A 112,901-nucleotide genomic window follows, 5' to 3' on the forward strand; every position below is an offset into this window, starting at 1 on the left:
CAGTGGCCGAGCAGCGGGGCGAGATCGAGGGCGCGCAGGCGGTCGACCACCTTGCGCTGGACGAAGGCCCGCACCCGCTCGTCGCGCAGCGCGTCGACGCCGAAGCGCGCCATGCCGAGCAGTTGCCGGCCGACCGCATCGGCGTTGGCCGGGTGGCGCAACCAGTCGGCCAGGCGCCGGCCGAGGTCGAGCTGCCCCAGCTTGGCCAGCACCAGCGGCGTGGAGAGGAAGTGAGTGGTGATGAAGTCCGACAGGGTGCGGCCGATCCGCGCCTTGCTGCGCGGGATGATCGCGGTGTGCGGGATCGGCAGGCCGAGCGGGCGGCGGAACAGCGCGGTGACGGCGAACCAGTCGGCGATGGCGCCGACCATGGCCGCCTCGGCGAACGCGGCCAGGTAACCCCAGGCCGGGCCGCCCCCGGCGGCAGGTCGCTGCATCGCTGTCGCCAGCCCGTACAGCAGGGCCGCCGCCAGCAGCAGTAGACCGGCGACGGCCTTCATGCGCGAGACCGGCGAGCGCCAGGGGTGAAGCGAAGGTTTCATGGTTGTTCTCTGCGTCGGGGATGAGGGCCGCAGCGCAGGCCGCGGGATCAGTACAACAGAGTCGCCCGGCCGCCGCCGGGTTCGCCCGATGGCATGGCGCGCCCGGGCGCCGGCGATGCTGCAGCGGAAACATCCGGCGGTCCAGCTGCGCGGCTGGGTAATTTTCTTCAATACCCGCGCCCGCCCGATCCTTAGCCTGACTCGCATCCCACCACCGCGGAGAATGCGATGACCCCCTACCTGTCCATGGCCGCTTTTGCCCTGGCGTCCTCCATCACCCCAGGGCCGGTGAACCTGGTGGCGCTCAACACCGGCGCGCGCTTCGGTTTTCTTGCCAGCCTGCGTCACGTCAGCGGCGCCACCCTGGGCTTCACCCTGTTGTTGCTGTTGATCGGCCTGGGGCTCTACGAGCTGCTGGCCCGGGCGCCGGCGCTGATGTGGGCGATCCAGTGGGGCGGCGTGGCCTTCCTGTTGTACATGGCTTACCGACTGGCGCGGGACGACGGCCGCCTGGGCGCCGACCGGGCGATCGCCCGGCCCTCGTTCTGGACCGGCGCGCTGATGCAATGGCTCAACCCCAAGGCCTGGCTGGCCTCGGTCGCGGGCATGGGCTTGTACGCCGCGGACGGCGAGGTGACGCGGGTCTGGACCTTCGCCGCGCTGTACTTCGTGATCTGCTACCTGTCCCTGGCCTGCTGGGGCTGGACCGGCAGCGCGCTGCGCCGGCACATGGGCAACGCCGGGCGGGTGCGCCTGCTGAACCGTCTGATGGCGGCGTTGCTGGTGGCCAGCGCAGTCTACCTGCTGGAGAGCTGACGCCTCAGTCGCGGTATTGGCCGGGGGTTGCGGCCAGATGGCGCTTGAACGCGCGCTGGAAATGCGCCTGGTCGGCGAAACCCGCCGCCAGGGCCACCTCGGACAACGGCTGGCCCTGCCTGAGCCAGTGCTGGCTGCGCTGGATGCGACGATTGACCAGGTAGGCATGGGGCGTCATGCCGTAGCCCTGCTTGAAGGCGCGGATCAGGTAGGACGGCGAGAGCCCGGCCGCCGCGCCGATGTCCTCCAGGGTCAGCGCCTGGGTGCAATGCGCGTCGATGAAGGCGGCGGCGCGTTGCAACCGACGCAAGGGCCCGGCGAGAGACGCGCCGGGCGAGGGGGCGACGCTGTGTTGCAGGCGGGTGAAGAACGCCACCGCCGTGCTGGCCTTGTGCGCAGTGTCCGCCAGGGGGTCGATCAGGGTGTCGTAGAGTTCGGTCAGCCCGGCGAACAGCGCCGGGTCGCGGCTGAGGATGGTCGCGAACGGCTGGAAGCGGCCGTCCTCGCTGAAGCCCAGGTCCCGTTGCAGGGCGCCGAGCCAGGCGCTGTCGACGTAGAGCATCAGGTACGACCAGGATTGCCCGTCGATGGGGTTGCAGGCGTGCACCGCCTGGGGGTTCATCATCACCACGCAACCGGCCTCGATGCGCTCGCGGGCCTCGCCGTTGAAATAGGTGCTGCGCCCGGCGGTGACCGCGCCGACCGAGAAGGCCTCGTGGGAATGGGCGGCGTAGCAGACCTTGCGGCCGTCCTCGACGGCGCGCGCCTCGATGAAGGGCAGTGCGGCGTCGCGCCAGAAGCGGGGCAGGGCGCGGTCGTCCGGGGCGAGGGGCATGGGGTCACTTGTGGCTGGGCGGGGTCGGCTACTGTAGCAAGTGCGCGGGGGCGGGGCACCCACATCGGCCCGCCGGGGACCTGGAAAACCGGAGAGTTCGTCGGTAGGCAGGACGGCCGGCGAGTCCCGAATGCGTATTCAGCGCCCGTCGAAGCGAACGGGCGCCGGGTCCGGCGAGGCTTGCGAGCGGCGGCCATGCGCTGCACCGGATATCGAGGCGGGTTGAGACATCGCGCACGTTCCGCGGGATTGGCCGGGCTCAATCGTCCTTATTGGGAAACCTTCCCGCCCCGGATGGTCACACCCACCAGCCGGCGCGGTTCGCCGGTGCGACAATACGGAGTCAACCCGATGACCAAACCGCTGCTTCACGCCCTGCTGATCCTGCCCCTCGCCGGGGCGGTTCTGGCGGACGAACCCGCCGCGCTGGGCACCGTGCAATGCCACGCGCTCACCCGAATCCAGCAACCCGACAGCTCCGAGGCCCGCGAAGTCGGCCTCTGGGTCGAAGGCTTTCTCTACGGGGTCGACGAGGAGCTGATGAGCGCGGATAACCTGATCGAGAACTTCGACGCCGGCCAGCGGCGCGCCTGGATCGGCGCCTACTGCGCCCGCCATCCGAATGCCAGCGTGCTGGAACTGGCGCGGGAAATGGCCCGTTTCATCGATTCCGGGCGGGTGAGGCGGATCGAGAGCATCAGCGGTTGACGGCCGCGGCGGGCGGCCCCGTATCGCGTCTTGCCCTCGATGGTAATGGCGCGTCGAATAAAGGCTGGGCCGGCACGCGGTGACTGCGCCCGAACCCTCGGTCGCGGGGACGCGCCGACGCCCGGGATGCCGGAAAAGCCACGCCCCGGGGCAATCCCAGGGGCTGTAGAACATCACCGCGCGCAGGCCCTTTTCGTACAGAGCCCAAGCGCCTAGGTCGAGGCTCCCGCCCTGAATGACCCGGCGCGCTTTGCTGCGCTTGTCCGGCTTCTCCGTCGTACGCCAACCCAGCGCCCGGCCCTCGCGAGGGCTCTATCACGCGGGCCAGGGTGTCTTTTCCGGCGCAAATGAACACGAGCCACTACCGTCCGGCGTAAATTCGCCCCGCCTCGAAACCGATTGCATATCGGTCTTTTGCCACGCGGGAAAAACCGAGCATCGGGTTCGGGTATCGCGGCCGCCGCCTAGTGACACGCTCGCTGGAAGCGTTCGGTGGGACGTTGCGGAACTTGTTTCGCTATTGCGCCATAACCGTTAACTGTCCGGATTCGAACCGTTCGCTTACTTCGCGGGGCACTCTTTCGGGTAATTGGCTTATTGTCCGACAATAACGCGGCTATTTATTTTTTTCGGCGAACGAACTAACGTCATAATCTGTCTTCAGATGCATGTGGATGTTTAACGAGTGGGCAGGGAAGAACGAGGCTAGTCTTAAACTCCGATCAGCCTGATATTGATCGCCCCATCAGCGTTGGATAATCAAACCAGCGTCCTTGTATTTCCAATTTCATTGGAAAGGTAATCGCTCGGATTTCATAATAATAACAATCCGATTGTTCAGACCTCTTGTTTGCAGGCGCGGGCCTTGCCTCGGCGCTTGCGGATGCCTGCCGTTTCCGAAATGGAAGTTTCGTGTGACTACGTGGAATCGCGCCAAGGGCGCATGGAGGGCAGTGAAATGTCGAGTAGCGGAGTGAGTGCCAGGGAAGTTTCGCAGGCGGATGGATCTATATATCCGGGGCATTGGAATGCGCGCGGAAATATATATACGCGTGCACTCGAAGTCGACGAGACCAGTCGGTTCTTCTTCGACCATCCGGTCGATCATGTGCCGGGCATGTTATTGCTCGATGGGGTGTTGGGCGTGGCCGAAGAGGCACTTTCCCATACCCTCGGCACGCAGGCGGGCGAAGAAACTTACTATATAGCGGCGCTGGAATTGTCGTTCGAACGCTTCTGCGAGAAAGACGGGGCGATCGATATGCAAGCCAGGTTCGAGCGCGCGGGCGAAGCGCGTCATGCCTGTTACTTGCAGATCACGCAATACGACGCGCCGGTCTGTCGAGGGACGATCGAGTTCAGGCCCAATCTCTCCGTCGATGGCCGCGTGCGGTCGGGACCGGACGAGCCTATCCAGCCGGCACCGGCCGAGCACGTGCACAAATTGCACCGGGAAAACATCTTCATTTCCGACCTGCGTCGCGCGCCGGGCGGCACCTACCGGTCGCGTCTGTTGCCGTTGCCCGCCGACCATGGCCTGCAAGCGCGTCGCCGCCCGTGGCGGACGCCGCTGGAGATCGTAGAGGCGTGCCGGCAGTTTTCCCTGCTGTTGCAGCACGCGGTGCAGAACACCCCCACCGACAAGCCGTTCATCCTCGCCTCCGTCGCCGCGCGTTTTCATGAGCCGCTGTCCCGCGGCGCGCGCCTGGACGTCGCCTCGGTGGCGGGCCAGGGGGTGATACCGCAAGGCAACGGTACCCAGGTGCTCGAGGTGCTCGAGGGCGAACGGAGAGTCGCCGAGATCGCCGTGGGCGGCCGTGCCGTCAGCCCCAGACTCTACGCGCGGATCCGTCAGGCGCGCCCTCAACCGACTTCGGAGAAACGCCCATGAATACCCTGTTGCGTCGCTTTCCCGCTCTGCTCCTGCCCATCGCCCTGGTTGCTCTGGCTTGGGCGTTGTGGCGCGAATGGTCGCTGCGCGTGGAATCGCCCCACGCGTTCGCCGCGCTGCTGATCGCGCTGCACCTGGTGTGGATCTTCTTCGAGCTGAAGATCACCCTGCGCACCTCCCGCGAGGAGTCCGGCAGCGCCGACCGGGGCACCCTGCAGTTCTACGGGCTGGCCCGCTTCGCGACCATCGTCGCGGCGTTGTATGGCGCGCCGTTGCACTGGCAGCAGTGGCACGCCTGGCTGCTGGCGCCCGCCGTGCTGTTCGTCCTGGGGATCGCCATCCGCCTGACGGCGATCAAGACCCTGGGCGACTTCTATTCCCACCAGGTGCGGGTGATCGAAGGCCATCAGGTGGTGCAGAGCGGGCCCTATCGCTGGGTGCGCCACCCGGCCTACAGCGGCATGCTGTTGGCGGAGTTCGGCTTCGTCCTGTATTTCGCCAACCTGCCGGGCCTGCTGGGATTCTTCTGCCTGCTGCTGCCTTCCATCGTGGTGCGCATCCGCGTCGAGGAGCGGGCGCTGAACGCCACCGTCTCGGGCTATGGGCACTACGCGCAGCGGCACAAGCGCATCATCCCGGGGGTGTGGTGAAACCATGAGCCTGCTCATCGAACCCCGCGACCTGCTGGACCCCGGCCAGGTCGGCTTCAAGTTCTCCCGGCAGGCGCAGATGCGTGAGGCCGGTTTCCCGGTCCCGCCGTTCTGTTGCGTGCCGGCCAGTGCCTTCGACCGTGCCCTGGCGCCGTTACGGGCGGACTCGCCCGAGCCGGGCAGCCCGCACTGCGCCGATCGACGCGCGCTCCGTGCCTGGGCGGCGGGCATCCGCCAGCGCCTCAGCGCCGCCCCGCTGGACCAGGCGCTGGCCGCCGCCTTGCATCAGGCGTTCGATCGCCTGGCGGGGCCGGATGGCTTCGTCGCGGTCCGCGCCTGCGTGGTCACCGGGGCGGACGGCGTCGGCGAGGACTCCGCCCAGGACCCCTTCGCCGGTCTATCCGACAGCTTCCTCTACGTGCGCCGCGCCGCCCTGCTCAAGCGGGTCGCCCAGTGCTGGGCCTCGGCCTTCAACGAGGAGGCGGTGCTCTATCGCCTGGAGCAGGGGCTGGCGCCCTTTGCCGCGCGGGTCGCGGTGGGCATCCAGACCATGGTCTGCGGCACGCGCTCCTTCGTTGCCTTCTCGGTGGACCCGCGTGACGCCGCCAATCGCTGCGTGATCGCCGCCGCCCACGGCATCGGCGAGGGGGTGGTGCAGGACAAGGCCGACGTCGACCATTTCTTCTACGCCCGGGGCAGCGGGGCGGTCACCTCGACCCTGATCGCCAAGCACCGCCAGGCGGTGCGGGACCCCGCCCTCGACGACGACAGTGCGGAGGGGTTCGCCAGCGACGGCGTGGTGGTCCGCGAGGTGCCCGCCGAGCGGGTGGCGGCCGCGGTGCTGGATGACGGCGAAGTGCGCGCCATCGCCCACCTGGCGTTGCGCGTGGAAGCCTATTTCGGCATGCCCCAGGACATCGAGGGCACCCTCACCGAGGATGGCGTCATCCACCTGGTGCAGGCCCGGCCCATCGCGGTCGATCCGCGCCTGCGCCACCTGTGGAGCAACAGCAACATCACCGAGAGCTTTCCCGGGGTCACCACGGCCCTGACCTACTCCTTCGCCCAGGCGTTCTACTACAGCATCTTCCGCGACCTCTATCGCCGGCTGGGGGTGAGCGAAGGCCTGTTGCGGCGCAACGCCACTCACTTGCAGCAGATGATCGGTTTCCTCCATGGGCGCATTTATTACCGCCTGGACGACTGGTACATCCTCCACAGCCAACTGCCGGTGTTCCCGCTGTTCCGGCCCGGCTGGGAACGCATGATGGGCATCGAGCCCGGCGCCATGGACGGGCGCAGCGCGCTGCCGCCCCTGGGCCGCTGGCGTGCCGCCCTGCGCCTGGGGGCGTCGGCGGCGCGGGTGATCGTCGCGCTGGTGCGCAACGAGCGTCGCATGGGCGATTTCGAGGCCTGGTGGGAGCGGCTGTTCGCGGCGCGCCGCGGCCAGGACCTCGGGCGCACCACGCCGCTGGCGCGGATCGAGGATTTCCACGGGCTGTGGCGCGAGGTGAGCGAGTGGTGGGGCCTGACCCTGATCAACGACACCCTGCTGAGCAACGCTTCCGGCCTGGTGGGCAAGCTGCTGGCCCGCTACCTGCCCGACGCCGACCCCGCGCTGTTCAACGACTTGCTGTGCGGTGACGAGGAGAACCGGAGCAGCGCGATCCTGATGTCCCTGGTGGCGCTGGGCGAGCAGGTGCGCGCGCACCCGACGCTGTCGCGGCGGCAGGAGGACGAGCAGGACCTGTGGCCGGCGCTGGAGCGCGGCGAGTTCGGCGAGCCCTTGCTGCAGGCGTTCCGCCGCCACCTGCACCACTACGGCGACCGGGGCTTGCAGGAGTTGAAGATGGAGCAGCCGAGCCTGCGCGACACCCCGGCGACGCTGCTGCGCCTGGCCCGGCATTATGCCGACGCGGGCCTCAGCGTCGACGGCCTGCGTCGCCAGGAGCAGGGCATCCGCCAGGCCGCCGAACGGGTACTGGAGCAAGGCCTCGGGCAAGCCAGCTGGCGCTTCAAACTGCTGGCCTGGCTGGTGGGCAAGGTGCGCCTGTACGCGCGCTACCGGGAGAATTCCCGCTATTGCCGCAGCGAGCTGTTCGGCTACGCGCGGGCGCTGTTCCAGTCCCTGGGCAAGGACCTGGCGCGGCAAGGCGTGCTGCGCAGCGCCGACGACGTGTTCCACCTGACCCGCGAAGAGTTGTTCGGCTATTTCGAGGGCACCGGCAGCACCCCGGCGCTGCAAGGGCTCGCCGACACCCGGCGGGCCGCCTTCGAGCGTCCGGGCGAGGAATTGCCCATGGCGTTCAGCACCTACGAGGCGGTGCCCGCCGGGTTGCAGGTGGCCCGCGAGGAGACCGCCGCGGTCGCCTCGGAAGACGGCGCCATGCGCGGGCTCGGCTCCAGCAGCGGCGTGGTGCGGGGCATCGCCCGGGTGGTGCTGGACCCGCAGCAGGCCATCGCTTCCACCGAGGACATGATCCTGGTGGCGCGCGAGACCGATCCCGGCTGGCTGTTTCTGATGCTCACCGCCAAGGGCATCGTCGTCGAGCGCGGCACCATGCTCTCCCACACGGCGATCACCAGCCGCAAGTTCGGGATTCCCTCGGTGGTATCCCTGGCCAACGCCACGCGCCTGATCCCCGACGGCGCGCTGATCGAAATCAATGGCACCAGCGGGGCGGTGACCCTGCTGGAACAGGAGGAAGTCGCCTGATGAAACCCACGTCCGGAATATCCGCTCCACTGGCCTCGCCGCTCGGCTGGGCGGGGCGGCTCGCGCGCTTCATGGGCGCGGTGTTCTCGCCACGACTTTACGGCAGCTACGCGCTGCTCTGGGTCCTCGCCCTGGAGGGCTCGCTGGCGGTGCTGGCGCCTTCGGCCACCTGGTCCCCCGACGTGCAGACCGGCATCCGCGTGCTGTCGGTGTGGCTGACCCTGTTCTACCTGCGCATGGCCGACGAACAGAAGGACCTGGACTACGACCGCGTGCACAACCCGGATCGGCCCCTGGTGCGCGGCGAGATCAGCCACGCCGAGCTGCGCGTCGGCATGGCGCTGATCGCCGTGCTGCTGCTGGTGCTGAACCTGGGCGGGGCGCCGCTGACCCCGGCGATCCTGCTGTTCGACCTGGGTTATGCGCTGCTGCTGATGTTCGTCGAAGGGCGCAGCGCCTGGTTCCGCGATTCGCTGCTGGTGAACCTGTTCGCCACCTACCCGGTGCAGTTGTTGCTGAGCCTGTACGTGGCGCTCTCCCTGGCGCTCGGTCGCGGCGAGTCGGCGTCGCTTGCCGACACCCTGTTGCTGATACTGGCCTTCGCCTGCGCCTTCCTGCACCTGGAGTTCGCCCGCAAGACCCGCTGGCAGGTGGAACCGGGCACCCGGGTCTATTCGGACCTGTTCGGGCCGCGGGGCAGCGCCGCGGTCGCTTTCGGCCTGGCCCTGGCCGCCGAGTTGCTGGCGCTGGCGGCTTTCCGGCCCTGGACGACCGGCTTCGTCTGGGCCAGCCTGGTGCCTTGGTTGGCCCTGGGGTTCGCCGCCTTCGGCGCATTCGCTTTCCTGGGCCGCCGCGCGGCGGTCTGGCCCAAACCCTTGGCTTTCGGCTTCCTGCTGGTGTTCTACGCCGGCTTGATCCTGCAGGCCGTGGCCCGCGGTATCGGACATTGAGGAGAATGCCCATGCACACCCCCGACGGCAGCGACACCCGGATACTCCTGGCCGGCTCCAGCGGCTTCATCGGCGGCGCGATCCGCCGCGCCTTGCAACGACGGGGCGCCGAGCCCCGCCTGCTGCTGCGACGGCCCTCGGCCGACGCGGCGCCGCAGGCGAGCGGCGACCTCACCGACGCCGGTTCGCTGCGCGGTTGTTGCGAAGGCATCGAGACCTTGATCCACGCCGCCTCGGCGGTGGACGCCGACGAGGCGCGATGCCAGGCGGTCAACGTCGAAGGCACGCGCAACCTGTTGCAGGAAGCGCGGCGCGCCGGCGTGTCGCGGGTGATCTACCTGAGCACCGCGGCGGTCTATGGCGAAGGCGCACACCGCGACCTGCGCGAGGATGAGCTGCAACCGGCGCCGGTATCCGCCACCAGCCGCACCCGGTTGCAGGCCGAGCAGTTGGTGCTGCAGGCCGGCGGCGTGGTATTGCGGCCGTTCCTGGTCTATGGCGACGGCGATCGCTGGTTCATCCCGGCCCTCGTAGGCTTGTTGCGGCGCTATCCGGTGACCCTGGAGGGCGGGGCGGCGCAGCTCTCCCTGGTGGCGGTGGACGACCTGGCCGAGAGCGTGGCCGCCCTGGCCCTGGAAGCCCGCGACGAAGACCGCGGGCGGGTCTACCACGTCGGCCCGGAGCGGCCGGTCGCGCTGCGCGAGCTCCTGGCGGTGTTGCACCGCCAGGGGTTGGCGCCGGCGACCCAGGCCGACCTGCCCTACGCCCAGGCCGTCGAGGCGACCCGCACCCTGGGCTCCGCGGTCGCCCGCCAGTTGTCGCTGATCGCCTTCGACCACGTCTACGACAGCCAGGCGCTGCGCAGCCGCACCGGAGTGCGGCCGGCGGCGTTCGCCGAAGGGTTCGCGCGGTATGCCGAAGCCTATGCACGGGCGCTGGCGAGCGGCTAGGGCGAGGGTCAGGATGCGCGACTCCCGGGCTCTACGAAAATGCCTGCGCACGGTGATGCTGCGTTGGAAACCGGTTCAGGCTGCTCACACAGCACGTAAAACGGTGCGTCTTCGCCTGTTTCTGTCTTGCCTGAGCTTCGTCCCGACCCCTGGGACCTCTCCACGGCGTGTGCGGAGGTGCAGGCCCGACTCGGCCGCCGTAATGAAGCCCGCCTTCTATCGTGCCGGCGTGGCGCCCCCGGGCCTGCCAGCGAAGGCGCGCTCGAATCCTCGACCCTTGCCAAAGGGCTCCAGCGCCCATTTTCTACTCGGAAAATGACCGGGCGCGTGCACCGCCTCACCGGTGGCCTGAGGGCGGCCATTCGTTCAGGAAGCGGGCGGGCTCACACCCGCACCGAGGCGGTCAGTTCCTCGAACAGGGTCTGCACCGAACGCAGCGCGCGACAGTCGGGGCGGGTCAGCAGCCACAGCTCGCTGTCGCAGCCGGGCAGGGCGTCGCTCAGGCGCTCCAGCCCGTCCAGGTCGCGGGCGACGAAGTCGGCCAGGGCGGCCACGCCGAGCCCGGCCTGGACCAGGCGGGCGACGGAGAACATGCCGCTGCAGCGGTAGGCCGGGGTGACCCGCGGATGCTGCTGGCGGCGCCAGACCACGGTGGTGTGGTCGGGCATGGCATCGTCCACCACGATCCACGGCAGGCGGGTGGCGTCCTCGGCCACCGCCTGGCGGTAGTCGGCGCGCCCGTAGACGGCATAAGACACGACGCCCAGGCGGCGGCCGACCAAGTGTTCCGGCGGCGCGTTGGTCAGGCGCAGGGCGATGTCGGCGTCGCGCCGGCTGAGGTTGGCGAATTCGTTCGAGGTGGCCAGTTCCAGGGACAGTGCCGGGTAGTGGGGCATGAAGCGTGCCAGCGCCGGCAGCAGCAGGGCGTGCAGCACGGCGTCGGTACAGGTCAGGCGCACCGTGCCGCTGACCACTTGGTCGCCCTGTTCGAGGGCGACCCGCGCGGCGTCCAGGGCCTGTTCGGCGCGCTCCGCCTGTTCCGCCAGGGCCTGGGCGGTGCCGGTGGGCAGGTAGCCGCGGCGGCTCTTCTCGAACAACGCCTTGCCCAGCGCGGCTTCCAGCCGACGCACCGAACGGAACACCGTGGACACGTCCACCTGGAGCATCTCCGCGGCGCGGGCGAGGGAACGGCCGCGCACCAGGGCGAGCACCAGGGCGAGGTCGGCGTGGTCGATTCGATATTGCATCGCTGCATACTTCGCTTGTTTGAATGCCAATATTTGTTGCGTGGACGCCAGCTTATAGTGGCGCCACCGGGCCGGCCAGCCCCCCAACACGAGCGGAGGATCAGCGTATGTTCAGCGTGAATCGGGTGAAGATCGCCTTGGTGGGCGAGCGTGATCGCGGCATCAAGGCCCACGAGGCGATACCGTTGGCGCTGGAGATGGCGGCCGAGGCCCTGCGCGTGAAGGTCGACTTCGACTGGCTGGCCACCGACCGTATCGGCGACGGCGCCTGCCTGGACGCCTACGACGGCATCTGGTGCGTGCCGGGCAGCCCCTACCGCGATACCCAGGGCGCCCTGACCGCGATCCGCCATGCCCGCGAGGGCGGCATTCCCTTCCTCGGCACCTGCGGCGGTTTCCAGCACGCCCTGCTGGAGTTCGCGCGCAACAGCCTCGGCTGGCAGGACGCCCAGCACGCCGAACTGGACCCGCACGCGCCGAATCCGCTGATCGGGCCGCTCAGCTGTGCCCTGGTGGACGTGGGCGGACGCGTGCGCCTGGTGTCCGGCACGCAGATCGCCGAGCTCTACGGCGTGCTGGAAATCACCGAGGAATACCTGTGCCGCTATGGCCTGGACGCCGCCTTCCGCGAACCGCTGATGGCCCACAGCCTGCGGGCTTCCGGGCACGACGAGGCGGGCGAGGTGCGCGCCATCGAGCTGCAGGACCATCCGTTCTTCCTCGCCACCTTGTTCCAGCCGGAACGTGCGGCCCTGGCCGGTCGCCTGCCGCCGGTGGTCGCCGGTTTGGTCGGCGCCTGCGCGGTGCAGGCGGCCCATGAACGGAAGCGCGCCAGTTGATCGCCGCCACGCCGGAGCCTCCCTATTACGCGGTGATCTTCAGCTCGCGACGTACCCCCGGCGATCGGGGCTACGCCGAGGCGGCCGGGCGCATGCTGGAGCTGGCACGCCGGCAGCCGGGATTCCTCGGCGTGGAGTCCGCCCGCGAGGACGGCCTGGGGCTGACCGTCTCCTACTGGGAAAGCGAGGCCGCGATCCTGGCCTGGCGCCAGCAGGCGGAGCACGCGGCGGTACGCGAGCAAGGCCGGGCGCAGTGGTATGAGGCCTTCGCCACTCGCGTGGCGCGAGTGGAGCGGGCCTACGGCTTCGAACGCTAGGCCCGCCGCCCTTCGTGGTGCCGGCCAGGGAGGCCAGAATCGCGGGAATGCCGCTCAGGCATGGTGAGCGGGCAAACCGAAGCGGTTTTTGGCGAGGCCGCTTCGAGCGCAGCGGATCGCTACGGATCCGGGCAGCGGACAGAGGGCGCTCCTCGTAGTGGAGGTAGATGGCGGAGTCCGGGCGGGCGCGATTCCTCGACGAATCCCCATGGCGACGTGCCTGGCGGACGAGCCTTAGCCGTCCGCCGCGGAACAGGGTATGTTTCCGCTGCCGACAACCTGTATGGAGACAGCCATGAGCCTTCACGGCGACTACGATTCGCAGAACATCTTCGCCCAGATCATTCGCGGCGAGGCGCCCAGCTACACGATTTACGAGGACGAGGACGTGCTGGCGTTCCTCGACCTGTTTCCCCAGTCCTACGGCCACACCCTGATCATCCCCAAGCGGGCCGCGGCCCGGAACATCCTCGACATCGACCCGGAAAGCCTCTGCAAGCTGGCCCTGGCGGCGCAGAAACTGACCCGCGTGCTGGTGGACGAGTTGCAGCCCGACGGGGTGCAGCTCTGCCAGTTCAACGGCGCGCCGAGCGGGCAGACGGTCTTCCATATCCACGTGCACCTGATCCCCCGCTACACGGGGCAGGCGCCCGGTCCGCACGGTCAGGGCAAGGCCGATCCGGCGGTGCTGGAGGCACTGGCCGCGCGCCTGGCGTCACGCATCCGCACGGCGCAGTGAAGGCGTCCCCCGGTCGATAAAAAAGGCGCGCCCGTTACCGGGCGCGCCTTTTTCATTGCGAGTGGCTCAGTTCAACTGCAAGGCGTTGCGGATGGTGAAGAACAGGTCAGTCTGGTCGGTCAGGCCGGTCACGTTGGCAGACCTCGGTCCGAACGCGCCTACGCGCAGTTGGGTACCGGTATGCTCCTGGGAGCTGCCCTCGGAGGTGCCGTAGCTCACCGCCATCACCGAACCGTCCTTGGTCAGCAGGGCCTGGGACAGGCCCGGCGCCGAGGTTTCCGGCGGAATGATCTGGCTGGAGTGGGCATGGTCGGCGGTGACGATGACCAGCGTGTTGCCGTCGGCCTTGGCGAAGGCGAGGGCGATCTGCACGGCTTCGTCCAGATCGACGGTTTCGCCGATCTGTCCGCAGGGGTTGGCGGCATGATCCTGCTTGTCGATGGACGCGCCTTCGACTTGCAGGAAGAAACCCTTGTCGTTGGTCTTCAGCAGGTCGATGGCTTTCTGGGTCATCGCGGCCAGGGTCGGAATGTCCTCGGTGCGCTCGGGGTTGGGTTGGCAGGTCACCGGCTCCAGGTCGAGGCTACCGTGGTAGCTGGCCTTGGGGCCGGTCCAGCGTACCGGCATGTTGCCTGGCGCGAACAGGCCGAGCAGCGGCTGATCCTGGTTGGCGACTTTCACCTGGTCCAACCCGGCCATGTTCTCCACGACTTTGAAACCGCGCGCATTGGCCTGCTCGCGCAGGGTACGACCCTGCCAATTGCCGGCCTTGGCGGCTTCGGCGAAGGTGCTGGCCCCGCCGCCGAGCACCACGTCCGGACGGGCATTGAGCAGTTGTTCGGCGATAGAGCCGCGACCGCCGTTTTCCAGGGCATTCGACGGGCATTCTTTGCTGGTTGCCACGGGGCCGTAGCACTTGCGCGAGGTGACGTGGGAGACCTGCGCGGCCGGCGTGGCGTCTTCCAGTTCAGCGGTGGAAACGTCGCCGGTGGCCAGGCCCTTGGCTTTCGCCAGTTCCAGCAGGGTGGCGTGATCCCGCTCGTCGATGTCCACGCCGAGGGCGCCGTTGTAGCTCTTGGTGCCGGTGGACCAGGCCGTGGCGGAAGCGGCGGAATCGGTGACGTAGTCCGGCAGACCGGTGTCCTTATGCAGCGAGTAGTGGGTGTACTGGCCGGTCATCGGCAAGGCGTCGATACCCTTGAAATAGCCGCCCGCGCCCATGGCGTAGTTGCGCGCCAGGGTGATTTCCGAATCGCCCATGCCGTCGCCGATCAGCAGAATCACGTTTTTCGCGGGCGCATCCGACAGGGCGTTCTTCAACTCGACGCTGATGTTCCGGTCCAGACGCCGCGCACCGCCGAACTGGGTGATATCGCCGCGTGCTTCCCGGTCCGTCAAGTGTCGCATCAATTTGGTGGAGTGGGTGCCCTCCTGAGCGAACGTGGCGTTGGCCGTCGCGAGGAAAGCGATGGAAGCCGCGATCGAAATAGCCAGCGATTGGCGCGTCATCATGTCTCTGATCCTTGGATATGAAAAATTCTGGTTCCGCGTCGATCCGCCAGGGGCCGACCCGGACACCGCCAGAAATGGAGCAGGCTGGACGTTAAGGCAGGCTAATGACGTTAACGTGACAGCGCCGCACATTCGCGCCCATGGGTTCGCTCGCGGCGCTCGGAGAACGCCCGAACCGCCCGGGCCGCTGGCCGTCGAATCGGGAAAGGGCCGCCGTCGCTCGCCGGAGCATCCATGAAAGACATCACCGCGAAGGACCTGGGCATCGATCTGCAGGAAGACAGCGAGGACGCGTTGTTCAAGTGGTTCCTCGCCAGCTTCCTGTTCGGCAAGCGCATCCAGCGGGATATCGCCGCCGAGGCGTACCGGGTCATCGCCGACAAGTACCGCTGCGCGACGCCCGCCGCCTTGGCCCACTGCGGCCGCCGACGGCTGGTCGGCATGCTCGGCGAGGCCCGCTACGTGCGCTACGACGAGTCCACCGCCGCGCGCCTGCTCAAGCTGTGCGCCAGGCTCGAAGCCGAATACGGCGGCCGTTTCGCCGGCATCCTCGCGGCCAGCGCGGACCGGCGGGATTTCGAGCGGCACCTGCAAACCTTCGAGGGAGTCGGCCCGAAGACCGTGGAAATCTTCATGCGCGAGGCGGGGCGCGTCTGCTACCCGGACGTCTGACGGGCCGGGCGGCTGGTGGGCGCGCCAGCCCGCAGGGGCGCGGGGCGATGGCCGCCCCCTCGACGCGCCCATCGGAGCCCTGTGCCTGGCCTCGATCCCCCGTCGATAGCGTCGCTCGGCCTCGCCTACCGGTGACGCCGGTGGAACCGCGGCCAAGGGCGCAGTGCCTATAGCGGAACGCCTCAGCGCAGTGGGAGCCGATCATGGCCGATGAGCAGAAGAAAACCCCGGAGGCGCATCGGGCGTCGTCCCGCGCAGGTCCGGACGAGCCGCAGGGGGCCCGCGAGGACGCCCGCAACACCCAGGAAGAGGTCGACCCGGCGCTTTCCCAGGACGAAAAGGAAAGCGTGCAGGACAGGCAGCCGCCGCGCGCCCAGGTGCTGCACGAGGTGATCCGCGTGCAGGGCGAGTACGAACTGGAGCGCAGCGTGCAGGCGCTCTGGTGGTCGGCGCTGGCAGCGGGGTTGACCCTGGGGCTGTCGTTGATGGTGATGGGGCTGTTCCGGGCGCACTTGGGCGAGCATCCGTTGAGTGCGGTGATCGCCAGCCTCGGCTACCCGGTGGGGTTTCTCGCGGTGATTCTCGCCCGCCAGCAGCTATTCACCGAAAACACCCTCACCGCGGTGCTGCCGCTGATGAACGAGCCGAGCCTGGGCAAGGCCCTGCAACTGCTGCGGCTGTGGGCAGTGGTCCTGCTCGGCAACCTGGCCGGTACCCTGACCTTCGCCTACGCCACCTTGCACCTGCCGATCTTCGATGAGGCGACCGACCAGGCCTTCCTGGAAATCGGGCGCGAGGTCATGGAGAACGGCGCCTACCCGATGTTCGCCAAGGCGATTGTTTCCGGCTGGATGATCGCCACCATGGTCTGGCTGATCCCGGCGGCGGAAAACGCCAAGGTCTGGATCATCATCATCGTCACCTACTGCATGGCGCTGGGCAGCTTCACCCACATCGTCGTCGGCTCGGCCGAGGTGGGTTACCTGGTGTTCGCCGGGGAGATCGGCTGGCGTGCGTTCTGGCTGCAATTCGCCTTGCCGACCCTGGGCGGCAATATCGTCGGCGGCAGCCTGATCTTCGCCCTGATCAGCCACGCGCAGATCCGCAGCGAATGACGTCCCGTGCGGCCTTCGGCCTCCAGGCTTGAGGGTACGCCGTTCGCCGCTATCATCCTCGGCTCCCCGGACGCGCAGGCGATGGCCGAACGATGAAATCGCTGACTTCCAGGCCCCGGGGCCTTTCCGTCCTGCTCGCCCTGTGGGTGGCGCTGGTGATCGTCACCCAGCGGAGCGGCAACACCGAAAGCGACCCTCTGGGCACTCTGCTGGTCAGCGAGTCGTTGCTGGAGCACGGCACCCTGAAACTGGATGCCTATGGGGCGGAATACCTGAAGGGTTTCGGCTTTCGCGTGCATGAGAAGAACGGCCATTTCTACAATTACTTCCCACTCGGGACGGCCTTGCTCAGCACGCCTTTGGTCGCCCTGGCGCACGCCGCCGGCTGGCGCATGAGCGCGGACGAGGCGCCGCTGCAAGTGATCCTCACGATCCTGGCGGCCTGGCTGGTCGTCTACATCCTGTACAAGACCGCGCGCCTCTATTTGCAACCCCTGCCCAGCCTGGCCCTGGTGGGGATCTGCTGGTTCGGCAGTTCACTGGCGAGCACTCTGGGCACCGCGTTGTGGTTCCATGACTTCGCCTTTGTGTTTTCCAGCGCGGCGCTCTACTGGGCGGTGCGCAATCCGCCCAGGGGCTGGGCCGGCGCGCCCTGGCGATCCGCAGCGCACTGTTCATGGTCTACCTCTGCCGGCCGACCCTGGCCCTGCTGGACCCTGCCTGTTGCTCTATTGCTTTTGCCTCGGAGAGCGCCGGCTGGACCTGCTGGCGGCGGCCACTCTGCTGGTCTGGCCGTCGCTGCACCTGATCTCGATCAGTCACTTCCCGCATGGGTGGGCCGGTTGGTCCTTGATGACGGATGCACTGCCCGGTCTGTTCCTCGGTTTGTTCAGCCTGCTCGGCGGGTTGCGACATGGTCGGCGTGGCGTGCTGGCGATGCTGCTGGCGGGCGGCCTGGCGGGAATCGTCTGCAACGCAAGGCCTCTACAACCCTTACAGCAAGCGCTGGAACGCGTAGCCGGACATCGATCGCTACCCGGAGTACCTCTTCGACTGGGGCCACCCGCCGTTCCCGCATTCATACCGCCACAGGCCCATCGCCTGGAAGCGTTCCGGGCGAAGTACCTGCCACCCTTCCAGGCGGCGGTGGACATCCCCTACGACACGCCGGCGGCGGCGTTCGATCGCTTCCATGGCCTGGAGGACGGCTTCCGCTGGAGCGATGGCCACGAATCGAGCCCGAGCTTCAACGTCGGCGAGCAGGCCTTCCTGGGCGAGGCGCGTTTGCAGGCGATGATCCTCGACCGGCAGCGCCTGACGCTTCTGCTCAACGGTCACACCCTGTACAACGGTGTGCTGGCCGGCGGCGAACAGGACATCGCCTTCGAGGTCCCGCCCGGGGTGATTCGCCCGGGGCTCAACAGCTTGGTGTTCCGCCTGCCCGACGCCCACGCGCCGAACGCCGCCGACCCGCGCATGCTGGCCCTGGCGTTGCGCCGCTTCTCGTTGCGCTGAGGGCGCGCCTTAATCCGGGCTGCGGCCCGCCGACAGCCGAACGACGCGTGAGGCCCGCGGAAGCGCCGGGGAATCCGCGAAGGTCGCGGCCGGCTCGCATCGCGGCGAGCCATTCAAGGACGGGCTGCTACTCTCAGGGATGCATTGCTAGGACTCACTTCCAGTCGGAAACCCAGGAGTACTGATGTCTATGCTGCCAGAACGCATTTCCACCCGCCTCACGCTGGGCGCCGTCTTCCTGCTGGTGCTGACCGCCCTGGCCGTGTTCGCGGTGATGGTATTCCGCGGCCAGCCCCGGGTGATGGCCGAAAGCAACGCGCTGATCGAGCAGACCGGCACCTCCATCGTCCGCCAGCTCGGCCTCAAGCTCACCGGTATCGAGGGGCTCGCGGTGAGCATGGCCCACCTGGCCGAGGTACTGGACCGGGACGAAACCCTCTACCGCAACAATTTTCCCAACCTGATCGACAACGGCGGCGACGTCGCCATCGCCGGTGGCGGTATCTGGCCCGAGCCTGGCGCCTTCGCCAGCGGTACCGAGCGCCGCAGCTTCTTCTGGGCTCGGGGGGGCAACGGCCACTTGGAGTATTCCGAGGACTACAACAAGCCCGATGGGCCCGGTTACCACCAGGAAGCCTGGTACACCGGCGCCCGGAACGCGCCCGGCAATGCCTGCGTCTGGTCGGAGGCCTATCAGGACCCGGTGAGCAAGGTGCCGATGGTGACGTGCAGCGTGCCCTACAAGGTGCAGGGACGCTTCGCCGGGGTCAGTACCATCGACCTGGTTCTCGACGATCTGGCGCGTTTCCTCCAGGAGCAGGGCAAGGTCACCGGTGGCTACGCGTTCGCCCTGGACCAGGCGGGCAACGTGCTGTTCTTCCCCTTGGGCGAGGGCGGGAAAGACGCCACCATGCAGAAGTTCGACGACCTGGCCGGCCGTCAGGCCTGGCTGGCGCCGCTGCTGGAGGCCCGTCGCAAGGCGGAGTCCACCGGTAGCGCCAGCGCCATCCTGCAGGACGACGCGCTGCTCGGCGAGCCGGGTCAGGCCAATCTGTTCCGCATGCCGCAGACCGGCTGGATAGTGGGTCTGGTGACGCCCCAGGCCAACGCCACGGGATTGGCGCGAGCGCTGACCTATGAGTTGCTGGCGTTTCTCCTGCCGCTGCTGGGGCTGCTGCTGTTCTTCGTCTGGCTGGCGGGGCGCAAGCTGTTGCGACAGCTCGAGGAAACCCGGGCGCAGATCGATGCCTTGGGCACCGGCCAGGGGCAGGGAGAGGCCCTGCCGGTGCTGCGCGACGACGAGATCGGCGGCCTGCGGCGCGCCGTCAACCAGTATGCCGGGCGCCTGCACAGCATGCTCCAGGTGATCGCCGACGAATCCCGGCGCCTGCAAGAGGAGGCCGGCCGTCTGGGCCGTCTGAGCAGCGCCTTGCTGGAGCGCGCCGAGCAGCAGCGCCAGGAAAACACCCAGCTCGCGACCGCCATCACCGAGATGTCCTCCAGCGCCCAGGAAGTGGCGCAGAACACCAACGACTGCGCCACCACCGCGCAGCGTTCGCAGACGGTAGTCCGCGAGGGCCAGGACAAGGTGGCGGCCAACAGCCGCGCCATACAGACCCTGGCGGGCGAGATGGCCTCCGCCGCGTCGGTGATCGCCCGCCTGGAGCAGGACAGCCAGCAGGTGGGCGCCGTCCTGGATGTGATCAAGGCGATTTCCGAGCAGACCAACCTGCTGGCGCTCAACGCCGCCATCGAGGCCGCCCGGGCGGGCGAACAAGGGCGGGGGTTCGCGGTGGTGGCCGACGAGGTCCGTTCCCTCGCCGGCAAGACCCAGAGCTCCGCCAACGAAATCAGCGGCATGATCGCCAACCTGCAACAGGCCTCGCGGCAAGCGGTGCAGGCCATGCAGGGCGGCGAAACGCGCACCCGCCAGGCGGTGGAGGAGGCCGAGGGCGCGGCCAGCACCTTGTCCAGCACGGTGGACAGCTTCGAGGACATTTCCCAGCGGGCCCAGCAGATAGCCGTGGCGGCCCAGGAGCAGAGCCACGTGACACAGGAAATCAACGAGCTGGCGGTGCGCATCCATTCGGTCAGCGAGGAAAACGCCCGCGACGCGCTGAACCTGGACGCGCTCGGCCGCGCCATTCAGCAATCCGCCGCCCGCCTGGAGGCGCTCAGCCGAGGAAAAGCCTGATCCCGGGGGCCGCTCCCGAGCCGGGGCCCCGGCGACGCGGTGTGACCCGCGCCGCGCCGGGGCTGTCTCCGAGTGAACGGGAGCCCGACGTACTGTCCGACGACAGGTGAGAATTATCGCGGGGCGCGGCACAATAGCCGTTCAGCCCGAAGCCCAGAATCGACAAGAGGATCACGCGTGCACCAGGCCGTCATCAGTGGCACAGGTCTTTACACACCTGCCTATAGCATCTCCAACGAAGAACTGGTTGAGTCCTTCAACACCTACGTCCGGGCCTTCAACGCCGACCACGCCGAGGCCATCGCCCGCGGCGAGACGGACGCGCTCAGCGAGTCCAGCGTCGCCTTCATCGAAAAAGCCTCCGGCATCAAGAGCCGTTTCGTCGTCGACAAGGCCGGCATCCTCGATCCCCGGCGGATGATGCCGCGCATCCCCGAGCGCTCCAACGACGAGTGGGGCATTCTCTGCGAGATGGCGGTGGCCGCCGCCAAGGACGCGCTCCAGCGTGCCGGGCGCAGCGCCGCCGACATCGACGGGGTGATCGTCGCCTGCTCCAACCTGCAACGCGCCTACCCGGCGGTGGCCATCGAGGTCCAGGCCGCCCTGGGCATCCACGGGTTCGGCTTCGACATGAACGTCGCCTGTTCCTCCGCGACCTTCGGCCTGCAAGTCGCCGCCAACGCGGTACAACTCGGCCAGGCTCGCGCCGTGCTGGTGGTCGATCCGGAAATCTGCACCGCCCACCTGAACTTCCGCGACCGCGACAGCCACTTCATCTTCGGCGACGCCGCGACCGCGCTGATCGTCGAGCGCGCCGACCTGGCCACGTCGTCGCGCCAGTTCGAGATCCTCGGGACCAAGCTGCTCACCCAGTTCTCCAACAACATCCGCAACAACTTCGGCTTCCTCAATCGCGCCGCGGACGCGGACGGCCTCGCCGCCGACAAGCTGTTCGTCCAGGAAGGCCGCAAGGTGTTCAAGGACGTCTGCCCGATGGTCGCCGAGCTGATCGCCGCCCACCTCCACGAGACCGGGCTGGCGGTAAGCGACGTACAGCGCTACTGGCTGCATCAGGCCAACCTCAACATGAATCTGTTGATCGTCCGCAAGCTGCTCGGCCGCGACGCCGAGCCCCACGAGGCGCCGGTGATCCTGGATACCTACGCCAACACCAGCTCCGCCGGTTCGGTGATCGCCCTGCACAAGTACCAGGACGACCTGCCGTCCGGCGCGGTGGGCGTGCTCAGTTCGTTCGGCGCGGGCTACTCCATCGGCAGCGTGATCCTGCGCAAGCGTTGAACCTCCTCGGCCGGCCAGCCCTTGGCCGGCCCTTCGGGCGGAAGCCCCGACGGTTTCCCCTGCCTCGCCCGAGCCACCCGGTCCTGACACTCCGGCATTTCCATTCCGGCAGCATCCATTCACCTTGTGGTATTCCGGTTCGACGGCCGCGCGCGCCAGCGCCGCATTTCGCGCAGGCGCAAGCCTCCACGCGGGCCGTGGCCGCTGCGGAACCTGGAAGGAGGCGGGGAGCGGGGGACTCGCGCGGCCGGGACCGGCCGCGCGAGCTGAGGCTTAGAAGCGGTAGGTCAGCTGGGTGCCGATGCCGTGGGCACTGTTGCGGTATTTCGCGCTATAGGACGGCTGCAGCGTGGAGTCCGGCTGATTGATCGGCGCTTCGTTCTCGCGCAGGTAGGAGTAGGCCACGTCGATGGTGATTTCATCGTTCGGCGACCAGCCCGCGCCCAGCGAGAAGATCTTGCGATTGCCTACCGGAATGCGCACGTTGCGGTGCTCGTTGGTGGTCGGCGCGGCGTCGAGGGCCAGGCCGGTGCGCAGGACCCATTGCGGGTTGAGCTGGTAGGCCGCGCCGATCGCGTAGGACCAGGTGTCCTTCCATTGCAACTGCTCGGTCAGGGTGCCGAAGCCGAGGGCCTGGCCCAGGGCCGGAACGCCCTGGTTTTCCACGGCGATCTTCTCCAGACGGCTCCAGCGGGTCCAGGTGGCGCCGCCGTAGAGGGTCCACTGGTCGTCGAGCTTGTGGGTGATGGAGGTGTCCACCGACTCCGGCATGGTGATGTCGAGCTTGGCGTCGTACTTGCCGTTCAGGCCCAGGGCGCTGGGAGCGTTGGTGACCCCGGTATGGCCTTCGAGGGTGTAGTCGACCTTGGAGTGATAGGTCAGGCCCCAAGTGGTGGCGTCGGTGACGTCCACCAGCACGCCGACGTTGTAGCCGACCGCGGTGTCGTCGCCCTTGATGTTCAGCTTGGTGTCGCCTTCGGTGCCCAGCAGGCCGTTGGTCGCCAGCTTGTTGGTCAGCTTGCCGTCGATCTTGTTGATGGTCGGGCCGATGCCGACGGACAGGCGGTCGTTGATCTTGTAGCTCAGGGTCGGCTGGATGGTGACGACCTGGACTTTGCTGTAGAGGCCCTTGTAGCGGCCCTGGAAGCTCTTCTCGTAATCGCTGATCACGCCGAACGGCACGTAGACGCCGAGCCCGAAGTGCAGGTCGTCGGTGATGGGCGTGGACATATAGCCGAAGGGCACGGAGGCCAGGGGAACCATGTCGCCTTTGTTGGTGCCCTGGGCCGAGCTGCTGTTGGCATCGTGGATGTCCACGTCGGCATTCACTACTGCGAAACCGCCGCTGATCTCGGTGCGGTCGAGTTTGGACAAGCCGGCCGGGTTACCGAATACCGTGCTGGCATCCTGGGCGGAGGAGGAACGACCGGCGAACGCAGTACCCATGCCGCTGGCGCTTTGTTCGTTGATGGCGAGACCGTTGGCGAGCACCTGTCCGGAAACGGTTGCGATGGCCAGGGCCAGACCGGTCTTGGCGACTCTTGTCATTGTTATCACGGTAAAACTCCTAGTCGGCGTTGCGAGGGGCGGAAAACTATCAAGAAAACGCCGCCTTTGCCACAGGGCAAAGTCCTCTAAAACAGCTGTTGTAGCCCGTAATGAGCGAAAAAATGAGGCGATTTCCAAGGAACCCCGGGCTGACCCATCAGTCAGTTCCGCTCACGCCACTTCGCCCAGACCGATTACATGGCGTTGCCAGGCCAGCATGAAATCCAGCGGCCGCCCCTGGGGGTCGAATACCGCGCACCAGAGCCTGGCCATCCCGTCCAGGTCGCCGGCCTCCGGGAGCACGCTATCGCTGGCTTCGAACAGCAACCAAGCGATCGCCGTGGCATAGCGCAGGTTGACCGTGAGTTCCAGGTGGGGCGCGGCGAGGAAGGCATGTTGGCTGGCCAGGCCGCGCACGCGGCTGGCGAGGTCGGGATCCCGTGCCAGGTGGTCGTCCCACAATCGCAGGTGGCATTGATCGCCGATCCGGTAGAGGCCATGGCCGTTCTGGGTATCCAGCGCGGTGCCGAGGGCGGACTGGCAGGCGGCGGTGCCGAGCAGCAGGGCTTCGGCGGCCAGGCTATGGCGCTGCAGATAAAACAGCGTCGGGCGGATCACGTGTTGGCAGAGGTCGCTGGCGGCAATTCCCATAAAGCCCTCGCGAAGAAAGAATCGAGGGGCGGAGCCTTCTTGTCCGCTTCTCATCCCGTGGGCAAGGGCGCGATGTCCGAATCCGTCGGACATCGCATCATTCGGCCGACGCGAGACCCCATCGAAAGCGGCGCTTAGCCGCTTAAGTTGAAGCATAGTGAGAACGCTGCGAGGTAAAGGCCTGTTTTTAAATCGATTCAGGCCTGGCCGATAAGGGCTTATGTCGCTTGGCGATTAACCGGCCGCGTTCAACCGCGAAAGACGCTGTCGGCGCTCATCGGTCGCCCTTGGCCACCGGGCGCCTCGGGTCGGTGATCCACTCGCTCCAGGAGCCGGCATACAGCGGCGCCAGGGGATAACCGGCGAGGCCGAGCGCGAACAGGTTATGGCAGGCCGTGACGCCCGAACCGCAATAGGCCACCAGTTCCTCGACGGGCCGATCCTCCAGCAGGGCCTCGAAGCGTTCGCGCAGCGCCTCGGTGGGGAGGAAGCGCCCGTCGGCTCCCAGGTTGTCGGTGAAGGCGGCACAGCGCGCGCCGGGGATATGCCCGGCGACCGGATCGATGGGCTCTACCTCGCCACGGAAGCGCGGTAGTGCTCTGGCATCGAGCAGGGTCAGCTCGGGGTTTTCCAGGCGCCGTCCCAGGTCGGCGGCCTCGATCACCAGGCGGGCGTCCGCCTGGCCCTGGAAAGTCCCCATCGCCGGGGGAGGACACGCCGTTTCCAGGGGCAGGCCGGCGTCGCGCCAGGCTTTCAGGCCCCCGTCGAGCAGGTACACCCCATCGCGTTTGCCCAGCCAGGCCAGCAACCACCAGGCGCGGGCGGCGAAGGCGCCGGGACCGTCGTCATAGAGCACCACCTCGCTGTCGGGGTCGATCCCCCAGTCCCGCAGGCGTTGCGACAGGACGTCCGGGTCCGGCAGCGGATGGCGCCCGCTGACGCCGGGGCGAACCGGGCCGGACAGGTCCCGTTCCAGGTCGGCGAACCGCGCGCCGGGGATGTGCCCTTCGGCGTAGACGCGCGCGCCGTAGGCCGGATCGTCCAGGGCGAAACGGCAATCGAGGACGATCCATCCCGGCCGTTGAAGGCGGGTCTGCAGGGCAGCGGGGTCGAGCAAGCGGGCGAGCGACATGGAGACTCCTGGGGCTGGGGATACGGGCGTATGCGGGTACGGCGCCATGGCCCATGGTGCCGGATGGACGATGGTCGTGACCAGATGCCGCCAGGGCAGGGGGACGAAGCTGCGCAGGAGCGCAAGTCGACACGCGCAGCGGCAGGTGCGAGGACGGTAGAAAAAAGGGGGCGTGTGGCGGGGAATGGCGCGGCGAACCGCGCCATGGGGGATCAGACGCGCAGAGCCTGTTCCCTTTCGAGGAATTCGTCTTGCAGCATCGCGTCCTGGCTTTCGCCTTCTTCCTGGGGTTCGGCGGAGACCTCTTCGAGGTGGCCGGTCAGGCGCTTGGCCTGCAGCTTGCCGAACAGGTGCTCGAGGGCATGGGAAAGTTTTTCCGCCGCGCCTTCCACCGCGAGGTCGATCGATTCCGCCTTATGGGTCACGGAAACCGGCTGGTGCCCCTTGGGCCGTGCTTCCAGCTGGCAGCGTTTATCCTGCGGGCCGGACTTCTGCCCGTTTTCGTCGTTGAGATGGACCTCGATGCGGGTCAGTTGATCGTCGAAACGCTCCAGGCGTTCTTCCAGGGTGGCGCGCACCCAAGCTTCCAGGCGGATGCCGCCTTCGATGTGTTTGTCGCTGTTGACCTGAATTTGCATGGTCTTTCCTCGTGTGACATGCCTATGCATACGACGGGGATCCCTCCAGGCAGTTCAGGCGAAACGCGTCGCGCTGATTTCCGCTTGTTTCAGCCAGGCTTCGAACACCGCCGCGAGCCTGGGGAGGGCGGTGAGCGGCGAGGGCGATATATACTGCCGGGCATTATTCGAGGAGCCGCCCGTGACTATCGACATCCACTGGATTCGTGACGATGAAAGCCTGGCACGCCAGTGCGACGAATGGAAAAGGCTGCCCTACGTGGCGCTGGACACCGAGTTCATGCGCGTCGACACCTTCTATCCCATCGCCGCGTTGCTGCAGGTCTGCGATGGCCAGCGCGTCTACCTGATCGATCCCCTCGCCATCCAGGTGTGGACTCCCCTCGCCGAGGTGCTGGAAAACCCGGCGGTGGTCAAGGTGCTGCACGCGTGCAGCGAAGACCTCGAAGTCTTCCAGCGCCTGCTGGGCAGCCTGCCGACGCCATTGTTCGACACCCAGCTGGCGGCCGCCTATCTCAACATCGGTTTCTCCATGGGGTACTCGCGTCTGGTGCAGGAGGTGCTCGGCATCGAGCTGCCCAAGGGCGAGACGCGCTCGGACTGGTTGCAGCGGCCGCTCAGCGACATGCAGGTCCGCTATGCCGCCGAGGACGCCCAGCACCTGGCCGAGGTGTACCGGGAACTGGATGCCCGCCTCAGCGCGGAGAAACGCGCCTGGTTGCTGGAGGACGGCGCCGAACTGGTGGCCAACCTGCGTCGCGAGGTCGATCCGCAGACTCTGTACCGCGACGCCAAGCTGGGCTGGAAGCTCACCCCCCAGCAGCTCGCCGTGCTGCGCGCGCTGTACGCCTGGCGCGAACGCGAGGCGCGCGTGCGCGATCAACCGCGCAACCGTATCCTGCGCGAGCATTCGCTGTGGCCGCTGGCGCGTTTCCAGCCGGATAACCCGGTGAGCCTGGCGCGCATCGAGGACATGCACCCGAAGACCGTGCGCCAGGATGGCGAGACCATCATTCGGTTGATCCGCGAGGCTGCGGCGAGCGAGGCGCAGACCTGGCCGGCGCCCCTGCCCGAGCCGTTGCCGGTGGAGGCGGCGACCCTGCTCAAGGCGCTGCGGGCCATCGGCCAGGCCGAGGCGGAGCGCTTGCAGATCGCCCCGGAACTCATGCTGCGCAAGAAAACCCTCGAGGCCTTGCTGCGTACCGGTTACCCCGACGGCCCCTACAGCCTGCCGGACTCGCTGCGCGGCTGGCGGCGCGAACGCATGGGCCAGGCGCTGCTCGACGCTTTGCTCAAGGAAACCCCATGAAACGTATCTGCTCCATCTATCGCAGTCCGCTCAAGCGCGAGATGTACCTCTACGTGTTGAAGGCCGATGCCCTGCGCCGCGTGCCCGAGGGCCTGTTGGCCGCCTTCGGCGCGCCGCAGCACGCCTTCGATCTGGTGCTCAGCGAAGAACGCGCCCTGGCCCGCGAAGATATCCACAAGGTGCTGGAGAACCTCGACCGGCAAGGCTTCCATCTGCAGATGCCGCCCGCCGAGGAGGAGTACATCCAGCACCTTCCCGAAGAACTGCTGCGCATGAACGACCCGCTCTGATGAACGTACTGATCGCCGAACGCTACCACGCCGACTACAGCCGCCTGCTGCGCGACGCCCTCCCCGGGCTGCGGCTGTGCAGCGGCGAGGATCCCGAGGAACTGAGCGCCATGGCGCCGGACTTTCCCATCTGGTTCGGCCAGCCCGACCTGCTCGCCAGCCTGTTGCGCAGCGGCGCGCGGCCGCGCTGGGCGCAGTCCACCTGGGCCGGGATCGCGCCCTTGCTGGCGGCGGACTTGCCGCGGGACTACCGGGTCAGTCGCTCGGTCGGGGTGTTCGGCCAGGTGATGGCGGAATACGCCCTGACCTACGTCCTGGCCCACGAGCGCCAACTGCTGTCACGCTTGGCCAGCCAGGTGGAACGGCGCTGGGACAACCGCCAGCCGCCGTCCCTGGGCGGACGCCGGATGCTGATCGTCGGCGTCGGCGAGATCGGCCAGAGCGTCGCCACCTACCTGGCGCCCTTCGGTATCCACCTCACCGGCATCGCCCGGCGACCGCGGCCGTTGCCGGGGTTCGCCGAGGTCGGCGGAATCGCCGACCTGCCACGCCTGGCGGTGGAGGCGGACTACCTGCTCAACCTGTTGCCGGACACCCCCCAGACCCGCGACCTCTACGACGCCGCGCTGTTCGCCCGGATGTGCCCGACCGCGCTGTTCATCAACGCCGGACGCGGCACCTCGGTGGTGGACGCCGACCTGATCGCGGCCCTGGAAGCGGGGCAGCTTGCCGGGGCGGTGCTGGATGTCTGCCGGGTCGAGCCGCTGCCTGCCGGCGATCCGCTGTGGACCGCGCCGCGCCTGCTGCTCACCGGGCACAGCGCGGCACCGACCCTGCGCGAGCCGGTGGCGCAGCTGTTCCTGGAGAACCTCGCGCGCTTCCAGGGCGGCGAGCCCCTGCGCGGCGAACTGGACTTCCAGCGCGGTTATTGAGCACGCCTCGTCCGCCCAGGCTTGGCCCACCGCTGCGGCGCGACTAGACTGTCGCGCCCATCGCCTGCCGACACCCCCATGGCCGCCAAAGTCGAACCCTTCTGGAAGCGCAAGACCCTCGCCCAACTCGATCTGGAAGAGTGGGAGTCGCTGTGCGACGGCTGTGGTCTGTGCTGCCTGCAAAAGCTCGAGGACGAGGAAGACGGCGCCGTGTACTACACCCGGGTGGCGTGCAAGCTGCTGGACCTGAACACCTGCCGCTGCAGCGACTATCCGAATCGCCAGCGCTCGGTGCCCGACTGCATCCAGCTGACGCCGGCCCAGGCTGACGAATTCCAGTGGCTGCCGCCCACCTGCGGCTATCGCCTGGTCAGCGAGCAGAAGGACCTACCGCCCTGGCATCCGCTGGTCTGCGGCGATTCACAGGGCGTGCACAAGGCGGGCATTTCCCAGGCCGGCCGCATGCTCAGCGAAAACGCCGTGGCCGAGGACGACTGGGAGGATTACATGATCTTCCGCGCCGGCTGAGGCGCCGTCCCTCCGGTCGCGCGGTTTTTCGGTCATCGCGTGGATCGCCCGCCGGCCCTTCGGGTCATATCCACACCGCGCCATCCCCGTACAAAAGGAACCGTCCGTGATTTCGATCCGTCCGCGCCTGCTCTTGTCCGCCACCGCCCTGCTGCTCAGCCTGCCCGCCTGGGCCAAGCGGATCGATGTGGATTACCACGTGCGCTTCCTGCCGCAGAGCGACCAGGCCGAGGTGAGCGTGACCCTCGAGGAGGGTAAGGCGATCGAGGATTTCCAGCTGGACCTGGGCGAGGAGGGTGCCTACAGCGACTTCAAGGGCGACGGTACCTGGACCCAGGACGCGCCGGCCCACGGCAGTTGGCGCCCGCCGGCGGGCAAGGCGCGGCTCAGCTACCGGGTGAAGGTCAGCCATCCGCGTGGCGACGGGCGTTTCGACGCCCGCATGACCCCGGACTGGGCCCTGCTGCGTGGCGACGATCTGGTGCCCAGCGCACGGGTCCAGGTCGGCGAGCGGGTCGAACTGGTCTCGCGCCTGGAATTCGAATTGCCCGACGGCTGGAAAGCGGTGGAAACCGGCTGGCCGCGCATCGGCAAGCATCGCTTCCGCATCGACAATCCCGAGCGGGTCTTCGACCGCCCGACCGGCTGGATCCTCGCCGGCAAGCTCGGCAGTCGGCGCACCCAGCTGGGCAATACCGAGGTCACCGTCAGCGCGCCGGTCGGCGAGGGCCTGCGGCGCATGGACATCCTCACCCTGCTGACCTTCGTCTGGCCCCATATACAGGCGGTGTTTCCCCGCGATCCGGCGAAACTGCTGGTGGTCGGCGCGGGCGATCCCATGTGGCGAGGCGGGCTTTCCGCGCCGAATTCCCTGTTCATCCACGCGGAACGGCCGTTGGTGAGCGAGAACGGCACCAGTTCCCTGGTGCATGAACTGGTCCACGTGTTCAGCCGCATCCGCGACACCGACGGCAGCGACTGGATCAGCGAGGGCGTCGCCGAGTACTACGCCATCGAACTGATGCGCCGCGCCGGCGGCCTCAGCGAGGACCGCTACCACAAGATCCGCAGCGACTTGAAGCGCTGGAGCAAGGACGTGAAGAGCCTGCGCGGCGAACGCAGCAGCGGCCCGACCACCGCCCGCGCGGTGCTGCTGTTGCAGGATCTGGACAAGGAAATCCGCAAGCGCAGCAACAAGCGCTACTCCCTGGACGACCTGGTGCGCGGCTTGATGCGCCTGGACAAGGTCAGCACCCAGGACCTGGTGCAAATCAGCGAGGACCTGATGGGCGGTACGTCCGACGTACTGGCCAGCAGCCTGCTGAAAGCCGGCTGAACCGGCGGCGTCCGCCGGGCGCCGCGCAACGCGAAGCGGCTGGCGCTTATCCGCGCTATCGCGGACAATCCCGAAACTGTACCGTAGGCCGGACGAACCGTCCCGCCGCTGTTTCGGTCCAGTTCGCCCGGGAGCCGTCCTCATGACTAATCTGTTGCTTTACCAACGCATTGCCTCGCAACTCGCCGACGATATCCGGCGCGGCGTCTACCAGCCGGGCGAGCGCGTGCCGTCGGTACGCAAGATGAGCGCGCAGCTCAACGTCAGTCATGCGACGGTGCTCCAGGCCTATGCGAACCTGGAGGACCAGGGCCTGATCCGCGCGCGCCCGCAATCCGGCTTCTACGTGCACCAGACCCCGGCGCTCACCGCCTCCACCCCGGATATCGCCCGGGTCGAGCGCCCCGGCATGGTCACCCGCGGCAGCATCATCCAGCAGATTCTCACCGCCACCCGTCGCGAAGGGGTGTTCGCCCTCGGCGCCGCGTCGCCCCACGTCGATTACCTGCCGGTGCGCGCGCTGCACCAGCAACTGGCCAAGGTCACCCGCTTCCACAGCCCGCGGGCGTTCAGCTACATGTTCAGCCCGGGCTTCGAGCCGTTGCGTCGCCAGGTGGCGATCCGCATGCGCGACGCCGGCGTGGTGGTAGACCCCTCGGAAGTGGTGGTCACCCACGGCTGCGTCGATGCGATCAACATGATCCTGCGGGTGGTGACGCGTCCCGGCGACCTGATCGCCACCGAGTCGCCGGCCTATTACGGGCTGCTGCAACTGGCGGACCTGCTGGGCCTGAAGGTCATCGAGATTCCCAGCGACCCCACCACCGGGATGAGCCTGGAAGCCCTGCAACTGGCGGCCCACCAGTGGCCGATCAAGGCGCTGGTGCTGACCGCGCGGTTGAGCAACCCGCTGGGCGGCAGCATTCCCGACGAGCGGCAGAAGCAGTTGTTGAAGCTCACCGCCGAACACAACATCCAGGTGGTCGAGGACGATATCTATGGCGAATTGATGTTCGACCAGGGCCCGGTGAAGGCGCTGAAGTCCAACGATCGCCACGGGCGGGTGGTGTATTGCTCGAGCTTCTCCAAGACCCTCTCGCCGGGCGTGCGCATCGGCTGGATCATCGCCGGCAAGTATCAGGAGGAGGTCCAGCGCCTGCAGACCTTCAGCACCCACTCCGCGTGCAGCGTCACCCAGATGGGGGTGGCCGCCTACCTGGAAAACGGCGGCTACGACCGTCACCTGCGTTACATCCGCCACGAGTATCGTAAGAACGTCACCGCCTACCAGTTGGCGGTGCAGCAGCATTTCCCCGAAGGCACCCAGATGACCCGGCCCAACGGCGGCTTCATCCTCTGGGTCAGCCTGCCGGCCAAGGTCAACACCAAGGACCTGCACCTGCGTGCCTTGCAGCAGGGTATCAGCGTGGCGCCGGGGCTCATCTTCAGCAACACCGAGCAGTTCAACCACTGCCTGCGACTGACCTGCGGCATTCCGTGGAACCGCGAGGCGGAGCGCGCCATCATGACCTTGGGCCTGCTCGCCAAGCAGCTCTGCCAGGACGTCGAACCCATCGGGCTCTGATCGAGCCGCCCCGGCGGATCTCCCAGGGCGGCACGCCGCCGGCTGCCTCGGTTCGCTTCGCCGGACCGCCCAAGCCTTGCCGCTGGCGTTGCCTCCAGGCGGAAAAGCCTTGCCGCCCGGCCTCGCTTTTCCCCGTCCTATTGGCTCAAGTGGTTGATTTTAAAGGCTTGTTTTAAATGGCATGAGCTTTGCTTTGGGTCTGGTACGCAACCAGGCAAGCCCTACGGCAAAGGTTCCTGACCATGAGCATCAGTTTCGCAAACGCCCTCGGCATCCACGAAAAAGCCCTCAGCTACCGCTCCCAGCGCGCCGAGGTCCTGTCGAACAACATCGCCAACGCCGATACGCCGAACTACAAGGCGCGCGACCTGGATTTCTCCGCCGTGATGCAGGCGCAGAACGAGAAGGCCGAGCAGGGGACCTTCAACCTGGCCGTGACCAATACCAAGCACATCGCCGCCGAAGGCCTGGGCTCGGAGGAGGGCGATCTGCTCTACCGCGTCCCCTTCCAGCCGTCGATCGACCAGAACACCGTCGATCCGCAGATCGAGCAGGCGCGCTATGCCGAGAACACCATCCAGTTCCAGGCCACCTTCACCCTTCTCGACGGCAAATTCAAAGGGCTGGTCAACGCCCTTCGCGGCGAATAACCCAGGAGCCCCGCCATGTCACTGTCCAGCGTATTCAACATTGCCGGTACCGGCATGAGTGCCCAGACCACCCGTCTGAACACCATCTCCAGCAACATCGCCAACGCCGAGACGGTTTCGTCCAGCGTCGACAAGACCTACCGCGCGCGTCACCCGGTGTTCGCCACCGTCTACCAGGGCGCGAACGCCAACGACAGCGGCTCGCTGTTCGCCGAGCAGGACCAGTCGGGCGCCGGGGTGCAGGTGCTGGGCATCGTCGAGGACCAGAGCTCGCTGATGCCGCGCTACGAGCCGAACCACCCGGCCGCGGATGCCAACGGTTACGTGTACTACCCGAACGTCAACGTGGTCGAGGAGATGGCCGACATGATCTCCGCGAGCCGGGCGTTCCAGACCAACACGGAACTGATGAACACCGCCAAACAAATGATGCAGAAAGTCCTGACCCTGGGTCAGTAAGGCCGGAGAACGACAATGGCAGACTCAACCGTAGGCGGCGTTTCCTCCGTCCTCGACCAGTACCAGCTCAAGGACAACAGCTCGAGCAAGGCCGGCACCGGCACCAGCGCGCTGGGCAAGGATCAGTTCCTGCAACTGCTGGTGACCCAGATGAACAACCAGAACCCGCTCGATCCCCAGGACAACAGTGAATTCGTCGCCCAGCTGGCGCAATTCAGCACCGTCGAGGGCATCGGCAACCTGAACACCAGCATGACCACGCTGCTCGCCAACACCCAGTCGTCCCAGGCCCTGCAGGCCTCGTCGCTGGTGGGGCGCAAGGTCATCGTCACCACCAACAAGGCGGTGCTCGACACTGGCGAGTCCCTGAAAGGCGCCATCAACCTGACCGGTGCCAGCAACAACGTCTACGTGAACGTCTACGACAGCACCGGCGCCCAGGTGAATCGGATCAACCTGGGCACGCAGCCCGCCGGTACCGTGAGCTTCACCTGGGACGGCAAGGATTCCAACGGCACGCAGACGCCGACGGGCACCTACACCTTCGAGGCACAAGCCACCATCGAGGGCCAGAACGTCGCGATGAGCACCAACCTGCCGGCCAACGTGGACAGCGTCACGCTCGGGCAGAACGGTGGGGAAATGACGCTCAATCTCGCCGGCCTCGGCAGCATCGCGCTGTCCAAGGTCCAGGTCATCGGTCAGTAACAGCCGCCCTCCGGCGCGCAGGAGTCATCTCATGTCGTTCAATATCGGGCTCAGCGGCATCAAGGCCGCTTCCAGCGACCTCAACATCACCGGCAACAACATCGCCAACGTCGGCACCGTCGGCTTCAAGCAGTCGCGCGGCGAGTTCCAGGACGTCTATTCCGCCTCGGTGCTCGGCACCGGCAAGAACCAGCAGGGCAGCGGCGTGCTGCTGGCCAACGTGGCGCAGTTGTTCAACCAGGGTTCGGTGAACGCCACCGACAACGCCCTGGACATGGCCATCAACGGCAACGGTTTCTTCGTCACCAGCAACAACGGTGCGATCTCCTATACCCGCGCCGGGTACTTCGGCACCGACAAGACCGGCTACGTGGTCGACAACAACGGCTATCGCCTGCAGGGTTACGCGGTCGACGCCAACGGCCAGTTGCAGAACGGCATCGTCACCGACCTGCGGGTGGAAAGCTCCAACCAGGCCCCGCGTGCCACCAGCACCGTGCAGGAAAAGGTCAACCTGAACTCCTCGATGGAGGTGCCGACCACCACGCCGTTCGACCCCACCGACCCGGCCACCTACAACAACTCCACCTCGGTGAAGCTGTACGACACCCAGGGCAACGAACACGCGATGACCCAGTACTTCGTCAAGACCGGGGCCAACACCTGGACGATGAACGTCCTGATCGATGGGCGCAATCCGTCCGACCCGACCACCACCACGCCGTATTCGGTGGGCATGAGCTTCACCTCCGCGGGCCTGTTGAACGTGCCGCTGACCTCCACCGATTTCACCGCCAACGCCGATGGCACGCTGAGCCTGACCAACTGGGTGCCGGCCATGTCGAACGGCGCCACGCCGCCGGTCTGGTCGGCCAACGGCGCGGCGGCGAACCCGGCCGGCATTTCCTTCGATCTGCGCGGCACCACGCAGTTTTCCAGCACTTTCGCGGTCAACAGCCAGTATCAGGACGGCTACACCACCGGCCAGCTGTCGAGCCTGGAAGTGGACGACGCCGGCAACGTCTTCGCCCGCTACACCAACGGCCAGTCGAAGATCCAGGGGCAAGTGGTGCTGGCCAGCTTCGCCAACACCCAGGGCCTCACACCCATCGGCAAGACCGCCTGGGTGCAGTCGTCCGAGTCCGGCGAGGCGGTCCTCGGCACGCCGCGTTCCGGCACCCTGGGCGCGTTGCAGGCGGGTTCCCTGGAAGGCTCGAACGTCGACCTGTCCAACGAACTGGTCAACCTGATCGTCGCCCAGCGCAACTACCAGGCCAACGCCAAGACCATCGAGACCGAGAACGCGGTCACCCAGACCATCATCAACCTGCGTTGATGGCCGCCATGCTGCCGTCCCGGCCGGGACGGCAAGCCGCTTGCCGGTGCCGGCAAACCTTCGCCGCCCGATCCTTCGAAAAGCCCCTTCCGGGCTTTTAGATTTTATAAAAGCCTTATTGAACAATGGGTTGCTTTCTGTTCAGGTAATTGGCACATCGCTTGCTTTATCCCTCTGTAGCGAGTGGCGGACGACAGAGATCCGTCTCGGAGGGACCATGGACAAGATGCTTTATGTGGCGATGACCGGCGCCAGCCAGAACACCCTGGCGCAGCGGGCGCATGCCAACAACCTGGCGAACATTTCCACCAGCGGTTTCCGGCGCGACTACGAACAGGCGCGCTCGATGCAGGTGTTCGGCGAGACCTTCCCCTCCCGCGTGTATGCCATGAGCGAGCGGCCGGCCACCGATTTCACCCCGGGTGCCTTGCAGGAAACCGGGCGCGACCTGGACGTCGCCGTCGAGGGCGCCGGCTGGATCGCCGTGCAGGCGCCGGATGGCAGCGAGGCCTACGTGCGCACCGGTAGCCTGCAGATCGATGCCCTCGGCATGCTGCGCACCGGCGACGGCTTGCCGGTCCTCGGCAATGCCGGGCCCATCGCGATTCCGCCGGACGAGAAGATCGACATCGGCCAGGACGGCACCATCAGCATCCGCGCCCTGGGCGAGGCGCCCAACGTGGTCGCCGAGGTGGATCGGCTCAAGCTGGTCAACCCCGACCCCAAGCAGATGGAAAAGCGCACCGACGGCTTGATCCACAAGAAGGGCGACGCGGCCGAGGTGGATGCCAACGTCCGGGTCACCTCGGGCTTCCTCGAGGCGAGTAACGTCAACGCGGTGGCGGAGATGACCTCCATCCTTTCGCTGTCCCGCCAGTTCGAGTTGCAAGTGAAGATGATGCGTACCGCGGAAGACGATGCCGCCGCCGTGGCGCGGGTCTTGCAGATCAGCTAATCAACAGTCGGGCGGCGCCATAAAGCCGGCGCCCCAGGAGAACCACCATGCTTCCTGCACTCTGGGTGAGTAAAACCGGTCTGTCCGCCCAGGACATGAACCTGACCACCATTTCCAACAACCTGGCCAACGTCTCGACCACCGGTTTCAAGCGCGACCGTGCCGAGTTCGAGGACCTGCTGTACCAGATCCACCGCCAGCCCGGCGCGCAGTCCACCCAGGACAGCCAGCTCCCCTCCGGCCTGCAACTGGGTACCGGTGTGCGCATCGTCGGCACCCAGAAGAACTTCAGCGAAGGCAGCCTGCAGACCACCGACCAGCCGCTGGACATGGCGGTCAACGGACGCGGCTTCTTCCAGGTCCTGCAACCGGACGGCACCGTCGCCTATACCCGCGACGGCAGCTTCCACCTGAATTCCGACGGCCAGATCGTCACGGCCAACGGCATGGCCCTGGAACCGGCCATCGTGGTGCCCGCGGATACCCTGACCTTCACCGTGGGCGAAGACGGCACCGTGTCCATCACCACCCAGGGCAACGTGCAGCCGCAGATCATCGGCAACCTGCAGACGGCCGACTTCATCAACCCCGCCGGTTTGCAGGCGATGGGCAAGAACCTGTTCCTCGAAACCGGCGCCAGCGGTGCGCCGCAGGTCGGCACCCCCGGCCTCAACGGCCTCGGCACCGTGGAACAGCGCACCCTGGAGAACTCCAACGTCAGCGTGGTCGAGGAGTTGGTGAACATGATCACCACCCAGCGCGCCTACGAGATGAACTCCAAGGTCATCTCCACCGCCGACCAGATGCTGTCTTTCGTTACCCAGAACCTCTGATCCGGCGCCCCTGAGGGCCCGGCTCGTGGACGCTGGTCTTTACGCTGTGAGGTACCTTGCGATGAATCGGCTGCTCGTTCTCTATCCCTTGCTCGCCGTGACCGTTCTGGCCGGGTGCGTCAGCCCTCCGCCGAAACCCAACGACCCCTACTATGCGCCGGTCCTGCCGCGTACGCCGGTACCCGCCGCCGCGAGCAACGGTTCCATCTACCAGGCCGGCTTCGAGCGCAACCTCTACGACGACCGCAAGGCCTATCGCGTGGGCGACATCATCACCATCACCCTCAACGAGAAGACCCAGGCCAGCAAGAACGCCAACTCGAACATCGGCAAGACCAGCAAGACCAGCATGGGCCTGACCTCGCTGTTCGGCGGCGGCGTGTCGACCAACAACCCGCTGGGCAGCGGCGACCTGACCCTCGAGGCCGGCTACGGCGGCACCCGCGATTCGGTGGGCAAGAGCCAGGCCGCCCAGGGCAACAGCCTGTCGGGCTCGGTGACCGTCACGGTGGCCGAGGTCCTGCCCAATGGCGTGCTCTCGGTGCGCGGCGAGAAATGGATGACCCTGAACACCGGCGATGAGCTGGTGCGCATCGCCGGGCTGGTGCGGGCGGACGACATCGGCACCGACAACACCGTGTCCTCGACGCGGATCGCCGATGCGCGTATCACTTACTCGGGTACCGGCTCGTTCGCCGATGCCAATCAGCCGGGCTGGTTCGATCGCTTCTTCCTCAGTCCCCTTTTCCCGTTCTAAGGCAGGAGCCCGATCCATGAAGCGTCTGAGTATCCTGCTGTCGCTGCTGCTGTTTGCCGGCGTGGTCCAGGCCGAGCGGCTCAAGGACCTCGCCAGCATCCAGGGCGTGCGGAGCAACCAGCTGATCGGCTACGGCCTGGTGGTGGGGCTCAACGGCACCGGCGACCAGACCACCCAGACGCCCTTCACCCTGCAGACCTTCAACAACATGCTCGCCCAGTTCGGCATCAAGGTGCCGGCGGGCAGCGGCAACGTGCAACTGAAGAACGTCGCGGCGGTATCCGTGCATGCCGAGCTGCCGCCGTTCGCCAAGCCCGGGCAAACCATCGACATCACCATCTCCTCCATCGGCAACTCCAAGAGTCTGCGCGGCGGCAGCCTGCTGATGACCCCGTTGAAGGGCATCGACGGCAACGTCTACGCCATCGCCCAGGGCAACCTGGTGGTGGGCGGCTTCGACGCCTCCGGCGCGGATGGCTCGAAGATCACCGTCAACGTGCCCTCGGCCGGGCGGATTCCCGCGGGCGCCACCGTCGAGCGGCCGGTGCCGAGCGGCTTCGACCAGGGCAACACCCTGACCCTCAACCTCAACCGCCCGGACTTCACCACGGCGAAGAACATCGTCGACAAGCTCAACGAACTGCTCGGCCCCGGCGTCGCGCATGCTCTGGACGGCGGGTCCATCCAGGTCAGCGCGCCGCTCGACCCGAGCCAGCGGGTGGACTACATGTCGGTGCTGGAAAACCTCGAAGTGGAAGCCGGCCAGGCCGTGGCCAAGGTCATCATCAACTCGCGCACCGGGACCATCGTCATCGGCCAGAACGTCAGGGTGCAGCCGGCCGCGGTGACCCACGGCAGCCTCACCGTGACCATCACCGAGGACCCGGTGGTGAGTCAGCCGGATGCCCTGTCCGGCGGCCAGACCGCGGTGGTGCCGCGTTCGCGGGTGAAAGCCGACCAGGAAGCCAAGCCGATGTTCAAGTTCGGTCCGGGCACCACCCTCGACGAGATCGTCCGGGCGGTCAACCAGGTGGGCGCCGCGCCCTCCGACCTCATGGCCATCCTGGAAGCGCTCAAGCAGGCCGGCGCCCTCCAGGCCGACCTGATCGTGATTTGAGGACAGTGCCATGAATCGACTCAGCGCAGGTCTTGCCAGCGGTTCGCCGCTGGACAGCGGAGCCTACACCGACCTCAACCGCCTCAATCAGTTGAAGGTGGGCAAGGAGCGCGACAGCGAAGGCAACATTCGCAAGGTCGCCCAGGAATTCGAATCGTTGTTCCTCAACGAAATGCTCAAGTCGATGCGCTCGGCCAACGAGGCGCTCGGCGACGGCAATTTCATGAACAGCCAGACCACCAAGCAATACCAGGACATGTACGACCAGCAACTGTCCGTCAGCCTGTCCAAGCAGGGCGGCGGCGTCGGCCTGGCGGACGTCCTGGTGCGGCAGTTGGCGCCGCACAAGGGCGCCAGCGCGAAGAGCAGCCCCTTTGCCCAGGTGGCGGCCACCCAGGGCGCCAAGTGGCCCTCGGCGAGCGCCAAGAGCCTGCCGGTCCCGGAGCAGGGCAGGGACGACTCGGCCCAGCTCAACAAGCGTCGGCTGGCCCTGCCAGGCCGGCTGACCGATCGCCTGCTCGCCGGGATCGTGCCCAGCGCCTCCGCCGAAGACGGGCAGAGCCTGGCGAAAGCCGACTGGGCGCCGGCGCAGAGCTATGCCGCCCCCGCCCGCAAGGGCCTGGCGATCGACGAGGCCGGCGCCATCAGCGGCCGGCGCATCGCCCAGCCGCCGCTGGCGCCGGCCAAGTCGGCCTTCGCCTCGGCCGACGAGTTCGTCTCCACCATGCTGCCGCTGGCCGAGTCCGCGGCCAAGCGCATCGGTGTCGACGCGCGCTACCTGGTGGCCCAGGCGGCCCTGGAAACCGGCTGGGGCAAATCGATCATCCGCCAGCAGGACGGCAGCAGCAGCCACAACCTGTTCGGCATCAAGGCCCACGGCGGCTGGACCGGCGAGTCGGCGCGGGTGCTGACCACCGAGTACAAGGGCGACAAGGCGGTGAAGGAAGCGGCGGAATTCCGCAGCTACGGTTCCTACGAACAAAGCTTCCAAGACTATGTCAGTTTTCTACAGGGCAACTCGCGCTATCAAGATGCGTTGAACGTGGCCGATAAACCAGAACGCTTCGTACGTGAGTTGCAAAGCGCAGGCTACGCGACAGACCCGCAATACGCGCGCAAGATCGGGCAGATCGCGAAGCAAATGCAAACCTACCAGACCGTCGCCGCCGCCGGTTCGGTAACGCGCTCGTGAGGCTGAATCATGGCTGACCTACTTTCCATCGGACTTTCCGGCCTGAAATCGACTCAGGTGGCGTTGGCGACGACCGGTCACAACATTTCCAACGTCAACACGCCGGGCTATTCCCGCCAGCAGTCGGTGCAGCAGAGCAACCTGCCGCAATTCACCGGCGCGGGTTACGTCGGCACCGGCAGCCATGTGGTCGACGTGCGGCGCCTGGCCAGCGAGTTCCTTTCCGGGCAGTTGCGTGGCGCCACCAGCCAGAACAGCGAGCTGCAAGCCTTCCAGGGGCAGATCGAGCAGCTCGACTCGTTGCTTTCCAGCGGTACCACCGGGATCAGCCCCGCCTTGCAGAGCTTCTTCACCTCGTTGCAGACCGCGTCCCAGGACCCGTCCTCCATCGCTGCCCGCGAAGCGGTGTTGACCCAGTCCCAGAGCCTGGCGTCGTCGTTCAACACGGTCTACGACCAGCTCGACAAACAGAACACCATGATCAATCAGCAGTTGGGCGCGCTGACCACTCAGATCAATTCCATGGCCAACAGCGTGGCGAATTACAACCAGGCCATCGTCAGTGCCCGCGCCACCGGTTCCGAACCCAACGACCTGCTCGACGCCCGCGACGAGGTGGTGCGCCAGATGTCGGAGATGATCGGCGTGCAGTCGGTCGCGCAGAACGACGGCAGCATCAACCTGTTCATCGGCACCGGCCAGCCGCTGGTGGTGGGCAACACGCCGTCGCAGTTGCAGGCGGTCGCCGGCAGCGACGACCCCTCGCGCTTCCAGATCCAGATGGTCACCAACGGCGTGCCGCAGACCATCACCAGCCAGATCAACGGCGGCGAAGTCGGCGGCCTGCTGGCCTATCGCGACACCGTGCTGGACAAGTCCTACAACAGCCTCGGCCAAGTAGCCCTGACCATCGCCGACAACATCAACAAGCAGTTGGGGCAGGGGCTCGATCTGTCCGGGCGGGCCGGCACCAACCTATTCGCCGACATCAACAACACCCAGGCGGCCTCGCTGCGGATCATCGCGCAGTCGACCAACACCGGTAACGCCACCGGCGTGCTGAACATCACCGACACCACCAAGCTCACCAGCAGCGACTATCGGCTGGACTACGACGGCACCAACTTCACCGCCCGCCGCCTGAGCGACAACGAGGCGATGGCCGTCACCGTTTCCGGCACCTCGCCCTACACCCTCAGCTTCAAGGATTCCGCCGGCGTCGACCAAGGCTTCCAGGTGTCCCTGAACAGCCTGCCGGCGGCCAACGACCGATTCACCCTGCAGCCCACCCGGCGCGGGGCCACCAACATCGACAGCGTGCTCACCCAGCCCGACCAACTGGCGTTCTCCGGTTCGGTGAACGCCCAGGCGACCACCAACAACCGTGGGACCGGCGCCATCAGCGCTCCCTCGCTGGTCAACGGTCCCTCACCGATCAACACGGCCGACCTGCAACGCCTGTTCGGCACCGGCTCTGGGGTCTCGCTCAGCTACGACGCCGCCACCAGCACCCTGAACACCGCCGGCCTGCCGGCGGGCGCTACCCTGAGCTACGTGTCGCCGTCGACCACCGCGATCACTCCGGGGCAGACCAATACCCTGCGGCTGAACTACACCGACCCGGTGACCAGCAATAACTACACCTACGAATTCACCCTGGGCGGCATCCCGCAGAGCGGCGACAGCTTCTCCCTGGCATTCAACGCCAGTGGTATCTCCGATAACCGCAACGCCTTGAATCTGGTGGCCCTGCAGACCAAGCCGACGGTCTCCGTGGGCAACACCCAGACCACCTACAACGGTGCCTACAGCAGCCTGGTGGAGCGCGTCGGTTCGCTGACCGCCCAGGTCCGGGTCAACAGCGCGTCGAGCGAGGCGGTGCTCAAGCAGTCCCAGGACAACCGCGATTCCCTGGCGGGCGTCAACCTCGACGAAGAGGCGGCCAACCTGATCCAGTACCAGCAGTACTACAATGCTTCGGCCCAGGTGATTAAAGTTGCGCAGTCTTTGTTCGATACACTGATTAACGCCTTCAACTGAGTGACGCCATCATGCGCATTTCCACTATTCAGGCTTTCAACAACTCGGTGAACGGCCTGCAGAAGAATTACGCGAGCGTCTCCCGCACCCAGGAACAGATCAGCACCGGCAAGCGCATCCTCACCCCGGCCGACGATCCGGTCGCCTCGGTCCGCCTGCTCCAGTTGAGTCAGGAAGAATCTCTCAACAGCCAGTACACCTCCAGCATCACCGCAGCCACCAACAGCCTGAACTCCGAGGAGGCCATCCTCACCTCGGTGGGCAGCGTGATGCAGCGTATCCGCGAGATCGCCATCCAGGCCGGCGGCGGCGGGCTCGACCCCACCGACCGCAATTCCCTCGGCACCGAGCTGGCGCAGCGCGAAGACGAGCTGATGAGCCTGCTGAACAGCAAGGACTCCAACGGCAAGTACCTGTTCTCCGGTTCCGGCGGCGACACCCAGCCCTTCATCCGCAATCCCGACGGCACCTACAGCTACAACGGCGACGAGGGCGAGCGGCAAGTGCAGGTGGCGAGCAGCACCTTCCTGGCCGTGGGCGACAACGGCAAGAATCTGTTCGAGAACGTGTTCAACGCCAACCGCGTCACCACCGGCAAGACCGTCACCGGGACCGGCGCCGACGGCACCGTCAGCACCGGGCGCATTTCCCTCGGCCTGGTGACCGACAAGAAAGCTTACGACACCACCTTTCCCGCCAGCGCGCCGCCGGTGGCCACCGATGGGATCGGCATCCATTTCCTCGACACCCAGAAATACGTCGTCTACAACCCCGCCACCTTGCCCGCCGGTTACGACTGGAACAGCTACGACCCGGCCACGCCGCCCGCCGGGCAACTGGCGACCGGGCAGCTGGACGGCAACACCGAGACCTCCGACTTCATCAATTACGGGGGGGTCAAGGTGCAGATCGACGGGGTGCCGCAGAAAGGCGACGACTATGCCGTCACCCGCAAACCGGACGAGGAGAAGCGCAGCCTGCTGAACGTGGTGTCCGATCTGCGTAAGGCGCTGCAAAGCTCCGACGGCAGTAACGAAGGCACCCTGAAGATCCGCGACCAGGTCGCGGTGGCCATCTCCAACCTGGACTCGGTGAACACCAAGGTGCTGGGCGTGCAGGGTTCCGTGGGCGCGCGCCTGAATACCCTGGAAACCACTTCGAACTTCATCACCGACATCAGCCTGGTCAACAAGTCGGTGCAATCCGACCTGGAAGACCTCGACTACGCCGCGGCGATCTCCAACCTCGCCATGCAGTCCACCGTGTTGCAGGCCGCACAGCAGAGCTTCGCCAAGATCAGCGGCCTCAGCCTGTTCAATTACATCTGACGGCGCTCTTCGCGGCGCCGTCGGCCCCTCCGGTGCTCCGATCCGCCCGCGATGCCATCCCCGCGTTCCGACTTTTCCTCGATGGGCTTGGCGGATATTTTGCTTAGCGTCTTCAATGACACATGGGTTGCCAGAATGTTGACGGCGACCGGGCAACGACGCATCGAGGAAAAACGATGAAGGCAGTCATTCTGGCGGGTGGATTGGGCACGCGTATCAGCGAAGAGTCGCACCTCAAGCCGAAGCCCATGATCGACATCGGCGGTCGCCCGATCATCTGGCACATCATGAAGATATACTCCCACTACGGCATCAACGACTTCGTGATCTGCCTGGGCTACAAGGGCTACATCATCAAGGAGTATTTCGCCAACTACTTCCTGCACATGTCGGACGTCACCTTCGACATGGCGGAAAACCAGATGCACATCCACGGCCGTCACGCCGAGCCCTGGCGCGTCACGCTGATCGACACCGGCGAACATACCGCCACCGGCGGACGCCTCAAGCGCATCCGCGAACACGTGTCCGGCGAACGCTTCTGCTTCACCTACGGCGACGGCCTGGCGGACATCGACATCCCCGCGCTGCTGCGTTTCCACGAGCAGCACGGCAAGCTGGCCACGGTCACCGCGGTGCAGCCGCCGGGCCGTTACGGCGCCCTGTCCATCGAGGGCGAGCGGGTCGCCGGCTTCCAGGAAAAACCCCAGGGCGACGGCGGCTGGATCAACGGCGGTTTCTTCGTGCTGGAACCTGCGATCTTCGATTACATCGAGGGCGACGCCTCCACCTGGGAACAGGAACCGATGCTCGAACTGGCCGACGCCGGCCAGCTCATGAGCTACACCCATCGCGGCTTCTGGCAACCCATGGACACCCTGCGCGACAAGGTCCTGCTGGAAGAGCGCTGGCAAAGCGGCCGAGCGGATTGGCAACTATGGCGCTAGAACCGGAGTTCTGGCGCGGCCGACGGGTCTTCCTCACTGGCCATACCGGTTTCAAGGGCGGTTGGCTGGCCCTCTGGCTGGACGCTCTCGGCGCCCGCACCCAGGGCTACGCGCTCGAGGCTTCGACCGAGCCGGCGCTGTGGCGGGCCGCTCGCCTGGACCAGGTGCTGGGCAGCGAAATCGGCGACATCCGTGACGCCCAGCGCCTGCGTGACAGCCTCTGCGCGGCGCAGCCCGAGGTGGTCTTCCACCTGGCCGCGCAGCCCTTGGTGCGCGCGTCCTACCGCGATCCGCTGGCCACCTATTCCACCAACGTAATGGGCACCGCGCATCTGCTGGAGGCGGTGCGCGCCTGCCCGAGCGTGCGTGCCGTGGTGGTGGTGACCACCGACAAGTGCTACGAGAACCGCGAATGGCTCTGGCCCTATCGCGAGAGCGACAGCCTCGGCGGCCACGACCCCTATAGCAGCAGCAAGGCCTGCACCGAGCTGGTGTGCGCCGCCTACCGTGCGTCCTTCCTCGCCGAGCGCGGCGTGGCTCTGGCCACCGCGCGTGCCGGCAACGTGCTGGGCGGCGGCGATTGGTCGGCCGACCGGCTGGTGCCGGACGTCCTGCGCGCCTGGAGCGCCGGCGACGAGGTGGTCCTGCGCCATCCGCAGGCCACCCGGCCCTGGCAGCACGTGCTCGATCCGCTGGCCGGCTACCTGCAACTGGCCCAGGCGCTGTGTGGCGAGACGCCCGCGGCCTTCGCCCAGGGCTGGAACTTCGGCCCCGACGCCCAGGGCGTGAGCAGCGTCGCCACGCTGGTGGAAAAGCTCGCCGCGCTCTGGCAGGGTTCGCCGCGCTGGCGGGTGGATGCGGCGCCGGGCGTGCACGAAGCGACTCTGCTGACCCTCGATTCCAGCCTGGCCCGCCAGCGCCTCGGCTGGCAGCCGCACTGGACCCTGGAGCAGGCGCTGCGGCTGACCTGCGACTGGCAGCGCGCCTGGGCCGCCGGCGAAGACATGCAGGCGTTCAGCCGGCGACAGATAGACGTTTACCAAGGTGAGGTTCGATGAGCGACGCGAAAGCCCAGGCACTGCGCCAGCAGATCGGCGAACTGGTGGCCGAATACGCCGCCTTGCAGTATGCCGAACGGCCATTCGAGCCCGGTACGTCGAGCATCCCGCCCTCGGGCAAGGTGCTCGGCGCCGGCGAATTGCAGGCCATGACCGAGGCGGCGCTGGACGGCTGGCTGACCACCGGTCGCTTCAACGACGCCTTCGAGCGCCGCCTGGCGCGCTACCTCGGCGTGCGCAGCGTGCTCACCACCAACTCCGGTTCCTCGGCCAACCTGCTGGCGTTCTCCGCGCTCACCTCCGAGCGCCTGGGCGACGAAGCGATCAAGCCGGGCGACGAGGTCATCGGCGTGGCCGCGGGGTTTCCCACCACCGTCAACCCGATCCTGCAATTCGGCGCGGTGCCGGTGTTCGTCGACGTGCAACTGGGCACCTACAACATCGACCCCGACCTGGTGGAGGCGGCGATCTCGCCGCGGACCAAGGCGATCATGCTCGCCCATACCCTAGGCAACCCCTTCAACCTGAAGGTCATCCAGGCCTTGTGCGAGAAATACGACCTGTGGCTGATCGAGGATTGCTGCGACGCCCTGGGTTCGCGCTACGACGGTCGCCTGGTCGGGACCTTCGGCGACATCGGCACCCTGAGCTTCTACCCCGCGCACCACGTGACCATGGGCGAGGGCGGTGCGGTGTTCACCGACAGCCCCAAGCTCAAGCGCATCCTCGAATCCTTCCGCGACTGGGGCCGCGACTGCTACTGCGCGCCGGGCGTGGACAACACCTGCGGCAAACGCTTCGGCTGGCAATTGGGGCAACTGCCCGCCGGCTACGACCACAAGTACACCTACTCGCACCTCGGCTACAACCTGAAGATCACCGACATGCAGGCCGCCTGCGGGCTGGCCCAGCTCGACCGCCTGGACGGCTTCGTCGAGCGGCGCAAGCGCAACTTCGCCGGCCTCCACGAGCGTCTGGCGGACCTCCAGGGGCAGCTCTTGCTGCCTTCGGCGACGCCCGGCAGCGAGCCATCCTGGTTCGGTTTCCCGCTGACCCTGCAACCCGGCTGCGGCGTCGAGCGGGTGGAGCTGCTCAAGCATCTGGACGCGCACAAGGTGGGCACTCGCCTGCTGTTCGCCGGCAACCTAATCCGCCAGCCCTACATGCAGGGGCGCACCTACCGGGTCGCCGGCGAATTGACCCGCACCGACCGCATCCTCCACGACACCTTCTGGCTCGGCGTCTGGCCGGGGCTGGAGGATAGCCACCTGGACTACGTCGCCGAGCGGCTCAGGGCATTCCTGAGGAAGCCTGCATGAACGCCCCCGCCTTGCGTGAGGCGCGGCATCGCGCCTGCCCGCTGTGCGCCGCGCGACAGGTGACGGGGTTGCGGGCCATGCGCCTGGTGCAACCCAGCGGCTCGCCGTTGCCCGGCGAGTACGACCTGGTCGCCTGCGACGTCTGCGATTTCGTCTACGCCGACACCGCCGCGACCCAAGGGGACTACGACCGCTATTATGCCCACTGCGCCAAGTACGCGGCGGCCAACGCCAGCGGTTCCGGCGAAGCCGCCAGCGACAACCGGCGCCTGGCCGACGCCGCGGAGCGCGTCGCGCGCTTGTTGCCTCGGGCCGATTCGCCCTGGCTGGACCTCGGCTGTGGCCGCGGCGGCCTGCTGGCGGCCGTGGCGCGCCGCGGTTTCGATGGCGGCCGGGGGCTCGACCCCGATCCGGGATGCGCCGCCCTCGGCGCCCGGCAGGGCTTGAAGATCCATGCCGGGACCCTGGACCGCGTGGCGCAGCTGTTCACCGGCCAGCGTTTCGAGCTGATCGTCCTCAGCCACGTGGCCGAGCACCTGCGCGACCTGAGCCTGCTGCAACCGCTGCGTGAGCAACTGACGGCGAGCGGGCGCCTGTACATCGAGGTGCCGGACGCCGGTCGCTATGGCGAGCATCCGCGCACCCCGTTCTATTACGTCGACAGCGAGCACATCAATCATTTCGGCCCTGCGTCCCTGCAGGTGCTGGCCCGCGAGCTGGGGTTCGCCGCCCTGGCCCTGGAGCGTTTCGTTCTACCCCTGGACGACCGCTCCGGTTATCCGGCACTGGCGCTGATCGCCGGGCAGGGCAGTGGGGTGCCGCCCGCCGCGCCTGAGGTGGTGAGCCACATGCGCGCTTACCTGGAAGCCTGCGAGCGCCAGGCGGCGGTGCGTATCGAGCCGCCCCTGCCGGAAGGCCGCGAGGTGCTGGTCTGGGGCGCGGGTTCCATGGCCCAGCGCCTGCTCGGCCTGGGCGCCTTCGAGGGGCTGGCGCTGGCGGCGTTTCTCGATAACGATCCGAACAAGCAGGGGCGGCAGCTCGCCGGTCGACCGATCCTCACGCCGGCCGCGGGCCTCGCCGCCCATGCCGATGCGCCGCTGTTGATCTGCGCGGCGGTGGAACACCGGCAGATCGAGGCCGAATGCCGCGCCTTCGGCGAGGGCCGAACCCGTTCCATCCACCGGGTGATCTGAAGCTTTTTCCTCGACTTTCATTGACGAATCGATCCAGGTACCGCATGAAAACGATAGCCGAACAAATTGCCGACTGGCTGGTGGCGCAAGGGATCGAACAGGTCTTCGCGGTCACCGGCGGCGGTGCGATGTTTCTCAACCAGGCCCTCGCCAGCCATCCCGGACTCAGCTGCACCTTCATGCACCACGAGCAGGCTTGCGCCATGGCCGCCGAGGGCTATGCGCGGATCAGCGGCAAGCCGGCACTGGTCAACGTCACCACCGGCCCGGGCGGGATCAACGCGCTCAATGGCGTGTTCGGGGCCTTCACCGATTCCATCCCGATGCTGGTAATCTCCGGCCAGGTGAAGCGCGAAACCAGCCTCGACCACACCCCGGTCCCCGGTTTGCGCCAGTTGGGCGACCAGGAGGCGCCGATCGTCGCCATGGCCCGCCCGGTGTGCAAGGCGGCGGAAGCCATCGGCGGCGCCGAGCAGCTCGGCGAGGCCTTGCCGCGGCTGCTCGCCCTGGCCCGCGAAGGCCGGCCGGGCCCGGTCTGGCTGGACATTCCGCTGGACGTGCAATCCGCGCAGGCCGAGGTGGCGTTCGCCACGCGTCCCGAAGACCGGGCGCAGGATCGCAGCGACGAGCTGGAGGCCGCCTGTCGCGCGGTACTGGAACACCTGCGCAGCGCCGACCGCCCCCTGCTGCTGGCCGGCACCGGGGTCCGCCTGAGCGGCGCCGAGCACGCGCTGCTGGCGTTCGCCGAGCGTCACGGCATCCCCCTGGCCACCGCCTGGACCCACGACCTGATCGCCAGCGATCATCCGCTGTTCGCCGGGCGACCCGGAACCATCGGCACCCGCGCCGGCAACTTCGCCCTGCAGAATGCCGACCTGGTCATCGTCCTGGGCTCGCGGCTGAACATCCGCCAAGTCAGCTACAACTGGCCCTCGTTCGCCAGCCGCGCGACCCTGGTCCAGGTGGACATCGACCCCCGGGAGCTGGACAAGCCGCTGGTTCGCGCGGCGATTCCGGTACAGGCCGACGTGGGGGATTTCCTCGTCGCCCTGGAACGCACCCTGGAGGGTGTCGACCTTCCCGATTTCTCGCCCTGGAACGCCTGGACCCGCGCGCTCCAGCAGCGTTTCCCGGTGCTGCAGGCCCATCAGGGCTTCAGCCCGCGGCTGAACCCCTACGCGGTGGTGCATCGGGTTTTTCAGGCCTTGCGGGACGACGACATCGTGGTTTGCGGCAACGCCTCCGCCTGCATCCTGCCGTTCCAGGTCGGCCACCTGCGGCCGGGCCAGCGGCTGTTCAGCAACTCCGGTTCGGCCTCCATGGGCTACGACCTGCCGGCCGCGCTCGGCGCGGCGGTGGCGGCGCCGGGCCGCCGGGTGGTGTGCTTCGCCGGCGACGGCAGCCTGCAGATGAACGTGCAGGAGTTGCAAACCCTGCGCACCCGCGGCCTGAACGTGCTGGTGCTGGTGCTGGCCAACGAAGGCTACCTGTCGATCAAGCAGACCCACGAGAATTTCTTCGGCCGGGTGGTGGGCGCCGACCCCGCTTCCGGCGTGGATTGCCCGGACTACGCGCGGCTGGCCGAGGCCTATGGCTTGCCGGCGGCGCGCGTGACCTGCGCCGAGCAGTTGTCCCGCCTCGACGAGGCCCTGGAGGCCGACGGGCCGCGCCTGGTGCAGATCGAGGTGGACCCGGCGCAATCCTTCGAACCGCGGATCAAGTCGCGCATCGGCGAGGACGGCAAGTTCCAGACGCCGGAACTGGACGACATGTTCCCGTTCCTCGACCCGCGAACGCTGGCCGACGTACGCGCCGAAGCCGCCGCCCTGCGTTCGCGCCGCCCCGCGACCCACTGAGAGAGAACCGCCATGGCCGAACGCCGCGACCCCGCCGAACTCCGCGCAATCCTCCAGGTCAGCCTGGCCCACGCCAGGCGCGACGGCGTGGCGATCTTCGGCGCCGGCGTCTTCGCCAGGGCCTTGCGCCGGGCCTGCGAGGGGCAGGGCATCCGGGTCCGCTGCTTCGTCGTCAGCGGTCATCCCGCCGACGCGCAGAGCGACGGCCTGCCGGTCTACGGCCTCGGCGGCGTTCCCGCCCCGGTGACCCAGGGTCCGATCCTGATCGGCGTCTACAACCGCAACGCCGAGTCCGAGCTGACCGCCCTGCGCCGGCGCTGCCTGGACGCCGGCTTCGCCGGGGTCCACGTGCCCCAGGAGTATTTTTCCTGGGTCGCGGCGGCCATGGGCTGGCGCTACTGGCTGGCGCCGCTGGAGGACTATCCAGCGATGGGCGAATCGATCGAGGCGGCCCGCGCCTGCCTGGCGGACCAGGCCAGCCGCGAGGCCTTCGCGGCGATCCTGGATTTCCGCCAGGCCCTGGCCCTGGAGCGACCCTTGGCCCTCAGCGCCGAGCCGCAGTATTTCCCGCCGTCGCTGCGCCATGCGGTGGCCCAGCCCTGCGTCTACCTCGACGGCGGCGCCTACGACGGCGATAGCGTGCAGATGGCCGCGGAGGTCCTGGCGTTGGAGCGGATCTACGCCTTCGAGCCCGATCCCGGCAACTACCCGCGGCTGGTCGCGCGGATGGGCGAGCAGGGGCTTCCCGCCGTCAGCCTGCCGGTGGGGCTGTCCGACAGCACCGCCTGCCTGCGCTTCAATGCCGGCGCCGGCGAGGGCAGCAGCCTGGACCCCCAGGGCGACACGCTGATCCAGGTGATCCGCCTGGACGACCTGCTGGCCCATGAGCGGGTGGACTTCCTCAAGCTGGATATCGAGGGCAACGAAATGCAGGCCCTGGAGGGCGCGCGGCGCCTGCTGCTGGAGCAGGGCCCGTTCCTGGCCATCGCGGCGTATCACCGCTGGGACGATCTGTGGCGCATCCCCACGTTCATCCATGGCCTCGGCCTCGGCTATAAGATCACCTTGAAGCTGCACGAAACGAATTCCTTCGAGTCGGTGTTCTACGCCCATCGATGAGTCCGCCTCGGCGATGTCCGGGCCTTTCGCCGCGTGGCGGTGACGAATAAAAAGACAGGAAAGACTCCATGCGAAATCCAAACGAAGTGTTCGAAGACCTGTTCGTGCTCGAACTGGCCAATAACCACTGGGGCCGCCTCGACCGGGGTCTGCGCATCGTCCAGCAGTTCGCCCACCCGGTGCGCTTCAACAACGTCAAGGCGGCGATCAAGCTGCAGTTCCGCGACGTCGAGCGCTTCGTGCACAAGGACTTCCAGAACCGCGAAGACATCCGCTACGTGAAGAAGACCCTCGACACCAAGCTCACCGAGGAAGACTTCGGCGTGTTGGTCGAGGCGATCGCCAAGTCCGGCTGCATCCCCATGGCCACGCCGTTCGACGAGCAGTCCGTGGACCTCTGCGAGAAATTCAACTTCCCGATCATCAAGATGGCCAGTTCCGACATCAACGACTGGCCGCTGATCGAGCGCATCGCCCAGACCCGCCGGCCGGTGATCGCCTCGTCGGGCGGCGCCAGCCAGAAGAACCTGGACGACCTGGTGCTGTTCTTCGAGAACCGCGACATTCCCCTGGCGATCAACCACTGCGTGTCGCTCTATCCCTCCGAGGACCACGAGCTGGAGCTGAACCAGATCGATTTCCTCCGCAATCGCTACCCGAACCACGTGATCGGTTTCTCGACCCACGAGTACCACGACTGGACCCATTCCATGCTCATCTCCTATGCCAAGGGCGCGCGCACCTGGGAGCGGCACATCGACATCGACGCCGACGGCATTCCGGTGTCCTCCTATTGTTCGCTGCCCCACCAGGTGGACGAGTGGTTCCGCGCCTATCACAAGGCCCGGGAAATGTGCGGCGGCGCCGGCACCCAGCGCCGGGTGCTGCCGACCCGCGAGGTGGAATACCTGGATAACCTGGTGCGCGGCGTCTACGCCAAGCGCGACCTGGAAGCCGGCTACGTGATGGACCACGCGAATTTCAGCGAGGATTTCTACCTGGCGGTTCCGTTGCAGAAGGGCCAGTTGTCCTGCCGCGAACTGCTCAACGGCCTGACCCTGTCGCAGCCCTTGCAGCAGGACGGCTCCCTGACCCTGGAACACGTGGAAGGCTCGTTCATCAATCCGGCGATGCGCACCCTGATCAAACGTCGCGGGTTGTGATGGCCGGCGTGCCTTCGCTGTCCCTGGACAGCCCGTGCATCGCCGCCGATATCGAAAGCCTGCTCGGGCGCCTGCCGGGGCTGCGCGCGCTGCATGGCCAGCGCCTGCTGCTCAGCGGAGGGACCGGTTTCTTCGGCCGTTGGTTGCTGGCCACCTTCGATGCGCTGCACGCCGCCGGCGTGCAGCCGCGGGTCACCCTGGTTTCCCGCGACCCCGAACGCTTCCTGCGCCAGGAGCCGCGGTATCGCCAGGCCCCCTGGCTCGACTGGTGCGCCGGCGACATGCGCACCGTGGACCTGGGCGGCCGGCCCTTCGACCTGCTGCTGCATGCCGGTACCGACACCTCGGCCGAGGCGCACCGCGACGGCTTGGCCATCTACGACGGCATCCTGCAAGGCACCCGCAATCTGCTGGACGCCGCGGTCGCCGGCGGCGTGCGCCGGGTGCTGCTGGTCGGCTCCGGCGCCCAATACGGGCGGCAACCGGCGGACAGCGCGCGGATCCTCGAGGCGGCCACCCATGCCTGCGCCAGCGAATCCGCCGACAGCGCCTATGGCGAGGCCAAGCGCGCCGCGGAAACCCTCGGCGCGCTGTATGCCCGTCGCGAGGGGTTCGCGGTGGTGCATGCGCGCTGCTTCGCCTTCGCCGGGCCGGGCCTGCCGCTGGATGGACACTTCGCCATCGGCAACTTCATCCGCGACGCGCTGTGGCACGACGCGATCCGTTTGCAATCCCGGGGCGAGGCGCTGCGCAGCTACCTCTACGGGGCCGACCTGGCCGGTTGGCTGCTGACGCTGTTGATGCAGGGGCGCGCCGGCGAGGCCTACAACGTCGGCTCCGACGCCGCGCTCAGCGTCGTCGATCTGGCGCAGCGGGTCGCCGCGTTGCTGGCGCCGGACAAGCCGCTGCGCGTCGCCGACCAGGGCGATGCCGGCCCGCGTTCACGCTATATCCCGGACATCGACAAGGCCCGTGGCCTGGGTCTGGACGTCTGGACGCCGCTGGACCAGGCGATCCTGCGCACCGCGCAGTGGTGGCGCGACGCCTGAGGGATGCGAGCATCCAGCTGACGAGGCGGCGCGCGCCGTCGAAAGCGCCTGGGGGCGCCCGGGGCCGGGCATGATGGTTGCTAGGGCCGGGCATGATGGTTGCTATAGTGAGCAAAGCGTCAATCTCCCGACTAGTGAGCGAACATGGCCAATTCTCCCGTGGTAACCCCGTCTCCCAGCCAGTCCACCCGCGCGTTGTTCGCCAAACGTCCCAATCCCTACTACATCATGGCCGCCGATTACCGGCGCAACTCCGCCGGCATCCGCGTGTTGCACATGCTCTGCGACGCGCTGATCCGTTCCGGCCATGAAGCCTACATCTATGCCCAGGTGATGAGTCCGGACCTGATGACGCCCCGCCTGACCGACCTGGTGGTGGAGCTGCACAAGACCGCGGGGATCGAGCCCATCGTGGTCTACCCGGAAGTCATGGACGGCAACCCGCTGAAGGCCAACACCGTCGTCCGCTACCTGCTGAACAAGCCCGGCTTCATCGAGGGCAGCGGGGTCTACGATCCCGACGATCTGGTGTTCGCCTACACCAAGGGGTTGACGCAATACGGGGCGAAACCGGAAAACGTGCTTTTCCTGCCGGCGGTCGACCTGCGGGTTTTCCAGCCGCCGCAGAACCCCGCGACGCGGGTGCGCGGCAAGGTCTGCTACTACAAGGGGCGTCGCGGCCACGCCGAGATCGACGCTTCGCTGTTGCCGCCGGACGCGGTGGAAATCACCCCGCAATGGCCCGAGTCCTGGGAGAGCCTGGCGGCGCTGTTCCAGCAGTGCGAATACCTGTATTGCGGCGAGGCCTCCGGCCTGGTGCTGGAGGCGGCCCTGTGCGGTTGCCTCGGGGTGATCGTGCCCAACCCGGCGGCGCCCCATCTCATCGCGCCGGACGAAACCGGCATGTACGGGCTGGCCTGGGGCCTCGAGAAGGCCGAAATCGAGCGGGCCCGCGCCACCTTGCCGCTGTTGCGGGAAAAGCTCGAGGCGGAGGCGCGGGCCTTCTGGCCGCAGCTGGACCATTTCATCGCGGTCACCCAGGCGGCTGCCGCGGAATTCGCCCGATACGGCCATCAACTGCGCTTCCAGCGCAACCTGGAGCGCTGGCTGGCATCCCGCACGCCCAATGCGGAGCAGACCCGGCTGATCGAGCGGCACCTGCTGCCGGCCGGCGCAGAGCCGAGGATCGGTATCCTGCTGCTGGCGGACGAAGGCCAGGCGGAGGCCCTGGCCGACACCCTGCGCAGTCTCGAGGAGGGGCGCTACCGGCAGGTGACCCTGCATCTGCTCGCGGCCGACGGCGTCGACATCCCCGCCACCTCGTTGCCGGTGCGCCTCCATGCCAGGCAGGCGGACACCATCGCCTCGCTGAATGCCGCGATCGCCGCCAGCGATGACCAATGGCTGATGGTGGCCCGCGCCGGCGACCAGTTCACCCCGGCCGGCTTGCAAATGCTGGCGGTCGAGCTGACCCAGGCGGCGGACTGCCGGGCGATCTTCGCCGACGAATTCCATCGCGGTCCCGACGGCTTTCTCGGCGCGGCCTTCCGTCCGGCCTTCAACCTCGACCTGCTGCTGAGTTTCCCGGCCGCCCATGCGCGCCACTGGCTGTTCCGCCGCGACGTGCTGGACGGGCTCGGCGGCTTCGACGCCGACTTCGCCGGCGCGGCGGAGCTCGACCTGTTGCTGCGGCTGGTGGAGCAGGGCGGTCTGGTCGGTCTCGGCCACGTCGACGAGGTGCTGTTGAGCACCGACGCGCCGTTGCTGGCCGACAACCCCGACGAGCGCCGGGCCATTGAGCGGCACCTGGGTGCCCGTGGCTACCAGGCCGAGGTGCTCAGCGAACTGCCGGGTCGTTATCGCATCGACTATCGCCACGCCGACACTCCGCTGGTGTCGATCCTGGTGAGCGCCGACCGACGCCTGCCGGTCTTGCGTCAGTGCGTGGAAAGTCTGCTGGAAAAGACCGGCTATCCCCGTTTCGAGCTGCTGATCCTCGAAGGCGGCGACGCCGACGCGGAAGTACGCGATTGGCTGGCCGGTATCGCCGGGCTCGGCAGCGACCAGGTCCGGGTGGTCGGTTCCGCGTCCGCGCGTTCGCAGCCGGCGCTGCTCAACCTGGGGGCCCGCGAGGCGCTCGGCGATTATCTGGTGTTGCTGGAAAGCGACTCGATCATCATCCACGCCCATTGGCTGACGCAACTGATCAACCACGGCTTGCGTCCCGAAGTGGGCGTGGTCGGCGGCAAGGTGCTGTCTTCCGACGGGCGCATCCAGCACGCGGGCCTGATCCTCGGGCTGAATGGCCCGGCGGACCGGCCCTTCGTCGGCCAGCCCCTGGAGACCCCGGGCTACATGCAGCGGCTGCAAGTAGACCAGGACTACACCGCGGTGAGCGCCGCCTGCCTGATGGTGCGCCGCTCGGTATTCGACGAGGTCGGCGGTCTCGACGAGGCGTTGCAATACAGCCAGTTCGATGTCGATCTCTGCCTGCGCGTGCGTGAGGTCGGCTACCTGACGGTGTGGACGCCGCATTGCGTGGTGGTCACCGACGGTGGCGTGAGCCACGAGCAGTCCGGCGCCTGGAGCAGCGAAAAGCGCGAGCAAGTGGAGCGGGAGAAGGGCCTGATGTACAGCCGCTGGCTGCCGGTGCTGGCCAATGACCCGGCGTATAACCGCAACCTGTCGATCGTCAGCTCCGGCTTCGATTTCGACCATGTCCGCGACCGGAGCTGGGACCCCTTGCCGATCGCCGGGCTGCCCCGGGTGCTGGCTTACCCGGCGGATCATTTCGGCTGCGGTCACTACCGGGTGATCCAGCCGTTCAAGGCGCTCCAGGAAGCCGGGCTGATCCAGGGCCAGATCAGCGATCGCTACCATTCCCTGGTCGAACTGGAGCGTTTCCAGCCGGACGTCCTGCTGCTGCAGCGGCAGATCCGCGACGAGAACCTTGCCGCGATATCCGAGGTGCGCACGTTTTCCCGGGCGTTCAAGGTCTTCGAGCTGGACGATTACCTGCCGAACCTGCCGCTGAAGAGCGTGCACCGCGCCACCATGCCCAAGGACATCGTCAAGTCGCTGCGGCGAGTGATCGCCCTGACCGACCGCCTGGTGTTGTCCACCGAAGCCCTGGCGGAAAGCTTCGCCGACCTGCACGGCACCATCCGGGTCGTGGCCAACACCTTGCCGGTGCACTGGTGGGGCCACCTGCAGAGCCGCCGCAACGTGGGCGACAAGCCTCGCATCGGCTGGGGCGGCGGTGCCAGCCATACCGGCGACCTGGAACTGATCTTCGACGTGGTCCGCGAACTGGCCGACCGGGTGGACTGGGTGTTCTTCGGCATGTGCCCGGACAAGCTGCGCCCCTACGTCAAGGAATACCACCCTGGGGTTTCCATCGACGAGTACCCGGCCAAGCTCGCCAGCCTGGACCTCGACCTGGCCCTGGCGCCGCTGGAGCAGAACCTGTTCAACGAGTGCAAGAGCAACCTGCGCCTGCTGGAATACGGCGCCTGCGCCTATCCGGTGATCTGCAGCGACGTGCGCTGCTTCCGGGGCGACCTGCCGGTGACCCGGGTAAAGAATCGTTTCAAGGACTGGATGGATGCGATCCAGCAGCACCTGGCCGATCCCGAGGCCTCGGCCGCGCAGGGCAGGGCGCTGCGCGAATGCGTGCATCGCGACTGGATGTTGTCCGGGGAAAACCTGCGTCGCTGGCAAGCGGCCTGGCTGCCCGATTGAAAAGTCACGGTAGGTGAAAGGCCAGATAGAAGCGATCGGCTAAAGTTGGAGGACTTCGTGTCGATAGCTTCGGTGACGGCTTTCACCCCAAGCGCTTGTCAAGGCAGAAGGGAGAAAAAAAGTTCTCCAGGGCTCTAAAGGTCCAGGCGGGAACGCCGATAAAGACTACGAATGCGAACTTTAGGTACGCCTGAGCAACAGGCCCGGAGTCGCAAGCTCAGGCAATCAGCTAGGTCCTTCGGAGGACATCATCATGGCCTTGACAGTTAATACAAACATCTCCTCGCTGAACACTCAGCGCAACCTGAACGCTTCCTCGGGTGCCTTGAGCACCTCGTTGCAGCGTTTGTCCACCGGTAACCGTATTAACAGCGCCAAGGACGATGCGGCCGGCCTGCAGATCTCCAACCGTTTGACCAACCAGATCAGCGGTCTGAACGTTGCTTCCCGCAACGCCAACGACGGCATCTCCCTGGCGCAAACCGCTGAAGGTGCGTTGCAGCAGTCCACCAACATCCTGCAGCGGATCCGCGACCTGTCCATCCAGGCAGCCAACGGCTCCAACAGCGACACCGACCGTGCCGCCCTGCAGAAAGAAGTGTCGGCGCAGCAAGCTGAACTGACCCGTATCGCCGATACCACCACCTTCGGTGGTCGTAAGCTGCTCGACGGTTCGTTCGGTACTTCCAGCTTCCAAGTAGGTTCCAACGCCTACGAAACCATCGACGTGAGCCTGAAGGATGCTTCTTCGACCGCCATCGGTTCCTATCAACTGGGTTCCAGCAGCGGCGCGGCTTCCGGTTCTGTCGCCGGTAGCGTGAGCACTGCGACCGGTGCGCTGTTCGCCGGTGCGAGTGGTGTCAGCGTGACAGGCGGTGGCAAGACCGAAACCGTCGATCTGAGCGCTGCCACCAGTGCCAAAGACGCGGCCAAGCTGCTCGATGGCTCGGTCCAAGGTCTCAGCGCTTCGGCACGTACCGTGTTCACCGCGTCGGTGTCCGGTTCGGCGTCGGGTACTCCGATCGATCTGACCTTCAAGGTCGGCGACCGCGATACCATCACGCTGTCCGGTATCACTTCGACTTCGGATCTGGCGGATCAGCTGAACTCCAACTCGTCCAAACTCGGCCTGACCGCCAACCTGGACAGCAAGGGTACACTGACCATCACCTCCAGCAGCGGTGAGAACGTACAGATCGGTGGCGGCGGTGCAACCAGCGTGACCGTAGCTGTACAGGGTTCCGACGGTAAAGCGTTGGCCAGCGGCGCGGCACTCTCTTCGGGTACCAACACCGTTGTCGGTACAGTCCAGTTGAACGCCTCGTCTTCCTACTCGGTAACGGGCGCCACTGAACTGTTCGGGAACACTGCGGCAACCAAGAACACCGTCGACAAAGTGGACATCTCTACCGCCGAGGGTGCTCAGAGCGCGATCGCAGTGATCGACCAGGCGTTGGCCAGTATCGACTCTCAACGAGCCGATCTGGGTGCGGTGCAAAACCGCTTCACCAACACCATCGATAACCTGACCAACATCGCCGAGAACGCCGATGCTGCCCGTAGCCGGATCAAGGACACCGACTTCGCCGCGGAAACTGCGACTCTGTCGAAAAACCAAGTGCTGCAACAGGCGGGTACCGCTATCCTGGCCCAAGCCAACCAGTTGCCGCAGTCTGTCCTCAGCCTGCTGAGATAAGGGCTGAGTCATAGCCTAGAGGCAAGGGGGAAGAGGCGACTCTTCCCCCTCTTTTGGTCTTTGTGAGGTACTGAAAAATGGACGTTGCGAACATCAACAATCTCTCCACGTTCAAGACCTCCGTCCCTGTGTCCGTTTCGACGGGGCCGATTCAGGCTTCCTCACAAACCGAGGATGGACAAAGCAACGGAACAACCCAGTCAGGCGATGCTTCGCGCGAAAACGTGAAGGGTGCGGTAGCCGAGATCCAGTCGTTCGTGCAAAACGTGAATCGCTATCTGAATTTCAACGTGGATGAATCCAGTGGCGACATCGTGGTCAAAGTGATGGATGCCGACTCAGGGCAGTTGATTCGTCAGATTCCTTCTGAAGAAGTGTTGCGGCTCGCAGAGCGCCTCGATGACGTTCGTAGTCTGATGTTCGAAACGAAAGCCTGATCAGGTGGCGCGTTTTTTGATTGCTCAATCCTAAACGGGCTGAACACGGACCCCGAAGACAGTTTATTGACGGAGGTGCAGCATGGCCACATCAGGAATTACTACCGGGATCGCTTCCGGTATCAACATCAAGGACATCGTCGACGCGTCGGTGGCCGCGGAAAAAGCGCCCAAGCAAAACCAGATCACTAAGGTTTCCAGCCAGGCGACTACCAAGCTGACCGCGCTCGGCACCTTGAAGAGTGCCATCAGCAATTTCCAGACTGCCTTGGCCACGCTCAACAGCCCATCGTCCTTTCTGGCACGTACGGCGTCCTCCTCCAATACCACTGCGTTGACCGCCGATTCGAGCGTCAGCGCCGTTGCGGGTTCCTACAAGATCGAGGTCTCGCAACTGGCCTCGAACAGTAAGGTGGCGCTTGCCGCCGTAGCGGGTGGCAGTACCGCGAAATTCAACGAAGGTACCCTCCAGATCGATGTGGGCGGTACCGAGGCGTTGAACGTAACGGTCGATAGCACCAACAACACCCTCGCGGGCATTCGCGATGCGATCAACAAGCAAGGCGCTGGAGCAGGCTTGACCGCCACCATCGTGACGGACAGCCAAGGCTCGCGCCTGGTGATTAACAGTAACAAGACAGGCGATGGCAAGGACATTACCGTTACCGGCAACAGCGCGGCCGGCAGCGACAACTCCTTGGGCGATCTGACTTTTCCGGGCCCGACCCTGACAGCGCCGGATGCCAACGATTACGGCACTACCGACGAATACAATGCTGCCAAGGCCGACTACGATACGGCCGTCGCCAAGGCTGGCAAGACGCTGTCGAGTTCGCAGAGCGCCAAGCTGACCATCGATGGCCTATCGGTGGTGAGCGACAGCAATACCATCACCGACGCTATCGATGGTGTCAGTCTCAACCTCAAGGCGAAGACGACTGCGGATACACCGCTGACGCTTACCATCGCGGAAGACACCGGCACCGTCAAAAGCAACGTGCAGAAGTTCGTCGACTCCTATAACACCCTGATCGGTGTCATCAGCGCGCAGACCAAGGTCACCCCCGTCACCAACAGTTCGCCCGTGGTCGGCGCCCTGGTGGGCGACGCCACTGCGCGTACGCTCCTGAGCGGCGTACGCAACGAGCTCGTGGCGCCGCAGAGTGGCGGCACCTTCAGTGCACTGGCGGAGTTGGGGATCACTACCCAGGCCGACGGCACCCTCAAGCTGGATAGCGACAAGCTGGACAAGGCCGTTGCCAAGGATTTCAGTGGCATTTCCGACTACTTCACCGGCGATTCCGGGCTGGCCAGCCGGCTCACCGCCAAGCTGGATCCGTTCACCAAGAGTAACGGCGTCATCGAGCAACGCACGACCATCCTGCAGAAGACCATCAAGGATAACGATGCGGCGCAGGTTTCGCTCAACGCTCGGATGACAGCCCTATCCACGCGTCTGTATGCCCAGTACACCGCCATGGACTCGCTGATTTCGAAGCTGAATACTACTTCCTCCAGCCTGGCCTCGACCCTGGCCTCGCTTCCCGGGGTCGTAAAAAGCTCATAAATACAGATGAAACAGAGCCGCGATCCGGGTCATTCCGGAGCGCGGCTTTTTGCTTTCGAACCCCGTCGCCGGCACTCATAAAACATTTAAAAAACGTTTAAAGCTCCTGCAGGTCCAGCCGATATCTTGAATATCGAAATTGCAACGGCTGAAGCACAAGGGGCGGTGACATGAGCGCGATGATGGCTATCAAGCAATACCAGCAAGTAGGTGTCCAGGCGCAGGTCGCAGAGGCCAGCCCGCACCGCCTGATTCAAATGCTCATGCAGGGCGGTCTCGAACGTCTTGCGCAGGCGCAGGGCGCCTTGCAGCGCGACCAGGGTGCTCTCAAGGGTGAACTGATCGGCAAGACCATCAGCATCATTGGCGGACTGCGCGAAGCCCTGGACTTCACCAAGGGCGGCGAGATCGCGGTCAACCTGGACGGCCTGTACGCTTACATGATCGCTCGCCTGCTCGAGGCCAACCGGGTCAATGACGGTTCCATGCTGGAAGAAGTCTCTGGCCTGCTGCGTGAAGTCAAAACCGGTTGGGACGCCATCGCGTCCTGAACCCTGGAGGGATTCTCATGGGAAATGCAATGCGGCACATCGAAGAGACACGGTTGGCATTGAGCGACGCTTTGGTCAATTCGGATTGGGAGCGCATCGGCGACCTCGATCTGGTCTGCCGCCGCCAGGTCGAAGATGCCTTGGTGGAAAGCGTTGGCCAGGAAGAAGCCCTGCGTGTGCAGTTGGAACTGCTGATGGATGTCTACCGGCGGATGACCCAGGCATGCGTAGACGCACGCGATGAAGTGGCCAACGAGCTGGTCATGATCCAGCGTTCCGCCCAGGGAGCGAAAGTCTACGAACTGTTCGGCTGAGGCGCGGACCTCGGCCTTTTCCCTCTTCCTTCCGTTTTATCGGCAAAAAAGCCCGTCATAAAATTGACTAATCGGCGAATTTTGACTTTACTGCTGGCCTAATACTGGCGTTCGTGCCTGTACCCAGGGGTACGAATGCCTTGTCGCGCTACGGTGCGCCAGCCTGTGAGTCCGATGTCCGATGTGGCGTGAAACCAAACTTCTGCTGATTGATGATCATAGTGAGCGCCGCAGGGAGCTCGCGATCATTCTGAATTTCCTCGGCGAGGAGCACCTGGCCTGTACCAGTGCGGATTGGCAGGAGCGGGTCGCTTCGCTCGGCTCCAGTCGCGACGTCCTGGCCGTCCTGCTCGGCGACATCGAGTTCAAGGGCGGCAAGCCCGAATTGCTCAGGCAGCTCGCCGATTGGGACGAATACCTGCCCTTGCTCCTGATCGGAGAGCCCATCCCCAACGATTGGCCGGAAGACGTGCGCCGACGCGTGCTGGCCAGTCTGGAAATGCCGCCGAGCTACAGCAAACTGCTGGACTCCCTGCACCGGACCCAGGTGTACCGGGAAATGTATGACCAGGCCCGTGAGCGCGGCCGCCAGCGTGAGCCCAATCTGTTCCGGAGCCTGGTGGGCACCAGTCGCGCCATCCAGCAGGTTCGGCAGATGATGGAGCAGGTGGCCGATACCGACGCCAGCGTGCTGATCCTGGGCGAGTCAGGGACCGGCAAGGAAGTGGTCGCGCGCAACCTGCATTACCACTCCAAGCGTCGCGATGCGCCCTTCGTACCGGTCAATTGCGGGGCGATACCGGCGGAGCTCCTGGAAAGCGAGCTTTTCGGGCACGAGAAGGGCGCCTTTACCGGCGCCATCACCACCCGGGCCGGGCGCTTCGAAATGGCCAACGGTGGCACCCTGTTCCTCGATGAAATCGGTGACATGCCCCTGCCGATGCAGGTGAAACTGCTGCGCGTGTTGCAGGAGCGGACCTTCGAAAGGGTCGGCAGCAACAAGACGCAAAACGTCGACGTCCGGATCATCGCGGCCACCCACAAGAACCTGGAAAAGATGATCGAGGAGGGCAGCTTCCGCGAGGACCTGTACTACCGCCTCAACGTCTTCCCCATCGAGATGGCGCCACTGCGCGAGCGCATCGAAGACATCCCGTTGCTGATGAACGAACTGATCTCGCGGATGGAGCATGAGAAGCGGGGCTCCATCCGCTTCAATTCCGCCGCGATTTTGTCGCTGTGCCATCACGACTGGGCCGGTAACGTCCGCGAGTTGGCCAATCTGGTCGAGCGCATGGCGATCATGCATCCATACGGAGTGATCGGCGTCACCGAGTTGCCGAAGAAATTCCGCCACATCGAAGACGAGGACCAACAACTGGCGGCCAGCCTGCGGGAAGAATTGGAGGAGCGCAGCGCGATCACCGCCGGTCTTTCCGGGACGAGCACCTCGGCGATGCTTCCGCCCGAGGGGCTGGACCTGAAGGACTATCTCGGCAATCTCGAACAAGGCCTGATCCAGCAGGCGCTGGACGACGCCAATGGCGTGGTCGCGCGCGCCGCCGAGCGCCTTCGCATTCGCCGGACCACGCTGGTGGAAAAGATGCGCAAGTACGGGATGAGTCGCCGCGACGAAGACGACGCGGGCGTCGAATAGACCGCGATTGCCGCTCCGAATAGCCGAAGGATTGACGCCTGCCTTCGGCTGCTTTTTCCAACCGTTTGAAAATAAAGCCTAATTTTTTAGGCACGTTGCTTGCTATGTCTATCTCGACCGACCGTCTTCTGACGGTTCGCCAAGCGAGAGACGACCCATGAAGCAAGCCGCCAGCCAGGAATTCCCCTTCGAGACACCGCCGTCGGAAGCCGATGCGCCGCCGAGCGGACTCGAGCAGACCTTCGCGCTGTTCAACCAGATGTCCGCCCAACTCAGCGAGTCCTACACCCTGCTGGAGGCGCGGGTCAGTGAGTTGAAGGGGCAGTTGGCCCTGGTCAGCGCCCAGCGCATGCAGGAGCTGGCGGAAAAAGAACGGCTGGCCCACCGCCTGCAGAGCCTGCTCGACCTGTTGCCTGGCGGCGTCATCGTGATCGACGGGCAGGGCGTGGTGCGCGAGGCCAATCCGGTGGCGCGTCATCTGCTCGGCCAACCGCTGGCGGGCATGCTCTGGCGGCAGGTGATCAGCCGTTGCTTCTCGCCCCGGGAAGACGACGGTCACGAGATATCCTTGAAGGACGGCCGCCGACTGTCGATCGCCACCTGCTCCCTGCATGGCGAACCCGGGCAACTGGTCCTGCTCACCGACCTGACCGAAACGCGACGCCTGCAGGATCAATTGTCCCGGCACGAGCGATTGTCCGCACTGGGGCGCATGGTGGCCTCGCTGGCCCATCAGATACGTACTCCGCTTTCCGCTGCGTTGCTCTACGCCAGCCACCTCAACGAACAGGCGCTATCGGTGGAACAGCAACAGCGCTTCGCTGGGCGCCTGAAAGAGCGCCTGCACGAGCTCGAACACCAGGTCCGCGACATGCTGGTATTCGCCCGCGGCGAATTGCCGTTGCCCGATCGCCTGGCGCCCAGGGCCTGGTTCGACGCGCTGCGTCACGCCGCCGAGCCCCACGTGGGCGATATGGCGATCCGTTGGCAATGCGACGCCCATCAGGGCGAACTGCTGTGCAATCGCGATACCCTGGTGGGGGCCAGCATCAATCTCATCCAGAACGCCATCCAGGCGGCGGGTCGCGACGCACGCCTGAAGGTTCACCTGTATAGCCGCGATACCCATCTGCACCTGTGCGTGAGCGACGATGGTCCGGGAATCGCGCCGGAGACCCTGGCGCGCCTGGGCGAGCCCTTCTTCACGACGAAAACCACGGGGACCGGTCTGGGCCTGGCCGTGGTCAAGGCCGTCGCGCGCGCCCACCAGGGCGATCTGTCGCTGCGTTCGCGGGTCGGGCGCGGGACCTGCGCCCGACTGACCCTGCCGTTACTGCCCGCGGCGGAAACCTCCGCCTCTCAGGAGTAGAGATCATGGCTGCCAACGTTCTATTGGTCGAAGATGACCGCGCGCTGCGCGAAGCCCTGGGGGACACGCTCAGCCTGTCCGGCCACGCCTACCAGGCCGTCGACTGCGCCGAAGCCGCGCTCGATGCCCTGGCGAGCGCGAGCTACAGCCTGGTCATCAGCGATGTGAACATGCCGGGAATGGACGGCCATCGCCTGCTCGGGGTGATTCGCGCGCGCTATCCGCATTTGCCGGTCCTGCTGATGACCGCCCATGGTGCCGTCGAACGGGCGGTGGACGCGATCCGCCAGGGCGCCGCCGATTACCTGGTCAAGCCCTTCGAGCCGAAGACTCTGCTGGAGCTGGTGGAGCGTCATGCGTTGGGTCGCATCGCGGCCGCCGAGGAGGGCCCCATCGCCGCCGAGCCTGCCAGCCGACAATTGCTCGACCTGGCCGCACGCGTGGCGCGCAGCGACTCCACGGTGCTGATTTCCGGAGAGTCCGGCACCGGCAAGGAAGTCTTGGCACGTTACATCCATCGCCAGTCGGCCCGCGCCGAGAAGCCCTTCATCGCCATCAACTGCGCGGCGATTCCCGACAACATGCTGGAAGCCACGCTGTTCGGCCATGAAAAGGGTGCCTTTACCGGGGCCATCGCCGCGCAGCCGGGCAAGTTCGAACTGGCCGACGGCGGTACCCTGCTGCTCGATGAAATCTCCGAAATGCCCCTGGGCTTGCAGGCCAAGCTGCTGCGTGTCTTGCAGGAGCGTGAGGTCGAGCGGGTTGGCGCGCGCAAACCCATCACCTTGGACATCCGCGTCCTGGCCACCACCAACCGCGACCTGGCTGGCGAAGTGGCGGCGGGGCGGTTCCGCGAAGACCTGTACTACCGGCTCTCGGTGTTTCCGCTGGCGTGGCAAGCGTTGCGGGAGCGGCCGGCGGATATCCTGCCCTTGGCCGAGCGGCTGCTGGCCAAGCACGTCAAAAAAATGAATCACCCCCGTGTGCAGCTTTCCGCCGCAGCACGTGCCAGCCTGCTGGCCTATCCGTGGCCGGGCAACGTGCGCGAACTGGACAACGCGATCCAGCGCGCGCTGATCCTGCAGCAGGGCGGTTGGATCCAGCCCGAGGATCTGTGCCTGGGCACACCGATCGGCCTGTCGGCCGCGGCGGCGCCCGTGCCATTGCGGAGTGCTCCGGCTGCTGCTATCCCCGCGACGACACCCGCGGCCGGTTCCGCACCTCCTGCGGTCGGCGAGGCCGGGGTGCTGGGCGACGATATGCGCCGCCACGAGTTCCAGATGATCATCGACACCTTGCGGGCGGAGCGCGGCCGTCGCAAGGAGGCCGCCGAGCGTCTCGGCATCAGCCCGCGCACCCTGCGTTACAAGCTGGCGCAGATGCGGGATGCCGGCATGGACGTGGAGGCCTATCTCTTCGCCAGTTGACCCCGCTATCGCTGTTGCGTCACCCCGAGCCGGCCCAGGAGCCGGCTCGCCGGTATTCCGACGCGCGCCGTTCGCGCGGCCGCGCGTCAACCTTTCTCCCCGCCACTCCTCGCCGGCATCTTGCTACGTCGAGGCCTCGCCCTCGGGAAACCCCCTGCCACTGGGCCCTTCGCCTGTTTGGCACCCTTGTTGCAATCACCTGCTCATACACCGCGTAGCGTCAAAAAATCTGCGGTCGCTGGAGAAATGTGATGAGCCAGGGTGTCGAGTTCAATCGCCTGATGTTGGAAATGCGCTCCATGCAAATGGATGCCATGGCACGTCCGAAGGCGGCCGTCAGCGCCCCCGAGCCCGGCGCGCCGAGCTTTTCCGAAATGCTCGGCCAGGCCGTCAATAAGGTGAGCGAGACCCAGCAGGTTGCCGGACAGTTGGCCAATGCCTTCGAGATCGGCCAGAGCGGCGTCGACCTGACCGACGTGATGATCGCCTCGCAGAAAGCCAGTGTGTCGTTTCAGGCCATGACCCAAGTGCGCAACAAGCTGGTCCAGGCCTATCAAGACATCATGCAGATGCCGGTTTAAGGGTGAGGTGAGAAATGGCTGAAGCCGCTGTCGCCACCAACGTTCCCGCCAAGGCGGACGTCGAGGAACCGAAGAAGCCGCTGTTCGGGCTGGCGTTCCTGGAAAATCTTTCCGAGATGACCATGCTGCGGCAGATCGGCCTGTTGGTCGGCTTGGCCGCCAGCGTGGCGATCGGCTTCGCCGTGGTCCTCTGGTCGCAACAACCCGACTACCGTCCGCTGTACGGCAGCCTCTCGGGTATGGACGCCAACCAGGTGGTCGAGGCGCTGACCGCCGCCGACATCCCTTACAAGATCGAGCCCAACACCGGCGCGCTGCTGGTGAAGTCCGATGACGTCGCCCGTGCGCGCCTCAAGTTGGCCGGTGCCGGTATCGCGCCGAGCGACGGCAACGTGGGCTTCGAAATCCTCGACAAGGAGCAGGCGCTGGGCACCAGCCAGTTCATGGAGGCGACCAATTACCGGCGCGGCCTGGAAGGCGAGCTGGCCCGTACCATCTCCAGCCTGAACAACGTCAAGGGCGCCCGGGTTCACCTGGCCATTCCGAAAAGCTCGGTGTTCGTCCGCGACGAGCGCAAGCCCAGCGCGTCGGTGCTGGTCGAGCTCTATCCGGGGCGCAGTCTGGAACCCAGCCAGGTGATGGCCATCGTCAACCTGATCGCCGCCAGCGTGCCCGAGCTCAACAAGTCCCAGGTCACCGTGGTCGACCAGAAAGGCAATCTGCTTTCCGACCAACAGGAGCTCTCCGAACTGACCATGGCCGGCAAGCAGTACGACTACACCCGGCGCATGGAAAGCCTGTTCACCCAGCGGGTGCAGAGCATCCTGCAACCGGTACTCGGCAACGGCCGCTACAAGGCCGAGGTGTCCGCCGACGTGGACTTCAGTTCCGTCGAGTCCACCGCCGAGATGTTCAACCCGGACCAGCCGGCGTTGCGCAGCGAACAGAAACTCAACGAGGAACGCCAGGCCGGCCAGGCCACCGGCGGTGTGCCGGGCGCGTTGTCGAACCAGCCGCCGGGACCCGCCACCGCGCCGCAACAGGCCGCTGCCGCGGCCGCCGCTCCGGCGGTGGCGCCGGGTCAGCCGATCCTCAACGACAACGGCCAGCAAATCATCGATCCGGCCACCGGCAAGCCGCTGCTGGCGCCCTATCCCAGCGACAAGCGCGAGCAGGCCACGCGCAACTACGAGCTGGACCGTTCGATCAGCTATACCAAACAGCAACAGGGCCGCCTGCGCCGGCTGTCGGTGGCGGTGGTGCTGGACGACCAGGTGAAGGTGGGCACCAATGGCGAAGCCTCCCATGTGCCCTGGACGGCCGACGAGCTGGCCCGTTTCACTCGCCTGGTGCAGGACGCGGTGGGCTTCGATGCCAGCCGGGGCGATAGCGTCAGCGTGATCAATACACCGTTCATCGTCGACGGTGCCGAACAGGTCGACGAAATCGCGTTCTACCAGCAGCCTTGGTTCTGGGACCTGCTGAAACAGGGCTTCGGGGCGCTGTTCATCCTGATCCTGGTGCTGTTCGTCCTGCGCCCGGCGCTGAACAACATCACCGGCGGCGCCAAGGCCCGCGAGCTGGCGGCGGGCCGCGATGTGGAGCTCGGCGCCATGGGCGGCCTGGAAGGCGAATTGTCCGATGATCGGGTCAGCCTCGGCGGACCGCAGAGCATCATGCTGCCGAGCCCCAGCGAGGGGTATGATGCACAACTGAACGCCATCAAGAGTCTGGTGGCGGAAGATCCGGGCCGTGTGGCCCAGGTAGTCAAAGACTGGATCAACGCCGATGAGTGACAATCGCGGTCCCGCCAAGCTCACCAGGGTCGACAAGGCCGCCATCCTCTTGCTGTCTCTGGGCGAGACGGAAGCCGCGCAGGTGCTGCGGCACCTCGGGCCCAAGGAAGTGCAGCGGGTCGGCGTGGCCATGGCGCAAATGCGCAACATCCACCGCGAGCAGGTGGAGCAGGTGATGGGCGAGTTCGTCGAGATCGTCGGCGACCAGACCAGCCTCGGCGTGGGCGCGGACGGTTACATCCGCAAGATGCTCACCCAGGCCCTCGGCGAGGACAAGGCCGGCAACCTGATCGACCGGATTCTCCTCGGCGGCAGCACCAGCGGCCTCGACAGCCTGAAGTGGATGGAGCCGCGGGCGGTGGCCGACGTGATCCGCTACGAGCACCCGCAGATCCAGGCCATCGTCGTCGCCTACCTCGATCCGGACCAGGCCGGCGAAGTGCTCAGCCATTTCGATCACAAGGTGCGCCTGGACATCATCCTCCGCGTGTCCTCGTTGAATACCGTGCAACCGGCGGCGCTCAAGGAGCTCAACCAGATCCTCGAGAAGCAGTTCTCCGGCAGCGCCAATACCACCCGGGCCACCATGGGTGGGGTCAAGCGCGCGGCGGACATCATGAACTACCTCGACAGTTCGGTGGAGGGCGCGCTGATGGACTCCATCCGCGAGGTCGACGAAGACCTGTCGTCGCAGATCGAGGACCTCATGTTCGTCTTCGACAACCTGGCCGAAGTGGACGATCGCGGCATCCAGGCTTTGCTCCGCGAGGTGTCTTCGGACATCCTGGTGATCGCCCTGAAGGGGGCCGACGAGGCCATCAGGGAAAAAGTCTTCAAGAACATGTCCAAGCGTGCCGCCGAACTGCTGCGCGACGACCTGGAGGCCAAGGGGCCGGTGCGGGTCAGCGAAGTGGAAACGGCGCAGAAAGAAATCCTCACCATCGCACGACGCATGGCCGAGGCCGGGGAAATCGTCCTCGGCGGGGCGGGCGGCGAGGCGATGGTCTAACCGAGCGGCACGGGCATGAACAATAAGGATGCGACCAGCGAACTGATCCGGGCGAAGGACATCGGTGCCTTCGACCGCTGGTCGTTGCCCAGCTTCGATCCGGAGGGCGCGCAGGTCGGCGCCCCGGATGCCGCGCCGGCCACCGCCGAGCAGCAGGAACCCAGCGTCGCGGCAAGCCCCGGCGAGCCCGTCGGCGCGCAGGCACCGGTGGAAGAGGTCGCGCTTGAGGATGTCAAACCGCTGACGCTGGATGAGCTGGAGGCGATCCGCCAGGACGCCTACAACGAGGGCTTCGCCACCGGCGAGAAGGATGGTTTCCGTGCCGGCCAGTTGAAGGCCAAGCAGGAAGCCGACCTGGCCATCGCCGTCAAGTTGCAGCAACTGGAAACCCTGATGGGCAACCTGATGGCGCCGATCGCCGATCAGGACAAACAGATCGAACAGGGGCTCATCGCTTTGCTCGGTCATCTTGCCCGCGAAGTGATCCAGCGCGAGCTTTCCCGCGATTCCAGCCAGATCCGCGTGGTGCTGCGCGAAGCCTTGAAAGTCTTGCCGATGGGCGCGGAGAACGTGCGCATCCACCTCAACCCACAGGATTTCGAAATGGTGAAGGCCTTGCGCGATCGCCACGAAGAGAAGTGGCGCATCCTCGAGGACGAGACCCTGTTGCCCGGCGGCTGCCGCATCGAAAGCGAGCAGAGCCGTATCGACGCCAGCGTGGAAACGCGCCTGAGCCAGGCCTTGAAGCAATTGTTCGCCCAGCAGCGCGAACAGGCCACCCAACCGCCCGCGGCGGACATGTCGATCGACCTGAACCAACCCCAGGGCGCGCCCCATGCGCCTTGAGCGCATCAGCTTCGCCAAGCGCCTGGAGGGCTACAAGGACGCGGTGCATTTGCCCGCCCAGCCGATCGTCGAAGGCCGGCTGCTGCGGATGGTCGGGCTGACCCTCGAAGCCGAGGGCCTGCGCGCGGCAATCGGCAGCCGCTGCGTGGTGATCAACGATGACAGCTATCACCCGGTTCAGGTCGAAGCCGAGGTGATGGGCTTCGCCAACGGGAAAATCTACCTGATGCCGGTCGGCAGCCTGGCCGGTATCGCCCCGGGCGCACGCGTGGTGCCGCTGCCCGATACCGGTCGCTTGCCCATGGGCAAGTCGATGCTCGGTCGCGTGCTGGATGGCGCGGGACGTGCGCTGGACGGCCGCGGGCCGATGCGCGCCGAGGACTGGGTGCCGATGGACGGCCCCACGATCAACCCGCTCAACCGCCATCCGATCAGCGAGCCGCTGGACGTGGGCATCCGTTCCATCAATGGATTGCTGACCGTCGGCCGCGGCCAGCGCCTCGGTCTGTTCGCCGGCACCGGGGTGGGCAAGAGCGTGCTGCTGGGCATGATGACCCGTTTCACCGAGGCGGAAATCGTCGTGGTCGGGTTAATCGGCGAGCGCGGCCGCGAAGTGAAGGAATTCATCGAGAACATCCTCGGCGAAGAGGGCATCAAGCGCTCCGTGGTGGTCGCCTCGCCGGCGGACGATGCGCCGCTGATGCGCCTGCGCGCGGCCATGTACTGCACGCGCATCGCCGAATACTTCCGCGACAAGGGCAAGAACGTCCTGCTGCTGATGGACTCCCTGACCCGCTTCGCCCAGGCCCAGCGGGAGATCGCCCTGGCCATCGGCGAGCCGCCGGCCACCAAGGGCTATCCGCCCTCGGTGTTCGCCCTGTTGCCGAAACTCGTCGAGCGGGCCGGTAACGCCGAGGCGGGCGGCGGCTCGATCACGGCGTTCTATACGGTGCTGTCCGAGGGCGACGACCAGCAGGACCCCATCGCCGACGCCGCGCGGGGCGTGCTCGACGGGCACTTCGTGCTGTCCCGGCGCCTGGCGGAAGAGGGCCATTACCCGGCCATCGACATCGAGGCATCCATCAGCCGGGTGATGCCTCAGGTGGTCAGCGCCGATCACGTGCGCCTGGCCCAGCGCTTCAAGCAACTGTGGTCGCGCTACCAGCAGAGCCGCGACCTGATCAGCGTCGGCGCCTACGTAGCGGGTGGCGACCCGGAAACCGACCAGGCCATCGCCCGCCATCCCCTGATGGCCCAGTATCTGCGCCAGGGCTTGAACGAGAAGTTCGGCCTGGCGGACAGCGCCCAGGGCCTCGCCCAGGTGCTGAGCGTCGGCACGGGCTGATAACCGGTGGCCAACGATCGGGTGACACGACTGGCGCCGGTGGTGGACATGGCGCAGCGCGCCGAGCGCGAAGCCGCCCGCCAACTGGGCCACTGCCAGGGGCTGGTGGGCCAGGCCGAGAACAAGCTGAACGACCTGGAGCGCTACCGCGCCGACTACCAGCAGCAATGGATGGAGGAGGGGCGCCGCGGCGTGTCCGGGCAATGGCTGATGAACTACCAACGGTTCCTCAGCCAGCTGGAAACCGCCATCGGCCAGCAACGCCAGAGTCTGCGCTGGCATCAGGACAACCTCGCCAAGGCGCGCGAGGTCTGGCAGCAGCGCTACGCGCGCCTGGAGGGCCTGCGCAAACTGGTCCAGCGCTACCTCGACGAGGCCCGCTTGGCAGCCGACAAACGCGAGCAGAAACAGCTCGACGACTTCGCGCAGCGACTGAGCGGACGAGAGGAACGCTGATCGCGGTTGCCCTTGGCGTGAGCGGGTGCTAAATCTTGGTCACGCGTTTTCGCATTCAGCTAACAAGGAGCTTCACATGGCCATCACCTCGCTGCCCTCCGCTGATGGGCAAGAGCTGACCATCTCCATTCAGGGACGCTTCGATTTCGGCGCGCATCAGGAATTCAGGGACTCCTACGAGCGAGTCAGCGCCACCCCCGAACGCTATGTGATCGACCTGAAGGGCACCACCTACCTGGACAGCTCCGCGCTGGGCATGCTCCTGCTGTTGCGCGACCACGCCGGCGGCGACGCCGCGCAGATCCAATTGGTCAATTGCAGTCCCGACGTCCGCAAGATCCTCACCATTTCCAACTTCGAACAGCTCTTCAGCATCCACTGAGGGCGGCCAAGGTGCCCCAGCGTTTGTCGATCCTCATCGCCGAGGACAATGCCGCCGACCGCATGCTGCTCTCCACCATCGTCAACCGCCAGGGGCACCGCGCGCTCACCGCCAGCAATGGGCTCGAGGCGGTGGCGCTGTTCCTCCAGGAGCAGCCGCAACTGGTGTTGATGGATGCGCTGATGCCGGTGATGGACGGCTTCGAGGCGGCCCGGCGTATCAAGCAGCTGGCCGGCGAAGAGCTGGTGCCGATCATCTTCCTCACGTCCTTGACCGAGGGCGAAGCCCTGGTGCGCTGCCTGGAGGCGGGCGGCGACGATTTCCTCGCCAAGCCCTACAACCGCGTGATCCTGGAAGCCAAGATCAAGGCCATGGATCGCCTGCGCCGCCTCCAGGCGACCGTGTTGCACCAGCGCGACCTGATCGCCAAGCACAACGAGCACCTGCTCACCGAGCAACGGGTGGCCAAGGCGGTGTTCGACAAGGTGGCCCACTCCGGTTGCCTGAGTTCGCCGAACATCCGCTACCTGCAATCGCCCTACGCCCTGTTCAACGGCGATCTGCTGCTGGCGGCGTTCAAGCCGTCCGGGGGCATGCACGTGCTGCTCGGCGACTTCACCGGCCATGGCCTGCCCGCGGCGATCGGCGCGATGCCGCTGGCCGAGGTGTTCTACAGCATGACCGCCAAGGGCTACGCCATGCGCGACATCCTGCGCGAGGCGAACACCAAGCTGAAACGCATCCTGCCGGTCGGCGTGTTCTGTTGCGCGACGCTGCTCAACCTGAGCTTCCAGCGACGCGTGCTGGAGGTGTGGAACGGCGGCCTGCCCGACGGCTACCTGCACCGCGGGGAGCAGGGCGACGTGGTGCCGCTGGTTTCGCGCCATCTGCCCCTGGGCGTGCTGGAACCGGCCGCCTTCGACGACAAGTACGAGGTGTATCCGCTGGTCACCGGCGATCGGGTTTTCCTCTGGTCCGATGGCGTGCTGGAGACCTGCAATATCGTCGGCGAGCGCTTCGGCGACGACAGGCTGCGCGCGGTGTTCGCCGACAACCAGGAACCGGCTCGCCTGTTCGACGAGATCCAGCAGGCCTTGGTGGATTTCCGCGGCGAGGCCCAGGACGACGTCAGCATGATCGAGCTGAGCCTGGTGGAGGAGAGCGCCCTCAAGCGTCCGACGCAGACGTTCACCGACAACGGGTTACTCGCCCCTCTGGATTGGTCGGCCAGCTTCGAGTTCCGCGCACAGACGCTCAAACGCTTCAACCCGTTGCCCTACCTGATGCAACTGCTGCTGGATATCCAGGGGCTGCGGGGGCAGGCGGGTGCGCTCTATACCGTGTTCGCCGAGCTCTACTCCAATGCCCTGGAGCACGGCGTGATGGGACTGGACTCCTCGCTCAAGCGGGATGCCCAGGGGTTCGCTCGCTACTACCAGGAGCGCAGCACCCGGCTGGCCAACCTGGAGCGGGGCTACATCCGTTTCCATCTGGAGCTGCTGCCGGGCGAGGCGGGCGCCGGCCGCCTGATCATCCGCGTCGAGGACAGCGGGCCGGGCTTCGACGCCCGTACTGCCCTGGCGCAGCCGACCGACGAGCGTCTCTGCGGCCGCGGTTTGCGCCTGATCAGCCAGCTCAGTGCGCGCTGCGACTGGCCGGACGACGGCAAGGGCGTGCGCGTGGAATTCGTCTGGCCCGCCCATGAGTGATCCGATCCCTTCCTTCCTTGCCGGCAGAGCCTGACCATGCCCGATGTCCACCTCGACGACAGCGTGCTGGCGGCCTTGCAGGACGTCATGGAAGAGGAATATCCGGTCCTGCTGGACACCTACCTGCTCGACTCCGAAGAGCGCCTGCGGCTGCTGCGGGAGTCCCAACGCCTGGGCGATATGCAGGCCTTGCGCCTGACCGCGCACAGCTTCAAGGGCAGTTGCAGCAACATGGGCGCGCCGTTGCTGGCGTCCCTGTGCAAGGAGCTGGAGGAGGTCGCGCGCCTGGAGCAGGCCCAGGACGCGCCCATCTGGATCGAGCGCATCGAGCGCGAGTTCGCCATCGTGCGCATCCTGTTCAAGTCCGAGCGCCAGCGCTATCCCTGATCCGTCGGGGTCCGCCCGAGTTGGCCCGGCGCTTGCAATCGTCCGTCCACGAGCCAACCTAACGGTCAGACTGACGGAGAATCCCTTATGTCCGTTGCCCCCGATCTGCTTTTGCAGACCACCCCCGACGTGAAGTCGAAGAGCGCCGCGAAAAGTGCCGCGCGAACCATGCAGGCCAGCGGCAACGAGGCTTCCAGCTTCGCCAACCTGTATGCCAAGGAGCGTCAGGCCAAGCCCGCCGAGCGTAGCGAAAGCACTGCGAAGCCGGCGACGGACAAGAACAAGGGCCCGAAAGCCAAGGAGCCCGCCGACGACACCGCCCAGGGAAACGCCTCGCCGGTTGCCGATAGCGGCAAACCCTTGCCGGCCGAAACCGCCAAGGGCGAGGCGAGTGCCACCGACACGACCCAGGGCGACGGCACCTCCGAGCAGACCGAGGGCGATCCGGTCGCCGTGGACCCAGCCCTCGACCCCTTGCTGTTGATGGCGATGGCCGGGCAGATGCAACCCGCGGTGCCGCCCGTCGCGCCACCGCCCGCCGGTGGCGAGGGCGAAGCCGCCACCGATCTCGACCCGGCCCTCACCGCGCTGGCACCGGCCGTGCCCGCGACTCCGGGCGTGTCCGGCGGTCCTGCGAGCCTGACCGAGGCGAGCCATGATCCGACCCAGGACGAGCTGAACAGCGCGCTGACCGTCAAGCTCACCCTCGAGCAAGGCGCGCAGGCACAGACGCAAAGCGTCATGCCGCAGAGCGCGCTGAATGCGGCCCCGGTGCAGCAGGACACCAGTGCGCAAGCGGATTTCAGCGAGACCATGGCCGCGCTGCTGGGCTCGAACGTGGAAGCCGCCGATGAGCCCGCGGAGGCCGAGGTGGCGCTGGTCGATAGCAAGACGGATGCCATCGACGGTCTCGCCGATCCCCAGCCGGACGCCCGCGACGCATTCGCCAACAAGCTCAATGCCCTGAACCAGGCCATGGGCCAGCAAAGCGCCGCGCAGAAAGCGCCGCCGCTGGTGCCGGGCCAACCGGTGGCGCTGCAGCAGAACGGCTGGAGCGAGGCGGTGGTCGACCGGGTCATGTGGCTGTCCAGCCAGAACCTCAAGTCCGCCGAGATCCAGCTCGACCCGGCCGAACTCGGCCGCCTTGAAGTGCGGGTCAACCTGGGTCAGGACCAGGCGACCCAGGTCACCTTCGCCAGCCCCAATGCCAACGTGCGCGATGCCCTCGAAGGACAGATGCATCGCTTGCGCGAACTGTTTTCCCAGCAGGGCATGAACCAGTTGGACGTGAGCGTCTCCGACCAGTCCCTGAATCGTGGCTGGCAGGGCCAGCAGCAGAGCGGCAACGGTGGCGACGGGAGCGGCAGGGGGAGCGGCCGTGGCACCGACGGCGGCCACGATGAGGTGGCCGTGGGCATCAGCGAAATCCGCCATACCCCGGCCGCGGCCGGCAGGAGCCTGGTGGATTATTACGCCTGAGGCGCATTCCAGCGGTTCGCTGATCTAGACTGAAGAACGCCCGGCCACCGGTGAAAGGTGGCCGGGCGTTCGCGTATGGGGTGACAGCGGGCGACGACACTGGTATATCCGCAGCCCCATCGCATGAGAGCCTAAGCTGAGCCTGTGGCATAACACTTGCTCTCAACCCTTTCAATGCGGGTCGATTCCCCAACAGTGACGGATTATTGGCATGGCCAAGAAAAGCGAGGAGACTCCCGGCGAAGAGAAGCCGGCCGGCAAGAGCAAGCTCAAGCTGATCATCATGATCGTGGTGGCCTTGCTCTTGGTGGTGAGCCTGTCGGTGGGCGGGACCTGGTTCTTCGTCAGCAAGAGCAACAAGGCCGCCGAAGCCAACAAGGACGAAGCGAAGAGCGCCGAGGGCGCGCCCGCCGGCAAGCAAGTCGCGCTGTACGAGCCGATGGCGCCGGCCTTCGTGGTCAACTTCAACCAGAACGGGCGCCAGCGCTACATGCAGGTGAGCCTGTCGCTGATGGGCCGGGACAAGGGCGAAATGGATGCGCTGAAGGTCCATATGCCGCAGCTGCGCAATGAAATGGTCATGCTGTTCTCCAGCCAGGACTTCGATAACCTGGCCTCCCCGGTCGGCAAGGAAATGCTGCGCCAGCAGGCCACGGCCAAGGTGCAGGAGCTGGCCAAGAAGGAAACCGGCAAGCTGACCGTGGAACAGGTGCTTTTCACTAACTTCGTATTGCAGTAAGGCAGAACGATGGCCGTACAAGACCTGCTGTCCCAGGACGAGATCGACGCGCTGTTGCATGGCGTGGACGATGGCTTGGTGGAAACCGAGGTCGATGCCGACCCCGCCAGCGTCAAGAGCTACGACCTCACCAGCCAGGACCGGATCGTCCGTGGGCGCATGCCCACCCTGGAAATGATCAACGAGCGTTTCGCCCGCTACACCCGCATCAGCATGTTCAACCTGTTGCGCCGTTCCGCCGACGTCGCGGTCGGCGGCGTGCAGGTGATGAAGTTCGGCGAGTACGTGCATTCGTTGTACGTGCCCACCAGCCTCAACCTGGTGAAGATGAAGCCGCTGCGCGGCACCGGCCTGTTCATCCTCGACGCCAAGCTGGTGTTCAAGCTGGTGGACAATTTCTTCGGCGGCGACGGCCGCCACGCGAAGATCGAGGGCCGCGAGTTCACCCCCACCGAATTGCGCGTGGTGCGCATGGTGCTCGACCAGGCGTTCGTCGACCTGAGCGAAGCCTGGCACGCGGTGCTGGACGTGAATTTCGAATACATCAACTCGGAAGTGAACCCGGCGCTGGCGAACATCGTCAGCCCCAGCGAGGTGGTGGTGGTCTCCACCTTCCACATCGAGCTGGATGGCGGCGGCGGCGACCTGCACGTGACCATGCCCTACGCGATGATCGAGCCGATCCGCGAGATGCTCGACGCCGGCTTCCAGTCCGATGTGGATGACCAGGACGAGCGCTGGAACAAGGCCCTGCGCGAAGACATCCTCGACGTCAGCGTGCCGGTCAGCGCCACCGTGGTACGCCGCCAGCTGCGCCTGCGCGACATCCTGCACATGCAGCCGGGCGACGTGATCCCGGTGGAAATGCCGGAACACATGATCATGCGCGCCAACGGCGTACCGGCCTTCAAGGCCAAGCTGGGGGCGCACAAAGGCAACCTTTCCCTGCAAGTGGTCGACTCCATCGACCGGCAGCGCTGAGGGCACGCCCTTCCTTTCGCGCGACCGCCCGGCGGTCGCCACGCATCAAAGAGTTGGACGAGGTCAACGAATGGCAGACGAACAGGAACAGACTTCCCCCGAGGAGCAGGCGCTGGCGGACGAGTGGGCCGCCGCGCTGGCCGAGGCCGGCGACGATGCCAGCCAGGCCGATATCGACGCGATGATGAGCCAGGCCGCCCCGGCCGCTCCCGCCGCCCCGCGCGTGCCGATGGAGGATTTCGCCAGCATGCCGCGGGCCAATGGCCCGGTCAGCCTGGACGGTCCCAACCTGGACGTGATCCTGGATATCCCGGTGTCCATCTCCATGGAGGTCGGCAACACCGATATCACCATCCGCAACCTGCTGCAGCTCAACCAGGGCTCGGTGATCGAACTGGACCGCCTGGCCGGCGAGCCGCTCGACGTGCTGGTCAACGGAACGCTGATCGCCCATGGCGAGGTGGTGGTGGTCAACGAGAAGTTCGGCATCCGCCTGACCGACGTGATCAGCCCCAGCGAACGCATCAAGCGGCTGCGCTGAGCCATGCGCGCACTGATCGCTCTTCTCGCCGCGCCTGCCGCCGCGTTGGCGGCCGAGCCGGCCAAGGTGGCCGCGCCGACCCTCGCCGGCAGCGGCGTGGGCGGGCAGTTATTGCAACTGTTGGTTGGCCTGTTCCTGGTGGTGGGCCTGATCTTCCTGCTGGCCTGGCTGCTGCGCCGGGTCCAGCGCCTCAGCCCGCGTTCCGGCGGGCAGGTGATCAAGCTGATCGCCAGCCAGGCCCTCGGTCCCCGTGATCGCCTGGTGCTGGTGCAGGTCGGTAGCGAACAGGTACTGCTGGGCCTGAGCGCCGGACGCATCGCGCCGTTGCACGTACTCAAGGAGCCGGTGCATCTTCCCGATGCCGAACCGGCCAGTGCGGAATTCGCCCAGCGCCTGATGGAGTTGCTCGGCAAGGATAAGGACAAGACTTGATGGGTGTCTGGCGTTTTCTCATCGCGCTGGTGCTGGTGGCCTGCGCGCCCCTGGCGCTGGGCGCCGACAATCCCTTGTCGATCCCCGCGATCACCCTGAGCACCAACACCCAGGGCCAGCAGGAATACTCGGTCAGCCTGCAGATCCTGCTGATCATGACGGCGCTGAGCTTCATCCCGGCGTTCGTCATGCTGATGACCAGTTTCACCCGGATCATCATCGTGTTTTCCATCCTGCGTCAGGCCCTGGGATTGCAGCAGACGCCGTCGAACCAGATCCTGCTCGGCCTGGCGCTGTTCCTGACCCTGTTCATCATGGGCCCGGTGTTCGACCAGATTAACCGCGAGGCGCTGCAGCCCTACCTGAACGAGCAGATGACCGCCCAAGTGGCGATCGACAAGGCGCAGGGGCCGCTGAAGAACTTCATGCTGGCGCAGACCCGCGAATCCGACCTGGAGCTGTTCGTGCGCTTGTCCAAGCGCACCGACATCGCCACGCCCAACGATGCGCCGCTGACCATCCTGGTCCCGGCGTTCGTCACCTCGGAGCTCAAGACCGCCTTCCAGATCGGCTTCATGATCTTCATTCCCTTCCTGATCATCGACCTGGTGGTGTCCAGCGTGCTGATGGCCATGGGCATGATGATGCTGTCGCCGCTGATCATTTCCCTGCCGTTCAAGATCATGCTGTTCGTCCTGGTGGACGGCTGGGCATTGATCATCGGCACCCTGGCCAGCAGTTTCGGCGGTGTGTAACGGAGGCTCGAAATGACGCCCGAAGTCGCGGTTGACCTGTTCCGCCAAGCGCTGTGGCTGACCGCCATGATGGTGACCGTGCTGGTCATCCCGAGCCTGCTGGTGGGGCTGGTGGTGGCGATGTTCCAGGCGGCGACGCAAATCAACGAACAGACCCTGAGCTTCCTGCCGCGCCTGCTGGTCATGCTCTTCACCCTGATCTGGGCCGGGCCTTGGCTGACCCGGGAGTTCATGGAGTACATGCAGACGCTGATCCAGAACATCCCGCAGTTGATCGGCTGATCGGCGATGCTGGAATTGAGCAATGCGCAGATCGGCGGCTGGGTGGGCAGCTTCACCCTGCCGCTGTTCCGCGTGGCCGCCTTCCTGATGACCATGCCGCTGATCGGTACCAGCCTGGTGCCGGTGCGGGTGCGCCTCTACCTCTCGCTGGCGTTCTGCATTGTGTTGATGCCGGTGCTGCCGCCGATGCCCGAGGTGGACGCCATCAGCTTCAAGGCCTTCACCCTGATCGCCGAACAGATCCTGGTGGGCGCCATGCTGGGGTTCACCTTGCAGTTGTTCTTCCACGCCTTCGTGGTCGCCGGGCAGATCATCGCGGTGCAGATGGGCCTGGGCTTCGCCTCGATGATCGACCCGACCAACGGGGTCTCGGTGCCGGTGATCGGGCAATTCTTCACCATGCTGGTGACCCTGCTGTTCCTGGCCATGAATGGCCACCTGGTGGCGTTCGAGGTGCTCGCCGAAAGCTTCGTCACGTTGCCGGTGGGCGGCGGGGGGCTGACCAGCCAGCATTATTGGGAACTGGCCGGCAAGCTGGGCTGGGTCCTGGGCGCCGGCCTGTTGCTGGCATTGCCGGCGATCACTTCGCTGCTGGTGGTCAACCTGGCCCTCGGGGTGATGACCCGCGCGGCGCCGCAATTGAACATCTTCAGCATTGGCTTCCCGCTGACCCTGGTCCTGGGCCTGGTCATCGTGTGGTTGAGCATGGCGGACATCCTGTCGCAGTATCAGGTCCTCGCCAGCGATGCCCTGCAGATGCTGCGCGAACTGGCGCGGGCTCCATGACCGCGGCGTCGATGCACGGGAGGCGGTGATCCATGGCCGAGAGCGAAAGCGGTGCCGACAAGAGCGAGGAGCCCACGGAGAAACGGCGTCGAGAGACCCGTGAAAAGGGCCAGATCGCCCGTTCCCGCGAGCTGAACACCCTGGCGGTGACCCTGGCGGGAGCGGGCGGGCTGTTGGTCACCGGCGGCAGCCTGGCGAACATGATGATGGGGCTGATGCGCTTCAACTTCAGCCTGCCGCGCGAGGCCCTGCTCGACGAGGGCTCCATGGTCCTCTGGTTGGTCGATTCCGGGAAGATGGCGCTGGACGCGATCATGCCCCTGCTGCTGACCCTGCTCGCCGCCTCCATCATCGGCCCCATCGCCCTGGGCGGCTGGCTGTTCTCGGCGGAGGCCATGGCGCCCAAGTTCAGCCGGATGAACCCGCTGGAAGGGCTCAAGCGGATGTTCTCGCCGAAGGCCCTGGTGGAGTTGTTCAAGGCCCTCGGCAAGTTTTTCGTCCTGCTGCTGGTGGCGTTGGGCGTGTTGATCTCGGATAAGCATGCCTTGCTCAGCATTGGCAGCGAGCCCCTCGACCAGGCGATCATGCACAGCGTCCAGGTGGTCGGTTGGAGCGCCCTGTGGCTGGCGTGCGGGTTGATCATCATCGCCGCGGTGGACGTGCCTTACCAGCTCTGGGACAGCAAGCAGAAGCTGATGATGACCAAGCAGGAGGTCCGCGACGAATACAAGGACAGCGAGGGCAAGCCCGAAGTCAAGTCGCGTATCCGCCAATTGCAACGGGAGGTCGCCGAGCGGCGGATGATGGCCGCGGTGCCGGATGCCGACGTGGTGATCACCAACCCGACCCACTTCGCGGTGGCGTTGAAATACGATCCCAGCAAGGGCAATGCGCCGGTCCTGCTGGCAAAGGGTGGCGACTTCCTGGCCCTGAAGATTCGCGAGATCGCCCAGGAAAACAAGGTCACCCTGATGGAGTCGCCGGCGCTGGCACGGGCGGTGTACTACTCCACCGAACTCGATCGCGAGATTCCCGCGGGGCTCTATCTGGCGGTGGCGCAGGTGTTGGCCTACGTCTATCAGTTCAAGCAATTCCGCGCCGGCAAGGGCAAGCGCCCCGCGCCCTTGAAGGACGTTCCGATTCCGCCGGATCTGCGGCGCGACGAGTGAAGGGACTGGGTCGAGGGAAAGGGTAGGTCGAGGCAGCGGTTGGACGGCCGCGGGGCGGCCGTCCGGGTAGGGTTACTGGATCACGCCGCAAGCGATGCGGGCGCCACCGCCGCCGACCGGCTTGGGATGATCGGAGTGGTTGTCCCCGCCCTCGTGGACCATCAGCGCATGGCCTTTGATCTCGTCGAGGCTTTTCAGGCGTGGCGCGAGCACCGGCTGATTAGCCTTGCCATCCGCCGTCACCAGCAGCGCGGGCAGGTCGCCGAGATGGCCGGCGCCCCAGGGCTCGCCGTGGGTGGCGGTGTTCTTCGGGTCCCAGTGGCCGCCGGCGGCTTCGGCCGCGGAGGGCTTGCCTTCCTTTTCCGCCGAGGCGCAGCTCGGGTTGGCGTGGATGTGGAAACCGTGCACGCCCGGCTTCAGGCCACTGAGGTTGGGCCTGAACACCAGGCCGTAGTCGGTGCTTTCGACGCTGACACTGCCGACGTTCTTGCCGATGCCCTTGGCGTCTACCGCCGTCAGGGGAACGTTGAGGGTTTCCGCTTGTACGGCCATTACCGAGCAACCGGCCAATGCCGCGATCATCCATTTCTTCATCGAAGAGACTCCCGTCAGTGTTTCATCCGGACATCCGGGTGGATGCCCCGTGTGCAGTCTGACTCGCCCGGGCCGCCAGGGTTCGGCTTGGCTGCCGGCGGTCCGCCATGGCAATCAGGAACCCTGGCCTGGAAGGCGCGCCGGCCGGACCTCCGGCGAAAGGCGCTGCAAGTTGGTGAGGTTCTTGCACTGACCCTGTCGGGCGGAATATCCGCGTCAAAAGTTTGAATCGCCGGGGTATCCACGTGGCAGTCGACCGTTCTCAATTGATCAGTTCCTTCCGCAGCAGCGCGCAGGGCCTGAGTCGCGGCAACCTCGGCGTACCGCTGCTGGTGCTGACCATGCTCGGCATGATGACCTTGCCGGTCCCGCCGTTCCTGCTCGACGTCTTCTTCACCTTCAACATCGCCCTGTCCATCGTGGTCCTGCTGGTCAGCGTGTATGCCCTGCGGCCGCTGGACTTCGCCGTATTCCCCACCATTCTGCTGGTCGCCACCCTGCTGCGCCTGGCGCTGAACGTCGCGTCGACCCGGGTGGTGCTGCTGCATGGCCAGGAGGGGCACGAGGCCGCGGGCAAGGTGATCCAGGCGTTCGGCGACGTCGTGGTCGGCGGCAACTACGTGGTGGGTGCGGTAGTGTTCGCCATCCTGATGATCATCAACTTCGTGGTGGTCACCAAGGGCGCCGGGCGGATTTCCGAGGTGAGCGCGCGATTCACCCTGGACGCCATGCCCGGCAAGCAGATGGCCATCGACGCCGACCTCAACGCCGGCCTCATCGAACAGGCCGAAGCCAAGCGGCGTCGGGTGGAAGTGGCCCAGGAGGCCGACTTCTACGGCTCCATGGACGGCGCCAGCAAGTTCGTCCGCGGTGACGCCGTGGCTGGCCTGCTGATCCTGTTCATCAACCTGATCGGCGGCATGGCCATCGGTATGTTGCAGCACGGTCTGGGCTTCGGCGACGCCGGGCGCATCTATGCCTTGTTGACCATCGGTGACGGCCTGGTCGCCCAGATTCCCTCGCTGCTGCTGTCCACCGCCGCGGCGATCATGGTGACCCGTGTGTCCAGTTCCGAGGACATGGGGCAACAGGTCAACCGGCAGATGTTCGCCTCGCCGAAGGCCCTGGCGGTCTCGGCGGCCATCCTCATCGCCATGGGCCTGGTGCCGGGCATGCCCCACGTCTCCTTCCTCGGGCTCGGCCTGATGGCCGCGGGTGGCGCTTACTGGATCTGGAACAAGCATCGCAAGACCGAAGTGGCCGCAGCCCAGGAAGTCCAGCGCCAACAAGAACTACTCCCCGCCCAGCGTCCGCAGGAAACCAAGGAACTGGGCTGGGACGACGTGACCCCGGTGGACATGGTCGGCCTGGAAGTGGGGTACCGGTTGATTCCTCTGGTGGACCGCAACCAGGGTGGACAACTGCTCGCGCGGATCAAGGGGGTTCGCAAGAAGCTCTCCCAGGAAATGGGCTTCCTGATGCCCTCGGTGCATATCCGCGACAACCTCGATCTGCTGCCCAACGCCTACCGGCTGACCCTCATGGGCGTCAGCGTCGCCGAGGCGGAGGTCTATCCCGACCGCGAGCTGGCGATCAACCCGGGACAGGTGTTCGGCACCCTGAACGGCATCGCCGCCAAGGACCCGGCGTTCGGCCTGGAAGCGGTATGGATCGACGTTGCCCAGCGCGACCAGGCGCAGACCCTCGGCTACACCGTGGTGGACGCCAGCACCGTGGTGGCCACGCACCTGAACCAGGTCCTGCACAAGCATGCCCACGAGCTGCTGGGGCACGAGGAAGTCCAGCAACTCATGCAGTTGCTGGCGAAGAGTTCGCCCAAGCTGGCCGAGGAACTGGTCCCGGGTATGGTCTCGTTGTCGACCCTGCTCAAGGTCTTGCAGTCGTTGTTGCAGGAGCAGGTGCCGGTGCGGGACATCCGGACCATCGCCGAGGCCATCGCCAACGTCGCACCGAAGAGTCAAGATCCCGCCGCGATGGTGGCGGCGGTTCGCGTCGCGCTGTCCCGCGCAATCGTGCAGAACATCGTGGGACTAGAGCCCGAGCTGCCTGTGATCACCCTCGAGCCCAGGTTGGAACAGATATTGCTCAACAGTCTACAGAAGGCCGGGCAAGGCTCCGAGGACGGCATCCTCCTCGAACCGGGCATGGCCGAGAAACTGCAACGTTCTCTGGTGGAAGCGGCACAGCGTCAGGAAATGCTCGGCAAGCCGGCGATCTTGCTGGTGGCCGGTCCGGTTCGTGCGATGCTTTCGCGCTTCGCGCGTCTCGCGGTACCGAGCATGAATGTGCTGGCGTACCAAGAAATCCCGGATAACAAGCAGGTCACCATCGTCGCCACCGTGGGTCAGAATTAACCGAGGTTCCAGGCCATGCAAGTCAAACGCTTCTTTGCCGCCGATATGCGTCAAGCCATGAAGCTGGTCCGCGACGAATTGGGCGCGGACGCTGCGATCATCGGTAATCGCCGGGTAGCCGGCGGCGTCGAGCTGACCGCTGCGCTGGATTACCAGACCCCGACGCCGCCACCCGCGAAGGCTTTGCCGAATCCGGCCTTGGAAGCGGAGTTGCGCAAGACCCAGGCGCGCCTGGCGAATGCCAAGACCGAACTGAGCATCCGTGCCCAGGACGCCGGCCTGAAAGACCGTCAAATGTTCGCCGCCGAGGCTGCCGGCATGCCGCCGGACAGCCTGGCGGCGGTGCTGCGCCAGCAACGCGCGCCGGCCAAACCGGCCGCCGCGGCCGAGGCGGGCGGCGACAAGATCGCCCTCGACGCGATGCGCAGCGAATTGCTGGGCTTGCGCGAACTGATCGAAGTGCAGTTGGGCTCCATCGCCTGGGGCCAAGTGCGCAATCGCCGTCCGCAGGAGGCGGGGCTGTGGCGCCGCCTGCAACGCATGGGGCTGTCGGCGGAGCTCTCCAGAGCCCTGTTGGACCGCGTGGCGCCCATCGACGAACCGCGCCTGGCCTGGCGGAACCTGCTGGCGCATTTCGCCCGGGCGATCCAAACGCCCAAGCTGGAACCGCTCGAGGAAGGTGGGGTGATCGCGCTGGTGGGCCCTGCCGGCATGGGCAAGACCACCACGCTGGCGAAACTGGCGGCGCGTTATGTGCTGAAATATGGCGCGCAGAGCATCGCGTTGGTGAGCATGGACAGCTACCGTATCGGTGCCCAGGAACAATTGAAGACCCTTGGGCGCATTCTCAACGTGTCCGTGACCCAGGTGGACCCGGGCGAATCCCTGACCCAGGCATTGGCACCGCTGGCGCGCAAGCGCGTGGTATTGATCGATACCGCCGGCTTGCCCGCCAACGACCCGGGATTGCGCATGCAACTGGAAAGTTTGGCCAGCCGCGGGGTCAAAGCGAAGAATTATCTGGTTTTGGCAACGACCAGCCAGAGCCAAGTGCTGAAGGCCGCCTACCATAGTTACAAGCGCTGCGGTCTTTCCGGGTGCATCCTGACCAAGCTGGACGAGGCCGCGAGCCTTGGCGAAGCGTTAGGCCTGGCCATCAGCCAGCACCTGCCGGTAGCCTATGTGACGGACGGGCCGCGAATCCCCGACGATCTGCAGGTATCGCGCAGTCATCAGTTGGTCAGCCGGGCGGTCAGCCTGCAGGCGCCGGAAGAGCCGAGCGAAGAAGCGATGGCCGATCTGTTCGCCGGTTTGTACGAAAACCCGGCGCGGCGTGTTGGATGAACAATCAGCCCTTTCCCCGAAAGCGGCTTAGCGAGCCAAGTGGCCTGTCGACGTTACAAGGTGTGTAAAAACCATGGGTAGTATGCATCCCGTTCAGGTGATCGCAGTGACCGGCGGCAAGGGCGGCGTCGGCAAGACCAATGTGTCTGTGAACCTGTCCCTGGCACTCGCCGACCTTGGCCGGCGGGTCATGTTGCTGGATGCCGACCTGGGGCTCGCCAACGTCGACGTCCTGCTCGGCCTGACGCCCAAGCGCACCCTCGCCGACGTGATCGACGGCGCCTGCGAATTGCGCGACGTGTTGATCCCCGGCCCCGGCGGTATCCGTGTGGTGCCCGCGGCGTCCGGCACCCAGAGCATGGTCCAGCTCTCGCCCATGCAGCATGCCGGCCTGATCCAGGCGTTCAGCGACATCAGCGAGAATCTCGATGTGTTGGTGATCGACACCGCGGCCGGCATCGGCGACGCAGTGGTGAGTTTCGTCCGCGCGGCCCAGGAAGTGATGGTGGTGGTGTGCGACGAGCCGACCTCCATCACCGACGCCTATGCGCTCATCAAATTGCTCAATCGCGACTACGGCATGAATCGCTTCCGCGTACTGGCCAATATGGCGCACAGTCCGCAGGAGGGTCGCAATCTCTTTGCTAAGCTCACCAAGGTGACCGATCGTTTTCTCGACGATGTCGCGCTTCAGTACGTCGGTGCGGTGCCCTACGATGAGTCGGTGCGCAAGGCAGTGCAGAAGCAGCGCGCGGTCTATGAAGCTTTCCCGCGCTCGAAATGCGCACTGGCGTTCAAGGCGATCGCCCAGAAAGTCGACAGTTGGCCGCTTCCGGCCAACCCGCGCGGCCATCTGGAGTTCTTCGTCGAGCGACTGGTGCAGCAACCGATCGCGGGAACGGCGGTATGACAGCAGCCACTGGATTCCTTATGTATAACAAGGCCAAGGCGCGGGACTCGCAACATCTACTGATCGAACGCCACGCGCCGCTGGTCAAGCGCATCGCCTATCATTTGCTGGCCCGGTTGCCGGCCAGCGTACAGGTCGAGGACCTGATGCAGGCGGGGATGATCGGTCTGCTGGAAGCGTCCAAGAAATACGACGGCAGCAAGGGTGCGAGTTTCGAAACCTACGCCGGCATCCGCATCCGTGGCGCCATGCTCGACGAGGTGCGCAAGGGCGATTGGGCCCCGCGTTCGGTACATCGCAACACCCGGATGGTCAGCGACGCGATCCGCGCGATCGAGGCGCGCACCGGCCGGGATGCTAAAGATCAAGAGGTTGCGGCCGAACTTAAATTGAGTCTCGAGGATTACTACGGCATTCTGAGCGACACTTTGGGCAGCAAGCTGTTCAGCTTCGACGACCTGTTGCAGGACGGCGAGCACGGCGGGTTGCAGGAAGACAGCGGAATCACCCATCTCGAGCCTTCACGCGATCTGGAAGACGACCGTTTCCAGGCGGCGCTGGCGGATGCCATCGCCAACCTGCCTGAACGCGAGCGGCTGGTGTTGTCGCTGTATTACGACGAAGAGCTGAATCTCAAGGAAATCGGTGAAGTGCTGGGGGTCAGCGAATCGCGGGTCAGTCAGTTGCATAGCCAGTGCGCGGCGCGCCTGCGTGCACGTCTGGGCGAGTGGCGAGCGAGCTGAACGGCACGGCCGGTTTCACGATTGATCGGCGCAGTCAGATAATGAATGCGTTTAGGACTGTACGGAGGTCGACTTGGACAAGAACATGAAAATCCTCATCGTTGACGATTTCTCGACGATGCGACGGATCATCAAGAACCTCTTGCGCGATTTGGGTTTCACCAATACCGCCGAGGCCGACGATGGCACCAGTGCGCTGCCGATGTTGCACAGCGGTAACTACGACTTCCTGGTCACCGACTGGAACATGCCTGGGATGACCGGCATCGACCTGCTTCGCGCAGTGCGTGCCGACGAAAGACTGAAGAACCTGCCCGTGTTGATGGTCACCGCCGAAGCCAAACGCGATCAGATCATCGAGGCGGCTCAAGCCGGGGTGAATGGCTACGTGGTCAAGCCATTCACCGCCCAGGTGCTGAAAGAGAAGATCGAGAAGATCTTCGAGCGGGTAAACGGCTGATGTCTGCGGCGAGGGCGCTATGGTGCAAAACGATTCGCAATCGGTCGACTTCGAGTCGACCCTGAAAACCCATGCCCGCCAATTGGTCGACAGCCTGGAAAAAGGCAACTTCGGCGAGGCGGTGCAACTCATCCACGAGCTCAATCATGCGCGTGATCGCGGTCTTTATCAGGAAGTAGGCAAACTCACACGCGAACTGCACAACGCGATCGTCAATTTCCAACTCGATCCGCGCCTGCCTCACGCCACCGAAATTTCCCAGATATCCGATGCGACCGACCGCCTGGCCTTCGTCGTGCAAATGACCGAGAACGCGGCCAATCGCACTATGGATCTGGTCGAGGAGAGCGCGCCGCTGGTCAATGGATTGGCAGATGAGGCGCGCAACCTCAGCGACGATTGGGGGCGTTTCATGCGCCGCGAACTGGGGCCCGACGCTTTTCGCGATCTCGCCAAGCGAATAGAGCAATATTTTGCGCGCAGTCAACGCGACAGCGAGCAACTTTCCGCTAAGTTGAACGATATTCTGCTGGCGCAGGACTTCCAGGACCTCACCGGCCAAGTGATCAAGCGGGTCACCAAGTTGGTTACCGAAGTGGAGAGCAATCTGCTGAAGCTGGTGCTGATGGCCAGCCAGGTCGACCGTTTCGCCGGTATCCAGCACGACCACGAAGAGTTGCGTGCCGAGCAGGAAAAACTACAAGCGCCATCTCATGGTGAAGGACCACAGATTCACGCCGCCACGCGCGAAGACGTGGTATCCGGTCAGGACGATGTCGATGATCTGCTATCCAGCCTTGGATTCTAGGGAGCACCCACATGAGCTTCGGCGCCGATGAAGAAATCCTCCAGGATTTCCTGGTAGAAGCCGGCGAGATTCTCGAGCAGTTGTCCGAGCAGTTGGTGGAACTCGAAAGCCGCCCGGACGACATGGACCTGCTCAACGCGATTTTCCGCGGGTTCCATACCGTCAAGGGCGGTGCCGGTTTCCTCCAGCTGCATGAGCTGGTGGAGTGCTGCCACATCGCGGAGAACGTGTTCGACATCTTGCGCAAAGGGGAGCGCCGTGTGGATGCGGAGCTCATGGACGTCGTGCTGGAAGCGCTCGACGCCGTGAATGGCATGTTTAGCGAGGTGCGCGAGCGCACCGAACCGACCCCGGCCTCGCCCGAGTTGCTGGCCGCCCTGGCCCGTCTGGCGGAGCCCGCCAGCGCCGTTCCTGCGCCCGTCGCCGAAGCGCCCGTGGCGGAAGCGCCTGCGCCAGCCGCCGCTCCCGCGGGGTCCGATATCACCGACAGCGAGTTCGAACAATTGCTGGATGCCCTGGGCGACCAGGCGCCTTCCGCGACCCCCGCTCAGCCGAGCAATTCCGACGAAATCACCGACGATGAATTCGAGAACCTGCTCGATCAACTGCACGGTAAAGGTCAGTTCTCCGCGAGTGCGGAAACCTCTCCGCCTCCCGCGCCCCCCGTGGCCGTTCCGAATCCCGGCGGGGGCGACGAGATCACCGACGACGAATTCGAGGCGTTGCTCGACCAATTGCATGGCAAGGGCAAGTTCGCCACGGCCAGCGAAGAGCCGGCGCCGGTAGCGGTGGCTCCAGCGCCCGCTCCAGCCTCAGCCCCGGGTGCAGGCGACAACATCACCGACGACGAATTCGAGGCATTGCTCGACCAGTTGCATGGCAAGGGTAAGTTCGTTCCGCCTGCCGAGCCGGCGCCCGCCGCACCGGCCAAGCCCAGCGCACCTGAAAAGCCGGCCCCCGTAGCCGCCAAGCCCGAACCCAAAGCCCCCGCACCTGCCGCCAGGCCCGCGCCCGCGCCGGCTTCGTCCGCGCCTGCGCCTGCCGCCCATCCGGCCGGCGACAAAGCGCCTGCCACCAGCGAAGGTGAAACCACCGTCAGGGTGGATACCGCTCGGCTCGACGAAATCATGAACATGGTCGGCGAGCTGGTGCTGGTACGGAACCGCCTGGTTCGCCTGGGGCTCAACAGCGGCGACGAGGCCATGTCCAAGGCGGTGTCGAACCTCGACGTGGTGACCGCGGATCTGCAGACCTCGGTGATGAAGACGCGGATGCAGCCGATCAAGAAGGTCTTCGGCCGCTTCCCCCGTCTGGTCCGCGACCTTGCGCGCAACCTGAAGAAAGAGATCAACCTGGAGCTGGTGGGGGAGGAGACCGATCTCGACAAGAACCTCGTCGAGGCGCTGGCCGATCCGCTGGTCCACTTGGTGCGCAACGCGGTCGACCACGGTATCGAAACCCCCGACGAGCGCGAGGCGGTCGGCAAGCCGCGTACCGGTCGCGTGGTGTTGTCTGCGGAGCAGGAGGGCGACCATATCCTGCTGTTGATCACCGACGACGGCAAAGGGATGGATGCCAACCTGTTGCGTTCCAAGGCAGTCGAAAAAGGCCTGCTGGACAAGGATGCGGCGGATCGCCTGACCGACCTGGAATGCTACAACCTGATCTTCGCGCCGGGCTTTTCCACCAAGACGGAAATCTCCGACGTCTCCGGCCGTGGCGTCGGCATGGACGTGGTGAAGACCAAGATTTCCCAGCTCAACGGTACCGTCAACGTCTTCTCCACCAAGGGCCAGGGTTCGAAGATCGTCATCAAGGTTCCGCTGACGCTGGCTATCATGCCGACCCTGATGGTGATGCTTGGCAACCAGGCGTTCGCATTCCCGCTGGTCAACGTGAACGAGATCTTCCATCTGGACCTGTCGCGGACCAACGTCGTCGACGGCCAGGAGGTGGTGATCGTCCGCGACAAGGCGCTTCCCTTGTTCTATCTCAAGCGCTGGCTGGTGCGTAGCGCAGCCCATGAAGAGCAGGGCGAGGGGCATGTGGTGATCCTGTCCGTGGGTACCCAGCGCATCGGCTTCGTGGTCGACCAGTTGGTCGGGCAGGAAGAGGTGGTGATCAAGCCGCTGGGCAAAATGCTGCAAGGCACTCCTGGAATGTCTGGCGCTACCATTACCGGTGACGGGCGCATCGCCCTGATTCTCGACGTGCCGAGTATGCTCAAGCGATACGCGCGTCGCGTCTGATCGTTCTGGCTGGCCCGAGAGGGCCGGCCGCTTAGGAGTGTGTATGCCAGTCAAGGTTCTGGTCGTGGATGATTCCGGTTTCTTCCGCCGCCGCGTTTCGGAAATCCTGTCCGCCGATCCCAACATCACCGTAGTGGGAACCGCGACCAACGGCCGCGAGGCCATCGATCAAGCGTTGGCCCTCAAGCCCGATGTCATCACCATGGACTACGAGATGCCGACCATGGACGGCATCACCGCGGTGCGCAACATCATGCAGCGGTGTCCGACGCCGGTATTGATGTTCTCGTCGCTCACCCACGAAGGCGCCCGGGTGACCCTGGATGCGCTGGACGCCGGCGCGGTCGACTACCTGCCGAAGAATTTCGACGACATCTCGCGCAACCCCGACAAGGTCAAGACGCTGCTGTGCGAGAAAGTCCACACCATCGCCCGCAGCAATCGACGCTTCAGCAGCTTCAGCACGCCGACGGCACCGGCCCCCGCGGCGAGCCCGTCCCCGGCGCCCAGCGGCTCCCCCGCGCCCGCGCGGCCGACCGCCGGGGCGTCCGCTCCGGTCGCGACCCCGAGCCCCAAGCGCAAGGCCTACAAGCTGGTGGCGATCGGCACCTCCACCGGCGGCCCCGTGGCCTTGCAGCGGGTGCTCACCCAGTTACCCGCGAATTTCCCCTCGCCAATCGTCTTGATCCAGCACATGCCGGCAGCCTTCACCAAGGCGTTCGCCGAGCGCCTGGACAAGCTCTGCCGGATATCCGTCAAGGAAGCGGCGGACGGCGACGTGCTGCGCCCCGGAACAGCCCTGCTGGCGCCGGGCGGCAAGCAGATGATGGTGGATGCGCGGGGCGTGGTGAAAATCCTCCCCGGCGATGAGCGCCTGAACTACAAGCCGTGCGTGGATATCACTTTCGGCTCGGCCGCCAAGTCGTTCAACGACAAGGTGCTGGCCGTGGTACTAACCGGCATGGGCGCCGACGGTCGCGAAGGTGCTCGCTTGCTCAAACAGGGCGGCAGCCAGGTATGGGCGCAGGACGAAGCCAGTTGCGTCATCTATGGCATGCCCATGGCGGTGGTGAAGGCCAACCTGGCCGATGCCATCTACGGTCTGGACGATATCGGTAGGCACCTGACGGAGACCTGCCTCTGATGGATGTACTCAGCATCATCGGGGTGGTTCTGGCTTTCGTCGCCATCATCGGCGGCAATTACCTCGAGGGTGGCCACGCGGGCGCCTTGTTGAACGGGCCCGCCGCGTTGATCGTGGTGGGCGGTACCCTGGCGGCGGCACTCTTGCAGGCACCGATGAGCGTATTCAAGCGGGCGCTGGCGGTGCTGCGCTGGATTTTCTTCCCTCCGCAGATCGACCTCGCGGGCGGCATCACTCGGGTGGTCGGCTGGAGCCTCACCGCGCGCAAGGAAGGCCTGCTGGGGCTCGAGTCGGTGGCCGATACGGAGCCCGACAGCTATTCGCGCAAAGGCTTGCAGTTACTGGTGGACGGCGCCGAACCCGAAGCCATCCGAAGCATCCTCGAGGTCGACCTGTATACCCAGGAGTGCAGGGACATCCAGGCTGCCAAGGTGTTCGAGAGCATGGGCGGCTACGCGCCGACCATCGGCATCATCGGCGCGGTCATGGGTTTGATCCACGTGATGGGTAACCTGGCCGATCCCACCCAGCTCGGCAGCGGGATCGCGGTGGCCTTCGTGGCGACGATCTATGGGGTGAGCTTCGCCAACCTGCTGTTGCTGCCCATTGGCAACAAGCTCAAGGCGATCGTCATGCGTCAATCGCGCTACCGCGAGATGTTGCTGGAAGGCATCCTGTCCATTGCCGAGGGCGAGAACCCTCGCTCCATCGAGCTGAAGCTGCAAGGCTTCATGGACTGACCATGGCCCGTCGGCGCCGCGAGGAAGAACACGAGAACCACGAGCGTTGGCTGGTTTCCTACGCGGACTTCATCACCCTGCTGTTCGCCTTCTTCGTGGTGATGTATTCGATCTCCTCGATCAACGAAGGCAAGTACAAGGTGCTCTCGGATAGCCTCGTGGGGGTGTTCAGTGACCCGCAACGCTCGATCAAGCCAATACCCGTCGGCGAGGAACGGCCGAAGACCACCGAGCCGGATCATTCGCTGGTGGATGACAATCCCCAGGCCGAAGCCGTAGTGGGGGACACCGCGAAGGATCCGCTGCAAGCCATCGCCGCCAGCGTGCGGGAAGCGTTCGGCGACATGATCATGAGCGATCAATTGACCATCCGCGGCAACGAGCTGTGGGTGGAGATAGAGCTGAGTTCCAGCCTGCTTTTCCCCAGTGGCGATGCCATTCCCAACGACGCGGCCTTCACCATCATCGAAAAGGTTGCCAAAATTCTGGCACCTTTCGAAAATCCCGTGCATGTCGAGGGTTTCACTGACAATCTTCCGATCAAGACGGCCCAGTTCCCGAGTAACTGGGAGCTTTCGGCGGCGCGTTCGGCGAGCATCGTTCGCTTGTTGGCGATGGGCGGCGTGAACCCTGGGCGCCTGGCTGCGGTGGGGTATGGGGAATTCCAGCCCGTCGCGGACAATGCCAGCGCGGAAGGTCGCGCGAAGAATCGCCGGGTGGTCCTGGTGATCTCGCGCAATCTCGAAGTCAGGCGCAGCATCAGCGGGGTGGGAAGCGCCAATGCGCAGCCCGACGACGCGCTCAAGCGTGCTGGCACGCAACCTGCACCTCAGCCTGCAGGGCCGGCGCCTGCTGCGGGCGCCGTCAATTCTCCGTCGTCCGCTCCCTGAGGGCGGGCGCCTGTTCTCGGTCAGGATTCGCTCTGCCGGGAGGACGTGAAAATGAGAGTCTGGGCAGTAGCCAACCAAAAGGGTGGGGTCGGCAAGACCACCACCTCCATCGCCCTGGCGGGTTTGCTGGCGGACGCCGGCAAGCGCGTCGTCGTGGTCGATCTCGATCCCCATGGGTCGATGACCAGTTACTTCGGCCACGATCCGGACACTCTGGAACACAGCAGTTTCGACCTCTTCCTGCATCAGGGCGCGGTGCCCAACGGCCTGCCGCAGCAACTCCTGCGCTCTACCAGCCACGAACGTATCGCCTTGCTGCCCTCCAGCACGGCGCTGGCCACCCTGGAGCGCCAATCCCCCAGCCAGAGCGGGCTCGGCCTGGTGCTCGCGAAAAGCCTGGCGCAGCTCTGGCAGGACTTCGACCATGCGATCATCGACAGTCCGCCGTTGCTCGGAGTACTCATGGTGAACGCGCTGGCGGCCAGCCAGCAGCTGGTGATCCCGGTCCAGACCGAGTTCCTCGCCGTCAAGGGCCTGGAGCGGATGGTGAGCACGCTGGCCATGATCAACCGCTCGCGCAAGCAAGCCTTGCCCTATAGCATCGTGCCCACCCTGTTCGATCGGCGCACCCAGGCTTCGCTGAACACCTTGCGGATGCTGCGTGACAGCTACCCGGAGCATCTGTGGCCGGCCTACATTCCCATCGATACCCGCTTGAGGGATGCCAGCCGGGCTGGCTTGACCCCATCGCGCTTCGACGCCAACAGCCGTGCGGTGATCGCGTACCGCGCCTTGCTCAAGCACCTGCTCAACCAGCAAATGGCGGCGCAGGTAGCATGAGAGGCCGGCCTGTGCTGAACTGTGGCGCTCAAGTCCGAGCCATGTCCGGCCGATAGGCTGTTCAGTGTCTTTTCGCAGGTTTCCATCATGAGCCGCAGTACAGTTACCGCCACCCGCCCGCAAATCGCCTTGCAAACCTACCTGGACGCCTTGCTCCAGGAGGCCACCCTCGAGCTGGAGCAGAGCGTCAGCCTCGACGAATTCGAAGCGGCGGTGCTCGAGGAGCAGGTGAGGGACGCGCGCCTGGCGTCGCCGGTCCAGGCCGAGCCCAGGGTGGAAGCACCGGTCGCAGTGGCAGCCCCCGAGCCCGAGGTGGTCGCGCGGGCCGAGGCGCCCCTGGTGGTTCCGGTGGCGGCTCCGGTACAGGTGGTCGTCGAGCCGGTCGCCGAACTCGGTGTGCCCAGTGCCGCCGTGGTTCCGCCCTCGGCCGCCTTGCTGGCGGATGGGCGGCCGGCCTGGGCGGCGGAATCGTTCGAGTGCCTGCTGTTCGACGTGGCGGGCCTGACCCTCGCGGTCCCGTTGATCTGCCTGGGCTCCATCTATCCCCTGGATGGCACGGAGTTGACGCCGCTGTTCGGCCAGCCCGACTGGTTCCTCGGCATCCTGCCCAGCCAGGCGGGCAATCTCAAGGTGCTGGATACCGCCCGCTGGGTCATGCCCGATCGCTATCGCGACGACTTCCGTGCCGGCCTGCAATACGTGATTTCCGTCGAAGGCTACGAATGGGGGCTTGCGGTTCACCAGGTCAGCCGTTCGATCCGTCTCGATCCCAACGAAGTCAAATGGCGCAGCCAGCGCAGCCAGCGTCCCTGGCTCGCCGGGACCGTGATCGAACATATGTGCGCCTTGCTGGACGTGTCCGCTTTGGCCGAACTGATCGCCAGCGGCGCCATCAAGCGAATGCGTCTGAATTGATCGAAAGGGAGCCTGCCGCGCCAAGGGGCTCTATAGTGATGACAACGGGGCTTACCCGCGCATGCCGCGACCCGCGGTTCTAGACGAGGCTAGGGAACATGAAGAAGACGTCCGCACAGGGTTCCGAAGATCCCATTCTGCAATGGGTGACTTTTCGCCTGGACAACGAGACTTACGGCATCAACGTGATGCAGGTGCAGGAAGTGCTGCGCTACACCGAGATCGCCCCGGTCCCGGGAGCGCCCAGCTACGTACTGGGGATCATCAACCTGCGCGGCAACGTGGTCACCGTGATCGACACCCGCCAGCGTTTCGGCCTGTCCTCGGCCGCGGTGACCGACAATACCCGGATCGTCATCATCGAGGCCGACAAGCAAGTGGTCGGCATTCTCGTCGACAGCGTGGCCGAAGTGGTCTACCTGCGGCAGTCCGAGGTGGAAACCGCGCCCAACGTCGGTAACGAAGAGTCGGCCAAGTTCATCCAGGGCGTTTGCAACAAGAACGGCGAGCTGCTGATCCTGGTCGAGCTGGACAAGATGATGAGCGAGGAAGAGTGGTCCGAGCTGGAGAGCATCTGACTTGCTGGAGATCGCGCTGATCGGCCTTGCAGTCTTCTGCTTCGCGTTGTTGGGCGGCACCTGTCTTTGGCTGGCGATGAGCCTGCGTCAGCAGGCGCAATTGCAGCTGGAGCGCGATGCGCTGCGCGATCAACGGATCAAGGAACTCGGCAAGCGCTTGGATACCTACCTGACCGGTAGCGTGCGCATGGGGGAAGAGCTGCAGGACCTGCGGCGCATCGTGGCGCCCTTGCCCGACAAGCTCAGCCAGATCGAGCAGCGCGATCCCAACAGCCTGTCCTTCACCCAGGCCGCCCGCCTGGTGGGGATGGGCGCCAGCGTCGACGACCTCACCCACTCCTGCGGCCTCTCCAAGGCCGAAGCGGAACTGGTCAGCAAGCTGCACCAAGTCCGGCGCTGACCCATTCATTCGCTCACCGCGGCGGCCCCAGCAGTGGCAGCGGCGGAGGACTCACATCCCGCTCGTTTTCCCTTTCGCTGAAGCCTTCCGGACACTTTCCTTTTAGGTACCAGGCAAACGCGATGATTTCCGCGATGGTGCGATACAGCGCCTCCGGGATCGCGTTGCCCAGCTCCAGGCGGGCGAGCAGGCGCACCAGCTCGGCGTTCTCGTAGATGGGCACGTCGTATTGCCGCGCGATGGCGAGGATTTCCTCCGCCAAGGCGTCGTCGCCCTTTGCGCTGAGGCTGGGGGCGCTTTGCCCGTCATAGGACAGCGCAATCGCCTGGCGCGGTGTCTTGGTATCGCTCATGCGGTTTCGTCGATCCAGCGTTGTTCCAGGGAGGTCCGCGTACCTTGCGGCGGCGTGCCTTGCCGGCATGCCAGCTCGCCCACGGACAAGCCGGCGGCGAGCAGGCGGTCCCGCAGGTTGGGCAGTTCGCCGTCGATCAGGCGCGCGGTGTTCTCCCGCTCCGCCCACATCTGGCTGGAGATGTTGCCGCGCAACAGTTGCGCCTGGACCTGAAGGGGGCCGAGCGGCGCCAGGTCGAAGGCCAGCTCGACACGCCACATGGGGTCTTTCTGCTCGTTTTTCTGAGCCGTCTCTTCCCGCTGCACCTTTACCTGCAGCGGTATGACGTCCTGCTGCTGGCGCATGGGCAGCTCCAACTGCCAGGTGGTCACCAGGTTGCCGTCCGGACCCACCTGGCTCTGCGCCAGGCTGGACAATTGATGGGTCTGCAAGCGCGAGACCGCGGCGGCGGCGAGTTTCAGCAGGCCCTCCAGGTCCCCTTCGTTTTCCATCGCCTGCACCAGCCGGGTCGGTAGCGGGAAGCTCAGGCCTTGTTGGCGCAAGCCATTCTGTCCCAGGGCGCCGAGGGCATTGCGCAGGAAAGCCGGCAAGGCCTGGGTGAAGACGGCCGCGGAATTGGCGGAGGAGGGCAGGGCCGCCCCGGCGCCGGGCAGATTGGGTAGCAACTGAGCGATCAGGCGCAGCAGGTTGGCTTTCAAATCCTGGGAAAGCGCGGCGGTCTGCCCCGCCAGCAACTTGGCTTCCAACAGCAGGCCGCTATCGCCCATGGCCTTGGACAGCCTGCCAGGGTCGCCAAGGCTATGGATGTCCGGCAGCGAGTCCAGCAAATCCCCCAGAGAAGCTTTGAGGTCGTCGGGAAGGTCGGCGCCACCCAAGCCCTGGAGCGCCTTCACCAGGGTATCCAGGGAGCCCTGGCGGCTTTGCTGGCCGGCCAGTTGCTGGCTGACTTCCAACTGGTCGAGCTGGCTGGTCAGCGGCATGAACAGCAGGGACTGGGCGTCGCGCACCTGGGCGGTCAGCAGGCTGCCCAGGGGCAGCGCCTGGGGGCTGTCCAGGGCGATGCGCTGGCCCGCCAGGGGGCCATCGAGCAATTTGGCGACGAGGCGAAACAGTGTCTGCTGGGTTTGTTCCTGGAGGATCTGCTGGCTGCCGACCACCTTGCCTTGCAGCAGGGTGCCCACCGGGATCTGGTCGAGATCGAGGCTTTCCAGCGGTTGCTCGCTGCCGGGCAGCAAGGCCATCGCCAGGCGGGTTTCGGACAGCGCGGTGACGCTCAATGCGGTGCCGGGGGGAAGGGGGCGCGCGCTGTCGGCCTGGACGGTCGCCTCACGGCCGTTGTCCAGGGTCAGCTTGAGCAGCACCTGGAAGCTCTGGGCACCTTCCTCGACGGCGATCACTTCCGCGTTCGCGCTCTGTCCGGGAGCGAGCAGGCCTTCCAGCGGCTGCAGGAGTTTCAGCGCGAGATCGGTACCGGCGCCGATGCGTGCCGGTGGCGGACTCGGAGGAATGGCGCGAGGGCTGCTGATTTCGGACATCACTGGCTACAACCTGTCGAAAAGCCCGCTTCGGGGTCGGGATATGCCATGTATAATGCCGCCCCGTCCGGGCGGCCGCATCGACCTGTTTCACTATAGCGGCCGCCGCCCCACTGACTTGAATGCACGGCCGCCGCGCCGCTGTTCGCCCAGCCTAGCCCTTGCAGACGCGCACGTCGCCTTCATTCCGTTTCGTTGGATAGCCATTGCCGTGACCCTTCCCTTTCTCGAAACCCTGGATCTCGCCTGCGAGCGGGATTGGCGGTTGCTGTTCGAGGGCCTGGAGCTGCGCTTGCGGGCGGGCGAGATGTTGCAGGTGAGCGGGCCCAACGGCAGCGGCAAGACCAGCCTGTTGCGCCTGCTCGCCGGGTTGATGTCGCCGAGCGCCGGCGAGGTCCGCCTGCATGGCCGGCCGATCCGCCGCGGAAGCCTCGGTGGCGAACTGCTGTGGATCGGCCACGCCGCCGGCATAAAGGGTTTACTCAGCGCCGAGGAGAACCTGGCCTGGCTTTGCGCATTGCATCGGCCGGCGACCAGGGAAGCGATCTGGCGGGCCCTGGCCGAAGTGGGGCTGCGCGGTTTCGAGGATGTGCCCTGCCATACGCTGTCCGCCGGTCAGCAACGGCGGGTCGCGCTGGCGCGGCTGTATCTGGATGCGCCGGCTTTGTGGATACTCGACGAGCCTTTCACCGCCCTGGACAAGCAGGGCGTGTCGCAACTGGAGGCTCATCTGGCGCGGCATTGCGAGGCCGGAGGGTTGGTGGTGTTGACCACCCATCACAGCCTTCTGGAAAAGCCGTCCGCCTATCGCGAGCTTGACCTGGGGCAGCGTGCCGCATGACGAGTCCCTTTATGCTGCTCATCGCCCGCGAGGCGCGGTTGCTGTGCCGGCGGCCGGCCGAAGTGGCCAATCCGCTGGTGTTCTTCGCCATCGTGGTAGCGCTGTTCCCGTTGGCGGTGGGGCCGGAGATGCAGCAGTTGCAGAGTCTCTCGCCCGGGCTGGTATGGGTCGCCGCCCTGCTGGCGGTCTTGCTGTCCCTGGACGGGCTGTTTCGCAGTGATTTCGAGGACGGCTCGCTGGAGCAGTGGGTCGTTTCGTCGCACCCCCTGCCGCTTCTGGTTCTGGCGAAGGTGCTGGCACACTGGTTGTTTTCCGGGCTGGCGCTGGTGCTGTTGGCGCCTCTGCTCGCGCTGATGCTGGGGCTGCCCGGGCGCTGTCTGCCGGTGCTCCTGCTGTCGCTCTTGCTGGGTACCCTGGCGCTGAGCCTGCTCGGCGCGGTGGGCGCGGCGCTCACCGTCGGGCTCAAGCGCGGCGGTCTGCTGCTGGCGTTGCTGATCCTGCCGCTATACATCCCGGTGCTGATCCTCGGCAGCGGGGCGTTACAGGCGGCATTGCAAGGATTGCCGAGTGCCGGTCACCTGCTGTGGCTGGCCAGCCTCACCGCCCTGGTGGTGACGCTGACACCTTTTGCGATCGCCGCCGGCCTGACCATCAGCGTCGGCGAATAAGAAATGACCGGATGACCCTGATGAACTGGACGTGGTTTCACAAGCTCGGCTCGCCCAAATGGTTCTACGAGATCAGCGGCCGCTGGCTGCCGGGGTTCGCCTGGGCGGCGGCGGTCCTGCTGGCGGTCGGCATGGTCTGGGGCCTGGCCTTCGCGCCGCCGGACTACCAGCAGGGCAACAGCTTTCGCATCATCTACATCCACGTGCCGGCGGCCCTGCTGGCCCAATCCATCTACCTGATGCTGGCGGTCGCCGGGGTGGTCGGCCTGGTGTGGAAGATGAAGCTGGCCGACGTGGCCTTGCGCCAGGCCGCGCCCATCGGCGCCTGGATGACCTTCGTCGCCCTGCTCACCGGGGCGATCTGGGGCAAGCCGACCTGGGGCGCCTGGTGGGTATGGGACGCGCGCCTGACTTCCATGCTGATCCTGCTGTTTCTCTATTTCGGGGTGATCGCCCTCGGCCAGGCGATTGGCAACCGCGACAGTTCGGCCAAGGCCTGCGCGGTGCTGGCCATCGTCGGGGTGATCAACATCCCGATCATCAAGTACTCGGTGGAGTGGTGGAACACCCTGCACCAGCCCGCCACCTTCAAGATCACCGAGAAGCCGGCGATGCCGGTGGAAATGTGGCTGCCGCTGCTGGTCATGGTGCTGGGTTTCTACTGTTTCTTCGCCGCCGTGCTGCTGACGCGCATGCGGCTCGAGGTGCTTCGCCGGGAGGCGCGCAGCAGCTGGGCGAAGGCCGAGATCCGGGTCCGGGTGGAGGGCATCCGATGAGTTTCCCGTCCTTCGCCGAATTCTTCGCCATGGGCCACCATGGTCTGTACGTCTGGACCTCCTACGGCATCACCCTGGCGGTGCTGGGCCTCAATGCCGTATTGCCGGTCCTGGCCCGCCGGCGTTACCTGCAAGACGAGGCGCGTCGCCTGCGCCGGGAGAACGCACCGTGAACGCCGTCCGCAAGAAGCGCCTGTACATCGTCCTCGGCATCCTGGCGGGCGTCGGCATCGCCGTGGCCCTGGCGCTGTCCGCCCTGCAACAGAACATCAACCTGTTCTATACGCCGACCCAGATCGCCAACGGCGAAGCGCCGACCGACACCCGCATCCGTGCCGGCGGCATGGTGGAGAAAGGCTCGCTGAAACGTTCGGGGGATTCCCTCGACGTGCAGTTCGTGGTCACCGATTTCGCCAAGGAAGTCACCATCCGCTACCGGGGCATCCTGCCCGACCTGTTCCGCGAGGGGCAGGGCATCGTCGCCCTGGGCAAGCTCGGCGCCGACGGGGTGATGGTGGCCGATGAAGTCCTCGCCAAGCACGACGAGAAGTACATGCCGCCGGAGGTCACCAAGGCCCTCAAGGACAGCGGCAACATGCAATCGACGAAGGAGGGCTGAACATGATCCCCGAACTGGGACATCTGGCGTTGATCCTCGCCTTTTGCTTCGCCGTGGTCCAGGCCAGCCTGCCGCTGATCGGAGCCTGGCGCGGCGACCGGCAGTGGATGGGCCTGGCACAGCCGGCCGCCTGGGCGCAATTCGCCTTTCTGGTGTTCGCCTTCGCCTGCCTGGCGCAGGCATTCCTGACGGACGATTTTTCCGTCGCCTACGTGGCGAGCAACTCCAACAGCTCGCTGCCCTGGTTCTACAAGTTCAGCGCCGTATGGGGCGCCCACGAGGGCTCGTTGCTGCTGTGGGCGTTGATCCTCGGCGGCTGGACCTTCGCGGTATCGATCTTCTCGCGGCAACTGCCCGAGGTGATGCTGGCGCGGGTGCTGGCGGTGATGGGGATGATCAGCGTCGGTTTTCTGCTGTTCCTGATCATCACCTCGAACCCCTTCAGTCGGCTGTTGCCGCAGGTGCCGGCGGACGGCAACGACCTCAACCCGCTGCTGCAGGACTTCGGCCTGATCGTCCACCCGCCGATGCTCTACATGGGTTACGTCGGCTTCTCGGTGGCCTTCGCCTTCGCCATCGCCGCGCTGCTCGGCGGTCGCCTCGACGCCGCCTGGGCGCGCTGGTCGCGGCCTTGGACCATCGTCGCCTGGGCCTTTCTCGGCATCGGCATCGTGCTCGGCTCCTGGTGGGCCTACTACGAGCTGGGCTGGGGCGGTTGGTGGTTCTGGGACCCGGTGGAGAACGCCTCCTTCATGCCCTGGCTGGTGGGTACGGCGCTGATCCATTCGCTGGCGGTGACCGAGAAGCGCGGCGTGTTCAAGAGCTGGACGGTGCTGCTGGCGATCGCCGCGTTCTCCCTCAGCCTGCTCGGGACTTTCCTGGTCCGCTCCGGGGTGCTGACCTCGGTGCACGCCTTCGCCTCGGACCCGGCGCGCGGCGTGTTCATCCTGGTCTTCCTGCTGGTGGTGGTCGGCGGTTCCCTGACCCTGTTCGCGATTCGCGCGCCGGTGGTCAAGAGCCAGATCGGCTTCGCCCTCTGGTCGCGGGAAACGCTGTTGCTGGCGAATAACCTGGTGCTGGTGGTGGCGGCCTCGATGATTCTCCTCGGCACCCTGTATCCGCTGATCCTCGACGCCTTGAGCGGCGCCAAGCTGTCCGTCGGGCCGCCCTATTTCAATGCGCTGTTCGTGCCCCTGATCGCGGTGCTGATGCTGGTGCTGGCGGTGGGGGTGCTGGTGCGCTGGAAGGACACGCCGTTCAAATGGCTGCTGGGAATGCTCGGCTCGGTGCTGCTGGGAAGCGTGGCGATCGGCCTGCTCGCGGCTTTCGTCCTCGGCGACTTCCATTGGGCGGTGCTCGCCGTCTGCATGCTGGCGGCCTGGGTGGTCCTCGCCGGCGTCCGCGACCTGCTGGACAAGACCCGCCACAAGGGGCTGATCGCCGGAATGCGCGGGCTCACCCGCAGCTACTGGGGCATGCAACTGGCCCATGCGGGCATCGCCGTATGCGCCCTGGGCGTGGTGCTGTCCAGCCAGTACAGCGCCGAGCGCGACCTGCGCATGGAGCCGGGCGAATCCATCGAGCTGGCGGGCTATCGCTTCGTCTTCGAGGGCGCCGAGCACCACGAGGGACCGAACTTCACCTCGGACCGCGGTACCCTGCGGGTCCTCGAGGATGGCCGCGAGGTGGCGCTGCTGCACCCGGAGAAGCGCCTGTACAACGTGCAGCGTTCGATGATGACCGAAGCGGGAATCGATGCCGGCTTCACCCGCGACCTTTACGTGGCGCTCGGCGAGCCCTTGGAGAACGGCGCTTGGGCGGTTCGCGTGCACGTCAAACCCTACGTGCGCTGGATTTGGATCGGCGGCTTGCTGATGAGCGGCGGCGGCCTGCTGGCGGCCCTCGACCGGCGCTACCGGATCAAGATGAAGACCCGCGTGCGCGAGGCCCTGGGTCTCGCCGGAGCCTGAGCCGATGACGACGATATCCCTGGAGATGGCCTTTTGAGACGTTTGATCCTGCTGGTACCGCTGGCGATTTTCCTCGGCATCGCCCTGTTTCTCTACCGGGGCCTGTTCCTCGACCCGGCCGAGCTGCCGTCGGCGTTGATCGGCAAGCCGTTGCCGGCGTTTTCCCTGCCGGCGGTCGACCTGCCGGGCACGACCTACAGCGAGGCCGACCTCAAGGGCCCGGCGCTGGTCAACGTGTGGGCGACCTGGTGCGTGGCCTGCAAGGTCGAGCACCCGGTGTTGAACGCGCTGGCCGGACGCGGCGTGGTCATCTACGGGGTGAACTACAAGGATGAGACGGCCGCCGCGCAGACTTGGCTGAAGGACTTCCACAACCCCTACCGCCTGAACGTCGCCGATGTCCAGGGCAGCCTCGGCCTGGACCTGGGGGTCTACGGCGCGCCGGAGACCTTCCTGATCGACAAGCACGGGGTGATTCGTCACAAGTACGTCGGGGTCATCGACGAACGCGTCTGGCGGGAGCAGCTCGCGGCCCTCTACCAAGGGCTGGTGGACGAATGAAGCGCTGGCTGCTCGCGATGGTCTTCGGCCTCGGCGCCAGTTGCGGCGCCCATGCCGCCATCGATACCTTTACCTTCGCCAGCGATGCCCAGCGCGAGCGCTTCCACGAGCTGACCAAGGAGCTGCGCTGCCCGAAGTGCCAGAACCAGGACATCGCCGATTCCAATGCGCCCATCGCCGCCGACCTGCGTCGGGAAATCCACCGCATGCTGGAGCAGGGCCAGAGCGACGAGCAGATCGTCGAGTTCCTGGTCGCCCGCTACGGCGACTTCGTCCGCTATAAACCGCCCCTGGATGCCCGCACCGCGTTGCTCTGGTACGGCCCGGCCGGCCTGCTCCTCGCCGGCGTGCTGGGGCTCGGGGTGATCGTGGTGCGCCGCCGTCGGGTGGAGAACGCGCCGGCCGACGCCCGGCTCACCGACGACGAACGCCTGCGGCTCGCCGCATTGCTCGCTCAAGAAGAACGGGATACTCAAGACCGATGATCGATTTCTGGCTTCCCGCCGGCCTCATGTTGCTGGTGGCCCTGGCTTTTCTGGCGATTCCCGCGCTGCGGGGGCGCAAGGTTCAGGCGGAGGAGGATCGCACCGCGCTGAACGTCAGCCTCTACCAGGAGCGCCAGGCCGAGCTGCAGGCGCAGCATGCCGCCGGCACCCTCAGCCTCGAACAGCTGGAAGCCGGCCGCGCCGAAGCCGCGCGGGAGCTGTTGGCCGACACCGAAGGTGCGGAAATACGCCGCGAATCGCGGCTCGGCCGCTGGGCGCCGCTGTCGGCGGCGCTGCTGGTTCCGCTCTGCGCCCTCGGGCTCTACCTGCATTGGGGCGCCAGCGGCAAGGTCGAGCTGGCGCGGGAAATGCGCGAAGCGCCGCGCTCCCTGGAGGAAATGACCGCGCGCCTGGAGCGTGCGGTGGAGCTCCAGCCGGACTCCGCCGAAGGCTGGTATTTCCTCGGCCGCAGCTACATGGCCCAGGAGCGCCCCGCGGATGCGGCGAAGGCCTACGAACGCGCGGTAGGCCTGGCCGGGCGGCAACCGGAATTGCTCGGCCAATGGGCCCAGGCGCGCTATTTCGCCGCCGGCAAGCGATTCGACGAATCGGTCAAGGTCCTCACCGACGAAGCCCTGCGCGGCGATCCCCAGGAAGCCACCAGCCTCGGCCTGCTCGGCATCGCCGGCTTCGAAAGCGGCGACTACCGCCAAGCCATCGATTATTGGCAGCGGCTGCTTGCGGTCTTGCCGGAGGGCGATCAGTCCCGTGCGGCGATCCAGGGCGGCATCGAGCGGGCGCGGGAACAGCTCGGGGCACGTGGCGAACCGACCGAGGTGCCCGCCGTGGCCAGTGCCGGCCCGGTGCTCAAGGCGCACGTGGAGCTGGCGGCGGCCCTCAAGGACAAGGTCGAGCCGGGGGATAGCGTGTTCGTCTTCGTGCGCGCCGCGTCGGGCCCGCCGATGCCCCTGGCGGCGAAGCGCATGACGGTGGCGGATCTGCCCGCCGAGGTCAGCCTGAGCGACGCCGACGCGATGATGCCGCAGTTGAAGATGTCCCAGTTTCCCCAGGTCCAACTGGTGGCGAGGATTTCCCGCCAGGGCGACGCGACGCGTGGCGAATGGATCGGCCGCAGCCCGACGCTGTCGAACCAGACGCAGGAACCCCTGAACCTGATCATCGACGGTCCCGACGCCAAGTGAGGCGGGCGGGCCCGTTCTGGAGTCCGCCCATGTCGTCCCGTATCCATTTCCCGCTCGCCTGTGCCTTGTTTCTCGGGCTTGGCGGTTGCACCTTCCATCGTCAGGCGCCCGATGCCGGGCCGCCGCCACCGACGCAGTCGATTCCCCGCGAATCGGCGCCGCCGAGCGTGCCGGCACCGGAAGCATCCGTCCCTGCTACACCCGGCCGCAGCAAGACCCACTCGCGCTACGCGCCGCCGCCCGGTGGCCAGAGCTACTGGGATAACGCGCTGGGCGTGTACGTGCTCGAAGGCACGCCCGATCTCTACTACCGCGAGCGCGTGTACTACCGCTGGCAGGACGGTTGGAGCGAATCGGAGTCGCCGCAAGGTCCCTGGCAACCGACCGATATCAATGGCGTGCCCGCCGGCCTGGGGCGCCATTACGCGCAGTGAGCCGCTCCGGCTTCGCCAATGAGCCGGCAAAAGAAAGGCCGCGTCGAAACGCGGCCTTCTCCAGGTAACGGGACGCCGCCAGGGCAGGCGGCGCCGGCGACTCACTGCGGCGTGTAGAGCTGGTCGAACAGGCCGCCGTCGTCGAAGTGGGTCTTCTGGATGGCGTGCCAGTCGCCGAAGGTCTTCTCGATGGAGAAGAAGTCCACTTTCGGGAAGCGATCGGCGAATTCGGCGAGGATTTTCTCGTTGCGCGGACGCAGGTAGTTGTTCGCCGCGATGCGCTGGCCCTCGTCGCTCCACAGGTAGTTCAGGTAGGCCTCGGCGGTCTTGCGCGTGCCTTTCTTGTCGACCACCTTGTCCACCACACTCACCGGCGGCTCGGCTTCGGCGGATACGCTGGGGTACACCACCTCGAAACTGCCCCGGCCGAATTCGCGGGCGATCATTTCGGCCTCGTTCTCGAAGGTGATCAGCACGTCGCCGATCTGGTTCTGGATGAACGTGGTGGTCGCGGCGCGGCCGCCGGTGTCCAGCACCGGCGCATGCTTGAACAGGTCGCCGACGAATGCCTTGGCCTTCGCCTCGTCGCCGCCGTTCTTCAGCACGTAGCCCCAGGCGGAGAGGTAGGTGTAACGACCGTTACCGGACGTCTTCGGGTTGGGCACCACCACTTGGACGTCATCCTTGAGCAGGTCCGGCCAATCCTTCAGGCTTTTCGGGTTGCCCTTGCGCACGATGAACACGGTCGCCGAGGTGAAGGGCGCGCTGTTGTTCGGCAGGCGGCTGGCCCAGTCCTTCGGCACCAGGCCGCCGTTGTCGGCTAGGGCATTGATGTCGGTGGACATGTTCATGGTGATCACGTCGGCCGGCAGCCCGTCGATCACCGCCCGTGCCTGCTTGCTGGAGCCGCCGTGTGACATTTGCAGCGTCACGGTTTCGCCCGTCGTTTCCTGCCAGTGTTTCTGGAAGGCCGGGTTGTATTCCTTGTAGAAATCGCGCATCACGTCATAGGAAACGTTGAGCAGGGTCGTCGCGGCCTGGGTCGTCGAAGCCAGGGCCATTGCAGCGGCGAACAGGGAAGCACTGAGGATGGGTTTCACGGAACGGTCCTTTGGTTGAGGGCTGGCGCCATGGAGCCCGATTCTAAAGGCACAATGGCATCGGGCTATATATTCTTTTAAGCGCTAAGAAATAATTTGGTTATTTCCGCAATTCTTCGAGCGCCTGCCCTAGGTTCGCCCGGGCGGGCGCTTCCCAACCCTGCCTGAGAGGCGCATGCCAATAAAGCCGCGGGGCGCCGAGAAGGTGCTCCAGCAGCGTAGCCCTTCCGGCGCGGAACAGGGGCTCCGGGACCCAGGCGTATTCGCGGCGGATATCCCGCTCGTAACCTGCGTAGGCTGCCGGTGGGGCGGCGAGTATCGCCAGGTCGAGGTCCACCACCAGGCCGGCATCGGCGTCTTCCGGCGGTTGTTGGTGGCGAGTGGCGAGGATCAGCCGCTCGACGGTTTCCACGTGCTGATCCAGCCCGACCTCCTTCAGCCAGGCCGCCGCCCGCGATGCGCTGGCGGCCTCGTTGTCCTGGCGCCGGGTGTCGTACACCAGATCGTGCAGTCACAGCGCCAGTTCGACGGCATCCGGGTCTTGGGCGAGCGCCCGCCACGCGTCGAAATGGGCGAGGCAGGCGACGATGTGCCGGGTGCCGTGGTAGTGCCGTTGGGGCTCGGCGTAGGCGGCGCGCAGCTCGTCGAACGCCTGTGTCGGGGGCGTCCCGCCGAGCCGTTGCCACAAGGCCCGCCAGCGCTCCAGGTCAAGTTCGCTCATGCTGGGTTTCCCGTGGGAAGAGGGGGTTGCCGCAGCGGCTGCAGAAAGACGCGTCGTTCTCGTGGCTGGCTTTCGCGCAGGTGGGGCAGTCGCGTTTGAGGCCGCCATCCTGGCGCATGGCATTGGCCAGTTCGGCGGTGAAGATGCCGGTGGGAACGGCGATGATCGAATAGCCGGTGATCATCACCAGGCTCGCCACGGCCTGGCCCAGCGGCGTCTGCGGGGTGATGTCGCCGAAGCCGACGGTGGTCAGGGTCACCACCGCCCAATAGATGCTGATGGGGATGCTGGTGAAGCCGTGGCGCGGTCCTTCGATCACGTACATCAGGGCGCCGAACACGGTGACCAGGGTGGTCACGCTGAGCAGGAACACCACGATCTTCTGCCGACTGCCGCGCAGGGCGCCGAGCAGGTAATTGGCCTGGTTCAGGTACTGGCGCAGCTTGAGCACGCGGAACACCCGCAGCAGGCGCAGGGCGCGGACGATCATCAAGTATTGCGCATCGGGGTAGAACAGGCCGATGAACGCCGGCAGGATCGCCAGCAGGTCGACCAGCCCGAAGAAGCTCAGGGCGTAGCGCCAGGGTTTCGGCGCGCTGTAGAGGCGCATCAGGTATTCGAGGGTGAACAGCGAGGTGAACGCCCACTCCAGGTAATACAGGGCGTCCGCATGGCGCAGATGCACGCGCTCGACGCTGTCCAGCAGGACCACCACCAGACTGGCCAGGATCAGGCCGATCAGCCAGGTATCGAAGCGCCGGCCGGCTTCCGTATCGGATTCGAAAATGATGCGGTACAGGTTGTCTCGCCTGCCGCGTGACTGTTCCATGGCGTTCTCCTTGGGTGCCGGCGCGACAGCCGGATCGGCCTGCGCGCCGAGGAATTGGAGCGTAGCGGCGGGGCTTTGGTGCCGCTGCGTCGAGGGCGGATCGCGACTCGCCCGGGCTGGCGGGCGATCCAGGTGGCCCAACGAGCCTATTCGCGGGCTTGTCGCTCCGGGTCCACGCGCTCCAGGACCAGGATCGCGCGGAAATCGTTGACGTTGGTGCGGGTGGGGCCGGTGACGAGCAGGTCGCCGAGGGCCGCGAAATAGCCATAGCCATCGTTGTCGTCGAGCGCTTCGTCGGCTGCCAGGCCCAGGCTGCGGGCGCGCTCATGGCTGTCCGGCGCCATGAGCGCGCCGGCGTTATCCTCGGAGCCGTCGATGCCATCGGTATCCGCCGCCAGCCCGTGGATGCCGGGGAAGCCCTTCAGGCTCTCGGTAAGGCTGAGGAGGAACTCCGCGTTGCGCCCGCCGCGACCCTTGCCGCGCAGCGTCACCGTCGTTTCGCCGCCGGAGAGAATCACGCAGGGTGGCTCGACCGGTTGCCCGTACAGGGCCACTTGCCGGGCGATGCCGGCATGGACTTTCGCCACCTCGCGGGACTCGCCCTCGAGATCGCCGAGGATCAGTGGGGTCACGCCGCGCGCGCGGGCTTCGGCCGCTGCCGCCTCGAGGGATTGCTGGGGACGCGCGATCAACCGGAAATGACTGCGTGCGAGGCAGGGGTCGCCGGGCTTGACGGTTTCCGAGCGGGGGTCACGCAGCCAGGCCGCGACCGCCGGAGGAACCTCGATGGCGTAGCGCGCGAGGATCGCCAGGGCGTCCGCCGAATGGCTGGGATCGGCGACGGTGGGGCCGGAGCCGATGACCGTGGCTCGATCGCCCGGCACGTCGGAGATCGCATAGGTGTGCACGCTGGCCGGCCAGCAGGCCTTCGCCAGGCGACCGCCCTTGATCGCCGACAGGTGTTTGCGCACGCAATTCATCTCGCCGATGCTGGCGCCGGACTTAAGCAAGGCCTTGTTGATCGCCTGTTTTTCCGCCAAACCGATCCCGGGTGCCGGCAGGGGCAGCAACGCCGACCCGCCGCCGGACAACAGGAAAAACACCCGGTCCGCTTCGCTCAGGCCGCTGACCTTTTCCAACACCCGACGGGCGACTCGTTCGCCGGCGTCGTCCGGTACCGGATGCGCGGCTTCCACCACTTCGATCTTCCGGCAATCGGCACCATGGCCGTAGCGGGTGACCACCAGGCCGCTGACCTCGCCGTCCCAGGCCGCCTCGAAGGCGGCCGCCATGGCCGCGGCGGCCTTGCCGGCACCGATGACGATGGCCCGCCCGCTACGGTCCTCCGGCAGGTGGGCGGAGAGCACCCGCGAAGGATGGGCCGCGTCGACGGCCGTGGCGAACAAGTCACGTAGCAGGCTATGCGGATCGAGGCTCATGGCGTGTCCTGTGCAGCTCGGGGGCATGGTCTAGGGGCATTCGGGCGCGGATCGGGCATTTCCGGCGTTGGCGCACGGCGCGTTCAGCCTGCGTGCGCTGCCGTCTCGACCTCGCAGCCCTTGAGAACCAGGCGAATGATGGTACGCGCCGCGGCTTCGTAATCGGAATCATCGAGGCGGGTCTTCCCGGTGACGATGGAAATCTGCCAGTCGAAATCGGCGTAGGTCTGGGTCGCGGCCCAGATGCTGAACAAGAGGTGATGCGGGTCGACCTGGGCCATCAGCCCCTGGTCGATCCAGGCCTGGATACAGGCGATATTGTGCTTGGCCTGGTCGTTCAACTGGCGGGTCTGTTCGGCACTCAGGTGCGGCGCGCCGTGCATGATCTCGCTGGCGAACACCTTGGAGGCGTAGGGCAATTCCCGGGAAATGCGGATCTTTGAGCGGATATAGGCGGTCAGCACGTCGGCCGGCCGTCCCGGCTGGTTGAACGGCGCGGAAGCTGCCAGCAAGGGCTCGACGATGCTCGCCAGCACCTCGCGGTAGAGGTTTTCCTTGGACTTGAAGTAGTAGTAGACGTTGGGTTTCGGCAGACCCGCCTTGGCGGCGATATCGCTGGTCTTGCCGGCGGCGAAGCCTTTGTCGGCGAATTCTTCGCTGGCCGCGCGCAGGATCAGCGCCTTGTTGCGCTCGCGAATGCTGGTCACATCGGTTCCTTGGGGCGCACCACAGGCGCGGATGGACGGCCGGGCATGGTAGCACCGGGCTCGCGCGCCTCTCAACTCGGCTGCCGAAGTAGCTCCAAGGCGTTTGCGGAGGGGCTTACAGCCTGCATGCAGGCGCGCGGAACCAGGGCTCGGCTTCGGGGGAAGAAGCCTATTGGAGCAGGGAAGGCGAGAGGCGACGGGAGAGGGATGTAGCGTGCGCCACGCAACGGCGGAAGACACCGTTGCGTGGCGTTGCGGAGCTTAGTTGATCGCGTCGGACAGGGCTTTGGCCGGAACGAACTTCACCACTTTCTTGGCAGCGATCTCGATCGCCTTGCCGGTCTGCGGGTTGCGACCGGTGCGGGCCGGACGCTCGCTGACTTTCAGCTTGCCGATGCCCGGCAGCGTCAGCTCGTTGCCGTTTTCCAGGGAGTCGCTGACGATTTCGCTCAACTGTTCAAGGATGGCGCGCACATTAGCCTTTTGGGTGTCGGTCGCTTCGGCGATATCGCTGATCAGTTGGTCTTTGGTCAATGCCATGGTGATGCTCCATTGAGTTGCTGATTGAGGCAGGCTCCTGGCCTGCGCGAATAAACGCATGCCGATCGTGGCGACATGCATGAATGGATAGCGACAGCAGGATTCGCCAGAGCCAACGCCATTCTGGCTTGCCAGTTCAGAGCCCCGCGACGGCCCTTGGTTCAAGTCGGGCGCGCTGGCGATGCGGTTTTCCGTCGGCCGACCAGCCAGCGCGCGGTGGCGATGATCTGCGCACCGAACGGCCCGACACAACTATAGGAGGTGGGATGGTCATTCGACACGCGGGATCGTGCGAGGCGACGTATGAACATCGCGTGCCCGAACGGCGAGGGCGGCACGTTACCCATCTCGTCGCGCTTTGAACAGTCTTGACTATGCCGAGCGGTCGGGAAACGCCCGGTGACGGCCCCAGAAGCCCGGGCCTGGTGCGTAAGTGCTTGAAGGAGTTGTAACTTTGTCGCAAGCCGGTACAATGGCGCGGCCCGCTGTTCAGCGGGCGTCGTTATGGTGGCCCTATCGGTCCCCTCGCAACGATCAACCGTGAACCCGGTCAGGTCCGGAAGGAAGCAGCCGCAGCGGTGAAATCGTGTGCCGGGGTGTGGCTGATGGGGCCGCCTCCATTTCAGCTCCGCGCTTTCCACTGCCTCTCGCCGAGTCTCGGTGCTCATGGGCGAAGGCTTTCGCATCGATCCACTCAAGCAATCGCATCTACAGCCGGGCCATGAGCCATGGGCGGATAGCGATCGAATGCGTTTCGGTGGGAGGGAGAGGGAAGCTGGCCGAAGCCTGGGCAGGCTTCGGCGAATCGATCGTCAGGCGACCAGGGACTTCCTGGCGCGGGCGATGACTGTTTGCAGGCGTTCGGACGCCAGGTACTGGTCGGGATAGAGCCGCTCGGTGTGGCGGGCGATGCCGTGCTCGTTGACCAGAGTGAAGCTGAAGCTGCCTTTCCGCGTTTCCGCCAGGATGTGGCAGGTCAGGGGCGAGAAGGCCTGTGCGATTGCGCTCATGGCGACTTGGGCTTGTTGTTGAATGGACATGTTCGGTATTCCTACGAGAGTGTGGCGATGCGCCACGAAGCAAAGCGCTCCGAAGTCGCTATCCAAATGGATAGACGGAATGAGCCTTATCGGAACAAAGACAGCCTAGGAAGTTCCGCTGAGCGGTTTCTTCGACAGGTCGGTACGTGGGGTGGCAGGGCGATCCGGATAAGGTTCTAATCCAGGGGATGGCTCTGATCAATTTGCAGGGCGGTGTCAGAGTACGACTTCAAGCTCGGCGTTGGCGGAGCTGTCTTCAGAAGCGATCTGGACCATCGAGGCGACATCGTGGGATGTAATGCCGCATTGACTTTCAACTTGGTACGAACCCGGCCAATCTAACAGATCGACCGGCATTCGCAAAGCCTTATGCGGAAACGGCTTCAACGGGCCAATGGCGGGCCGCGCCGGCGCCTGACGGTAGACCACCAGAATACCCAGCCGAGGATGCGGATGCTGGCGGCCTGCTCGGCGTTGTAGAACTCGTCCGGATGCTCCTCCGAGTTTTCGCTGCGCAGCCGAAGGCCCCCGCCGGGCAGGCGATACAGGTATTTCACCCGCAACATGCCGTCGTGGTCGAAGGCATAGATTTCGCCATCGATGACATGGGTGGTGCCGCGATCGATACCGATGCCGGCCCCGTCCAGGATCAGACGTTCCATGCTGTTGCCGGACACGATGGCGATTACCGCGTTCTCCGGTTCCACGCCCGCTTCGCGCAGGGTGGAGCGGGCCAGGCGGATCTTGCGGCCGGGCACTTCCAGCACCTGGGTGGAGCCACTTCCTGCGGACAATTCCACCTCCTTGAACAAGGGCAGCGTCACCTCGTCGTTTTCCAGGGGCGTGTCGCTGTCCCAGGGCGCGATCGAGCCGAACACGGTGGCGTCCGACGCCTTCGCCGGGGCATTCGGCAGCATCTGCCCCATACCGTTGGCCAGCCACAGCGGATCCACGCCACAGGCGTAGGCGATGTTGGCCACGAACGAGGTCGAAGCCGACTTGCCCCGCTCCAGGTCGGAAATGGAGGTCTGGGTCATGCCGCAGCGCTTGGCCAGTTCGGTCTGATTGAGTCCAGCGTGGCGGCGGGCGGTTTTCAAGCGTTCTTTGAAGTCCATGCCGTTCA

111 protein-coding genes, 1 other RNA gene and 1 pseudogene (1 of these 113 running past the window's edge) are annotated in these 112,901 nt (G+C 65.9%); 92 read left to right on the forward strand and 21 right to left on the reverse strand.

The features are described from left to right. Positions 1 to 542, reverse strand: partial view of a DUF445 domain-containing protein gene (locus tag OGL92_RS01060; RefSeq protein ID WP_263139080.1) — the beginning only. 736 nt of this gene lie to the left of the window's left edge; the window shows 542 of its 1,278 coding nt (coding positions 1-542); it begins with the start codon at positions 540 to 542; its stop codon lies off the left edge, out of view. A gap of 228 nt (positions 543 to 770) precedes the next feature. On the opposite strand from OGL92_RS01060, the gene OGL92_RS01065 reads away from it, so the two are divergent. Further along, positions 771 to 1,358, forward strand: a complete 588-nt coding sequence (locus OGL92_RS01065; protein ID WP_263139081.1) for a LysE family translocator — start codon at positions 771 to 773, stop codon at positions 1,356 to 1,358. Between the two features lie 4 nt (positions 1,359 to 1,362). Here the strand turns inward: OGL92_RS01065 and OGL92_RS01070 are convergent, their stop codons facing one another. Further along, positions 1,363 to 2,193: an AraC family transcriptional regulator gene (locus OGL92_RS01070; protein ID WP_263139082.1), complete on the reverse strand. Its 831-nt coding sequence runs from the start codon at positions 2,191 to 2,193 to the stop codon at positions 1,363 to 1,365. Between the two features lie 351 nt (positions 2,194 to 2,544). Between OGL92_RS01070 and OGL92_RS01075 the strand changes: the two genes are divergently transcribed. From OGL92_RS01075 to OGL92_RS01100, 6 genes are all read left to right on the forward strand, one after another. Further along, on the forward strand, positions 2,545 to 2,901 hold the full coding sequence (locus OGL92_RS01075) for a hypothetical protein (protein WP_263139083.1): 357 nt from the start codon (positions 2,545 to 2,547) through the stop codon (positions 2,899 to 2,901). An 883-nt stretch (positions 2,902 to 3,784) separates the two neighbouring features. Next, complete coding sequence (locus OGL92_RS01080) at positions 3,785 to 4,792, forward strand: AfsA-related hotdog domain-containing protein (protein WP_263139084.1); 1,008 nt, start codon at positions 3,785 to 3,787, stop codon at positions 4,790 to 4,792. Next, positions 4,789 to 5,442 carry an isoprenylcysteine carboxylmethyltransferase family protein gene (locus tag OGL92_RS01085; protein ID WP_263139087.1) on the forward strand — a complete coding sequence of 218 codons (654 nt, stop codon included), beginning with the start codon at positions 4,789 to 4,791 and terminating at the stop codon, positions 5,440 to 5,442. Before OGL92_RS01080 ends, OGL92_RS01085 begins: the two co-directional genes overlap by 4 nt. A 4-nt stretch (positions 5,443 to 5,446) precedes the next feature. Continuing rightward, complete coding sequence (locus tag OGL92_RS01090) at positions 5,447 to 8,158, forward strand: PEP/pyruvate-binding domain-containing protein (protein WP_263139088.1); 2,712 nt, start codon at positions 5,447 to 5,449, stop codon at positions 8,156 to 8,158. Beyond that, the gene (locus OGL92_RS01095; protein ID WP_263139090.1) at positions 8,158 to 9,108 is read left to right on the forward strand and encodes a hypothetical protein; all 951 of its coding nucleotides are present in this window, start codon (positions 8,158 to 8,160) and stop codon (positions 9,106 to 9,108) included. Before OGL92_RS01090 ends, OGL92_RS01095 begins: the two co-directional genes overlap by 1 nt. Before the next feature lie 11 nt (positions 9,109 to 9,119). Continuing rightward, positions 9,120 to 10,058 (forward strand): NAD-dependent epimerase/dehydratase family protein, encoded by a 939-nt coding sequence (locus tag OGL92_RS01100; protein ID WP_263139093.1) that lies wholly within the window; start codon positions 9,120 to 9,122, stop codon positions 10,056 to 10,058. Between the two features lie 383 nt (positions 10,059 to 10,441). Here OGL92_RS01100 and OGL92_RS01105 read toward each other — a convergent pair whose 3' ends face one another. Further along, positions 10,442 to 11,305 carry a LysR family transcriptional regulator gene (locus OGL92_RS01105; RefSeq protein WP_263139096.1) on the reverse strand — a complete coding sequence of 288 codons (864 nt, stop codon included), beginning with the start codon at positions 11,303 to 11,305 and terminating at the stop codon, positions 10,442 to 10,444. 107 nt (positions 11,306 to 11,412) lie between these two features. Between OGL92_RS01105 and OGL92_RS01110 the strand changes: the two genes are divergently transcribed. The 3 genes from OGL92_RS01110 to OGL92_RS01120 all read left to right on the forward strand — a co-directional run bounded on the left by OGL92_RS01110 (position 11,413) and on the right by OGL92_RS01120 (position 13,200). Further along, complete coding sequence (locus tag OGL92_RS01110) at positions 11,413 to 12,144, forward strand: CTP synthase (protein ID WP_263139104.1); 732 nt, start codon at positions 11,413 to 11,415, stop codon at positions 12,142 to 12,144. Continuing rightward, positions 12,141 to 12,461: an antibiotic biosynthesis monooxygenase gene (locus OGL92_RS01115; RefSeq protein WP_263139108.1), complete on the forward strand. Its 321-nt coding sequence runs from the start codon at positions 12,141 to 12,143 to the stop codon at positions 12,459 to 12,461. Before OGL92_RS01110 ends, OGL92_RS01115 begins: the two co-directional genes overlap by 4 nt. A gap of 295 nt (positions 12,462 to 12,756) precedes the next feature. Continuing rightward, on the forward strand, positions 12,757 to 13,200 hold the full coding sequence (locus OGL92_RS01120; RefSeq protein WP_263139112.1) for an HIT family protein: 444 nt from the start codon (positions 12,757 to 12,759) through the stop codon (positions 13,198 to 13,200). Between the two features lie 66 nt (positions 13,201 to 13,266). Here OGL92_RS01120 and phoA read toward each other — a convergent pair whose 3' ends face one another. Further along, complete coding sequence (gene phoA, locus OGL92_RS01125; RefSeq protein ID WP_263139115.1) at positions 13,267 to 14,712, reverse strand: alkaline phosphatase; 1,446 nt, start codon at positions 14,710 to 14,712, stop codon at positions 13,267 to 13,269. A gap of 234 nt (positions 14,713 to 14,946) precedes the next feature. Here phoA and OGL92_RS01130 point away from each other — a divergent pair, with 234 nt between their 5' ends. The 5 genes from OGL92_RS01130 to OGL92_RS01150 all read left to right on the forward strand — a co-directional run bounded on the left by OGL92_RS01130 (position 14,947) and on the right by OGL92_RS01150 (position 21,507). Next, positions 14,947 to 15,384, forward strand: coding sequence for a DNA methylase (locus OGL92_RS01130; RefSeq protein WP_263139119.1), 438 nt, complete (start codon positions 14,947 to 14,949; stop codon positions 15,382 to 15,384). A 203-nt stretch (positions 15,385 to 15,587) separates the two neighbouring features. After that, positions 15,588 to 16,499 (forward strand): formate/nitrite transporter family protein, encoded by a 912-nt coding sequence (locus tag OGL92_RS01135; RefSeq protein WP_263139121.1) that lies wholly within the window; start codon positions 15,588 to 15,590, stop codon positions 16,497 to 16,499. A 723-nt stretch (positions 16,500 to 17,222) separates the two neighbouring features. Continuing rightward, positions 17,223 to 18,014 (forward strand): hypothetical protein, encoded by a 792-nt coding sequence (locus tag OGL92_RS01140; protein ID WP_263139123.1) that lies wholly within the window; start codon positions 17,223 to 17,225, stop codon positions 18,012 to 18,014. A 184-nt stretch (positions 18,015 to 18,198) separates the two neighbouring features. Then, positions 18,199 to 20,208, forward strand: a complete 2,010-nt coding sequence (locus OGL92_RS01145) for a methyl-accepting chemotaxis protein (RefSeq protein WP_263139125.1) — start codon at positions 18,199 to 18,201, stop codon at positions 20,206 to 20,208. 177 nt (positions 20,209 to 20,385) lie between these two features. After that, positions 20,386 to 21,507 (forward strand): beta-ketoacyl-ACP synthase III, encoded by a 1,122-nt coding sequence (locus tag OGL92_RS01150; RefSeq protein WP_263139127.1) that lies wholly within the window; start codon positions 20,386 to 20,388, stop codon positions 21,505 to 21,507. Positions 21,508 to 21,780: 273 nt separating this feature from the next. Here the strand turns inward: OGL92_RS01150 and OGL92_RS01155 are convergent, their stop codons facing one another. The 4 genes from OGL92_RS01155 to OGL92_RS01170 all read right to left on the reverse strand — a co-directional run bounded on the left by OGL92_RS01155 (position 21,781) and on the right by OGL92_RS01170 (position 25,476). Further along, complete coding sequence (locus tag OGL92_RS01155; RefSeq protein ID WP_263139130.1) at positions 21,781 to 23,055, reverse strand: outer membrane protein transport protein; 1,275 nt, start codon at positions 23,053 to 23,055, stop codon at positions 21,781 to 21,783. Between the two features lie 171 nt (positions 23,056 to 23,226). Beyond that, positions 23,227 to 23,706, reverse strand: coding sequence for a hypothetical protein (locus OGL92_RS01160; protein WP_263139138.1), 480 nt, complete (start codon positions 23,704 to 23,706; stop codon positions 23,227 to 23,229). A gap of 274 nt (positions 23,707 to 23,980) precedes the next feature. Next, a complete protein-coding gene (locus tag OGL92_RS01165) occupies positions 23,981 to 24,838 on the reverse strand; it encodes a sulfurtransferase (RefSeq protein WP_263139145.1) in 858 nt (285 codons plus the stop codon). Positions 24,839 to 25,050: 212 nt separating this feature from the next. Then, positions 25,051 to 25,476, reverse strand: a complete 426-nt coding sequence (locus tag OGL92_RS01170; RefSeq protein ID WP_263139148.1) for an HPF/RaiA family ribosome-associated protein — start codon at positions 25,474 to 25,476, stop codon at positions 25,051 to 25,053. A gap of 181 nt (positions 25,477 to 25,657) precedes the next feature. Between OGL92_RS01170 and rnd the strand changes: the two genes are divergently transcribed. The 52 genes and pseudogenes from rnd (at position 25,658) to flhB (ending at position 80,969) form a co-directional block, all read left to right on the forward strand. Beyond that, positions 25,658 to 26,785, forward strand: a complete 1,128-nt coding sequence (gene rnd / locus OGL92_RS01175) for a ribonuclease D (protein ID WP_263139151.1) — start codon at positions 25,658 to 25,660, stop codon at positions 26,783 to 26,785. Beyond that, complete coding sequence (locus tag OGL92_RS01180; protein WP_263139152.1) at positions 26,782 to 27,075, forward strand: YcgL domain-containing protein; 294 nt, start codon at positions 26,782 to 26,784, stop codon at positions 27,073 to 27,075. Before rnd ends, OGL92_RS01180 begins: the two co-directional genes overlap by 4 nt. Continuing rightward, positions 27,075 to 28,007: a D-2-hydroxyacid dehydrogenase gene (locus OGL92_RS01185; protein ID WP_263139155.1), complete on the forward strand. Its 933-nt coding sequence runs from the start codon at positions 27,075 to 27,077 to the stop codon at positions 28,005 to 28,007. The genes OGL92_RS01180 and OGL92_RS01185 overlap by 1 nt, the downstream gene beginning before the upstream one ends. Positions 28,008 to 28,085: 78 nt before the next feature. Further along, complete coding sequence (locus OGL92_RS01190) at positions 28,086 to 28,535, forward strand: YcgN family cysteine cluster protein (protein ID WP_263139157.1); 450 nt, start codon at positions 28,086 to 28,088, stop codon at positions 28,533 to 28,535. Between the two features lie 109 nt (positions 28,536 to 28,644). Continuing rightward, the gene (locus OGL92_RS01195) at positions 28,645 to 29,871 is read left to right on the forward strand and encodes a hypothetical protein (protein ID WP_263139587.1); all 1,227 of its coding nucleotides are present in this window, start codon (positions 28,645 to 28,647) and stop codon (positions 29,869 to 29,871) included. A 142-nt stretch (positions 29,872 to 30,013) separates the two neighbouring features. After that, entirely contained in the window at positions 30,014 to 31,456 is a 1,443-nt protein-coding gene (locus tag OGL92_RS01200; protein WP_263139159.1) for a PLP-dependent aminotransferase family protein, read from the forward strand. Positions 31,457 to 31,698: 242 nt separating this feature from the next. Further along, entirely contained in the window at positions 31,699 to 32,106 is a 408-nt protein-coding gene (gene flgB, locus OGL92_RS01205) for a flagellar basal body rod protein FlgB (protein ID WP_263139162.1), read from the forward strand. Positions 32,107 to 32,121: 15 nt separating this feature from the next. Continuing rightward, a complete protein-coding gene (gene flgC / locus OGL92_RS01210; RefSeq protein ID WP_263139164.1) occupies positions 32,122 to 32,565 on the forward strand; it encodes a flagellar basal body rod protein FlgC in 444 nt (147 codons plus the stop codon). 15 nt (positions 32,566 to 32,580) lie between these two features. Next, positions 32,581 to 33,273 carry a flagellar hook assembly protein FlgD gene (flgD, locus tag OGL92_RS01215; RefSeq protein ID WP_263139168.1) on the forward strand — a complete coding sequence of 231 codons (693 nt, stop codon included), beginning with the start codon at positions 32,581 to 32,583 and terminating at the stop codon, positions 33,271 to 33,273. A 31-nt stretch (positions 33,274 to 33,304) separates the two neighbouring features. Next, positions 33,305 to 34,609: a flagellar hook protein FlgE gene (gene flgE / locus OGL92_RS01220; RefSeq protein ID WP_263139173.1), complete on the forward strand. Its 1,305-nt coding sequence runs from the start codon at positions 33,305 to 33,307 to the stop codon at positions 34,607 to 34,609. A 217-nt stretch (positions 34,610 to 34,826) separates the two neighbouring features. Continuing rightward, positions 34,827 to 35,564, forward strand: a complete 738-nt coding sequence (flgF, locus tag OGL92_RS01225; RefSeq protein WP_263139176.1) for a flagellar basal-body rod protein FlgF — start codon at positions 34,827 to 34,829, stop codon at positions 35,562 to 35,564. Positions 35,565 to 35,611: 47 nt separating this feature from the next. Continuing rightward, entirely contained in the window at positions 35,612 to 36,397 is a 786-nt protein-coding gene (gene flgG, locus OGL92_RS01230) for a flagellar basal-body rod protein FlgG (RefSeq protein WP_263139180.1), read from the forward strand. A 61-nt stretch (positions 36,398 to 36,458) separates the two neighbouring features. Next, positions 36,459 to 37,154 carry a flagellar basal body L-ring protein FlgH gene (gene flgH / locus OGL92_RS01235; protein ID WP_263139181.1) on the forward strand — a complete coding sequence of 232 codons (696 nt, stop codon included), beginning with the start codon at positions 36,459 to 36,461 and terminating at the stop codon, positions 37,152 to 37,154. Between the two features lie 16 nt (positions 37,155 to 37,170). After that, positions 37,171 to 38,271, forward strand: coding sequence for a flagellar basal body P-ring protein FlgI (locus OGL92_RS01240; RefSeq protein WP_263139183.1), 1,101 nt, complete (start codon positions 37,171 to 37,173; stop codon positions 38,269 to 38,271). A 10-nt stretch (positions 38,272 to 38,281) separates the two neighbouring features. After that, the gene (gene flgJ / locus OGL92_RS01245; protein ID WP_263139184.1) at positions 38,282 to 39,463 is read left to right on the forward strand and encodes a flagellar assembly peptidoglycan hydrolase FlgJ; all 1,182 of its coding nucleotides are present in this window, start codon (positions 38,282 to 38,284) and stop codon (positions 39,461 to 39,463) included. 9 nt (positions 39,464 to 39,472) lie between these two features. Further along, positions 39,473 to 41,503 carry a flagellar hook-associated protein FlgK gene (flgK, locus tag OGL92_RS01250; protein WP_263139186.1) on the forward strand — a complete coding sequence of 677 codons (2,031 nt, stop codon included), beginning with the start codon at positions 39,473 to 39,475 and terminating at the stop codon, positions 41,501 to 41,503. An 11-nt stretch (positions 41,504 to 41,514) separates the two neighbouring features. Next, positions 41,515 to 42,831, forward strand: coding sequence for a flagellar hook-associated protein FlgL (flgL, locus tag OGL92_RS01255; RefSeq protein WP_263139188.1), 1,317 nt, complete (start codon positions 41,515 to 41,517; stop codon positions 42,829 to 42,831). 176 nt (positions 42,832 to 43,007) lie between these two features. After that, the gene (rfbF, locus tag OGL92_RS01260; protein ID WP_263139190.1) at positions 43,008 to 43,778 is read left to right on the forward strand and encodes a glucose-1-phosphate cytidylyltransferase; all 771 of its coding nucleotides are present in this window, start codon (positions 43,008 to 43,010) and stop codon (positions 43,776 to 43,778) included. Next, positions 43,769 to 44,836: a CDP-glucose 4,6-dehydratase gene (gene rfbG, locus OGL92_RS01265; RefSeq protein WP_263139192.1), complete on the forward strand. Its 1,068-nt coding sequence runs from the start codon at positions 43,769 to 43,771 to the stop codon at positions 44,834 to 44,836. The genes rfbF and rfbG overlap by 10 nt, the downstream gene beginning before the upstream one ends. Further along, the gene (gene rfbH / locus OGL92_RS01270) at positions 44,833 to 46,155 is read left to right on the forward strand and encodes a lipopolysaccharide biosynthesis protein RfbH (RefSeq protein WP_263139199.1); all 1,323 of its coding nucleotides are present in this window, start codon (positions 44,833 to 44,835) and stop codon (positions 46,153 to 46,155) included. Before rfbG ends, rfbH begins: the two co-directional genes overlap by 4 nt. Further along, positions 46,152 to 47,348, forward strand: a complete 1,197-nt coding sequence (locus OGL92_RS01275) for a methyltransferase domain-containing protein (protein ID WP_263139207.1) — start codon at positions 46,152 to 46,154, stop codon at positions 47,346 to 47,348. Before rfbH ends, OGL92_RS01275 begins: the two co-directional genes overlap by 4 nt. A 44-nt stretch (positions 47,349 to 47,392) precedes the next feature. After that, positions 47,393 to 49,204, forward strand: a complete 1,812-nt coding sequence (locus tag OGL92_RS01280) for a thiamine pyrophosphate-binding protein (protein ID WP_263139210.1) — start codon at positions 47,393 to 47,395, stop codon at positions 49,202 to 49,204. Positions 49,205 to 49,216: 12 nt separating this feature from the next. Beyond that, positions 49,217 to 50,323, forward strand: coding sequence for an FkbM family methyltransferase (locus OGL92_RS01285; protein ID WP_263139214.1), 1,107 nt, complete (start codon positions 49,217 to 49,219; stop codon positions 50,321 to 50,323). Positions 50,324 to 50,391: 68 nt separating this feature from the next. After that, on the forward strand, positions 50,392 to 51,486 hold the full coding sequence (locus OGL92_RS01290) for an N-acetylneuraminate synthase family protein (RefSeq protein ID WP_263139216.1): 1,095 nt from the start codon (positions 50,392 to 50,394) through the stop codon (positions 51,484 to 51,486). Continuing rightward, positions 51,486 to 52,535, forward strand: a complete 1,050-nt coding sequence (locus tag OGL92_RS01295) for an NAD(P)-dependent oxidoreductase (protein ID WP_263139218.1) — start codon at positions 51,486 to 51,488, stop codon at positions 52,533 to 52,535. The genes OGL92_RS01290 and OGL92_RS01295 overlap by 1 nt, the downstream gene beginning before the upstream one ends. A 144-nt stretch (positions 52,536 to 52,679) precedes the next feature. Beyond that, the gene (locus OGL92_RS01300) at positions 52,680 to 56,276 is read left to right on the forward strand and encodes a glycosyltransferase (protein WP_263139221.1); all 3,597 of its coding nucleotides are present in this window, start codon (positions 52,680 to 52,682) and stop codon (positions 56,274 to 56,276) included. A gap of 253 nt (positions 56,277 to 56,529) precedes the next feature. Then, positions 56,530 to 57,972 (forward strand): flagellin, encoded by a 1,443-nt coding sequence (locus OGL92_RS01305; protein WP_263139224.1) that lies wholly within the window; start codon positions 56,530 to 56,532, stop codon positions 57,970 to 57,972. 77 nt (positions 57,973 to 58,049) lie between these two features. Then, complete coding sequence (locus OGL92_RS01310; RefSeq protein WP_263139226.1) at positions 58,050 to 58,409, forward strand: flagellar protein FlaG; 360 nt, start codon at positions 58,050 to 58,052, stop codon at positions 58,407 to 58,409. Between the two features lie 82 nt (positions 58,410 to 58,491). Then, positions 58,492 to 59,976 carry a flagellar filament capping protein FliD gene (fliD, locus tag OGL92_RS01315; protein WP_263139227.1) on the forward strand — a complete coding sequence of 495 codons (1,485 nt, stop codon included), beginning with the start codon at positions 58,492 to 58,494 and terminating at the stop codon, positions 59,974 to 59,976. A 170-nt stretch (positions 59,977 to 60,146) separates the two neighbouring features. Next, positions 60,147 to 60,527 (forward strand): flagellar export chaperone FliS, encoded by a 381-nt coding sequence (fliS, locus tag OGL92_RS01320; RefSeq protein WP_263139230.1) that lies wholly within the window; start codon positions 60,147 to 60,149, stop codon positions 60,525 to 60,527. Positions 60,528 to 60,544: 17 nt separating this feature from the next. Beyond that, on the forward strand, positions 60,545 to 60,841 hold the full coding sequence (locus OGL92_RS01325) for a flagellar protein FliT (protein WP_263139238.1): 297 nt from the start codon (positions 60,545 to 60,547) through the stop codon (positions 60,839 to 60,841). Between the two features lie 181 nt (positions 60,842 to 61,022). Then, positions 61,023 to 62,498, forward strand: a complete 1,476-nt coding sequence (locus tag OGL92_RS01330; protein WP_263139245.1) for a sigma-54 dependent transcriptional regulator — start codon at positions 61,023 to 61,025, stop codon at positions 62,496 to 62,498. Between the two features lie 223 nt (positions 62,499 to 62,721). Beyond that, positions 62,722 to 63,867 (forward strand): annotated as a pseudogene (locus OGL92_RS01335) (ATP-binding protein); the annotation flags it as partial. 5 nt (positions 63,868 to 63,872) lie between these two features. After that, positions 63,873 to 65,294 (forward strand): sigma-54 dependent transcriptional regulator, encoded by a 1,422-nt coding sequence (locus tag OGL92_RS01340; protein WP_263139250.1) that lies wholly within the window; start codon positions 63,873 to 63,875, stop codon positions 65,292 to 65,294. Between the two features lie 251 nt (positions 65,295 to 65,545). Next, positions 65,546 to 65,875 carry a flagellar hook-basal body complex protein FliE gene (gene fliE / locus OGL92_RS01345; RefSeq protein ID WP_263139256.1) on the forward strand — a complete coding sequence of 110 codons (330 nt, stop codon included), beginning with the start codon at positions 65,546 to 65,548 and terminating at the stop codon, positions 65,873 to 65,875. A 14-nt stretch (positions 65,876 to 65,889) separates the two neighbouring features. Further along, positions 65,890 to 67,671, forward strand: coding sequence for a flagellar basal-body MS-ring/collar protein FliF (gene fliF, locus OGL92_RS01350; RefSeq protein WP_263139258.1), 1,782 nt, complete (start codon positions 65,890 to 65,892; stop codon positions 67,669 to 67,671). Next, positions 67,664 to 68,680 (forward strand): flagellar motor switch protein FliG, encoded by a 1,017-nt coding sequence (gene fliG, locus OGL92_RS01355; RefSeq protein WP_263139261.1) that lies wholly within the window; start codon positions 67,664 to 67,666, stop codon positions 68,678 to 68,680. The genes fliF and fliG overlap by 8 nt, the downstream gene beginning before the upstream one ends. Before the next feature lie 15 nt (positions 68,681 to 68,695). Beyond that, on the forward strand, positions 68,696 to 69,526 hold the full coding sequence (fliH, locus tag OGL92_RS01360; RefSeq protein WP_263139263.1) for a flagellar assembly protein FliH: 831 nt from the start codon (positions 68,696 to 68,698) through the stop codon (positions 69,524 to 69,526). After that, positions 69,516 to 70,871, forward strand: a complete 1,356-nt coding sequence (fliI, locus tag OGL92_RS01365) for a flagellar protein export ATPase FliI (protein ID WP_263139266.1) — start codon at positions 69,516 to 69,518, stop codon at positions 70,869 to 70,871. The genes fliH and fliI overlap by 11 nt, the downstream gene beginning before the upstream one ends. A 6-nt stretch (positions 70,872 to 70,877) precedes the next feature. Next, positions 70,878 to 71,327, forward strand: coding sequence for a flagellar export protein FliJ (gene fliJ, locus OGL92_RS01370; RefSeq protein WP_263139267.1), 450 nt, complete (start codon positions 70,878 to 70,880; stop codon positions 71,325 to 71,327). 76 nt (positions 71,328 to 71,403) lie between these two features. Further along, complete coding sequence (locus tag OGL92_RS01375) at positions 71,404 to 71,709, forward strand: STAS domain-containing protein (RefSeq protein ID WP_263139270.1); 306 nt, start codon at positions 71,404 to 71,406, stop codon at positions 71,707 to 71,709. A gap of 11 nt (positions 71,710 to 71,720) precedes the next feature. Then, positions 71,721 to 73,418, forward strand: a complete 1,698-nt coding sequence (locus tag OGL92_RS01380; RefSeq protein ID WP_263139278.1) for a fused response regulator/phosphatase — start codon at positions 71,721 to 71,723, stop codon at positions 73,416 to 73,418. A 36-nt stretch (positions 73,419 to 73,454) separates the two neighbouring features. Further along, positions 73,455 to 73,805, forward strand: coding sequence for an Hpt domain-containing protein (locus OGL92_RS01385; RefSeq protein WP_263139286.1), 351 nt, complete (start codon positions 73,455 to 73,457; stop codon positions 73,803 to 73,805). Positions 73,806 to 73,892: 87 nt separating this feature from the next. After that, positions 73,893 to 75,284 (forward strand): flagellar hook-length control protein FliK, encoded by a 1,392-nt coding sequence (locus OGL92_RS01390; RefSeq protein ID WP_263139291.1) that lies wholly within the window; start codon positions 73,893 to 73,895, stop codon positions 75,282 to 75,284. Positions 75,285 to 75,495: 211 nt separating this feature from the next. After that, complete coding sequence (fliL, locus tag OGL92_RS01395) at positions 75,496 to 76,023, forward strand: flagellar basal body-associated protein FliL (RefSeq protein ID WP_263139293.1); 528 nt, start codon at positions 75,496 to 75,498, stop codon at positions 76,021 to 76,023. 9 nt (positions 76,024 to 76,032) lie between these two features. Next, the gene (gene fliM / locus OGL92_RS01400) at positions 76,033 to 77,004 is read left to right on the forward strand and encodes a flagellar motor switch protein FliM (RefSeq protein ID WP_263139295.1); all 972 of its coding nucleotides are present in this window, start codon (positions 76,033 to 76,035) and stop codon (positions 77,002 to 77,004) included. 70 nt (positions 77,005 to 77,074) lie between these two features. Next, on the forward strand, positions 77,075 to 77,545 hold the full coding sequence (fliN, locus tag OGL92_RS01405; RefSeq protein WP_263139297.1) for a flagellar motor switch protein FliN: 471 nt from the start codon (positions 77,075 to 77,077) through the stop codon (positions 77,543 to 77,545). A 3-nt stretch (positions 77,546 to 77,548) separates the two neighbouring features. Then, positions 77,549 to 77,977 (forward strand): flagellar biosynthetic protein FliO, encoded by a 429-nt coding sequence (gene fliO, locus OGL92_RS01410; RefSeq protein WP_263139300.1) that lies wholly within the window; start codon positions 77,549 to 77,551, stop codon positions 77,975 to 77,977. After that, positions 77,977 to 78,732 carry a flagellar type III secretion system pore protein FliP gene (fliP, locus tag OGL92_RS01415; protein ID WP_263139302.1) on the forward strand — a complete coding sequence of 252 codons (756 nt, stop codon included), beginning with the start codon at positions 77,977 to 77,979 and terminating at the stop codon, positions 78,730 to 78,732. Before fliO ends, fliP begins: the two co-directional genes overlap by 1 nt. 12 nt (positions 78,733 to 78,744) lie before the next feature. Beyond that, entirely contained in the window at positions 78,745 to 79,014 is a 270-nt protein-coding gene (fliQ, locus tag OGL92_RS01420; protein ID WP_263139304.1) for a flagellar biosynthesis protein FliQ, read from the forward strand. Positions 79,015 to 79,020: 6 nt separating this feature from the next. Beyond that, positions 79,021 to 79,800, forward strand: coding sequence for a flagellar biosynthetic protein FliR (gene fliR / locus OGL92_RS01425; RefSeq protein WP_263139305.1), 780 nt, complete (start codon positions 79,021 to 79,023; stop codon positions 79,798 to 79,800). A 32-nt stretch (positions 79,801 to 79,832) separates the two neighbouring features. Then, entirely contained in the window at positions 79,833 to 80,969 is a 1,137-nt protein-coding gene (flhB, locus tag OGL92_RS01430; RefSeq protein ID WP_263139307.1) for a flagellar biosynthesis protein FlhB, read from the forward strand. Positions 80,970 to 81,041: 72 nt separating this feature from the next. Here the strand turns inward: flhB and sodC are convergent, their stop codons facing one another. Continuing rightward, positions 81,042 to 81,563 carry a superoxide dismutase [Cu-Zn] SodC gene (gene sodC / locus OGL92_RS01435; protein ID WP_263139309.1) on the reverse strand — a complete coding sequence of 174 codons (522 nt, stop codon included), beginning with the start codon at positions 81,561 to 81,563 and terminating at the stop codon, positions 81,042 to 81,044. Positions 81,564 to 81,808: 245 nt separating this feature from the next. On the opposite strand from sodC, the gene flhA reads away from it, so the two are divergent. From flhA to OGL92_RS01505, 14 genes are all read left to right on the forward strand, one after another. Then, positions 81,809 to 83,938: a flagellar biosynthesis protein FlhA gene (gene flhA, locus OGL92_RS01440; protein ID WP_263139320.1), complete on the forward strand. Its 2,130-nt coding sequence runs from the start codon at positions 81,809 to 81,811 to the stop codon at positions 83,936 to 83,938. A 15-nt stretch (positions 83,939 to 83,953) separates the two neighbouring features. Then, the gene (gene flhF, locus OGL92_RS01445; RefSeq protein WP_263139327.1) at positions 83,954 to 85,282 is read left to right on the forward strand and encodes a flagellar biosynthesis protein FlhF; all 1,329 of its coding nucleotides are present in this window, start codon (positions 83,954 to 83,956) and stop codon (positions 85,280 to 85,282) included. Between the two features lie 73 nt (positions 85,283 to 85,355). After that, complete coding sequence (gene fleN, locus OGL92_RS01450; RefSeq protein WP_263139329.1) at positions 85,356 to 86,192, forward strand: flagellar synthesis regulator FleN; 837 nt, start codon at positions 85,356 to 85,358, stop codon at positions 86,190 to 86,192. Beyond that, positions 86,189 to 86,935: an RNA polymerase sigma factor FliA gene (fliA, locus tag OGL92_RS01455; protein ID WP_263139332.1), complete on the forward strand. Its 747-nt coding sequence runs from the start codon at positions 86,189 to 86,191 to the stop codon at positions 86,933 to 86,935. The genes fleN and fliA overlap by 4 nt, the downstream gene beginning before the upstream one ends. Positions 86,936 to 87,020: 85 nt before the next feature. Then, a complete protein-coding gene (locus OGL92_RS01460; RefSeq protein ID WP_263139333.1) occupies positions 87,021 to 87,395 on the forward strand; it encodes a chemotaxis response regulator CheY in 375 nt (124 codons plus the stop codon). A gap of 19 nt (positions 87,396 to 87,414) precedes the next feature. Then, complete coding sequence (locus OGL92_RS01465; protein WP_263139335.1) at positions 87,415 to 88,203, forward strand: protein phosphatase CheZ; 789 nt, start codon at positions 87,415 to 87,417, stop codon at positions 88,201 to 88,203. A gap of 11 nt (positions 88,204 to 88,214) precedes the next feature. Continuing rightward, complete coding sequence (locus OGL92_RS01470) at positions 88,215 to 90,452, forward strand: chemotaxis protein CheA (RefSeq protein ID WP_263139338.1); 2,238 nt, start codon at positions 88,215 to 88,217, stop codon at positions 90,450 to 90,452. Between the two features lie 43 nt (positions 90,453 to 90,495). Beyond that, positions 90,496 to 91,596 (forward strand): chemotaxis response regulator protein-glutamate methylesterase, encoded by a 1,101-nt coding sequence (locus OGL92_RS01475; protein ID WP_263139341.1) that lies wholly within the window; start codon positions 90,496 to 90,498, stop codon positions 91,594 to 91,596. Beyond that, entirely contained in the window at positions 91,596 to 92,336 is a 741-nt protein-coding gene (locus OGL92_RS01480) for a flagellar motor protein (RefSeq protein ID WP_263139343.1), read from the forward strand. Before OGL92_RS01475 ends, OGL92_RS01480 begins: the two co-directional genes overlap by 1 nt. Before the next feature lie 2 nt (positions 92,337 to 92,338). Next, complete coding sequence (gene motD, locus OGL92_RS01485) at positions 92,339 to 93,226, forward strand: flagellar motor protein MotD (RefSeq protein ID WP_263139345.1); 888 nt, start codon at positions 92,339 to 92,341, stop codon at positions 93,224 to 93,226. A 51-nt stretch (positions 93,227 to 93,277) separates the two neighbouring features. Further along, a complete protein-coding gene (locus OGL92_RS01490; protein ID WP_263139346.1) occupies positions 93,278 to 94,066 on the forward strand; it encodes a ParA family protein in 789 nt (262 codons plus the stop codon). A gap of 87 nt (positions 94,067 to 94,153) precedes the next feature. After that, positions 94,154 to 94,981, forward strand: coding sequence for a CheW domain-containing protein (locus tag OGL92_RS01495; RefSeq protein WP_263139350.1), 828 nt, complete (start codon positions 94,154 to 94,156; stop codon positions 94,979 to 94,981). A 98-nt stretch (positions 94,982 to 95,079) separates the two neighbouring features. After that, entirely contained in the window at positions 95,080 to 95,559 is a 480-nt protein-coding gene (locus tag OGL92_RS01500; protein ID WP_143488746.1) for a chemotaxis protein CheW, read from the forward strand. Between the two features lies 1 nt (position 95,560). Continuing rightward, positions 95,561 to 95,959 (forward strand): DUF2802 domain-containing protein, encoded by a 399-nt coding sequence (locus OGL92_RS01505; protein ID WP_263139355.1) that lies wholly within the window; start codon positions 95,561 to 95,563, stop codon positions 95,957 to 95,959. Between the two features lie 13 nt (positions 95,960 to 95,972). On the opposite strand, the gene OGL92_RS01510 is transcribed toward OGL92_RS01505, so the two are convergent. Together OGL92_RS01510 and OGL92_RS01515 are read right to left on the reverse strand one after the other, a co-directional pair. Then, on the reverse strand, positions 95,973 to 96,311 hold the full coding sequence (locus tag OGL92_RS01510) for an EscU/YscU/HrcU family type III secretion system export apparatus switch protein (protein WP_263139357.1): 339 nt from the start codon (positions 96,309 to 96,311) through the stop codon (positions 95,973 to 95,975). Then, positions 96,308 to 97,846, reverse strand: coding sequence for a flagellar hook-length control protein FliK (locus OGL92_RS01515; RefSeq protein WP_263139359.1), 1,539 nt, complete (start codon positions 97,844 to 97,846; stop codon positions 96,308 to 96,310). Before OGL92_RS01515 ends, OGL92_RS01510 begins: the two co-directional genes overlap by 4 nt. A gap of 211 nt (positions 97,847 to 98,057) precedes the next feature. Here OGL92_RS01515 and ccmA point away from each other — a divergent pair, with 211 nt between their 5' ends. Genes ccmA through OGL92_RS01565 form a run of 10 tightly spaced genes read left to right on the forward strand, consistent with a single transcriptional unit; the run spans position 98,058 to position 105,402 of the window. Beyond that, positions 98,058 to 98,687, forward strand: a complete 630-nt coding sequence (ccmA, locus tag OGL92_RS01520; protein ID WP_263139361.1) for a cytochrome c biogenesis heme-transporting ATPase CcmA — start codon at positions 98,058 to 98,060, stop codon at positions 98,685 to 98,687. Then, complete coding sequence (ccmB, locus tag OGL92_RS01525) at positions 98,684 to 99,355, forward strand: heme exporter protein CcmB (protein ID WP_263139363.1); 672 nt, start codon at positions 98,684 to 98,686, stop codon at positions 99,353 to 99,355. Before ccmA ends, ccmB begins: the two co-directional genes overlap by 4 nt. A gap of 17 nt (positions 99,356 to 99,372) precedes the next feature. Next, on the forward strand, positions 99,373 to 100,131 hold the full coding sequence (locus OGL92_RS01530) for a heme ABC transporter permease (RefSeq protein WP_263139589.1): 759 nt from the start codon (positions 99,373 to 99,375) through the stop codon (positions 100,129 to 100,131). Continuing rightward, the gene (gene ccmD / locus OGL92_RS01535) at positions 100,128 to 100,304 is read left to right on the forward strand and encodes a heme exporter protein CcmD (protein ID WP_263139366.1); all 177 of its coding nucleotides are present in this window, start codon (positions 100,128 to 100,130) and stop codon (positions 100,302 to 100,304) included. The genes OGL92_RS01530 and ccmD overlap by 4 nt, the downstream gene beginning before the upstream one ends. Then, a complete protein-coding gene (gene ccmE / locus OGL92_RS01540; RefSeq protein ID WP_263139367.1) occupies positions 100,301 to 100,750 on the forward strand; it encodes a cytochrome c maturation protein CcmE in 450 nt (149 codons plus the stop codon). Before ccmD ends, ccmE begins: the two co-directional genes overlap by 4 nt. A 2-nt stretch (positions 100,751 to 100,752) precedes the next feature. Further along, positions 100,753 to 102,720 (forward strand): heme lyase CcmF/NrfE family subunit, encoded by a 1,968-nt coding sequence (locus tag OGL92_RS01545; protein ID WP_263139370.1) that lies wholly within the window; start codon positions 100,753 to 100,755, stop codon positions 102,718 to 102,720. 33 nt (positions 102,721 to 102,753) lie between these two features. Continuing rightward, complete coding sequence (locus tag OGL92_RS01550; protein ID WP_263139378.1) at positions 102,754 to 103,281, forward strand: DsbE family thiol:disulfide interchange protein; 528 nt, start codon at positions 102,754 to 102,756, stop codon at positions 103,279 to 103,281. After that, positions 103,278 to 103,766: a cytochrome c-type biogenesis protein gene (locus OGL92_RS01555; protein WP_263139383.1), complete on the forward strand. Its 489-nt coding sequence runs from the start codon at positions 103,278 to 103,280 to the stop codon at positions 103,764 to 103,766. Before OGL92_RS01550 ends, OGL92_RS01555 begins: the two co-directional genes overlap by 4 nt. Then, entirely contained in the window at positions 103,763 to 104,968 is a 1,206-nt protein-coding gene (gene ccmI / locus OGL92_RS01560; RefSeq protein WP_263139384.1) for a c-type cytochrome biogenesis protein CcmI, read from the forward strand. The genes OGL92_RS01555 and ccmI overlap by 4 nt, the downstream gene beginning before the upstream one ends. Positions 104,969 to 104,997: 29 nt before the next feature. Then, positions 104,998 to 105,402 (forward strand): hypothetical protein, encoded by a 405-nt coding sequence (locus OGL92_RS01565; protein ID WP_263139386.1) that lies wholly within the window; start codon positions 104,998 to 105,000, stop codon positions 105,400 to 105,402. A gap of 101 nt (positions 105,403 to 105,503) precedes the next feature. Here OGL92_RS01565 and OGL92_RS01570 read toward each other — a convergent pair whose 3' ends face one another. From OGL92_RS01570 to OGL92_RS01600, 7 genes are all read right to left on the reverse strand, one after another. Next, positions 105,504 to 106,502: a sulfate ABC transporter substrate-binding protein gene (locus OGL92_RS01570; RefSeq protein WP_263139388.1), complete on the reverse strand. Its 999-nt coding sequence runs from the start codon at positions 106,500 to 106,502 to the stop codon at positions 105,504 to 105,506. A gap of 100 nt (positions 106,503 to 106,602) precedes the next feature. Then, positions 106,603 to 107,001: a hypothetical protein gene (locus OGL92_RS01575; protein ID WP_263139390.1), complete on the reverse strand. Its 399-nt coding sequence runs from the start codon at positions 106,999 to 107,001 to the stop codon at positions 106,603 to 106,605. A gap of 12 nt (positions 107,002 to 107,013) precedes the next feature. Beyond that, positions 107,014 to 107,223, reverse strand: a complete 210-nt coding sequence (locus OGL92_RS01580) for a hypothetical protein (RefSeq protein WP_263139392.1) — start codon at positions 107,221 to 107,223, stop codon at positions 107,014 to 107,016. Beyond that, entirely contained in the window at positions 107,210 to 108,052 is an 843-nt protein-coding gene (locus OGL92_RS01585) for an ion transporter (RefSeq protein WP_263139394.1), read from the reverse strand. Before OGL92_RS01585 ends, OGL92_RS01580 begins: the two co-directional genes overlap by 14 nt. Before the next feature lie 146 nt (positions 108,053 to 108,198). Then, entirely contained in the window at positions 108,199 to 109,491 is a 1,293-nt protein-coding gene (locus OGL92_RS01590) for a glycerate kinase (RefSeq protein WP_263139396.1), read from the reverse strand. A gap of 83 nt (positions 109,492 to 109,574) precedes the next feature. Then, a complete protein-coding gene (locus tag OGL92_RS01595; RefSeq protein WP_263139398.1) occupies positions 109,575 to 110,198 on the reverse strand; it encodes a TetR/AcrR family transcriptional regulator in 624 nt (207 codons plus the stop codon). Between the two features lie 261 nt (positions 110,199 to 110,459). Beyond that, positions 110,460 to 110,738 (reverse strand): HU family DNA-binding protein, encoded by a 279-nt coding sequence (locus OGL92_RS01600; RefSeq protein WP_263139592.1) that lies wholly within the window; start codon positions 110,736 to 110,738, stop codon positions 110,460 to 110,462. A gap of 514 nt (positions 110,739 to 111,252) precedes the next feature. On the opposite strand from OGL92_RS01600, the gene ffs reads away from it, so the two are divergent. Further along, positions 111,253 to 111,349: signal recognition particle sRNA small type (gene ffs, locus OGL92_RS01605), an RNA gene on the forward strand. A gap of 201 nt (positions 111,350 to 111,550) precedes the next feature. On the opposite strand, the gene OGL92_RS01610 is transcribed toward ffs, so the two are convergent. The 3 genes from OGL92_RS01610 to OGL92_RS01620 form a co-directional block, all read right to left on the reverse strand. Further along, positions 111,551 to 111,778 carry a hypothetical protein gene (locus OGL92_RS01610; RefSeq protein ID WP_263139400.1) on the reverse strand — a complete coding sequence of 76 codons (228 nt, stop codon included), beginning with the start codon at positions 111,776 to 111,778 and terminating at the stop codon, positions 111,551 to 111,553. A 216-nt stretch (positions 111,779 to 111,994) separates the two neighbouring features. Then, positions 111,995 to 112,135, reverse strand: a complete 141-nt coding sequence (locus OGL92_RS01615) for a hypothetical protein (protein WP_263139406.1) — start codon at positions 112,133 to 112,135, stop codon at positions 111,995 to 111,997. A gap of 26 nt (positions 112,136 to 112,161) precedes the next feature. Then, the gene (locus OGL92_RS01620; RefSeq protein WP_263139411.1) at positions 112,162 to 112,893 is read right to left on the reverse strand and encodes a helix-turn-helix transcriptional regulator; all 732 of its coding nucleotides are present in this window, start codon (positions 112,891 to 112,893) and stop codon (positions 112,162 to 112,164) included. Positions 112,894 to 112,901 lie beyond the last annotated feature (8 nt).

Source organism: Pseudomonas sp. RIT-PI-AD (assembly GCF_025642785.1).
In the GTDB taxonomy this organism is placed as follows: domain Bacteria; phylum Pseudomonadota; class Gammaproteobacteria; order Pseudomonadales; family Pseudomonadaceae; genus Pseudomonas_T.

Bases quoted from the DNA above. Each gene is read 5' to 3' on its own strand.
- OGL92_RS01065 (WP_263139081.1), top strand. From the start codon at position 771: ATGACCCCCTACCTGTCCATGGCCGCTTTTGCCCTGGCGTCCTCCATC.
- OGL92_RS01070 (WP_263139082.1), bottom strand. From the start codon at position 2,193: ATGCCCCTCGCCCCGGACGACCGCGCCCTGCCCCGCTTCTGGCGCGAC.
- OGL92_RS01075 (WP_263139083.1), top strand. From the start codon at position 2,545: ATGACCAAACCGCTGCTTCACGCCCTGCTGATCCTGCCCCTCGCCGGG.
- OGL92_RS01080 (WP_263139084.1), top strand. From the start codon at position 3,785: ATGCCTGCCGTTTCCGAAATGGAAGTTTCGTGTGACTACGTGGAATCG.
- OGL92_RS01085 (WP_263139087.1), top strand. From the start codon at position 4,789: ATGAATACCCTGTTGCGTCGCTTTCCCGCTCTGCTCCTGCCCATCGCC.
- OGL92_RS01090 (WP_263139088.1), top strand. From the start codon at position 5,447: ATGAGCCTGCTCATCGAACCCCGCGACCTGCTGGACCCCGGCCAGGTC.
- OGL92_RS01095 (WP_263139090.1), top strand. From the start codon at position 8,158: ATGAAACCCACGTCCGGAATATCCGCTCCACTGGCCTCGCCGCTCGGC.
- OGL92_RS01100 (WP_263139093.1), top strand. From the start codon at position 9,120: ATGCACACCCCCGACGGCAGCGACACCCGGATACTCCTGGCCGGCTCC.
- OGL92_RS01105 (WP_263139096.1), bottom strand. From the start codon at position 11,305: ATGCAATATCGAATCGACCACGCCGACCTCGCCCTGGTGCTCGCCCTG.
- OGL92_RS01110 (WP_263139104.1), top strand. From the start codon at position 11,413: ATGTTCAGCGTGAATCGGGTGAAGATCGCCTTGGTGGGCGAGCGTGAT.
- OGL92_RS01120 (WP_263139112.1), top strand. From the start codon at position 12,757: ATGAGCCTTCACGGCGACTACGATTCGCAGAACATCTTCGCCCAGATC.
- phoA (WP_263139115.1), bottom strand. From the start codon at position 14,712: ATGATGACGCGCCAATCGCTGGCTATTTCGATCGCGGCTTCCATCGCT.
- OGL92_RS01130 (WP_263139119.1), top strand. From the start codon at position 14,947: ATGAAAGACATCACCGCGAAGGACCTGGGCATCGATCTGCAGGAAGAC.
- OGL92_RS01135 (WP_263139121.1), top strand. From the start codon at position 15,588: ATGGCCGATGAGCAGAAGAAAACCCCGGAGGCGCATCGGGCGTCGTCC.
- OGL92_RS01145 (WP_263139125.1), top strand. From the start codon at position 18,199: ATGTCTATGCTGCCAGAACGCATTTCCACCCGCCTCACGCTGGGCGCC.
- OGL92_RS01155 (WP_263139130.1), bottom strand. From the start codon at position 23,055: ATGACAAGAGTCGCCAAGACCGGTCTGGCCCTGGCCATCGCAACCGTT.
- OGL92_RS01160 (WP_263139138.1), bottom strand. From the start codon at position 23,706: ATGGGAATTGCCGCCAGCGACCTCTGCCAACACGTGATCCGCCCGACG.
- OGL92_RS01165 (WP_263139145.1), bottom strand. From the start codon at position 24,838: ATGTCGCTCGCCCGCTTGCTCGACCCCGCTGCCCTGCAGACCCGCCTT.
- OGL92_RS01170 (WP_263139148.1), bottom strand. From the start codon at position 25,476: ATGCAAATTCAGGTCAACAGCGACAAACACATCGAAGGCGGCATCCGC.
- OGL92_RS01180 (WP_263139152.1), top strand. From the start codon at position 26,782: ATGAAACGTATCTGCTCCATCTATCGCAGTCCGCTCAAGCGCGAGATG.
- OGL92_RS01185 (WP_263139155.1), top strand. From the start codon at position 27,075: ATGAACGTACTGATCGCCGAACGCTACCACGCCGACTACAGCCGCCTG.
- OGL92_RS01190 (WP_263139157.1), top strand. From the start codon at position 28,086: ATGGCCGCCAAAGTCGAACCCTTCTGGAAGCGCAAGACCCTCGCCCAA.
- OGL92_RS01200 (WP_263139159.1), top strand. From the start codon at position 30,014: ATGACTAATCTGTTGCTTTACCAACGCATTGCCTCGCAACTCGCCGAC.
- flgB (WP_263139162.1), top strand. From the start codon at position 31,699: ATGAGCATCAGTTTCGCAAACGCCCTCGGCATCCACGAAAAAGCCCTC.
- flgC (WP_263139164.1), top strand. From the start codon at position 32,122: ATGTCACTGTCCAGCGTATTCAACATTGCCGGTACCGGCATGAGTGCC.
- flgD (WP_263139168.1), top strand. From the start codon at position 32,581: ATGGCAGACTCAACCGTAGGCGGCGTTTCCTCCGTCCTCGACCAGTAC.
- flgE (WP_263139173.1), top strand. From the start codon at position 33,305: ATGTCGTTCAATATCGGGCTCAGCGGCATCAAGGCCGCTTCCAGCGAC.
- flgF (WP_263139176.1), top strand. From the start codon at position 34,827: ATGGACAAGATGCTTTATGTGGCGATGACCGGCGCCAGCCAGAACACC.
- flgG (WP_263139180.1), top strand. From the start codon at position 35,612: ATGCTTCCTGCACTCTGGGTGAGTAAAACCGGTCTGTCCGCCCAGGAC.
- flgH (WP_263139181.1), top strand. From the start codon at position 36,459: ATGAATCGGCTGCTCGTTCTCTATCCCTTGCTCGCCGTGACCGTTCTG.
- OGL92_RS01240 (WP_263139183.1), top strand. From the start codon at position 37,171: ATGAAGCGTCTGAGTATCCTGCTGTCGCTGCTGCTGTTTGCCGGCGTG.
- flgJ (WP_263139184.1), top strand. From the start codon at position 38,282: ATGAATCGACTCAGCGCAGGTCTTGCCAGCGGTTCGCCGCTGGACAGC.
- flgK (WP_263139186.1), top strand. From the start codon at position 39,473: ATGGCTGACCTACTTTCCATCGGACTTTCCGGCCTGAAATCGACTCAG.
- flgL (WP_263139188.1), top strand. From the start codon at position 41,515: ATGCGCATTTCCACTATTCAGGCTTTCAACAACTCGGTGAACGGCCTG.
- rfbF (WP_263139190.1), top strand. From the start codon at position 43,008: ATGAAGGCAGTCATTCTGGCGGGTGGATTGGGCACGCGTATCAGCGAA.
- rfbG (WP_263139192.1), top strand. From the start codon at position 43,769: ATGGCGCTAGAACCGGAGTTCTGGCGCGGCCGACGGGTCTTCCTCACT.
- rfbH (WP_263139199.1), top strand. From the start codon at position 44,833: ATGAGCGACGCGAAAGCCCAGGCACTGCGCCAGCAGATCGGCGAACTG.
- OGL92_RS01275 (WP_263139207.1), top strand. From the start codon at position 46,152: ATGAACGCCCCCGCCTTGCGTGAGGCGCGGCATCGCGCCTGCCCGCTG.
- OGL92_RS01280 (WP_263139210.1), top strand. From the start codon at position 47,393: ATGAAAACGATAGCCGAACAAATTGCCGACTGGCTGGTGGCGCAAGGG.
- OGL92_RS01285 (WP_263139214.1), top strand. From the start codon at position 49,217: ATGGCCGAACGCCGCGACCCCGCCGAACTCCGCGCAATCCTCCAGGTC.
- OGL92_RS01290 (WP_263139216.1), top strand. From the start codon at position 50,392: ATGCGAAATCCAAACGAAGTGTTCGAAGACCTGTTCGTGCTCGAACTG.
- OGL92_RS01295 (WP_263139218.1), top strand. From the start codon at position 51,486: ATGGCCGGCGTGCCTTCGCTGTCCCTGGACAGCCCGTGCATCGCCGCC.
- OGL92_RS01300 (WP_263139221.1), top strand. From the start codon at position 52,680: ATGGCCAATTCTCCCGTGGTAACCCCGTCTCCCAGCCAGTCCACCCGC.
- OGL92_RS01305 (WP_263139224.1), top strand. From the start codon at position 56,530: ATGGCCTTGACAGTTAATACAAACATCTCCTCGCTGAACACTCAGCGC.
- OGL92_RS01310 (WP_263139226.1), top strand. From the start codon at position 58,050: ATGGACGTTGCGAACATCAACAATCTCTCCACGTTCAAGACCTCCGTC.
- fliD (WP_263139227.1), top strand. From the start codon at position 58,492: ATGGCCACATCAGGAATTACTACCGGGATCGCTTCCGGTATCAACATC.
- fliS (WP_263139230.1), top strand. From the start codon at position 60,147: ATGAGCGCGATGATGGCTATCAAGCAATACCAGCAAGTAGGTGTCCAG.
- OGL92_RS01325 (WP_263139238.1), top strand. From the start codon at position 60,545: ATGGGAAATGCAATGCGGCACATCGAAGAGACACGGTTGGCATTGAGC.
- OGL92_RS01330 (WP_263139245.1), top strand. From the start codon at position 61,023: ATGTGGCGTGAAACCAAACTTCTGCTGATTGATGATCATAGTGAGCGC.
- OGL92_RS01340 (WP_263139250.1), top strand. From the start codon at position 63,873: ATGGCTGCCAACGTTCTATTGGTCGAAGATGACCGCGCGCTGCGCGAA.
- fliE (WP_263139256.1), top strand. From the start codon at position 65,546: ATGAGCCAGGGTGTCGAGTTCAATCGCCTGATGTTGGAAATGCGCTCC.
- fliF (WP_263139258.1), top strand. From the start codon at position 65,890: ATGGCTGAAGCCGCTGTCGCCACCAACGTTCCCGCCAAGGCGGACGTC.
- fliG (WP_263139261.1), top strand. From the start codon at position 67,664: ATGAGTGACAATCGCGGTCCCGCCAAGCTCACCAGGGTCGACAAGGCC.
- fliH (WP_263139263.1), top strand. From the start codon at position 68,696: ATGAACAATAAGGATGCGACCAGCGAACTGATCCGGGCGAAGGACATC.
- fliI (WP_263139266.1), top strand. From the start codon at position 69,516: ATGCGCCTTGAGCGCATCAGCTTCGCCAAGCGCCTGGAGGGCTACAAG.
- OGL92_RS01375 (WP_263139270.1), top strand. From the start codon at position 71,404: ATGGCCATCACCTCGCTGCCCTCCGCTGATGGGCAAGAGCTGACCATC.
- OGL92_RS01385 (WP_263139286.1), top strand. From the start codon at position 73,455: ATGCCCGATGTCCACCTCGACGACAGCGTGCTGGCGGCCTTGCAGGAC.
- OGL92_RS01390 (WP_263139291.1), top strand. From the start codon at position 73,893: ATGTCCGTTGCCCCCGATCTGCTTTTGCAGACCACCCCCGACGTGAAG.
- fliL (WP_263139293.1), top strand. From the start codon at position 75,496: ATGGCCAAGAAAAGCGAGGAGACTCCCGGCGAAGAGAAGCCGGCCGGC.
- fliM (WP_263139295.1), top strand. From the start codon at position 76,033: ATGGCCGTACAAGACCTGCTGTCCCAGGACGAGATCGACGCGCTGTTG.
- fliN (WP_263139297.1), top strand. From the start codon at position 77,075: ATGGCAGACGAACAGGAACAGACTTCCCCCGAGGAGCAGGCGCTGGCG.
- fliO (WP_263139300.1), top strand. From the start codon at position 77,549: ATGCGCGCACTGATCGCTCTTCTCGCCGCGCCTGCCGCCGCGTTGGCG.
- fliP (WP_263139302.1), top strand. From the start codon at position 77,977: ATGGGTGTCTGGCGTTTTCTCATCGCGCTGGTGCTGGTGGCCTGCGCG.
- fliQ (WP_263139304.1), top strand. From the start codon at position 78,745: ATGACGCCCGAAGTCGCGGTTGACCTGTTCCGCCAAGCGCTGTGGCTG.
- fliR (WP_263139305.1), top strand. From the start codon at position 79,021: ATGCTGGAATTGAGCAATGCGCAGATCGGCGGCTGGGTGGGCAGCTTC.
- flhB (WP_263139307.1), top strand. From the start codon at position 79,833: ATGGCCGAGAGCGAAAGCGGTGCCGACAAGAGCGAGGAGCCCACGGAG.
- sodC (WP_263139309.1), bottom strand. From the start codon at position 81,563: ATGAAGAAATGGATGATCGCGGCATTGGCCGGTTGCTCGGTAATGGCC.
- flhF (WP_263139327.1), top strand. From the start codon at position 83,954: ATGCAAGTCAAACGCTTCTTTGCCGCCGATATGCGTCAAGCCATGAAG.
- fleN (WP_263139329.1), top strand. From the start codon at position 85,356: ATGGGTAGTATGCATCCCGTTCAGGTGATCGCAGTGACCGGCGGCAAG.
- fliA (WP_263139332.1), top strand. From the start codon at position 86,189: ATGACAGCAGCCACTGGATTCCTTATGTATAACAAGGCCAAGGCGCGG.
- OGL92_RS01460 (WP_263139333.1), top strand. From the start codon at position 87,021: ATGAAAATCCTCATCGTTGACGATTTCTCGACGATGCGACGGATCATC.
- OGL92_RS01465 (WP_263139335.1), top strand. From the start codon at position 87,415: ATGGTGCAAAACGATTCGCAATCGGTCGACTTCGAGTCGACCCTGAAA.
- OGL92_RS01470 (WP_263139338.1), top strand. From the start codon at position 88,215: ATGAGCTTCGGCGCCGATGAAGAAATCCTCCAGGATTTCCTGGTAGAA.
- OGL92_RS01475 (WP_263139341.1), top strand. From the start codon at position 90,496: ATGCCAGTCAAGGTTCTGGTCGTGGATGATTCCGGTTTCTTCCGCCGC.
- OGL92_RS01480 (WP_263139343.1), top strand. From the start codon at position 91,596: ATGGATGTACTCAGCATCATCGGGGTGGTTCTGGCTTTCGTCGCCATC.
- motD (WP_263139345.1), top strand. From the start codon at position 92,339: ATGGCCCGTCGGCGCCGCGAGGAAGAACACGAGAACCACGAGCGTTGG.
- OGL92_RS01490 (WP_263139346.1), top strand. From the start codon at position 93,278: ATGAGAGTCTGGGCAGTAGCCAACCAAAAGGGTGGGGTCGGCAAGACC.
- OGL92_RS01495 (WP_263139350.1), top strand. From the start codon at position 94,154: ATGAGCCGCAGTACAGTTACCGCCACCCGCCCGCAAATCGCCTTGCAA.
- OGL92_RS01500 (WP_143488746.1), top strand. From the start codon at position 95,080: ATGAAGAAGACGTCCGCACAGGGTTCCGAAGATCCCATTCTGCAATGG.
- OGL92_RS01510 (WP_263139357.1), bottom strand. From the start codon at position 96,311: ATGAGCGATACCAAGACACCGCGCCAGGCGATTGCGCTGTCCTATGAC.
- OGL92_RS01515 (WP_263139359.1), bottom strand. From the start codon at position 97,846: ATGTCCGAAATCAGCAGCCCTCGCGCCATTCCTCCGAGTCCGCCACCG.
- ccmB (WP_263139363.1), top strand. From the start codon at position 98,684: ATGACGAGTCCCTTTATGCTGCTCATCGCCCGCGAGGCGCGGTTGCTG.
- ccmD (WP_263139366.1), top strand. From the start codon at position 100,128: ATGAGTTTCCCGTCCTTCGCCGAATTCTTCGCCATGGGCCACCATGGT.
- OGL92_RS01545 (WP_263139370.1), top strand. From the start codon at position 100,753: ATGATCCCCGAACTGGGACATCTGGCGTTGATCCTCGCCTTTTGCTTC.
- OGL92_RS01555 (WP_263139383.1), top strand. From the start codon at position 103,278: ATGAAGCGCTGGCTGCTCGCGATGGTCTTCGGCCTCGGCGCCAGTTGC.
- ccmI (WP_263139384.1), top strand. From the start codon at position 103,763: ATGATCGATTTCTGGCTTCCCGCCGGCCTCATGTTGCTGGTGGCCCTG.
- OGL92_RS01565 (WP_263139386.1), top strand. From the start codon at position 104,998: ATGTCGTCCCGTATCCATTTCCCGCTCGCCTGTGCCTTGTTTCTCGGG.
- OGL92_RS01580 (WP_263139392.1), bottom strand. From the start codon at position 107,223: ATGAGCGAACTTGACCTGGAGCGCTGGCGGGCCTTGTGGCAACGGCTC.
- OGL92_RS01585 (WP_263139394.1), bottom strand. From the start codon at position 108,052: ATGGAACAGTCACGCGGCAGGCGAGACAACCTGTACCGCATCATTTTC.
- OGL92_RS01590 (WP_263139396.1), bottom strand. From the start codon at position 109,491: ATGAGCCTCGATCCGCATAGCCTGCTACGTGACTTGTTCGCCACGGCC.
- OGL92_RS01600 (WP_263139592.1), bottom strand. From the start codon at position 110,738: ATGGCATTGACCAAAGACCAACTGATCAGCGATATCGCCGAAGCGACC.
- OGL92_RS01610 (WP_263139400.1), bottom strand. From the start codon at position 111,778: ATGTCCATTCAACAACAAGCCCAAGTCGCCATGAGCGCAATCGCACAG.
- OGL92_RS01615 (WP_263139406.1), bottom strand. From the start codon at position 112,135: ATGCCGGTCGATCTGTTAGATTGGCCGGGTTCGTACCAAGTTGAAAGT.
- OGL92_RS01620 (WP_263139411.1), bottom strand. From the start codon at position 112,893: ATGGACTTCAAAGAACGCTTGAAAACCGCCCGCCGCCACGCTGGACTC.